The organism is Pseudomonas sp. TE3899 (assembly GCF_056279105.1).
Genome location: NZ_JBWBQR010000001.1, coordinates 625687 through 739294, shown reverse-complemented (window position 1 = coordinate 739294; position 113608 = coordinate 625687). Strand labels below are relative to the sequence as shown.

The following is a 113608-nucleotide window of genomic DNA, read 5'->3' as shown; positions in this document are numbered from 1 at the left end:
GCGCGTAAACGCTTAAAAAGGCGAAGGGTCCGTGCCCTTCGCCTTCTCGTTCGATGACGCCTTTATGGGCTGTTTCGATTCGGACGAATAACAAGATTCCATTAGCCACGCCCGCTGACACCGGGCCAACGAAGAACTTTGAACCATGGCCACTATCCACGTAGACGGCAAAGAGCTCGAAGTCGATGGGGCAGACAACCTGTTACAGGCATGTCTGTCGCTAGGCCTCGATATCCCTTATTTCTGCTGGCACCCCGCCCTTGGCAGCGTTGGCGCTTGCCGCCAGTGCGCGGTCAAGCAGTACACCGACGCCAACGACACCCGTGGTCGGATCGTCATGTCCTGCATGACCCCCGCCACCGACGGCAGCTGGATCTCCATCGAAGACGAAGAGGCGAAAGTATTCCGCGCCAGCGTCGTCGAATGGCTGATGACCAACCACCCCCACGACTGCCCGGTCTGTGAGGAAGGCGGTCACTGCCACCTGCAAGACATGACGGTAATGACCGGCCACAACGAGCGCCGTTACCGCTTCACCAAGCGTACCCACCAGAACCAGGATCTCGGCCCGTTCATCGGTCACGAGATGAACCGCTGCATCGCTTGCTACCGCTGCGTGCGCTTCTATAAGGACTACGCCGGCGGCACCGACCTCGGTGTGTTCGGCGCCCACGACAACGTGTACTTCGGTCGCGTTGAAGACGGCACCCTGGAAAGCGAGTTCTCCGGCAACCTCACCGAGGTCTGCCCGACCGGTGTGTTCACCGACAAGACTCACTCCGAGCGCTACAACCGCAAGTGGGACATGCAGTTCTCGCCGAGCATCTGCCATGGCTGCTCCAGCGGTTGCAACATCTCCCCGGGCGAACGCTACGGTGAACTGCGTCGGATCGAAAATCGTTTCAACGGTTCGGTCAACCAGTACTTCCTGTGCGACCGTGGCCGTTTCGGCTATGGCTATGTCAACCGCGAAGACCGCCCGCGTCAGCCATTGCTGGCCAACGGCGCCAAGCTGAGCCTCGACGAAGCGCTGGATAAAGCCGCCGACCTGCTGCGCGGTCGCAACATCGTCGGTATCGGTTCGCCCCGCGCCAGCCTCGAAAGCAACTTTGCGTTGCGCGAACTGGTCGGCGCCGAGCACTTCTACTCCGGTATCGAAGCCGCCGAGCTGGATCGCATCCGCCTGGTCATGCAAGTTCTGAAAGACAGCCCGCTGCCGATCCCGAACATGCGCGACATCGAAGACCACGACGCGATCTTCGTCCTCGGTGAAGACCTGACCCAGACCGCTGCGCGCATGGCCCTGTCCCTGCGTCAATCGGTTAAAGGCAAAGCGGAAGACATGGCCGATGCCATGCGCGTTCAGCCGTGGCTCGACGCTGCGGTGAAGAACATCGGCCAGCACGAGCTGAACCCGCTGTTCATCGCCAGCCTGGCTGAAACCAAGCTCGACGACATCGCTGAAGAATGCGTGCACGCCGCGCCAGACGACCTGGCTCGCATCGGTTTCGCCGTGGCTCACGCCCTCGACGCCAGCGCACCAGCGGTTGAAGGCCTCGATACTGAAGCCCTCGACCTGGCCAAGCGCATTGCCGACGCCCTGCTCGCTGCCAAGCGTCCGCTGATCATCGCCGGTACTTCGTTGGGTTCCAAAGCGCTGATCGAAGCGGCGGCGAACATCGCCAAGGCCCTGAAGCTGCGCGAGAAGAACGGTTCCATCAGCCTGATCGTGCCAGAGGCCAACAGCCTCGGCCTGGCCATGCTCGGTGGCAACTCGGTCGACGACGCGCTGCAAGCGGTGATCGATGGCAAGGCCGACGCCATCGTCGTGCTGGAAAACGATCTGTACACCCGTACCGACAAAGCCAAGGTTGACGCTGCCCTGAACGCCGCGAAAGTGGTGATCGTGGCGGACCATCAGAAAACCGCCACCAGCGATCGCGCGCACCTGGTTCTGCCAGCCGCCAGCTTCGCTGAAGGCGACGGTACCTTGGTCAGCCAGGAAGGCCGCGCCCAGCGCTTCTTCCAGGTCTTCGACCCGAAATACATGGACGCGAGCATCCTGGTTCACGAAGGCTGGCGCTGGCTGCACGCCCTGCGCGCAACCCTGTTGAACCAGCCGATCGACTGGACCCAACTGGACCACGTCACCGCTGCCGTCGCTTCGAGCACGCCGCAACTGGCGCGTATCGTTGATGCCGCACCGTCCGCCGCGTTCCGCATCAAGGGCATGAAGCTGGCCCGCGAACCGCTGCGTTACTCCGGTCGTACCGCCATGCGCGCTGACATCAGCGTGCACGAACCGCGTACCCCGCAAGACAACGACACCGCGTTCAACTTCTCGATGGAAGGTTACTCGGGCTCGGTCGAACCGCGTCAGCAAGTGCCATTCGCCTGGTCTCCGGGCTGGAACTCGCCGCAGGCCTGGAACAAGTTCCAGGACGAAGTCGGTGGTCACATCCGCGCTGGCGACCCGGGCACCCGCCTGATCGAAAGCACCGGTGACTCGCTGAACTGGTTCGCCAGTGTTCCACGTGCGTTCAACCCGGCGCCGGGCACCTGGCAAGTCGTGCCGTTCTTCCACCTGCTCGGCAGCGAAGAGAACTCTTCCAAAGCCGCACCGGTTCAGGAGCGCATCCCGGCCGCCTACGTCGCCCTGGCCAAATCCGAAGCCGATCGCCTGGGTGTCAATGACGGTGCCATGCTCAGCGTGAACGTGGATGGCCAGACCTTGCGTCTGCCGCTGCGTATCAACGAAGAGTTGGGCGCTGGCCTGGTGGCGTTGCCTGCGGGTATCGCCGGCATTCCAGCGGCGATCTTTGGCAAAACCGTTGACGGTCTGCAGGAGGCAGCTCAATGACCTGGTTCACGCCTGAAGTGATTGACGTGATCATCGCGGTCCTCAAGGCCATCGTGATTCTGCTCGCCGTGGTGGTGTGCGGCGCGCTGCTGAGCTGGGTCGAGCGTCGTTTGCTCGCCCTCTGGCAGGACCGTTACGGTCCGAACCGCGTCGGCCCGTTCGGCGCGTTCCAGATTGCGGCCGACATGATCAAGATGTTCTTCAAGGAAGACTGGACGCCGCCGTTCGCCGACAAGATGATCTTCACCCTGGCACCGGTAGTCGCTATGAGCGCCCTGCTGATTGCCTTCGCGATCATCCCGATCACCCCGACCTGGGGCGTGGCGGACATCAACATCGGCATCCTGTTCTTCTTCGCCATGGCCGGTCTGTCGGTCTACGCGGTGTTGTTCGCCGGCTGGTCGAGTAACAACAAGTTCGCCCTGCTGGGCAGCTTGCGGGCCTCGGCACAAACCGTGTCGTACGAAGTGTTCATGGGCCTGTCGCTGATGGGCATCGTGATCCAGGTCGGCTCGTTCAACATGCGCGACATCGTTGAATATCAAGCGCAGAACCTGTGGTTCATCATCCCGCAGATCTTCGGTTTCCTGACCTTCTTCATCGCTGGCGTCGCCGTGACTCACCGTCACCCGTTCGACCAGCCGGAAGCGGAACAGGAACTGGCCGACGGTTACCACATTGAATACGCCGGCATGAAATGGGGCATGTTCTTCGTGGGTGAGTACATCGGCATCGTGTTGATTTCGGCGCTGCTGGTGACCCTGTTCTTCGGTGGCTGGCACGGTCCGTTCGGCATTCTGCCGCAGATCCCGTTCATCTGGTTCGCGCTCAAAACCGCGTTCTTCATCATGATCTTCATCCTGCTGCGCGCCTCGATCCCGCGCCCACGGTATGACCAAGTGATGGATTTCAGCTGGAAGTTCTGCCTGCCGCTGACCCTCGTCAACATGCTGGTGACCGCTGCGATCGTGTTGCTCAACACGCCCGCCGTCGCGGCTCAGTGAGGATAGAGAATCATGAAGTACATATTTGACATCGTGCATGGCTTCTTCACCCAGCTTCGCAGCCTGGTGATGATCTTCGGCCACGCCTTCCGCAAGCGCGACACGCTGCAGTACCCGGAAGAAGCCGTGTACCTGCCGCCGCGCTACCGTGGCCGTATCGTCCTGACCCGCGACCCTGATGGCGAAGAGCGTTGTGTTGCCTGCAACCTGTGCGCCGTGGCGTGCCCGGTCGGTTGCATCTCGCTGCAGAAAGCCGAAACCGAAGACGGTCGCTGGTACCCGGACTTCTTCCGCATCAACTTCTCGCGCTGCATCTTTTGCGGCCTCTGCGAGGAAGCCTGCCCGACCACCGCGATCCAGCTGACACCGGATTTCGAGATGGCCGAGTTCAAACGTCAGGACCTGGTTTACGAGAAAGAAGATCTGCTGATCTCCGGCCCCGGCAAAAACCCTGATTACAACTTCTATCGTGTTGCAGGTATGGCGATTGCCGGGAAGCCGAAAGGCTCCGCGCAGAACGAAGCCCAGCCGATCAACGTGAAGAGCTTGCTGCCTTAAGGAAGAAAGATGGAATTCGCTTTCTATTTCGCATCGGGTATCGCGGTTGTGGCCACGCTTCGCGTGATCACCAACACCAACCCTGTGCACGCCCTGCTCTACCTGATCATTTCGCTGATTGCCGTGGCGATGACCTTTTTCGCCCTCGGCGCGCCGTTTGCCGGTGTGCTGGAAGTGATCGCCTACGCTGGCGCCATCATGGTGCTGTTCGTGTTCGTGGTAATGATGCTCAACCTTGGCCCGGCCTCGGTTCAGCAAGAGCGCGTCTGGCTCAAGCCCGGCATCTGGCTCGGTCCGGTGATTCTCGGCGCCCTGCTGCTGGCTGAACTGCTGTACGTACTGTTCAGCCACTCCAGCGGTCAGGCCGTCGGCCACACCACCGTAGACGCGAAGGCCGTGGGCATCAGCCTGTTCGGTCCGTACCTGCTGGTGGTCGAACTCGCCTCGATGTTGCTGCTCGCCGCAGCCGTCACGGCGTTCCACTTGGGCCGCAACGAAGCCAAGGAGCAATGACGATGCCTGCTATCCCTATGGAGCATGGTCTGGCGGTCGCCGGCATCCTGTTCTGCCTCGGTCTGGTCGGCCTGATGGTCCGGCGCAACATTCTCTTCGTGCTGATGAGCCTGGAGGTCATGATGAATGCCTCCGCGTTGGCGTTCATCGTCGCCGGTAGCCGCTGGGGCCAGCCGGATGGACAGATCATGTTCATCCTGGTGATCAGCCTGGCAGCCGCCGAGGCCAGTATTGGCCTGGCGATTCTGTTGCAGCTGTATCGCCGCTTCCACACTCTCGATATCGACGCTGCCAGCGAGATGCGCGGATGAATCTTCTCTATCTGACTTTCGTATTCCCTCTCATAGGTTTCCTGCTGCTGTCGTTCTCACGCGGCCGCTTCTCGGAAAACCTGTCGGCGCTGATTGGCGTCGGCTCCATCGGTCTGTCGGCGATTGTCGCCGCTTACGTGATCTGGCAATTCAACGTCGCCCCGCCGGAAGGCGGCCACTACACGCAAGTGTTGTGGCAGTGGATGGCGGTTGAAGGCTTTACGCCGAACTTCGCCCTGTACCTGGATGGCCTGTCGGTCACCATGCTCGGTGTGGTGGTCGGCGTCGGCTTCCTGATCCACCTGTTCGCGTCCTGGTACATGCGCGGTGAAGACGGTTACTCGCGCTTCTTCGCCTACACCAACCTGTTTATCGCCAGCATGCTGTTCCTGATCCTGGGCGATAACCTGTTGTTCCTGTACTTCGGCTGGGAAGGCGTGGGCCTGTGCTCGTACCTGTTGATCGGTTTCTACTACAGCAACCGCAACAACGGTAACGCGGCACTCAAAGCCTTTATCGTGACCCGGATCGGCGACGTGTTCATGGCCATCGGCGCTGTTCATCCTGTTCCAACAGTTGGGCACGCTGAACGTCCAGGAACTGCTGGTGCTGGCACCGCAGAAGTTCCAGGTCGGCGACTTCTGGATCGTCCTGGCGACCCTGATGCTGCTGGGCGGCGCTGTGGGTAAATCCGCGCAACTGCCGCTGCAAACCTGGCTGGCGGATGCGATGGCCGGTCCTACCCCGGTTTCGGCCCTGATCCACGCCGCAACCATGGTGACCGCAGGCGTCTACCTGATCGCTCGTACCCACGGCTTGTTCGCCCTGGCGCCGGATATCCTGCACCTGGTCGGCGTTGTCGGTGGCGTGACCCTGGTTCTCGCCGGTTTTGCCGCGCTGGTCCAGACCGACATCAAACGTATCCTCGCCTACTCGACCATGAGCCAGATCGGCTACATGTTCCTGGCACTGGGCGTTGGCGCATGGGATGGCGCGATTTTCCACCTGATGACCCACGCCTTCTTCAAGGCGCTGCTGTTCCTGGCCTCCGGTGCGGTGATCGTTGCCTGCCACCACGAGCAGAACATCTTCAAGATGGGCGGCCTGTGGAAGAAACTGCCGCTGGCCTACACCAGCTTCATCGTCGGCGGCGCGGCCCTGTCGGCCCTGCCACTGGTGACCGCAGGCTTCTACTCCAAGGACGAAATCCTCTGGGAAGCGTTCGCCAGCGGCAACCACGGTCTGCTCTACGCAGGTCTGGTCGGCGCGTTCATGACTTCGCTGTACACCTTCCGCCTGATCTTCATCGCGTTCCACGGTGAAGCGAAGACCGAAGCCCACGCCGGTCACGGCATCGCTCACTGGCTGCCACTGTCGGTGCTGATCGTGTTGTCGACCTTCGTCGGCGCGATGATCGTGCCACCGCTGCACGGCGTGTTGCCAGAGAGCGTCGGCCATGCCGGCGGCGAAGCCAAGCACAGTCTGGAAATCGCCTCGGGCGCCATCGCCCTGGCCGGGATCCTGCTGGCCGCGCTGCTGTTCCTCGGCAAGCGTCGTTTCGTCACTGCAATCGCCAACAGCGGCATCGGCCGCTTCCTTTCGGCCTGGTGGTTCGCTGCCTGGGGCTTCGACTGGATCTACGACAAACTGTTCGTCAAGCCATACCTTGCGATCAGCCACGCACTGCGCAAAGACCCGCTCGATCAGACCATCGGTTTGATCCCGCGTATGGCCAAGGGCGGCCACACCGCCCTGAGCCGTACCGAAACCGGTCAACTGCGTTGGTACGCGGCCTCGATGGCAGCCGGCTCCGTGCTGGTCATCGGCGCCATCGTGCTGGTAGCGGTCTGAATATGAACCTTGCGAACTTGCGAAAGGAATTGAGCCCGTCATGATTCTGCCTTGGCTAATCCTGATCCCCTTCATCGGCGGCCTGCTGTGCTGGATGGGTGAGCGCTTCGGCGCCACCCTCCCCCGCTGGATTGCGCTGTTGACCATGACCCTGGAACTCGCACTCGGCCTCTGGCTGTGGGCCCACGGTAACTATTCATTTGCTCCGGCGCCTGGCGCCGATCCGGTCTGGGCGCTTGAGTTCAAGCACATCTGGATCCAGCGCTTCGGCATCAGCGTGCACCTGGCCCTCGATGGCCTGTCGCTGCTGATGATCCTGCTGACCGGTTTGCTGGGTATCCTCTCGGTACTCTGCTCGTGGAAAGAGATCCAGCGTCACGTCGGCTTCTTCCACTTGAACCTGATGTGGATCCTGGGCGGTGTGGTCGGCGTGTTCCTCGCCCTCGACCTGTTCATGTTCTTCTTCTTCTGGGAAATGATGCTGGTGCCGATGTACTTCCTCATCGCGCTCTGGGGTCACAGTTCTTCGGACGGCAAGAAAACCCGGATCTACGCGGCGACCAAGTTCTTCATCTTCACCCAGGCTTCCGGCCTGATCATGTTGGTGGCGATCCTGGGTCTGGTGCTGGTCAACTTCAACAGCACCGGCGTGATCACGTTCAACTACGCCGACCTGCTGAAAACCAAGATGTCGCTCACTACCGAGTACATCCTGATGCTCGGCTTCTTCATCGCCTTCGCGGTGAAGCTGCCGGTCGTACCGTTCCACTCCTGGTTGCCTGATGCTCACGCCCAGGCGCCAACGGCGGGTTCGGTCGACCTGGCCGGTATCCTGTTGAAGACGGCGGCTTACGGTCTGCTGCGTTTCGCCCTGCCGCTGTTCCCGAATGCCTCGGCCGAGTTCGCGCCGATCGCCATGACCCTCGGTCTGGTCGGGATCTTCTACGGTGCGTTCCTGGCCTTCGCCCAAACCGACATCAAGCGTCTGATCGCCTATTCCTCCGTTTCCCACATGGGCTTCGTGTTGATTGGCATCTACTCCGGCAGCCAACTGGCGCTGCAGGGCGCGGTCATGCAGATGCTGGCGCACGGTGTTTCGGCGGCAGCACTCTTTATCCTCAGTGGTCAGTTGTACGAACGCACCCACACCCGCGACATGCGTGAGATGGGTGGCCTGTGGTCGAAGATCGCTTACCTGCCGGCTATCAGCCTGTTCTTCGCGGCCGCGTCCCTGGGCTTGCCGGGTACCGGTAACTTCGTCGGTGAGTTCCTGATCCTGATCGGCACCTTTGCCGCTGCGCCGTGGATCACCGCGATCGCGACGTCGGGCCTGGTGTTCGGTTCGGTCTACTCGCTGATCATGATCCACCGTGCCTACTTCGGCCCGTCCAAGTCGGACGCGGTGTTGCACGGCATGGATGGTCGCGAACTGATCATGGTGGTCGGCCTGGCGGTACTGCTGATTTACATCGGCGTGTACCCGCAGCCGTTCCTCGACACTTCTGCCGCGACGATGCATGGCGTGCAGCAGTGGCTCGGTACCGCCTTCACTCAACTCGCTTCGGCCCGGTAAGAGCGCTATGGAATTCACGACTCAACACTTTATCGCGCTCGCGCCGTTGTTGATCACCACCGCCACGATCATCGTGGTGATGCTGGCCATCGCCTGGCGCCGCAACCACTCGCAGACCTTCCTGATTTCCGTGGCGGGTTTGAACCTGGCGTTGCTGTCGATCCTGCCAGCCTTGAAGGTCGCGCCCCTGGCCGTGACCCCGCTGCTGCAGATCGATAACTTCGCTTGCTTGTATATGGCGCTGATCCTGGTCGCCACCCTCGCTTGTGTGACCCTCGCCCACGCCTACCTCGGCGATGGCGGCACGGGTTACCCGGGCAACCGCGAAGAACTGTACCTGCTGATCCTGATGGCCGCCGCCGGTGGCCTGGTTCTGGTCAGCGCGCAACACCTGGCCGGGTTGTTCATCGGTCTGGAACTGTTGTCGGTGCCGGTCTACGGTCTGGTGGCGTATGCCTTCTTCAACAAGCGTTCGCTGGAAGCCGGTATCAAGTACATGGTGCTGTCGGCCGCCGGCTCTGCGTTCCTGTTGTTCGGTATGGCCCTGCTCTACGCCGACTCCGGCAGCCTGAGCTTCGTCGGTATCGGTCAAGCGCTGGCGGCCACTGGCCTGCCAAGCTCCCTGGCGCAAATGGGCCTGGGCATGATGTTGATCGGCCTGGCGTTCAAACTGTCGCTGGTACCGTTCCACCTCTGGACCCCGGACGTTTACGAAGGGGCTCCGGCACCGGTTGCAGCGTTCCTCGCGACCGCTTCGAAAGTCGCCGTGTTTGCCGTGATGGTGCGTCTGTTCCAGATCTCCCCTGCCGCAAGCAGCGGTGTCCTGAGCGACGTGCTGACCATCATCGCCATTGCGTCGATCCTGTTCGGCAACCTGCTGGCACTGACCCAGAGCAACCTCAAGCGTCTGCTGGGTTACTCGTCCATCGCCCACTTCGGTTACCTGCTGATCGCCCTCGTGGCGAGCAAGGGTCTGGCCGTGGAAGCCATCGGCGTGTACCTGGTCACCTACGTGATCACCAGCCTTGGCGCGTTCGGTGTAATCACCCTGATGTCCTCGCCGTACAAAGGCCGTGACGCTGACGCCCTGTACGAATACCGCGGCCTGTTCTGGCGTCGTCCGTACCTGACCGCCGTGCTGACCGTGATGATGCTGTCCCTGGCCGGCATCCCGCTGACCGCGGGCTTCATCGGCAAGTTCTACATCATCGCCACCGGCGTCGAGTCGCACCAATGGTGGCTGGTGGGTTCCCTGGTACTGGGCAGCGCCATCGGCGTCTTCTACTACCTGCGCGTGATGGTCACCCTGTACCTGATCGAGCCGAACCTGCGTCGCCACGATGCGCAACTGCACTGGGAACAAAAGGCAGGCGGCGTGATGCTGCTGGCCATCGCCGCCCTGGCGTTCTTCCTGGGGCTGTATCCGCAGCCGTTGCTGGTGTTGGTACAGCAAGCAGGTCTGGCGGGTTGATCGTTTAGCGATACTCGGTAGAAAACAGAAACGGCACCTTCGGGTGCCGTTTTTGCGTTTGGGGGATCGTGATTTTCAAACATCGATTTATGTACCACTTCCCCAGCCAGTCCCACAGCCAAGTATCCCGTCTCTTTTATCGAATGCTCTCACCGCACTGGTCGACTCTTCCTACAGGTGTTTTTACAACTGGGGTCTACCGTTGAAATCGGGAACGAAAAGGATGGCTTCGATGCCTTGACCGATTCGATTATTGAGACAAAACTATACGTAGGTAGCGTACAGAACATGGATGCTCTATTGGTCGAGTTACGTATGTTTCAGAAACATCAAGACGATTACCTGGATGACGATCTGTTTCGCAGCTTTCAATTGGAGTTGCTGAAGAACCCTGAAGCGGGCGACCTGATTGAGGGCACCGGGGGGCTGCGCAAAATTCGCTTCTGCGACCAACGACGAGGCAAAGGCAAGCGCAGCGGATTACGGGTGATTTATTACTTGTGGTCAGGCTTCGATCAATTCTGGCTGTTCACCGTGTATGGCAAAGACGAGCAAGACGACCTGTCGCCCATTCAGAAAAAGCTTTTCAGACAAACGCTGGATAGAGAAATCAAAACGAGATCCCACTATGAAACGTGACATTTTTGCTGAACTGATGGATGGCCTCGAAGCCTTGGCCGATGAGCGCCAAGGCAAGATCACGCTGCGAACCCATAAGGTTCAGTTGCCAGAACTGATGCCCATCACTGCCAAGGAAGTGGTCGCTATCCGCCAACAGCTCAACCTCTCCCGGTCAGTGTTCGCGGCCTATCTGCGCACCAATACCCGAACCCTGGAAAACTGGGAACAGGGACGGGCAACACCCAACGCCCAGGCTACGACCCTTATCCGCCTGGTCGAACGCTTTCCGCAGACGATCGAACATCTCGCCGCCCTGACCTAAAGCCAGAGGGCTTATATCCGATGATTTTCAAGGCAGCCTAATGTGAGGCCTCTGATTTTCAACCTTACGCACCACGAATTTCAGCGTTGCTGTCAGATGTTAGTTCTGTTGATAAGACTGGGTGAGTCAGACGGCCTCTTCGCGAGCAAGCCCGCTCCCACAGTGGTTCGGGGTTGCTCATAAATAATGTGTTTGCCACGGCCCCCTGTGGGAGCGGGCTTGCTCGCGAACGCGGTCCATCAACCACAAATAAAAACGGCACCTTCCGGTGCCGTTCGCCTTTCTCAGTACAGAAGCTTACTTACGCGCATCCGCCCACGATTTCAGCAGTTCGTTGTAGCTGACCGTCTCACCTTTAGGCTTCTCATTCGCCAACTTAGGCTTCGGCGCCCCCGGTTGGTCAAACCAGTATTGCGCATCCCGTTCCGGGTTCATTTTCGGGCCGCACACCGGTTGCACCTTGGAGCGTTCAAGCCGCGTCATGATGGCGTCCTGGTCCTTGGCCAGACCATCGAGTGCCTGTTGCGGGGTTTTCTCGCCGCTGGCGGCTTCGGCGATGTGGCTCCACCACAGTTGTGCCAGGCGTGGATAGTCCGGCACGTTGGTCCCGGTCGGGGTCCATTGCACACGGGCCGGGCTGCGGTAGAACTCGACCAGACCACCGAGTTTCGGCGCCAGATCGGTCATGGCTTGCGAGTTGATGTCCGACTCGCGAATCGGCGTCAGGCCGACGATGGTTTTCTTCAGGGATACGGTTTTCGAGGTCACAAACTGCGCGTAGAGCCAGGCTGCGAGTTTCTGTTTCTCAGGCGTGGACTTCATGAACGTCCAGGAACCCACGTCCTGATAGCCCAGCTTCATGCCCTCCTCCCAATACGGCCCGCGCGGGGACGGCGCCATGCGCCATTTCGGCGAGCCATCGGCGTTGACTACGGGCAGACCCGGCTTGGTCATGTCGGCGGTAAACGCGGTGTACCAGAAGATTTGCTGGGCGATGTTGCCCTGGGACGGCACCGGCCCGGACTCGGAGAAGGTCATGCCCGCCGCTTCCGGTGGCGCGTAGGCCTTGAGCCAGTCGACGTATTTCTGCGTCGCGTAGACCGCCGCCGGGCCGTTGGTGTCGCCGCCACGGGTGATGCTGGAACCCACCGGGTGGCAGTCCTCGACGCGAATCCCCCACTCGTCCACCGGCAAGCCGTTCGGGATGCCTTTGTCGCCGGCACCGGCCATGGAGAACCAGGCATCGGTGAAACGCCAGCCCAGGGACGGGTCTTTCTTGCCGTAATCCATGTGTCCGTAGATGCGTTTGCCGTCGATTTCCTTGACGTCTTCGCTGAAGAACTTGGCGATGTCTTCATAGGCCGACCAGTTCACCGGCACGCCCAATTCGTAACCGTACTTTTCCTTGAACTTGGCTTTCAGCTCCGGCCGCTCGAACCAGTCGGCGCGGAACCAGTAAAGGTTGGCGAATTGCTGGTCGGGCAGCTGATAGATCTTGCCGTCCGGCGCGGTGGTGAAGGAAATGCCGATGAAGTCCTTGATGTCCAGGGTCGGCGAGGTGAAGTCCTTGCCTTCGTTGGCCATCAGGTCGGTGATCGCTTCGGTCTTGCCGTAGCGAAAGTGCGTACCGATCAGGTCCGAGTCGTTGACCCAGCCGTCATAGATGCTCTTGTCCGACTGCATCACGGTTTGCAGCTTCTCCACCACGTCGCCTTCTTGCAGCAAATCGTGGGTGACCTTGATCCCGGTGATCTCGGTAAAGGCCTTGGCCAGGACCTTGGACTCATATTCGTGAGTGGTCAGGGTTTCCGAGACGACCTTGATGTTCATCCCGCGAAACGGCTGGGCAGCCTTGATGAACCACTTCAATTCCTCGAGCTGCTGATCGGCCGTCAGGGTGGACGGTTTGAATTCGCTGCCGATCCATTTTTTTGCCGCGTCTTCGTAGGCATCGGCCCAGGCCGTCGCGCTCAAACCGCTGAGTGCCAGCAGGGCTGCCAATGAAATGCTATGTCGCAGCTTATTGTTTTTGTCGAACATAGAGACCTCCTGTTTAAGTTTCGGAGCAACTTTGCCGAGCGATTCGACTAGCCCCAACGCATCACAGCCAACAGCCACACCAGGGACAACGCGGACGCCACCCAGATGCTCCAGTCGGTGACGCCGATTACCAGCAGATGCAGGTAGGCGCTGCCGAGAAGACCGATAAACAAGCGATCGCCACGGGTGGTGGCAATCGGCAACAAACCTCGCCGAAGGATGCTCGGCGAGCGCAACTCCCAGGTCGTCATGCCCACCAGAATCAGGCCAATGACGATGAAAAACACCGCTGTCGGGGCGGTCCAGCTCATCCATTCCATCATCAGTTCCTCAGACCCGGCCCAGGGCAAAGCCCTTGGCCACGTGGTTGCGAACAAACCAGATCACCAGCATGCCCGGCAGGATGGTCAACACCCCTGCCGCCGCCAGTACGCCCCAATCGATGCCGGACGCCGAGACCGTGCGCGTCATCACCGCCGCGATGGGTTTGGCGTTGACCGACGTCAGGGTCCGCGCCAGCAGCAACTCGACCCAGGAGAACATGAAGCAGAAAAACGCCGTGACACCGATCCCGGAACCGATCAGCGGGATGAAAATCTTCACGAAGAACTTCGGAAAACTGTAGCCATCGATGTAGGCCGTTTCGTCGATTTCCTTGGGCACCCCGGACATGAAGCCTTCGAGGATCCACACCGCCAACGGCACGTTGAACAAGCAGTGCGCCAGGGCCACGGCGATGTGGGTATCGAACAACCCGATGGACGAATACAGCTGGAAGAACGGCAGCAAAAACACCGCCGGTGGGGCCATGCGGTTGGTCAGCAGCCAGAAAAACAGGTGTTTGTCGCCGAGGAAGCGATAGCGCGAGAACGCATAAGCCGCCGGCAGCGCCACGCTCAGGGAAATCACCGTGTTCAGGCTCACGTAGTACAGCGAGTTCAGGTAACCGGTGTACCAACTCGGGTCGGTGAAGATCACCTTGTAGTTGGCCAAGGTGAAATCCTGGGGAAACAGCGTCAAACCGCCGAGGATTTCGGTGTTGCTCTTGAAGGACATGTTCAGCAGCCAGTAGATCGGCACCAGCAGGAACAGGATGTAGATCAGCAATGGAATGAGCTTTCTTTTACTCATGGCAGACCTCAGCGGTTGGCGTCAGAGTGAGTCATGGCCGTGTAGAACAGCCAGGACACCAACAGGATGATCAGGAAATACACCAGCGAGAAAGCCGCCGCCGGGCCGAGGTCGAATTGTCCTACGGCCATTTGGGTCAAGGTCTGACTCAAGAAGGTCGTGGCATTCCCCGGACCGCCGCCGGTCAGCACGAACGGCTCGGTGTAGATCATGAAACTGTCCATGAAGCGCAACATCACCGCGATCAGCAGCACGCTCTTGAGCTTGGGCAACTGGATATGCCGGAACACCGCCCAGGACGACGCGCGGTCAATCCGCGCGGCCTGGTAGTACACGTCGGGAATGGCCCGCAACCCGGAGAAACACAACAGCGCCACCAGCGAGGTCCAGTGCCAGACGTCCATCACCAGCACCGTGACCCAGGCGTCCATGGTGTTCGACGCGTAGTTGTAGTTAATGCCCATGGCATTCAGGCTGGAACCGAGCAAACCAATATCGGCGCGGCCGAAGATCTGCCAGATGGTGCCGACCACGTTCCACGGGATCAGCAGCGGAATCGCCAGGATGATCAGCACCAGCGACGACCAGCGGCCCTTGGTGGGCATGGTCAGGGCGATGGCGATGCCCAGGGGGATTTCGATCAGCAGCACGCACCCGGAATAGATGAACTGGCGCAGCAATGAGTCGTGCAACCGAGGATCGAGCAGCACCTGCTTGTACCAGTCGGCACCGACGAAGTAGCGGCTGGACTGGTCGAAGATGTCCTGTACCGAGTAGTTGACCACGGTCATCATCGGGATCACCGCACTGAATGCCACCAGCAGGAACACCGGCAGGACCAACCACCAGGCCTTGTTGTTTTGCACCTTGTTCATGGCTGCACCTCCAGTAGGTAATCGTCGGCATAGACCATCAACCACTGCGCCGGAAAACTGATGTACGCCGTGCCTTCGGGCACCGGTTTGTCTTCGGCCAGGCGCACTTTCAGCGGTGCGCCGTCGAGGTTCAGGGTCATGATCTTGTAGGTGCCGAGGTCTTCGATGTGTACGACTTGTGCCTGCATCGCGTCATCAAACGGCTCGTCCCACACATGCACGAACTCCGGGCGGATGCCGACCTTCAGGGTTTTCCACGGCTTGTCGGCGATTTGTTGCTGCATCGCGTCAGACAAAGGCAAGTGCGTCGAGGCGAAACCGACCCCACCGGGTTGCGGCTTCACGTCGATCAGGTTCATCCCCGGGCTGCCGATGAAATAGCCGACAAAGGTGTGGCTCGGCCGTTCGAACAATTCCCGTGGCGTGCCGAACTGCACGATCTGCCCGCCGTACATCACCGCGATCTTGTCGGCGAAGGTCGAGGCTTCGAGCTGGTCGTGGGTGACGTAGACCATGGTGATGTTGAATTGCTCGTGGATCTGCTTGAGCTTGCGCCGCAGTTTCCACTTCAGGTGCGGGTCGATCACGGTCAGCGGTTCGTCAAACAGGATCGCCGACACGTCATCGCGCACCAGCCCACGACCCATGGAGACTTTCTGTTTTTCGTCGGCGGTGAGGTTGCGCGCCTTTTTGCTGAGCAGGGCCTGGAGGTCAAGCACCTCGGCAATTTCCTGCACCTTGCTGTGAATTTTCGCCTCGTTCATGCCCTGGTTTCGCAGGGGGAAGGCCAGGTTGTCGAACACCGTCATGGTGTCGTAGACCACCGGAAACTGGAAAACCTGGGCGATGTTGCGCTTTTCCGGAGTCAGGTCGTTGACCACTTTGCTGTCGAACAGCACCTGGCCCTGGGACGGGCTGAGCAGCCCGGAAATGATGTTGAGCAAGGTCGACTTGCCGCAGCCCGACGGACCCAGCAAGGCGTAGGCGCCACCCTGCTCCCAGATGTGGTCCATCTCGCGAATCGCGTAATCCTCAGGACCTGTCGGCGTGCGGGTGTAGCTGTGGGCGAGGTTCTGCAAACGGATTTCGGCCATCAGGCAACCCTCGCGATACGGCGACCGGGCGCCTGGACCAGCCGCCCCTGCGTATCGAACACAAACAGTTTATGGGTCGGGATATAGATGCGAATCGGCGCATCGACGTCGTATTCGTGGACGCCCGGCAAGTGCAGCACCAGCAGGAAATGCTCGTTGCGTACGTGCAGGAAGGTTTCCGAACCACTGATCTCGGCCACCTCGACCGTCACGGCGAGTTCCAGGTCGTCGTCGTTGCTCGGCACCAGCGAGATATGGCTGGGGCGCACACCGAAGCGGAACTCGCCCTCGCCCACCGGGCGCAGATCGACGTTCAGCGGGAAGTGCACGAAGTTGGCGAAACTGACTTCGTTGCCGGCAATCCGCCCCGGCATCAGGTTGATCGGCGGTTCGGAGAACAACTCCGCCGCCAGCACCGTTTGTGGTTGGTGATAGACCTCGGAGGACTTGCCGCTCTGGATCACCCGGCCTTCGTGAAGAATGGTGGTGGTGCCGCCCAGGGCCAGAGCTTCGTTGGGCTCGGTGGTGGCGTAGATGGCGATGGTGTGCCGCGCCTTGAACAGCTCGCGCATTTCCTGGCGCAGTTCTTCGCGCAATTTGTAGTCGAGGTTGACCAGCGGTTCGTCGAACAGGATCAGCTCCGCATCCTTGACCAGCGCCCGGGCCATGGCCGTGCGTTGCTGCTGGCCGCCGGACAGTTCCAGCGGATGGCGCTGGAGGAATTTTTCGATGCGCAGCATCTTCGCGGTTTCCAGCACTTTGCTCTGGATCACTTCGTTGGAGACACCGCCCTGGCGCAACGGCGAGGCGATGTTCTCGAACACCGTCATGGTCGGGTAGTTGATGAACTGCTGGTAGACCATCGACACGTTGCGCAGGCGCACCGGGCGTTGGGTGACGTCGACGCCGTTCATCAGGATGCGCCCGCTGTCGGGCTTGTCCAGACCGGCCATCAGGCGCATGAGGCTGGTTTTGCCGGACAGCGTGCGGCCGAGCAAAACGTTGAAGGATCCGGGTTCGAAAACAAGGCACGCATCGTCGATCCAGGTCTGGCCCTCGACGGTACGGCTGACGTGCTCCAGGGTGAGTGACATGGCTCGGCCTTTTTTATTATTTGGAGTCAAGCGACCGTAGCGATAGAGCGACATTCGTGCCAGAAATCACAAGTGATTGATCTGGTTTGAAAATCCGTGGAAACGGGAGAAAACCGCGTTCGTTGCTGAACAGAAATGAACAATCCGGACTGAACAATTGAACAGTTCGACGGTTGACAATGAACAATAGTGAACAACACTCTATTAGCACTTTTGTGCCATCTGTTGCCCTTGTAGGAGCCAGGCTTGCCGGCGAAGGCGATCTCCCTGACGCCTTCGCGGGCAAGCCTCGCTCCTACAGGGTGATGTGGCGCATCAAGTGCTTTGTAACACCCATAAAAACAATAAAAGCTTTGCTCAGAGATCGACTGCCATGGCCGTACCTGCCTCGCCGCTCTCCCACGACGCCATCATCCAGGACTCCTGGTCCCGTTGCCGCGCGTTCGGGCTTGATCACCACAGCGTGCCCACCTTCGATCAACTGCCCGCCGACGGCATCGCGCAGTTGCTGGAGAGCCAGCACTCGCTGGTGCAGACCACCCATCAGGAAGTCCTGCCGTATTACGAGAATATCCTGAGCAACTCCAATTGCCTGATCATGCTCGCCGACAACCAGGGCCAGGTGCTGACGTCCTGGGGCACCCAGCGTTTTATCGAGCCGAGCCTGACCCGAGGTTTCAGCGCCGGGGCCAGTTGGATGGAGCGTTGCAGCGGCACCAATGCCATCGGCACCGCCCTGGCCTGCGAGCAAGCGGTGCACATTGAGCACGATGAACATTTCCTCAAGGCCAACCGTTTCATGACCGGTTCTGCCGCGCCGATTTTCGATGCCGAGCGCAAGGTGATCGCGGTGCTGGATGTGTCCAGCGACAGCTACCTGCCGCCGTCCCACACCCTGGGCATGGTCAAGATGATGAGCCAGACCGTGGAAAACCGGCTGATCCTCAACCTGTTCCATGGCCAGCATTTTCAACTGACGTTCAATACCGGGTTGAACAACCTCGACAGCCAGTGGGCCGGGCTACTGATTTTCGATGAGACCGGGCAAGTGCTGTCGGCCAATCGCCGGGCTGACAATCTGCTGGGGATCAGCCTGTCGCGGGTCAGTGTCGAAAGCTTGTTTAAAGTCTCGCTGCTTGAGTTGTTGAACCAGCCCGACGGCCTGCCGTTTGCCTTGCAAGCCTCAGGGCGCAACCGCTTCCAGTGTTTGCTGAAGCGGCCGAAACAGGCGCCGATTCAGCCGCGAGTGTTTGCAGAACCAAGCGTTGCAACGCCAACCGCGATCAACCTGAACACCCTGCACTTCGGCGACAGTCGCGTGGAAAAAGCCGTGCGTCAGGCAGAACGTTTATTGGAGAAAGACATTCCGCTGCTGATCCACGGCGAAACCGGGGTCGGTAAGGAAGTCTTCGTCAAAGCCCTGCACCAGGCCAGTTCCCGCAGTAAACAACCGTTCATCGCCGTCAACTGTGCGGCGATCCCCGCCGAACTGGTCGAGTCCGAGCTGTTTGGCTATGAGAAAGGCGCGTTCACCGGCGCCAACCAGAAAGGCAGCATCGGTCTGATCCGCAAGGCTGACAAAGGCACCCTCTTCCTCGATGAAATCGGTGATATGCCGCTGCCGACTCAGGCTCGGCTACTCAGGGTTTTGCAGGAACGCTGCGTGCAACCGGTGGGCAGCAGCGAGTTGTTCCCGGTGGATATCCGGATTATTTCCGCAACCAACCGTTCGTTGCGCGAACAGGTCCAGCTCGGGCGCTTCAGGGAAGATCTCTACTACCGGATCGGCGGTTTAACTCTGGAACTGCCGCCATTACGGGAACGCAGCGACAAACAGGCACTGTTCAAGCGCTTGTGGGAGCAGCACCGGGAGCCGTCGCAATGGGCCGGATTAAGCCGTGAAGTCATGGAATTGTTCAGCCGCCATCCATGGCCGGGGAATTTGCGCCAAGTCAGCAGCGTGATGCAGGTGGCGCTGGCCATGGCCGAGGAGCAACCGGTGCGGCCCGAGCATTTGCCGGATGATTTTTTTGTCGATCTGGAGATGGAACCGGTGGAGACGCCGGAGCCGTTAGCGGCGGATTTGAATGATGCCGAGGATTTGAATCGGTTGTTGCAGGCGGCCGGGGGGAATATTTCGCATTTGGCTCGCAGGTTAGGCGTTAGCCGAAACACTTTGTACAAGCGTCTGCGGCAGTGATCGTTCCCACGCGCGCGTGGGAACGATCAACGACACAATTGTAGGAGCGAGGCTTGCCCGCGAAGGCGTCAGCCCTGCCACCACCGCACTTGGAACCTGCACATAAACAAAAACCCGCACAAGGCAGGTTTTGTTCGTAACGAATTTGATCGTTCCCGCGCTCTGCGTGGGAATGCAGCCCAGGACGCTCCGCGTCCCTTCCAAAGCCGAACGCAGAGCGTCCGTTGAGGCATTCCCACGCAGAGCGTGGGAACGATCATCAGTCGGCCAACCGCCAGGTCGTGCCGCCCTTGCCGTCTTCCAGCACCACGCCCATGGCGGTGAGCTGGTCGCGGATGCGGTCGGATTCGGCCCAGTCTTTACCGGCACGCGCCGCCAGACGCGCGGCAATCAGTGCATCAACCTCAGCCGCATCCACCCGGCCTTCAGCGCCGGCCTGCAAGAAGTCATCGGCTTCAAGCTGCAACACGCCCAGCACACTGGCCAGTTCTTTCAAACGCGCCGCCAGACCGGCCGCTGCATTGAGATCGCTCTCACGCAAACGGTTGATCTCGCGCACCATCTCGAACAGCACCGCGCAGGCTTCCGGCGTGCCGAAGTCGTCGTTCATCACCTGGGTGAAGCGCTCGACAAAGGCTTCGCCGCCGGCCGGCGCCACGCTCGGCAGGCCTTTCAACGCGTGGTAGAAACGCTCGAGTGCGCCCTTGGCGTCCTTGAGGTTGTCTTCCGAGTAGTTGATCGCGCTGCGGTAGTGGCTCGACACCAGCAGGTAACGCACGACTTCCGGGTGGTACTTTTCCAGCACGTCGCGAATGGTGAAGAAGTTGTTCAAGGACTTGGACATCTTCTCGCCATTGATGCGAATCATGCCGCAATGCATCCACGCGTTGGCGTAGGTCTTGCCGGTGGCCGCTTCGCTCTGGGCGATTTCGTTTTCATGGTGCGGAAACTCCAGGTCACTGCCGCCACCATGAATGTCGAAGGTCTCGCCCAGGCAGCAGGTCGACATCACCGAGCACTCGATGTGCCAGCCCGGCCGACCGTCGCCCCACGGCGAAGGCCAGCTCGGCTCGCCCGGCTTGGCGCCTTTCCACAGCACGAAGTCCAGCGGGTCCTGCTTGGACTCGTCGACTTCGATCCGCGCACCGATACGCAGGTCTTCAATTTTCTTGCGCGACAGCTTGCCGTAGCCCATGAACTTGGCGACGCGGTAGTACACGTCGCCATTGCCCGGGGCGTAGGCGTAACCCTTGTCGATCAGGGTCTGGATCATGGTCTGCATGCCAGCGATGTGATCGGTGGCCCGCGGCTCCATGTCCGGCTTGAGGATGTTGAGGCGCGCCTCGTCCTCGTGCATCGCGGTGATCATGCGTTCGGTCAGCACGTCGAACGGCTCGCCGTTCTCCTTGGCCCGATTGATGATCTTGTCTTCAATATCGGTGATGTTGCGCACATACGTCAGGTTATAACCGCTAAAACGCAACCAGCGGGTCACCAGGTCAAACGCGACCATGCTGCGGCCGTGGCCAATGTGGCAGTAGTCGTACACGGTCATCCCGCAGACATACATGCGCACATTGTTGCCATCCAGCGGCTTGAACACTTCTTTGCTCTTGGTGAGCGTGTTGTAGATCGTTAGCACTTTATTTGTTTCCTTGAATCACTGGCCCCACGAATCACGCAAGGTCACGGTACGGTTGAAAACCGGAGCGCCCGGTTTCGAGTCCTTGATATCCGCGCAGAAGTAACCTTCGCGCTCGAACTGGAAACGGTCTTCCGGCTGTGCATTGCCCAGCGAGGGTTCAGCACGACAACCGGTGAGAACTTGCAGCGAGTCAGGGTTGATGTTGTCCAGGAAACTGGCGCTGTCTTCCGCCTTTTCAGGGTTCGGCGAACGGAACAGACGATCGTACAGGCGCACTTCGCACTCGATGCTGGCCGCTGCCGGCACCCAGTGCACCACGCCTTTGACCTTGCGGCCTTCAGGGTTCTTGCCCAGTGTTTCCGGATCGTAGGAGCAACGCAGTTCGACGATGTTGCCATCGGCGTCCTTGATCGCTTCATCGGCACGGATCACGTAGCTGCCGCGCAGACGCACTTCGCCGTTCGGCTCCAGGCGCTTGTAGCCTTTTGGCGGCTCTTCCATGAAGTCATCGTGGTCGATGTAGATTTCACGGGCAAACGGCAACTGGCGCACGCCCAGTTCTTCTTTCTGCGGATGACGCGGCAGTTCGAGGTTCTCGACCTGGTCTTCCGGATAATTGGTAATCACCACTTTCAACGGACGCAGCACGCACATGGCGCGCGGAGCGTTCTGGTCCAGATCCTGACGGATGCTGAACTCGAGCATGCCGAAATCGACGACGCCGTCAGAACGGTTGGTGCCGACCATGTCGCAGAAATTGCGGATCGACGCCGGCGTGTAGCCACGGCGGCGGAAGCCCGACAGCGTGGACATGCGCGGATCGTCCCAGCCGAACACGTGCTTTTCATCGACCAGTTGCTTGAGCTTGCGCTTGCTGGTGATGGTGTAGTTCAGGTTCAAACGGCTGAATTCGTACTGGCGCGGGTGCGCCGGCACTGGCAGCGCGTCGAGGAACCAGTCGTACAGCGGACGGTGGCTTTCGAACTCCAGGGTGCAGATCGAGTGGGTGATGCCTTCGATGGCGTCCGACTGACCGTGGGTGAAGTCGTAGTTGGGGTAGATGCACCACTTGTCGCCGGTCTGGTGGTGATGGGCGTGGCGGATGCGGTACATGATCGGGTCGCGCAGGTTCATGTTCGGCGAGGCCATGTCGATCTTGGCCCGCAGCACGCGTGCGCCGTCCTGGAATTCGCCGGCCTTCATGCGGGCGAACCAATCCAGGTTTTCTTCCACGGAACGGTCACGGAACGGGCTGTTCTTGCCCGGCTCGGTCAGGGAGCCGCGGTATTCCTTGGCTTGCTCCGGGCTCAGGTCATCGACGTAGGCCTTGCCGGCCTTGATCAGCTCGACGGCCCAGTCGTGCAACTGGTCGAAATACTGCGAGGCGTAGCGCACTTCACCGGACCATTCGAAGCCCAGCCATTTGATGTCGCTTTCGATCGCGTCGATGTATTCCTGGTCTTCCTTGGCCGGGTTGGTGTCGTCGAAACGCAGGTGTGTGACGCCGCCAAATTCCTGGGCCAGGCCGAAGTTCACGCAAATCGACTTGGCGTGACCGATGTGCAGGTAGCCGTTGGGCTCAGGCGGGAAACGGGTGACGATCTGCGTGTGCTTACCCGAGTCCAGGTCCGCCTGGATGATCGGGCGCAGGAAATTGACCGGCACGGCAGGGCCAGTCTTGGAATTCGAGGTAGGGTCGACAGTGGGCTTGCTCATAGGATCCTTGAACGTACGAGTGCGCGGCCGGAACTAAAGGCCTGACAAAACAAAGCCGCTATCATAGCCGATGCTGTCAAGCCGCTGACAGAGCAGGCCCTAAATCAGGTGCGTTTAATCCACCTGTTTTGAAAAACTGCCTCGAAATTAACGCCTGTCGCGCTAAACTGCGCACCTTGGTTGATACCGACCAGACCGGTTGCGGGCTCAAATGCCCCGAAACCCACGAATTTCTTGAAAGAGTGCCGATCATGACCCAAGTCAAACTGACCACCAACCACGGCGACATCGTCCTGGAACTGAACGCTGAAAAAGCACCGGTTACCGTTGCCAACTTCATCGAATACGTCAAAGCCGGCCACTACGAAAACACCGTTTTCCACCGTGTAATCGGCAACTTCATGATCCAGGGCGGCGGTTTCGAGCCAGGCATGAAAGAAAAGAAAGACAAGCGCCCAAGCATCCAGAACGAAGCCGACAACGGTCTGCCGAACGAGAAGTACAGCGTGGCCATGGCTCGCACCATGGAGCCGCATTCGGCGTCCGCCCAGTTCTTCATCAACGTGGCTGACAACAGCTTCCTGAACCACAGCGCCAAGACCACCCAGGGCTGGGGCTACGCGGTCTTCGCCAAAGTGGTTGCCGGCACTGACGTCGTGGACAAGATCAAAGGTGTTTCCACCACCATGAAATCCGGTCACCAAGACGTACCAGCAGACGACGTGATCATCGAGAAAGCCGAGATCATCGAAGCGTGATATTGCTGATTTCAGACTTGCATCTGGAAGAGGAGCGCCCGGACATTACCCGGGCGTTTCTGGATTTGCTCGCCGGACGCGCCCGCTCGGCGAGTGCGTTGTACATCTTGGGTGACTTTTTCGAGGCGTGGATTGGCGACGATGCCATGACGCCCTTTCAGCGTTCCATCTGCCAGGCCCTGCGCGATCTCAGCGACAGCGGCACGGCCATTTTTCTGATGCACGGCAATCGCGACTTCATGCTCGGCAAGGCCTTTTGCAAACAGGCCGGCTGCACGCTGTTGAAGGACCCGAGTGTCGTGCCGTTTTACGGCGAGCCGGTGCTGTTAATGCACGGCGACAGCCTCTGCACCCGCGACGTCGGCTATATGAAGCTGCGTCGCTATCTGCGTAACCCCGTCACCCTCTTCATCCTCCGCCACCTGCCCCTGAGCACCCGCCATAAACTGGCGCGCAAACTGCGTAGCGAAAGCCGGGCGCAGACGCGGATGAAGGCCAATGACATTGTCGATGTCACGCCCGAGGAAGTGCCGCGGGTCATGCAGGCGTTCGGCGTGAAAACCCTGATTCACGGGCATACCCACCGTCCCGCGATTCACAAGCTGCAGATTGGCGAACAAGCGGCCAAGCGCATTGTGCTGGGGGATTGGGATCGTCAGGGGTGGGCGTTGCAGGTGGATGAGCAAGGGTTTGCACTGGCGCCCTTCGACTTCGCCCCGCCACCGCAATTGGCAGCCCCTTCTGCCTGATCGTTCCCACGCGCAGCAAAGGAATGCAGCCCGGGACGCTCCGCGTCCCTTTCAAAACCGAACGCGGAGCGTCCGTTGAGGCATTCCCACGCAGAGCGTGGGAACGATCATCCGCGGCGTGCTTAGTGACCGCTGGCCGCAGGCCCGGCTTTCGCCGCAAACGGTGGCTTGGCCAGCCACACAATCAGCATCAACCCCATGAAACCCCACCCAAGCAACGTGAAGTAATCCACGGTGGAGAGCATGTACGCCTGGCTGGTCAGCACGTGATCGAGCTGCGCATACGCCGGGGTACTCGCCCCGCCCAGGGTGTTCAAGGCATCCCGGGTCGGTTGGTCGTAGGTAGTGATGCTTTCGCTCAAGTAAGCGTGGTGTTGATCCGCCCGACGAATCCAGATCCAGGTGGTCAACGACGCCGCAAAACTACCGCCCAAGGTCCGCAGGAAGGTCGCCAGGCCCGCGCCGTCGGCGATCTGGCTCGGCGGCAGGTCCGACATCAAAATGCTCAAGGTCGGCATAAAGAACAGCGCCACGCCAATCCCCATGAACAGTTGCACCAGGGCGATGTGCTGGAAGTCCACTTCGTTGGTGAAGCCGGCGCGCATGAAGCAACTCAGGCCAATCGCCAGGAACGCCAGCCCGGCCAGCAGGCGCAGGTCGAATTTGTGCGCGTACTTGCCGACAAACGGCGACATCAGCACCGGCAGAATCCCGATCGGCGCTACTGCCAGGCCCGCCCAGGTAGCGGTGTAGCCCATCTGGGTTTGCAGCCATTGCGGCAGGATCAGGTTGATGCCAAAGAACCCTGCGTAGCCCAGCACCAACACGATGGTGCCGATGCGGAAGTTGCGATAAGCGAACAACCGCAGGTTCACCACCGGGTGCTTGTCGGTCATTTCCCAGATGATGAACACCGCCAGGGCAATCACCGAAATCGCCGCACCAATGATGATGAAGTTCGATTCGAACCAGTCCAGGTCGTTGCCTTTATCGAGGATCACCTGCAACGCGCCGACGCCAATGATCAGCGTGATCAACCCCACGTAATCCATCGGCTGGCGACTGGTTTCCACCGGACGCGCCTTGAGCTGGGACCGCACCACCATCACCGCGAAAATCCCGATCGGCACGTTGATAAAGAAGATCCACGGCCAGCTGTAACTGTCGGTAATCCAGCCACCCAGGATCGGGCCGGCAATCGGCGCCACCACCGTGACCATCGCCAGCAACGCCAGGGCCATACCGCGCCTGGCCGGGGGGTACACCGCGATCAGCAGCGTCTGGGTCATCGGGTACAACGGGCCGGCCACCAGGCCTTGCAGCACACGGAAACCGATCAGTTCCGGCATCGAAGTCGAGATACCGCAGAGAAACGAGGCCAGCACAAACAGAATCGTCGCCCAGAGAAACAGTTTCACTTCACCGAAACGCCGACTGAGCCACCCGGTCAGCGGCAGCGCAATCGCGTTGCTCACGGCAAACGAAGTGATCACCCAGGTGCCCTGCTCCGAACTCACGCCCAGGTTGCCGGAAATCGTCGGCAAGGCCACGTTGGCGATGGTGGTGTCGAGCACTTGCATGAAAGTCGCCAGCGACAAGCCAATGGTGCTGAGCAGCAGGCTGGGCGGCGTGAAAGACGCGTTATTGCTCATCGCTAATCCTTTGAAACTTGACGTGCGCGGCGCCGTTCAACCGGCGCCGCTGAGGGATTGGCGAATCAGCGTTGCGCGGTCTTGCTGACCGCTGCGCTGTTGTCGTGGATCAACTGCGTGATCATCGCGTCGGCCTCAGCCAACTGACGGTCATAGACGTTGGTGCTGAACGACGCCTTTTGTGGTGGCTGTTGCGCCAGCACCGGGCCGCTCTGGTCGTGCAGGTTCACATCCACCTGAGTCGACAGGCCAACCCGCAATGGATGCTTGGCCAGTTCTTCGGCGTTGATATGAATCCGCACCGGCACACGCTGCACGATCTTGATCCAGTTACCGGTGGCGTTCTGCGCGGGCAGCAAGGCAAACGCACTGCCGGTGCCGGCACCGAGGCTGTCGATGGTGCCGCTGAACTTCACGTCGCTGCCGTACAGGTCGGCTTCGATGTCCACCGGTTGCCCGATGCGCATGTCACGCAGTTGGGTTTCCTTGAAGTTGGCGTCGATCCACAGTTGATCCAGCGGGATCACCGCCATCAGCGCGGTACCTGGTTGAACTCGCTGACCCAGTTGCACCGAGCGCTTGGCCACGTAACCGGTGACTGGCGCAATCAAGGTGCTGCGGGAGTTGTTCAAGTAGGCCTGACGCAATTGCGCGGCGGCGGACATCACGTCCGGGTGCGAGGAAACCACCGTGTCATCCACCAACGCGCTGGTGGTCTTGAGCTGTTGCTGAGCATTGGCCAGGGCGTTTTGCGCCGAGGTCAGGTCGTCGCGGGCGTGGGACAGTTCTTCCTGGGAAATCGCGCCGCCGGCGGCGAGGTTTTTCCGGCGGTTGAAGTTGTCCTGGGCTTTTTGCACGTTGGCCTGCTGGGCATTGACCTGGGCGCGCATGCCGTCGACGTTGCTGTACAAACCACGGACTTGGCGCACGGTGCGGGCCAGGTTGGCCTGGGCACTTTGCAAACCGACTTCGGCGTCGTTCGGGTCGAAGTTGACCAGCACCTGGCCTTCGTGGACCAGATCGCCATCATCGGCGCCGATGCTGACCACGGTGCCGGTGACCAGCGGCGTGATTTCCACCACGTTACCGTTCACATAGGCGTCGTCGGTGCTCTCGTTCCAGCGCCCGTAGAGTTCGTGATAAGCCCAGACGCCGAGGCCGGCGAGGATCACCAGGATCGCCAGCACGGTCAGCATGACTTTGCGTTTGCGTGGGTTGCTCGTGTCTTGAGCGTTTTCAGGAGCATTTGTAGTTTCGGCAGTGGCCATGACAAGTACCTTGAATTAGTTGTTCAGCTTGGCTGAAGCTGGATTGGCCGAGGCGAGGGTTTCAGCCTGGAAGCCGCCACCGAGCGCCTGCATCAGTTGGATCGACAGGTCGATCTGCTCGGCATTCAGGTTCGCCAGTTGGCGCTGGGCCTGGAGCAATTGCTGTTCGATGCTGAGCACGTCCAGGTAATTGCCGATGCCGGAACCGTAGCGCTGGACCACGGTGTTGTAAGAGTCCTGGGCAATCTCGGTGGCGTGCTGCTGGGCACCGATCTGCCGGCCGATATCGCGCAACTGGTTGATGGTGTCGCTGACATCCCCCAGCGCCTTGACCAGGCTCTTGTTGTACTGCGCCACCGCCAGGTCGTAATCGGCGTCGCGGGCATCGAGGTTGGCGCGCAGGCGGCCGCCGTCGAAGATCGGCACCGAAATGGTCGGGGCAATGTTGAAGAAGCGACTGGCCGAACCGAACATCGCGTCACCCAATAAGGATTCGGCACCGGCGGCCGCCGTCAGGTTCAAGTTGGGATAGAACTGGGTCTTGCTCGCGGCGATGTCCTTGCTCGCGGCTTCGACCCGCCAGCGTGCGGCGACCAAGTCCGGGCGACGACCGAGCAATTCCGCCGGCAGCACCGACGGCAACGCCACGGCGCTGGCCTGAAGGATTTTCGGCCGGGCGATTTCATTGCCGCGATCCGGGCCTTTACCGAGCAGCACGGCCAAGGCGATTTTCGCGCTGTTCAGGCGTTTTTCCGCATCGATCAGGCTGGCTTCGGAGCTGGCTTCCAGGCTTTCGGTTTGCTGGAACTGGTACTGGCTGTCGATCCCGGAACTCAGGCGCCGCTGGCTCAGGTCGAGCATTTGTTTGGTGCGCTTGAGGTCTTCGCTGGCCAGGTCATACACGATGTGCGCCTGGCCCAGATCGCTGTAGGCGCGGGCGACGTCGGCGGACAAGGTCAGTTGCGCGGCCTGCTGGTCGACTTCGGCAGCGCGGGCCTGGCCCAACGCGGCTTCCCAGGCGTCACGCTGACCGCCCCAGAGGTCGAAGTTGTAATTGAAACTGGCGCTGATGTTACGCACGGTGGCGTAGGCATCGCCCTGCCCGCGCGGGTCTTGATCCTTGGCCAGACGCGAGCGGCTGACACCGGCGCTGGCATCGAGGGTCGGCATGCGCGCAGCATCGGCAGCATAGGCAGCGGCGCTGGCCTGGTGCGCGCGGGCTTCGGCGATTTGCATGTCCGGGCTGTCGTGCAGGGCTTCGCGGATCAGGCCGTCGAGCTGTGGGTCGCCGAGGCTTTTCCACCAGTCGCTTTTCGGCCAGGCTGCCGGGGACAGGGTCACGCCGCTCAGGGATTGCCCGGCCTTGAGGGTTTTCGCATCGACACTTTTGCCTTCGGTGTTCAGGCCGCTGTAGCTGGCGCAACCGGCCAGGATCATCGAGACCAGCACCAGGCTCAGGCCTGTACGCAAGGTTTTACTGCTCATTTGTCACCTACCCGCAGCAAAGTGATCGAGTCACCGGCTGCCACCAAGATTTTCTTCAGGATCCGTTCCAGGGTTTGCAACTCGTCCGGGGTGATGGCGCCGGCCAGTTCGTTCATGGCATCGGCGCCGATGTCCGGCAGGCGGTCAGTCAACTGTTGGCCTTGTTCGGTCAGCACCAGTTGCACCTGTCGGCGGTCGGCTTCGGAGCGTTGGCGGGCGAGGAAACCTTTCTGTTCCAGGCGATCAAGCATGCGCGTCATCGAACCGCTGTCCAGGGACAGGTGCCGGCAGAGTTCGGCCGGGGTATCGACGCCGAACTGGGCCATGATGATCAGCACTTTGAACTGCGCGGCGGTGATGCCGTGGGGTTCCATGTGCGTGTCGATGATCCGGTCCTTGAGCAACGCGGCGCGCCCGAGCAGGAGGCCGAGATGGCAATGCTTGAATTGTTCAGGGGTGAAATGCTTCATCTGACCACCAATTAGCTGCCTAGGCAGAGAATGTATGTCGAGATGTTACTGCCTAGGCAGCGAATGTCAACGTAATAGTTAGGATGCTTTGTATTTAGCTGATAAATGGCAGACGTGCAGACGCCGCAAACACCCGTGGCGAGGGGGCTCGCCCCCGTTCGGCTGCGCAGCAGTCGTCGCTTTGATCGTTCCCACGCTCTGCGTGGGAATGCAGCCTGTGACGCTCTGCGTCACGATTCAAGAACGGAACGCGGAGCGTCCCGGGAGGCATTCCCACGCAGAGCGTGGGAACGATCAGGTGTGAGGGGTTTAGAAATCCCGTTTGTAGAAGATGTCCAGCGAACTCGCCACGCCACCGGCGGCTTCGAGATACACCTTCTTGCTCAGCTTGTAACGCAGGGCAATGGTGTTGGCCGGCTCAAACACGCCAACGCCATAGCGCAAGCTGAGCTTCTCGGAGATGTTGCCGCTGGCCACCACGCTGGTGGTGTTGCCGCTGCCCTGGGTGTCGAGCTGGAAGTCCTGAATGCCCAGGTCCTTGGCCAAACCGCTGGTCACCCCCGAACTGCCCATCAACCCTAAGCCGAGGGCGGCCTGGGCGAGCATGTTGTTGTCTTCGCCGGTGGTGCTCAACGGACGCCCGAGCACCAGATAGGACAACGCTTGCTCCTGGCTCATGGCCGGTTCGGAGAAGATCTGGGTGGTCGGCTGCTCGGCGCTGCCGCTCAGGCGAATACCGGCGATCACATCATCCGTCTGGCGAATTGCTTCGATGTCCAGGTACGGTTGATCCAGCGGCCCGGCAAACAGCAGTCGCGCACGTCGCACCGTCAGGCGCTGGCCATACGCGCGATACCGACCATCGTTGAGCCAGAGTTCGCCGCGAGTGTCCATGTTGTCGCCGATGTGCACGTGCCCTTGCAGGTTCGCGGTCAGGCCAAACCCGGCAAAGCTGAGTTTGTCCTCGCCAACCACCACATCGATGTCCATTTTCATGGCGACGGGCGGTTTGCCTGCTTCGGTCTGCGCACCGACGATGATCGTGTCGTCGGAGATTTTGACCGTCGATGGCGGCAACTCGCGCACGGTGATTTCGCCCTTGGGCACCAGCACTTTGCCGGCGATGGACAGTTCGTCGCCTTTCATCGAAATCTTCAAATCCGGTGCCACTTCGAGCTTGGCGTAAGGCTCGACGATGACCGGCAATTGCGTGCCTTTGAGCGCCAGATCCACCACCAGCGCCTGACCCCAGGCGATGTTGCCATTCAAGCTGCCCTGCCCGCTCTTGCCGCTTTTCCAGCCGCCATTCAATTGCACGGTTTCGCCGGCGATCACCGCTTTCACCTGCAAGTCTTGCAGCTCCATCGGCAATTCAGCCCCGGATACTTCGCCATCACTGAGCAGCAGATTGCCGTTGACCAGCGGCGCCAGCAGCCCGCCGGACAAGGTGCCGCTGCCATTCAAACGCCCGGTGAGCTTCTCGACCATCGGCACAAACGGCCGCGCCACCGAGAGGTCCAGACCGTTGAGGCGGAACGAGCCGGTCAGCGGTTTGTTCTTCGCCAGCGGGTTGATCTGCGCCTGCACCATCAACTCGCCGAGCTTGCCGCCAACGAAGTTGAGGTCGGTGTCGATGCGTTTTGGCGTGAGTTTGCTGGTGAGTTTCAGGGTCTGGTACGGGAAGTCCAGCCACTGATCCTTCTCTTTCATGCGCAAGGTACCGCCGCTGGCATCGATGCTGATTTGGCCGTTGGGCCCGCTGGCCGGCAGGTCCAGTTGCAGGTCGGCGTTGAGTTTGCCCTTCCAGGCAAAGTCCTTGGGCAACCACTGGGCGAGGCTGTCGATCGGGAATTGCTTGAGGTGATAACGCAGCTTCGGTTCCGGCATCAGCCGTTGGTCTTCACCGCAAAAGCTGGCCGGACCGGACATCCAGCAATGGGCGCCGAAGTTGATTTTGCCGTCGGCCAATCGCTCAAGCTTGGCCGGGCCTTGCAGCTTCCAGTCCTGGCCGCCGGCCTGGATATCGCCGCTGGCCAGGCGTCCGCGCCAGTTACCCTTGTCCAGCGCGCCGTCGAGGCCGAGGGCCAGTTTCAACTGGGGGCCTTGCAGGTCGAGGCTGAGTTTCTGGTTCTTGATATCGCCTTGGCCGCTGGCGGTCAGCGTCCCGAGCGAAGTTTCACCCGCCTGAATGCCGCTGCCCTTGAGGTCGATCTTCGCCCGTTGGGCACTGTCGAGGGTGGCGTCGAGGTTCAGGCTTTGCAGGCGATTGTCTTCGAAGGCCAGTTGCGAACCTTGCAGGCCGAGCTTGCCTTGAGGTGCCTTGAGTGTGCCGGCGACATCGACCCGGCCGTTGAGCTGACCGCGCAATTGCGGCCAGAGCTGAGCCAGGCGCGGCAGCTTGATATCGATCTGCCCGGCGAGTTTCTGTTGCAGGCTGCCATTGCCGTTGATGCTGTTGTCACCGAGGCGAATCTGCAGTGCATTGAGGTTCCACTGCTCGCCGGCGCCATCGGCCTTGGCCTGGATCACCGCCGGTTGGCCGCGCAGTTTGCCTTTCAAATCGAGGTCAGCGCTCAGGCTGAGTTGTTCATTCTTCATCTCGCCTTTGCTGCGCAACGGCCCGGCCAACGTGCCCGGCAATTCCGCCATCCAGTACGCCGGGTTGATCGCCGACAGGTCCAGCGCCGTGTCCCAGGCAATGCCATCGGCAAATTGCAGGTTCAGGTGCCCTTCGGCCCTGCCCTGCCCGGCTTCGAGCTGGAACTGTTGCAGGTAGATTTTCGTCAGGTCGCCGGCAAACGGGCTGCTCATCGTAAACGCCCCGGCCGGGCCATCCAGTGCGGCGTTGAAGTTGCCCAGGTATTGGCCGTCGGTGTAGGAGACTTCGCCGTTGAAGCTGCGCAACGCGACTTGCGGCTCGTCGATCAGCGGATAGAGGCGATGCCACGGGAAGTCCAGCCAGTCGATTTTCGCTTGCGCGGTAAGCCCTTTGCTCCAGTCGAGGTTGCCCGTGAGCTTGAGACTTTGCTTGTCGTTGGCGGTCAGGTCGAGCCCGGCAATCTGCGCGCCCTTGGCGTCGACCTTGCCTTGCAGCATCAGCGCGACCGGGCCTTGTTCGGCGGGCAGCGTGGCTTTGCCGAGCAGTTGATAACCGTTTTTCAGGTCACCGACCCCGGTGAGTTCCAGTTGATTGAGTTGCAAGGTGTCCGGCAGATCGGCGGCGGGTTTGAAGCCGTCGGCGGTGATTCGCACCTTGGCTGGCAGGTTTTCCACCAGTGGTTGCAGTTCGCCGGTCAATTGCCCGTCCAGATAACCGCTGCTGTCAGCTTTCAGGTTCAGGGTTTTCAGCAGGTCGCCGTCGACTTTAAGCGCCAGGGTCCAGGGCGCGGGGGTGGCCAGGGTCAGTTTGCCTTCAGCGCTCAACGGCCAGTTACCGCCGGGTTGCAGCGAACCGGAGAGGTTCAGGCTCAGGTCGTCGCGCTGCAATTGCACCGAGTCGATCTGCATGCCCTTTTCGGTCCAGTGCGCCGCCAGTTGCAAGCCCCGCAGTTCTTCGCTGCCGTTGAACAGCAGGCTGCCAACCTTGACGTCGCCCAGTTCAATCGCCAGCGGCAGTTTCAAATCCGGAAGCGTGATCGGGCCGCTGCTTTCTTCCTCGGCGCCCGGCGGGAATTGCAGGCTGACCTGATCGGCCTGCAATTGCTCGATGCACAAGGTCATGCGCGTCAGGCACAGCGGCGACCAGGCGAAAATCACCTGCTTCAGCTCAACCCGGCTGCTGTCCTGCTGCCACAGCAGATGATCGGCGCTCCACTGCCCGCCCAAGCGGCCCTGGAAATTCTCCACGGTCAAACCCGGCACAAAACCCAGTGCCCAGCGACTGCCGGTCGCCGTGCCGAGCACCGTGGCGATGGCCAACACGATCAGCATCAGCAGCGCCAGGAGCGCGGCCAACGATATTTTCAAACCACGCTTCACAACTCAGGCCCCATGGAAAAGTGCAGTCGAATGCCGCCGTCGTCGTCCATCGCGTGGGCCAGGTCGAGGCGGATCGGCCCCACCGGCGAGACCCAGCGCACGCCGATACCGACACCGGTCTTGAGGTTCGGCAATTCGAGTGTGTTGAAGGAGTTGCCCTGGTCGATGAACGTCGCGACCCGCCATTTTTCGGCGATGGAATATTGATACTCGACGCTGCCGGCAATCATGTAACGACCACCAATGCGGTCGCCCTCGGAGTTTTCCGGGGACAGGCTTTGATAGTCGTAGCCGCGCACGCTCTGGTCGCCACCGGCGAAAAAGCGCAACGACGGCGGCACCGATTTGTAGCCGTTGGTGGCGCTGCCGCCGACCTGAACTCGCCCGAGGAATCGGTGTTTGTCGAACACCGTGGTCAAGCCTTTGACCAGCGCGGTGCCGTACAGCAGGTTGGTGTCCGAGCCCAGCCCTTCCTTGGCGACTTTGGTTTCGAAAGTCAGGCGATAGCCGTTGTGCGGGTCGATGCGGTTGTCGCTTTTCAGATAGGAATAGCTGACGCCCGGCATCAGCAAGGTGCTCAGGCCCGAGTCATCGCCGAGGGTGTATTCCTCGCGCTGCCATTTGAGCGACACCACCCGTTGCCAGCCGCTGGGCAACTTGCTGTGCCACTCGGGGCCGAGGGTCAGCAGCTTGCTCAGGCTGTCGGTGTCGGCGATTTCTTCATATTGATAACCGGCGGCCCAGCGCAGTTTGTCGGTGAGCGGTGGGTCCAGGGGAATGTCGTAGAACACCCCGACGTTCTGCCGTGGCGCCGACAGTTCGGCTTCCCAGCCATAGCTGTCGCCCTGGGGGTTGACCCAGTGCCGGGTCCAGTTGGCCTTGATGCGTGGGCCGACGTCGGTGGAGTAACCCAGACCGAGGCCCATGGTGCGCGGCTTGCGGGTGTCGAGTTTGACCGCCACCGGGATCACATCGTCCTTGGACGCCGTCGGTGCTGCGTCCACCCGCACGCCTTCGAAATAGCCGCTCGATTGCAGGGCCTGGTTGAGTTCGGCGATCAGTTCGGAGTCATAGGGCGCGCCAGCCTTGAATGGGACCATGCGTTGCAGCAGGTCTTCGTCGAACGGCGTGTCGCCTTCGAACGTGACTTTGCCCAGGGCGTAGCGCGGGCCGCTGTCGTAGATCAGCTCGACGTCGGCCACACCGGCACGCGGGTCCACCAATAGTTTCTGGCTGGTGAAGCGGCCGCTGAAAAAGCCGAAGCGCGAGGCCTGGTTCTGGATCAGGCGCTTGGCGTCTTCGTAGTGGCCATGGTTGAGCACCGCGCCCGGCTTGAGCAGCTCCGGGGGTGGTGCACGAAAGGATTTGAGCGAGGCGGCCGGCCCGTCGATGCGCACGGTAACGTTGCGCAAATGGATCGGTTCGCCGGGATCGATGTTCAGGGTCAGGCGCGGCTTCTCGCCGCCCTTCACTTCGCTGTCGATCTGCGGCTGGTAATAGCCCAAGGCCTGGGCGGCCTTGCGCGCCTGTTCCTCGGCGCCGCGACTGAAGCGCAGCAAAGCTTCTTCGTCACGATCGCCGAGGCTGCCGATATAGCCCTCTATATTGGCTTTCAGTTCATCGTTGGACGGTTTGATCCGCACCGCCAATTCACTTTGCGCCAGCGCCGTGCAGCTGGATAACAGCATGAGCACGCCACTGGTAAATCTTCCTGGAAACTTCATAGGCGCGGATGCTATCACGAGCTTGGGAGCGTGATAGAGCCTGGGGTACCGGGAAAGTTCTACCGTTAAGCCGTTGCTGTTTGTAACACCTGGGGATTGGCGTGAAAAAACACGTGCTCGCGGATCGGTCCTACCGCTACTTCGCCGATTTCCTCATAGCCCTGACGCTTATAGAACTCCAGATAGCGAGGATTCCCAGTGTCGAGGATCACACCTTGAGAGTTTTCATCCACGGCGCACCAGTTGTGGACGGCTTGCAGCAGTTGTTCGCCGAAGTGTTTGCCCTGGAATTGCGGGTGAATCCCCAGCAATGGCAGCATGTGCACCGCATCGGATGGCGCGCAGGCGCTGACGGCTTCGTGGTATTCGAGGTAGCGTCGGGTGCAGCGAAAACCGGTGCTGAGCACCATGCGCAGGCGCCAGGCCCAGCTTTCGGTGATGCCCAGGCGACGTTGCGGCGGCGCGATCAGGGCGATGCCGATCAAGCGGTCATTGACCAGCAGGCCGATGGCGGGCAGATCCTGGAGGAAATGCTGTTTGACCAGTTCGCGCACGGTGGCACGTACGCGCTGTTCGTAGCCGGGGCGCTCGGCTTCGAACAGGTAGCCGAAGGTCGGCTCATGCCGGTAAGCCTGGTACAGCAAGGAGCGCGCTTCGCGGGAGTAGCCGCTGTCGAGCATGTGGATATCGGCAATGGCGGTCGAGGTTTCAGGCATATCGGTAAATCTCCCCGGGGCACCGTTCAAATGACGGCACTCTTCTGGTTACGAGCCTATAGCGCTGCCACAGTTCCTTGCTGATCCGAATCAGTGTTGCGGCGTGGAGCCGGCCCGCTCCCACACAGGTATAGACCATAACCTGCCGCCAAACACGAATCCCCTTACCCCAACACTGGCCCCAGTCCTACATGTCAGCTAGCATCGCCCTTTTGCCAGGACTGCCGACCATGAAGATCGTCTCCTTCAACATCAACGGGCTGCGCGCTCGCCCGCATCAGCTGGCGGCGCTGATTGAAAAGCATCAACCGGACGTCATCGGCCTGCAGGAAACCAAGGTCCACGACGACCAATTCCCGCTGGCCGAGGTTCAGGCCTTGGGCTACCACGTGTATTTCCACGGGCAAAAGGGCCATTACGGCGTCGCCCTGCTCTCGCGCCAGGAACCGATTGCCCTGCATAAAGGTTTCGCCACCGATGAAGAAGACGCGCAGCGGCGCTTCATCTGGGGCACGTTCGCCGACGCCAATGGCGTGCCGGTGACGATCATGAACGGCTATTTCCCCCAGGGCGAAAGCCGCGACCACCCGACCAAGTTCCCGGCCAAGCAACGTTTCTACAACGATTTGCAGCACCTGCTGGAAAGCCAGTTCACGAATGAACAGCCGCTGGTGGTGATGGGCGACGTGAACATTTCCCCGGAAGACTGCGACATTGGCATCGGCCCGGACAACATGAAACGCTGGCTGAAAACCGGCAAGTGCAGCTTCCTGCCGGAAGAACGCGAGTGGATGGCGCGCCTGAAGAATTGGGGCCTGGTGGACAGCTTCCGCCACCTGAACCCGGACGTGTCCGACCGTTTCAGTTGGTTCGACTACCGCAGCCGCGGGTTTGAAGACGAGCCAAAACGCGGGTTGCGGATCGACGTGATCATGGCGTCCCACGGGTTGATGCCGCGGGTGAAGGATGCGGGGGTGGATTACGATCTGCGGGCGATGGAAAAACCTTCGGATCATGCGCCGATCTGGCTTGAATTGAGCTGATCCGGTTCGACTGATCGCTCACACGCTCTGCGTCACATTCAACAGCGGAACGCGGAGCGTCCCCGGATGCATTCCCACGCAGAGCGTGGGAACGATCAGTGTCATCTTTCGGAAACCTTACTGACTTATTCTCCCGGCACTTCCTTTGGCTTATTAAGGTGCCGGCATGACGCTGCGCGTAATGTTCCTGTTAATGGTGTGTCTCAGCGTGCCGTTAACGGCCACCGCCAGTGAGTTGCCGACGCCCGACCACGGCCCGGTGCTACGCATCCAGGGCTCCAACACCATTGGCGCAGACCTGGGCCCGGCGCTGGTCGAAGGGCTGATGCAGGAACAAGGCCTGCTCAAGGTGCACAGCGAAACCCCGGACAAGGCCAACGAACAAAGGATCGTCGGGCAAACGGCCCAGGGTCGCCGGGTGGTGATCGAAGTCGCGGCCCACGGTTCCAGCACCGGTTTTACCGCCCTGAAAAACGCTTCCGCCGACCTGGCCGCCTCGTCCCGGCCGATCAAAGACAGCGAACTGGCAGACCTCAAATCCCTGGGCGACCTGAAAAGCCCCAGCGCCGAGCAAGTCATCGCCATCGATGGCCTGGCAATCATCCTGCACCCGCAAAACCCGCTGAATCAGCTCAACACCGAACAACTGGCGCGCATCTTCAGTGGCGAGGCCAGCACGTGGGAAGAACTCGGCGGTATCGGTGGGACGATTCATCTGTATGCGCGGGATGATCAGTCGGGCACCTACGACACGTTCAAGGAACTGGTCCTCAGCCGGCGTGGGAAAAGTCTGAGCAGCGCGGCGAAACGTTTCGAGTCCAGCGAGCAACTGTCCGATGCGGTCAGCCTCGATCCGCAAGGTATCGGTTTTATCGGCCTGCCCTACGTGCGCCAGGCCAAAGCCGTGGCCATCGTCGATGGGCAATCCCAGGCGATGTTGCCACTCAACAGTTTGATTGCCACCGAGGACTATCCGCTGTCCCGGCGACTGTTCTTTTACCTGCCACCGAACGGGAAAAATCCCTGGGCCGAGGCGCTGGTGGCGTTCGCGCAAAGCAGCAAGGGCCAGGCGATTGTCGCGGCCAACGGGTTTATCGCCCAGACCGTGCAAGCCATGGCGGTCACGCCCAATGCTCTGATGCCCGAGGGTTATCAGGCTATTAGCCGGCATGCCCAGCGTTTGACGGTGAATTTTCGCTTCGAAGAAGGCAGCGCGAGCCTGGATAACAAGGCTCGGCAGGATCTGTCGCGGGTGCTCGACTATATAAAGCAGCACGACAAGAGCAACCGCGAGGTAACGCTGGTGGGGTTTGGCGATGCCAAGAGCGACTCGGCGCGGGCCGACCTGCTGTCGAAACTGCGGGCCATGGCTGTGCGGCGGGAACTGGTGAAAAGCGGCGTGGTGTTTCGCGAGATTCGCGGCTTTGGCGCCGAGATGCCGGTGGCGGCCAATAGCGCGGATGAGGGGCGAATCAAGAATCGGCGGGTTGAGGTTTGGGTGTATTGAAGCAGCGTGCGAACAAATGTGGCGAGGGGGCTTGCCCCCGTTCGGCTGCGCAGCAGTCGTAAACCAAACACCACGTTCATTCAGCAAAAACGCGGTAACCGGTTTTAGGACCGCTTCGCGGTCCAACGGGGGCAAGCCCCCTCGCCACAGTCAGTGGTCATCACAGACTCTGCAGAGTTAATGCCCGCTACGCATCATCTCCTTCGGCACATATTTACCAATCTCGAACTTGCCAATCGCCGCACGGTGCACTTCGTCCGGGCCGTCGGCCAGGCGCAGGGTGCGTTGCATGGCGTACATGTAGGCCAGCGGGAAGTCGTTGGACACCCCGGCCCCGCCATGGATCTGGATCGCCCGGTCGATCACTCGCAGAGCGACGTTCGGTGCGACAACCTTGATCTGGGCAATTTCGCTCTTGGCGATTTTGTTGCCCACGGTGTCCATCATGTACGCCGCTTTCAACGTCAGCAGCCGCGCCATGTCGATTTCCATCCGCGAGTCGGCAATCTTATCGATGTTGCCGCCCAGTCGTGCCAGCGGTTTGCCGAATGCGGTACGGCTGACCGCACGCTTGCACATCAACTCCAATGCGCGCTCGGCCATGCCGATGGAACGCATGCAGTGGTGAATCCGGCCAGGGCCAAGGCGACCCTGGGCGATTTCGAAGCCACGTCCTTCGCCCAGCAGGACGTTTTCGTACGGCACCCGTACATTTTCAAACAGCACTTCGGCGTGACCGTGGGGTGCGTCGTCGTAGCCGAACACCGGCAGCGGTCGCACGATCTTCACGCCCGGTGTGTCCACCGGCACCAGAATCATTGAGTGCTGGGCGTGGCGCGGCGCATCGGGGTCGCTCAGGCCCATGAAGATCAGGATCTTGCAGCGTGGATCGCAGGCGCCCGAGGTCCACCATTTCTTGCCGTTGATCACCCATTCGTCGCCATCACGCACGGCGCGGGCGGCCATGTTGGTGGCGTCGGACGAGGCCACGTCCGGCTCGGTCATGGCGAACGCCGAGCGGATTTCGCCCCGCAGCAGCGGTTCGAGGTAACGCTGCTTCTGTTCTTCGTTGGCGTAACGCACCAGCACTTCCATGTTGCCGGTGTCCGGCGCCGAGCAGTTGAACGGCTCGGGACCGAGCAGCGAGCGGCCCATGATTTCGGCCAATGGTGCGTATTCGAGGTTGGTCAGGCCGGCGCCGAGTTCGGATTCCGGCAGAAACAGGTTCCACAAGCCTTCGGCCTTGGCCTTGAGTTTGAGCTCTTCCATGATCGCCGTCGGCTGCCAGCGATCGCCTTCGGCGACCTGACGCTCGAACACGGCTTCAGCGGGATAAACGTAGGTGTCCATGAACGCGGTCACGCGCTCACGCAGTTCTTGCACCTTGGGCGAATAAGCGAAATCCATGGGCAGCTACCTTCTTTTGGGAGGTTGTTCAGGGCATGCAATCGATGCTAGAACAGCGTTGATAATTTACCTAGCCTATTCTCGGCGTGTATTAACATTCATCACCGATATATGATCGGGTGATTGAGAACCAACAAGAAGAGTGCAGCGCAATGAATCTGAGCAAGGTCGACCTCAACCTTTTCATCGTCTTCGACGCGATCTACACCGAAGCCAACCTGACCCGCGCCGGGCAGATTGTCGGCATTACCCAGCCTGCGGTTTCCAACGCCCTGGCCCGCCTGCGCGAGACCTTTAACGACCCGTTGTTCGTGCGCACCGCCCAGGGCATGGTGCCCACGCCCATGGCGCAGAACATCATCGGCCCGGTACGCAATGCGCTCTCATTGCTGCGGGTGTCGGTACAGGAAAGCCGCATTTTCAACCCGCTGCAAGCGGTCAAGACCTACCGCATCAGCATGACCGACCTCACCGAAGCGGTGATCCTGCCGCCGCTGTTCCAGCGCCTGCGGCGCCTGGCGCCGGCGGTGATCATCGAGAGCTTCCTGTCCAAGCGCCGCGAGACCACCAAGGAACTGGCGGCCGGTCGCCTGGATTTCGCGGTGGATGCGCCGCTCAACACCGACCCGCAAGTGCGCCACGTCAAGTTGATGGAAGACCGTTACGTGTGCGCCATGCGCAAGGGCCATCCACTGGCGGGCAAAGAGAAATTCAGCCTCGATGATTACCTGTCCCTGACCCACATCCACATTTCCAGCCGTCGCAGTGGCTTGGGGCATGTCGACCTGGCGCTGGGGAAGATGGGGATTCAGCGCAAGATCGCCCTGCGTTCCCAGCATTATTTGATGGCGTCCCAGGTGTTGCAGCAGACCGACATGGTCATGACCGTGCCGGAACGTTTTGCCCGTCGGCATGACCTGCACGCGTTCAACCTGCCGGTCAATGATGTGCCGCCAGTGGAAACGCACTTGTATTGGCACGAAAGCACTGACCAGGACCCGGCCAACCGCTGGATGCGCGAGCAGATGATCGAGTTGTGCCAGCAGGTGACGGCGCATGAGAAGAAGCTCGATAAAGCGTAGGACGTTGGACCGCGTTATCGTTCTTCGCGGGCAAGCCTTGCTCCTACAGGATTTGAGTTGTACCCAAATGTCGTGAACGACATCAAACCTGTAGGAGCGAGGCTTGCCCGCGAAGAGGCCCGCAAGAACACTGAAAACCCCTGCCCCTTGACGTAAACGTCAACCTGACATTAGCTTAGCGCCATGACCTTTTTCGAGCGCGCCCATGAGCAGCCAGACCTACAGCATTTCCGACCTCGCCCGCGAGCTCGACATCACCACCCGGGCCATCCGCTTTTATGAAGAGCAAGGCCTGCTCAGCCCCGAGCGCCGTGGCCAGGAACGCATCTACTCGCCCCGGGACAAGGTCAGCCTCAAGCTCATCCTGCGGGGCAAACGCATCGGCTTTTCCCTGGCCGAATGCCGCGAACTGATCGAACTCTACGACCCCACCGGCGGCAACCAGAAACAACTGCAAACCATGCTGACCAAGATCGCCGAACGCCGTGACCAACTGGAGCAGCAGATGCTCGACATCGAGCAGATGAAGCTGGAACTGGACACCGCGCAAGAGCGCTGCACCCAGGCGCTGGAACAGACGATCAAAAGCCAGCAACCGGTTCAATAAACACTGACGCGTTGATCGCTCCCACGCTCCGCGTGTGATGCAGCCCGGGACGCTCCGCGTTCCTACCGAAGCGGACGCAGAGCGTCCATTGAGGCATTCCTACGCAGAGCGTGGGAACGATCTCTAACAGACAGGTGAATTGTTATGCCCCTCCCCACCCACGTACGCTTGATCGAAGTCGGCCCCCGCGACGGTCTGCAAAACGAAGCCCAGCCCATCAGCGTTGCGGACAAGGTGCGGCTGGTCGACGCCTTGAGCGCCGCCGGCCTGGGCTATATCGAAGTCGGCAGTTTCGTCTCGCCCAAGTGGGTGCCGCAAATGGCCGGCTCCGCCGAGGTCTTCGCACAGATCCAGCGCAAGCCCGGCGTGACCTACGGTGCATTGGCGCCAAATCTGCGCGGGTTTGAAGACGCCCTCGCCGCCGGGGTCAAGGAAGTCGCGGTGTTTGCCGCCGCCTCCGAGGCGTTTTCCCAGCGCAACATCAACTGCTCGATCAGCGAAAGCCTGGCGCGTTTCCTGCCGATCATGGACGCGGCCAAGCAACACGGCGTGAGCGTGCGTGGTTACGTGTCCTGTGTGCTGGGTTGTCCTTATGAAGGTCACGTTGCGCCGGAGCAAGTCGCCCTGGTTGCCCGCGAGTTGTATGCCATGGGCTGCTACGAGGTGTCCCTGGGCGACACCATCGGCACCGGCACCGCTGGCGCGACCCGGACAATGTTCGAAGTGGTGTCGAAAGAGGTGCCGCGAGACAAACTGGCCGGGCATTTCCACGACACCTATGGCCAGGCCATGGCCAATATCTACGCCAGCCTGTTGGAAGGCATCGCGGTGTTCGACAGCTCTATCGCCGGCCTCGGCGGCTGCCCGTACGCCAAGGGCGCCAGCGGTAACGTCGCCACCGAAGACGTGGTGTACCTGCTCAATGGCCTGGGGATTCAGACCGGTATCGACCTGGACGCCTTGATTCTGGCGGGCCAACAGATTTGCACTGTGCTGGGGCGAGCCACCGGTTCCCGCGTGGCCAAGGCGCGCAGTGCCCAGTAACGGCGTGGATGTGTCCGGGTGTTACCGCACTGTCTGAAGTGCGGGCACAAAACGAGTAACACGGAAACAAATTGTCGAATCTGAGCCGAGCGAAAAATCCTACTAAATCTCAACTCGTTGATTTTAAAGGACTTTACAAAGTTGGCACGGCTCCTGCTATCTCTATGGCATAACAAGAATAAAAAGCAGCAAACCAATAAAAATAAGACGTAACGACTCTGACATAACAAGAACAACACGGCAGAGACGCAGCTAACAGATTTTTTTGGAGAAGGTGTGCTTTTCAGGGTGCTTTTCGGAGTAACCCGCAACCGGGCAGAGAACAATAAAACTACCTTCAGGTAGCTCCCGAACTGGTTGGATCGCTTGGCGAAAAAGTAGATCAGCGCTCAAAAAAATACGTTTGCTCTTGACCCCGGATGGGGGTCGACTAAAACAGCGGTAAAGGGCCACGGTTGCCAAAAACAACAACAGACCGCCCCTCAATAATAAAAAAAGAGCACGCGCAACGAAAAATTAAAGGGGAGCTTCGGCTCCCCTTTGTGCTTTCTGGCGTTTACCCCCCGCCTACATTCCTGCTGCCCCCGGTTTGCCGTTATTCTCTGGTCTTTTTCCGGGAAGACCGACGCTTATGGACATGTTCCAGGCCATGCAGATCTACACCCAGGTAGTCGACACCGGCAGTTTCAAGAATGCCGCCGACGCCTTGCAACTGCATCGCCCAGCCATTACCAAAGCCATCCAGCATCTGGAAAAGACCCTCGAAGTGCGCCTGCTTAACCGCACCACGCGCAAAATCAGCATGACCGCCGAAGGCGAACGCTTCTATGAACAGTGTTCGAAAATCCTCGGCGACGTCGCCTCGACCCTGGCCACGTTTTCCCACGACGCCGAGAGCCCGAAAGGCAAACTGCGCCTGGACCTGCCGGTAACACTGGCCAAGGAAGTGATCATCCCCGCCCTGCCGGCCTTTCGCGCGCGTTACCCGGATATAGAGCTGGTGGTGGGCTGCGGGGATCAGGCGGTGGACATGATCAATGAAGGCATCGACTGCGTGGTGCGCCTGGGCGAGCTGTCGGATTCGAGCAGCATTGCCTGGCGTATCGGTGCCGTGCCGATGTTGACCTGCGCGTCCCCGGCCTACCTGGCCCGGGAAGGCATGCCCACCCAGCTGTCGGACCTGAACCGGCATCTAGCGGTGAATTACTTTTCCGGGCCCACGCGAAAGATCATGGACTGGCAATTTTGCATTGATGGCGAAACGGTGCTTATCCGTTTGAAAAGCGGGATTCAGGTCAATGATTCCGAGGCTTTTCTCGCCTGCGGCCTGGCGGGATTGGGCTTGGTGCACGGCTCTGATATTCCTTGTAGGAGCGAAGCTTGCCCGCGAAGGCGTCATGTCAGCCAACATCAATGTTGAATGGCACGACGCCTTCGCGGGCAAGCCTTGCTCCTACAGGGTTGGTGTTTAGCCGTTGGTTTCGCGTAGCTCTTCGATACTGATCTCGCGCATCCGAAACTTCTGGATCTTGCCCGTCACCGTCATCGGAAACTCTTCCACAAACTTGAAATACCGCGGCGTCTTGAAGTGCGCAATGCGCGACTTGCACCAGGTTTTCAGCTCGTCTTCGGTGGCGCTGTGGCCCGGATGAAACTTGATCCAGGCCACGATTTCTTCGCCGTAACGCGAGCAGGGAATGCCGATCACTTGCACATCCGCCACCGCCGGGTGGGTAAAGAAGAACTCTTCCAGCTCTCGCGGGTAAACGTTTTCGCCGCCACGGATGATCATGTCCTTGTTGCGCCCGGCGATGCACACGTAGCCTTCGTCATTCATGCTCGCCAGGTCGCCAGTGTGCATCCAGCCGGCCTGATCGATGGCTTCTGCTGTGCCCTGCGGGTTGTTCCAGTAACCGAGCATCACGCTGTAGCCCCGGGTGCACAGCTCGCCAATCGTGCCGCGCGGCACCAGGTTGCCGGCCTCGTCGATGATTTTGCTTTCCAGTTGCGGCTGGGTGCGGCCGACGGTGGTGACGCGCAGTTCCAGTTCGTCTGACGGACCGGTCTGCAAAGACACGGGGCTGGTTTCCGTCATGCCGTAGGCGATTTGCACTTCGCTCATGTGCATTTCATTGATGACCCGGCGCATCACTTCGATCGGGCACGTCGCCCCGGCCATGATCCCGGTGCGCAAGGTCGACAGATCGAATTGCGCGCGTTGCGGATGATCGAGCATGGCGATGAACATGGTCGGCACACCGTAAAGCGCGGTGGCCTTCTCTTCGGCGACGGTGGTCAGGGTCAGCAATGGATCGAAGGCGTCGTTGGGGTAAATCATCGTGCTGCCGTGGGTGATGCAGCCGAGGTTGCCCATGACCATGCCGAAGCAGTGATACAGCGGCACCGGGATCACCAGCCGATCATCGGCGCTCAGACCCAGGCTTTCGCCGACCATGTAACCGTTGTTGAGAATGTTGTAGTGGCTGAGGGTCGCGCCTTTGGGGAAACCGGTGGTGCCGGAGGTGTACTGGATGTTCACCGGTTGGTCGAAATGCAGGCTGCGTTGGCGTTCGTGCAGCTGCTCGACCGAGACGCTGGCCGCCAGATCGGCGAGTTGCGACCACGGCAGGAAACCCGAAGGTGGCTGGGCGTCCAGGCTGATGACGCCGCGCAGGTCCGGCAATCGTTCACTTTGAAGTTGACCGATGGATTGCTCTGCCAGCTCTGGCGCAAGGCCTTGCAGCATCCCGTGATAGTCGGAGGTCTTGAAGGCCCCGGCGCAGACCAGCCATTGGCAGCCGGACTGCTTCAGTACGTATTCGAGTTCGGAACTGCGATAGGCCGGGTTGATGTTGACCAGGATCACACCGATTTTCGCGCTGGCGAACTGGCTGATGCACCACTGCGCACAATTCGGCGCCCAAATGCCGAGGCGGTCGCCGGTCTGCAAACCCAGCGCCAGCAGTGCCCGGGCGTGCAGGTCCACGGTTTCGGCCAGTTGCTGCCAGGTGTAGCGCAGCTGTTGATGACGCACGACCAGCGCCTCCCCGTCCGGGTATTGCGCGACCGTGTGATCGAACTTTTCACCGATGGTCATCGCCAGCAAGGCTTTGTCCTGGGAACCACGGGTGTAGCTGCGCTGCGGGTTTGCACTGGGTTGATCCATGACGACCCCTATTGTCTTTATTGTAGGAGCATGGCTTGCCTGCGATAGGAGCACTGCGGAGTCACTGTAGGACCGCGTTATCGTTCTTCGCGAGCAAGCTTTGCGCCTACAGAGTCGCTCAAGTTGACGTTAACGTAAAGGGTGATTGACAGCCATTCGTCACAGGCTTACGTTAACGTAAAGGTGAGAGCTGAATCACTGCCCTCCCCACCCTACAAAAAAGCCAAAAGGTGACCCATGAGCTACCCATCCCTGAACTTTGCCCTCGGTGAAACCATCGACATGCTGCGCGATCAGGTTCAGTCCTTCGTCGCCAAGGAGATCGCCCCGCGCGCGGCCCAGATCGACATCGACAACCTGTTCCCTGCGGACCTGTGGCGCAAATTCGGTGACATGGGCCTGCTCGGCGTCACCGTGCCGGAAGAGTACGGCGGCGCTGGCCTGGGTTACCTGGCCCACGTAGTGATCATGGAAGAAATCAGCCGTGGCTCGGCGTCGGTGGCGTTGTCCTACGGCGCCCATTCCAACCTCTGTGTGAACCAGATCAACCGCAACGGCAACCACGAACAGAAAACCAAATACCTGCCCAAACTGATCAGCGGCGAGCACATCGGCGCCCTGGCCATGAGCGAACCGAATGCCGGTTCCGACGTGGTTTCGATGAAACTGCGCGCCGACAAACGCGGCGACAAGTACGTGCTCAACGGCAGCAAAACCTGGATCACCAACGGCCCCGACGCCAACACCTACGTGATCTACGCCAAGACCGACCTGGAAAAAGGCCCCCACGGCATCACCGCTTTCATCGTTGAACGTGATTCAAAAGGCTTCAGCCGCAGCAACAAGTTCGACAAGCTCGGCATGCGCGGCTCCAACACTTGCGAGCTGTTCTTCGACGACGTCGAAGTGCCGGAAGAAAACATCCTCGGCGTGCTCAACGGCGGCGTGAAAGTGTTGATGAGCGGCCTCGACTACGAGCGTGTCGTGCTCTCCGGCGGCCCGACCGGGATCATGCAGTCGTGCATGGACCTGATCGTGCCGTACATCCACGACCGCAAGCAGTTTGGCCAAAGCATCGGCGAGTTCCAGCTGATCCAGGGCAAAGTCGCCGACATGTACACCCAACTCAACGCCAGCCGCGCTTACCTCTACGCGGTGGCCCAGGCCTGCGAGCGCGGCGAAACCACGCGCAAGGACGCCGCGGGCGTGATCCTCTACAGCGCCGAACGCGCCACGCAAATGGCCCTCGACGCGATCCAGATTCTCGGCGGCAACGGCTACATCAATGAATTCCCGGCGGGTCGTCTGCTGCGTGACGCCAAGCTGTACGAAATCGGCGCCGGCACCAGTGAGATCCGTCGCATGCTGATCGGTCGCGAACTGTTCAACGAAACGAAATAAATTTCGTTAGCGGCAAGCGGCAAGTTTCAAGCTGCAAGAGAACCGCACTCTTGCTTCAACTTGTAGCTTGTAGCTTGCAACTCGAAGCTGCTACGGAGTAGCCCCATGATCCTGCATACCCAGCTCAACCCCCGTTCGGCGGAGTTCGCCGCCAACAGCGCGGCGATGCTCACTCAAGTCGACGCCCTGCACACCCTGCTCGCCCAAGTGCAGCAAGGTGGCGGCCCGAAGGCGCAAGAACGCCACACCTCGCGAGGCAAATTGCTGCCCCGTGAGCGGATCAACCGCCTGCTCGATCCGGGCTCGCCGTTCCTGGAAATCAGCCAACTCGCGGCCTACGGCGTGTACGGCGAAGACGTGCCGGCGGCGGGCGTGATTGCCGGGATCGGCCGGGTCGAAGGCGTCGAATGCATGATCGTTGCCAACGACGCCACGGTGAAAGGCGGCTCGTATTACCCGCTGACCGTGAAAAAACACCTGCGCGCCCAGACCATCGCCCAGCAAAACCGCTTGCCGTGCATCTATCTGGTGGACTCCGGCGGCGCCAACCTGCCGCGTCAGGATGAAGTGTTCCCGGACCGCGAGCACTTCGGGCGGATCTTCTTCAACCAGGCGAACATGAGCGCGATGGGTATTCCGCAGATTGCCGTGGTCATGGGTTCATGCACCGCTGGCGGCGCGTATGTGCCGGCGATGGCTGACGAAGCGATCATGGTGCGCAACCAGGCGACGATTTTCCTCGCCGGCCCGCCGCTGGTGAAAGCCGCGACCGGCGAAGTGGTCAGCGCCGAAGACCTGGGGGGGGCCGATGTGCACTGCAAGGTGTCCGGGGTGGCCGACCATTACGCCGAGAGCGATGAACACGCCTTGGCCATTGCCCGACGCAGCATCGCCAACCTCAACTGGCGCAAGCTCGGCGAGTTGCAACAACGTGCGCCGATCGCGCCGCTGTACGGCAGCGATGAGTTGTATGGCGTGGTCTCGGCGGACGCCAAGCAGCCGTTCGACGTGCGCGAAGTGATTGCGCGATTGGTCGACGGTTCGGTGTTCGATGAATTCAAAGCATTGTTCGGGACCACATTGGTCTGCGGCTTTGCTCACCTGCACGGCTACCCGATCGCGATCCTCGCCAACAACGGCATCCTGTTCGCCGAAGCCGCGCAGAAAGGCGCGCACTTTATCGAACTGGCCTGCCAGCGCGGCATTCCATTGCTGTTCCTGCAGAACATCACAGGGTTCATGGTCGGCCAGAAATACGAGGCCGGCGGCATCGCCAAGCACGGCGCGAAACTGGTGACCGCCGTGGCGTGCGCCAAGGTGCCGAAATTCACCGTGATCATCGGCGGCAGCTTCGGCGCCGGTAACTACGGCATGTGCGGGCGGGCCTACGATCCGCGCTTCCTGTGGATGTGGCCGAATGCGCGGATCGGCGTGATGGGCGCCGAACAGGCGGCTGGCGTGCTGGTGCAGGTCAAGCGCGAGCAGGCTGAGCGCAGTGGCCAGGCTTTCAGCGCCGAGCAGGAAGCCGAGATCAAGCAACCGATCCTCGACCAATACGAAGAGCAGGGTCACCCCTACTACTCCAGCGCACGGCTGTGGGACGACGGCGTCATCGACCCGGCACAGACCCGAGATGTACTGGCGCTGGCCTTGTCCGCGTCGCTGAACGCGCCAATCGAACCGAGCCGCTTCGGCGTGTTCCGGATGTGATCGGGAGAACATCATGACCGACTTCAACACCCTCGAACTGCTGACCGACCCACGGGGTTTCGCGACCCTGTGGCTCAGCCGTGAAGCCAAGAACAACGCGTTCAACGCCCAAATGATCCGCGAATTGATCCTCGCCCTGGACAAAGTCGCGGGCGATGCCAGCCTGCGATTCCTGCTGGTGCGTGGCCGCGGCAATCATTTCAGCGCTGGCGCCGACCTGGCCTGGATGCAGCAATCGGCCGAACTCGATTACCACACCAACCTCGACGACGCCCGGGAACTGGCGGAGTTGATGTACAACCTGGCCAAGCTGAAAATCCCGACCCTGGCCGTGGTGCAAGGCGCGGCCTATGGCGGCGCACTGGGCCTGATCAGTTGCTGCGACATGGCCATCGGTGCCGATGACGCGCAATTCTGCCTGTCGGAAGTGCGCATCGGCCTGGCGCCCGCGGTGATCAGTCCGTTCGTGGTGCAAGCCATCGGCGAACGCGCGGCGCGGCGTTATGCCCTGACCGCTGAGCGATTCGGCGGGCAACGGGCGCGGGAAATCGGCTTGTTGTCGGAGAGTTATCCGGTGGCCGAGCTGGAGCAGAAGGTCGAACAATGGATCGACAACCTGCTGCTCAACAGCCCGGCGGCGATGCGTGTCAGCAAGGACTTGCTGCGCGAAGTCGGCCACGGCGCGCTGACCCCGGCGCTGCGCCGCTACACCGAAAACGCCATCGCGCGGATTCGGGTCAGCCCTGAAGGCCAGGAAGGCCTGCGCGCCTTTCTGCAAAAACGTCCGCCGAACTGGCAAGCCGAAACCACCAAGGAGCCCCGTTGATGAGCGCACCTGTCCTCACCACCCTGCTGGTGGCCAACCGCGGCGAGATTGCCTGCCGCGTGATGCGCACCGCCAAGGCCCTGGGCCTGACCACCGTCGCCGTGCACAGCGCCACCGACCGTGACGCCCGCCACAGCCGCGAAGCGGATATACGCGTGGATTTGGGCGGCAGCAAAGCCGCCGATAGCTACCTGAAAATCGACAAAATCATCGCCGCCGCCCAGGCCAGTGGCGCCCAGGCGATCCATCCGGGCTACGGTTTCCTCTCGGAAAACGCCGGGTTCGCCCGCGCCATCGAAGCCGCCGGCCTGATCTTTCTGGGCCCGCCCGCCTCGGCCATCGACGCCATGGGCAGCAAATCCGCAGCCAAAGCCTTGATGGAAACCGCCGGCGTGCCGCTGGTGCCGGGTTATCACGGCGAAGCCCAGGACCTCGACACTTTCCGCGATGCCTGCGAACGCATCGGTTATCCGGTGTTGCTCAAAGCCACGGCCGGTGGCGGCGGTAAAGGCATGAAAGTGGTCGAGGACGTCAGCCAACTGGCCGAAGCCCTGGCCTCGGCCCAGCGTGAAGCGCAGTCGTCGTTCGGCGATTCGCGGATGCTGGTGGAAAAGTACCTGCTCAAGCCGCGCCACGTGGAAATCCAGGTGTTTGCCGATCAGCACGGCAACTGCCTGTATTTGAATGAACGGGATTGCTCAATCCAGCGCCGGCACCAGAAAGTCGTCGAAGAAGCGCCGGCCCCAGGCCTGAGCGCGGAACTGCGGCGCGCCATGGGCGAAGCGGCGGTGCGTTCGGCCCAGGCGATTGGCTATGTCGGTGCCGGTACCGTGGAGTTTCTGCTGGATTCGCGCGGCGAGTTCTTCTTTATGGAGATGAACACGCGCCTGCAAGTTGAGCACCCGGTCACCGAAGCCATCACTGGCCTGGACCTGGTGGCCTGGCAGATTCGTGTGGCGCGCGGTGAAGCGTTGCCGATGACCCAGGATCAGGTGCCGCTGATCGGCCATGCGATTGAAGTGCGGCTGTATGCCGAAGACCCCGGCAATGATTTTCTGCCGGCGACCGGGCGGCTGGATTTGTATCGCGAATCGGCCGAAGGGCCGGGGCGTCGGGTGGACAGCGGTGTCGAGGAAGGTGATGAGATCTCGCCGTTCTATGACCCGATGCTCGGCAAGCTGATTGCCTGGGGCGAGGACCGTGAACAGGCACGTTTGCGGTTGTTGAGCATGCTCGATGAGTTCGCCATCGGCGGGCTCAAGACCAACATCAACTTTCTGCGGCGTATCGTCGGCCATCCGGCGTTTGCGGCGGCGGAGCTGGATACCGGGTTCATTCCCCGTTATCAGGAGCAACTGCTGCCAGCGCCTGCCGACCTCAGTGATGAGTTCTGGCAAGCGGCGGCCCAAGCGTTTGCGCAGGGCCAACCGTCGGTGTTGCGGGCCGATGACCCGAGTTCGCCGTGGGCGATCAACAGTGGCTTGCGTGCCGGGCTGCCGAAAGAAATCACCCTGCATTTGAGTTGCGAAGGCCAGGATCGCGCCTTGACCTTGGGCGATGTGAGCACCGCGCAACTCAAAGGTGAACACCTGCTGACCGAGCACAACGGCGTGCGCCGCCAGCATCGGGCGATCCGCCGTGGCGACGTTTTGTATCTGCAGTGGGAAGGAGAATTGCGCCGGGTCGAGACTTACGACCCGATTGCTGCTGTCGAATCCAGTCACAGCCACCAGGGCGGCCTGACTGCGCCCATGAATGGCAGCATCGTGCGCGTATTGGTGGAGGCCGGGCAGACGGTCGAAGCCGGGGCGCAACTGGTGGTGCTGGAAGCGATGAAGATGGAACACAGCATTCGTGCACCCCATGCCGGGGTGATCAAGGCACTGTATTGCCAGGAAGGCGAGATGGTCAGCGAAGGCAGTGCGTTGGTGGAGTTAGAAGAAGCGTGAAATGACGATCGGTCCTACGCGTTGCGAGGACCGATCTGATTAGAATTTGGCGGATGCCTGAACCACTACGCCGATAATTCGGCACTCGTCGGTGAACAGGGCCTTCGGATAGGTCGGATTGAGCGGGACCAGGTAACGCTGCCCACCCTCTTCGATCAGCTTGCGAAAGGTCGCCTCGGCGCTGTCCGGCCACTGGGCGATCACCAGTTTTCCGGGTTCCGGCACGATGGCCGGGTCCACGAGGATCATCATGCCCTCGGCAATGCTGATGCCGGTGGGGGCGGTCATCGCGTCGCCCACCACGCTCAGCCAGAAGGCCGGGCCTTGGGCGTGATAGTCGGTCAGCTCGTAGCGTTCGTCCTTGCGATACACCGTCACCTCACCGTCGCGCAGCTGCGCCGGTTCCTTCCAGTCACTGACCGGGTAGCGGAAGTAGGGGTTGTACTTGAGCGCAAGCGGCATCTCCTCCTCTTCCAGAATGAGCCGTTCGCGGATCACCAGCGCCACTTCGAGAAAGTCCATGCCCAGCGCCTTCAACACGCGGTTCATGTTGACGATGCCAGGATCGCGGCGTTTGTTCAGCCAGTGGCCGACGCCGCCCTGGGACATCCCGAGGCGATCTGCGAGTTCGTCTTGAGTGACGCTGAGTTCACTCATTTTGGCCTTGACCAATTCAATCCATTTATCCATGTGCGGCACGATACGTGGACGCCTCCGGCCATCAAAACACAAATTGTAGTATTTAAATTCTGGTCACAAATACAGTTAGTACTAGGATGTGTTCACGGATCTGAATCACTCACACGGAGTTCACCCAGTACCATGACCAACCCCAGCCACGACGTGCCAGACATGCAGTTCGACACCACCTTCACCTCGCCAAAAGGCTGTGCCGCCGCGCAGCGGGCGCTGGACTATTACTTGAAACCAACTGTTTCAGAAGTGGAAATCCCGGCGCGCTTTTTCGACGTCAACCGCAACATCAGCAGTGAAGAAGCGTTGGTTCATGCCTCCGACCTGCTGCGCTGTGCCGCCGCTACCGCCCAGGAAGCCGCCGACAACCAGCAAGGCGCAAAACGGGCGCTGGCGTTTTCGGTGGTGCACATGATTGATATGGCGCAGGCGATGGTCGATCGATCCCTGGATGGCGATCAGAACGAATGAAACGAACGTGTTTTCGAGGAGGACAGGAAAGAATTTTCCTATCGCGCAAATAAAATCATTTGACTTGCAAACGAGAATGATTATTATTGCACGCAGCTGGTCGCGAGATCAGTCGATGGACCAGAGGACCTTAGGTCGGTCTCCTGGACTATCTCCTCATCAGGCTAATCACGGTTTTTGACCCGGCTTTTTGCCGGGTCTTTTTTTTGCCAGTTATTCTGGCTTTGGCTTCAGGCTAATGAAGACTGTAGGTGCTGCTAATTCGATGGGCGGCATGATATCAAAAGAATATCTGCTGGCAAGAGAAGCCCGGCTACATTGGGCCAAACTAATCCAAATTAGCACTTGAGAATCAATCACACAGTCTCTAAGCTGCTTCCGCGTCAAGGAGGACGCCCCCCGCTTCACCCCGTAATTTCCCCCGATTCATCCCCGCCTTGCGTGTAAAGTAGCAGCCATAAAATCATAATCAGGAACCGACTATGACCGTGGCTAAATCCTCTTTCGACATCAGTGCCAATTTCGACAGCGGCAACATTGAAGTGCTGGACATCAGCAATCCGTTGCAAGCCTTGCTGGCGATCAAACCAGACACCCGCAGCCAGCATTTCCAGTGGTTCCACTTCAAGGCCAGCGGTCTGCATGTCGGTCAAGAGCATTGGTTTCGCCTGAACAACGCCAGCAAATCCTCGTACCACAAAGCCTGGGACGGTTATCAAGCCGTGGCGTCCTACGACCACGTCAACTGGTTCCGGGTGCCGACCATTTTCGAAGGCGACTGCCTGCGCTTCAGCCTCGAAGCCACCGCCACCCACGCCTGGTTTGCCTACTTCGAACCTTATAGCCGCGGTCGCCATGACTGGCTGATCGAGCAGGCGCTGACCAAGGCCGGCACAGAGTTGCTGGCCGCCGGTAAAAGCGCCGAGGGTCGCGACATTCAACTGCTGCGCAAAGGCACCGGGGCCGAAGGTCAGCGCAAAGTCTGGATCATCGCGCAACAGCATCCGGGCGAGCACATGGCCGAGTGGTTCATGGAAGGCGTGATCGAACGCCTGGAAAAACACGACGACCCTGTACTGAATAAACTCCTGGCCAGCGCCGACCTGTACCTGGTGCCGAACATGAACCCGGACGGCGCCTTCCACGGTCACTTGCGCACCAACGCCATGGGCCAAGACCTCAATCGTGCCTGGCAGAGCGCCAGCCCGGAAATCAGCCCGGAAGTCTTTTTCGTACAGCAGCAGATGGAAAAGTACGGCGTCGATTTGTTCCTCGACATTCACGGCGACGAAGAAATCCCCTACGTGTTCACCGCCGGTTGCGAAGGCAACCCAGGCTATACGCCGCGACTCGAGAAGCTCGAAACCGACTTCCGCGATCACTTGAAACACCTGACCAAAGACTTCCAGACCAAGCATGGCTACACCCGCGACTTGCCGGGCAAAGCCAACATGACGTTGGCCTGCAACAGCGTTGGCCAGAAGTTTGACTGCCTGGCGCTGACCCTGGAAATGCCGTTCAAGGACAACAACGACGCGCCGAATGCGCTGACGGGTTGGTCAGGCAAGCGCTCCAAGCAGTTGGGTAAAGACGTTTTGACGACCATTGCGGAGATGGTTGATACCCTGCGCTAAGACCAAAAGATCGCAGCCTTCGGCAGCTCCTGCGAAGGCGCGATCTTTATTCGGCCGCCACCCGCACACAATCCTCCGGCCCGAGCAATCGCCCGTCCTCGGCGCGCAATTCCAATGGCCGCACCGGCCGCCCCTGTTCACGATCCACCACCCGTGAATGCGCCTCCCCCGCCTCAAAGAAAAACGCCTCGCCCCATTGCCGCAAACCGATGATCAACGGAAACAGGCCTTTGCCCTTCTGCGTCAGCACGTATTCCTGATACGCGCTGCCATCCGACGCCGGCACCAAATCAAAAATCCCGTGGGCCACCAACGTGCGCAGGCGCGCCGAGAGGATGTTCTTGGCCATGCCCAGATTGCGCTGGAACTCGCCAAACCGGCGAATACCGTCAAACGCATCGCGCACGATCAGCAACGACCACCAATCGCCGATGGCATCCAGTGAGCGGGCGACCGGACATTCGGCGCCTTCCATGCTTGTACGTTTGACCATGATTGCGCTCGCTGCCAACAAATGTGGTTGCAATATAAAACCAGCCTCTCTACCGTACAAGTGGTTTTATTTTGAAACCACATAAGGAGTCTGGCATGAAGCCTAACCAACCCTTGAACAGCGGCGTGGTGCTGCTGTTCGCTGTCGCTTGCGGCCTGGCCGTCGGCAACGTGTATTACGCCCAACCGCTGCTCGATGCCATGGCCGAGGCTTTCTCCATGAACCCGGCAACCGTCGGCATCGTCGTCACCCTGACTCAAGTCGGTTACGGCGTGGGCCTGTTGCTGCTGGTACCGCTGGGGGATCTGCTCAATCGGCGGCGTCTGATCGTCATGCAAACACTGTTGTCGGCGCTGGCGTTGCTGATGATCGCGCTGGCGCAGAACAGCGTTTGGCTGCTGATCGGCATGGCGTTGACCGGTTTGCTCGCGGTAGTGACGCAGGTGTTGGTGGCGTACGCAGCAACCCTGGCGATTCCCGCCCAGCGCGGACGCGTGGTGGGCGTGGTCACTAGCGGCATCGTTGTCGGCATTTTGCTCGCGCGCACCGTGGCGGGCGGCATGGCCGATCTGGCCGGCTGGCGCTCGATTTATCTGCTGTCGGCGGGGTTGACCTTATTGATGGCGCTGCTGTTGTTTCGCGTCCTGCCCAAACAGGAAAACGCACAAACCAGCCAGTCTTACAGCGCGCTGATCGGCTCGGTCTTCACTTTGTTCAAGGAAGAACCGGTGCTGCGTCAACGGGCGATCCTCGCCCTGCTGACCTTCGCCAGCGCCATGGTGTTGTGGACGCCGATGGTGTTGCCGCTCAGCGCCCCGCCGTTGTCGTTGTCCCACACACAAATCGGATTATTCGGACTGGCCGGCGCGGCGGGTGCACTCGCGGCGGCTCGCGCGGGTCATCTGGCTGATCGTGGCTTGGGGCAATGGACCAGCGGCCTTTCGCTGTTGCTGATGCTCGCGTCGTGGCTGCCGATCGCCTTCACCCAATCCTCATTGTGGGCGCTCCTACTTGGTGTGATTACTCTGGATCTGGGCTTGCAAGCGGTGCACGTCACCAGCCAGAGCATGATCTACAGCGTGCGCCCCGAAGCGCAAAGTCGACTGACGGCCGGGTACATGCTGTTTTATTCGATCGGCAGCGCGTTGGGCTCGATTGGCTCGACGGCGATGTATGCGTGGGGCGGATGGATGGGTGTGTGCTGTTTGGGTGCCGGAATCAATGCCGTGGCGCTGATCTATTGGTGGCGAACGCTGCCCGCCAAGACACCTCAATCCTGTGGCGAGGGAGCTTGCTCCCGCTCGACTGCGCAGCAGTCGTAACCCCATGCAACGCGGTGTTTCAGATACACCGCGCTGTCTGGTTTTGGGGCCGCTTCGCAGCCCAGCGGGAGCAAGCTCCCTCGCCACAATGGTTCAGCAAGAGGCCTTTCAGCTGCGATCCTTACCCCGCAACATGCTGTCCAACACATCATCGCGGCGCACCCAACCATGAAACAACGCCGCCGCCAGATGCAGCAGTACCGTCAAAAACAGCAGATATGCCAGATACCCATGGGCCTTGCGCAGCACCGCAAACACCTGAGCATTCGCCGGCACAATCGACGGCAATTGCAGTGAAGTGCTGAGCATCACCGGGTCCCCCGCCGCCGAAATCATCGCCCAGCCCAGCAGCGGCAAAATCAGCATCAAGGCGTACAGCAAGACATGGGACGCCTTGGCCGCCAGCACCTGCCAACCCGGCAGGTCCGCCGGCAGCGGTGGCTGTTGGGTAGAAAAGCGCACGGCCAGGCGCACGATCACCAGCAGCAGAATCGCAATGCCCAAGGGTTTGTGCAGGTGGATCAGCCATTCATGACGCTCGGACACCGAGGCCACCATGCCCGCGCCGATAAACAGCATCGCGATGACCATCAATGCCATCAGCCAGTGCAGCAGGCGCGCCAGCGGGACGAAATGCTTGGGTTGGGCGCTCATTGTTGAGCCTCCTGTTTGGCGGCGGGCAACTGATTCACTTCGCTGGTGCGACGCAGGTAGGAACTGGCGTATCCGGCGGAGCGCGCGGCGAGCAACGGGTCGTCGGAACCTTCGATCCCGGCCGGCAACACCAGCGGGTCGTAGTTGATGTCGCGGCACTCGCCGTTGAGTTGCGGCTGGGTTGCGTCGAGCACCAGGGTCCCGGCGTTGATCACTTTGCGGCCCTCGGGCCAGGTCTTGCTGGCGTCATTCACCGGATCACCAGGGTTGGCCAGGGTGATGTTCAACTTGAAGCGCAGCGGTCCTGCGGCAATTTTCTGCACCAGGTCTTTCTCCAGGAAATCGGCACCTTCAGGTGCCGTGGCACCCGCCGCGTCCTGGGCCACCGGGACCATGCTCCAGCGCACTGCCTGCTTCTGCCCGGACGCATTCACCAGGTAAAACGCGTTGATGCTGTTGTAGGTTTCCGTCACGTAACTGGCCGAAGGCTTGGCGGTCTTGATCCAGGCCAGGAACGGCCCGGCTTCCGGGTGCGAACCGAAGAACGCCGGCACCGCCGCAGGATTGGGCTTGCCCGTGGCCGGTTCCGGCGATTGCGCCTGCTGCAACTGATAGAACGCCTCGGGCGTGCCCACCGGGAACACCGGCATGCTGTTCATCCCGGTGCGCCACTGTTGGCCGTTGGCCTGGGTGAAACGCAGCGCCAGGCTGCGGATCGGCACGGCGGAGTCCGGCGCATAAGGATTACCGGCCGGCAGGGCGAAACGTCCGACCACCGGGGTCCGCGCGTCATTGAACACCTGGGCAGTGGAATAGCTGCGGGCCTCGCCGCTGCTCTCGAAGTGGCCGATCACGCACACGCCTTTGGAGTGATTACGCCGGAACCCCGGGTGCACGCCGTTGTTGGTTTCCAGCACGTTGATCAGTTTTTTCGGCGTCAGGCGTTGTGGGTCGAAGGTGCCGTTGACGTAGGCAAAAGCCCCGGCCACGGCCGCAACGATGACGGCGATACCGGCCAGGCGCGCGGTCAGGCTGGCGGTACTCAGCGGCGGCCGGTTGGGCGGTGTTGAGCGATCTACCATGAAAGACTCCAGGGCCATCGGCCACAAGTGAGAAGAACCAAGCAGACGCACCCCGCGCAGGTTTATTCCATCGGCCGGTATTTATTTTTTCGGGCGTGGAATAACCTCAGGTGCCGGGCGTCTTCCCGGAGTCAGGTCTCGCAAATACGTTCCTTTTGGCGAGTGGCTGTTGTTGCCAGACAAGGCGCCGCGACGAGTCATAGCCCGCTATGGCGAGGAGCGGCAACGCAGTATGGCGACAACAGACGCCGCCAAAAAGGAACGTATTTGTGAGACCTGACTCCCCCTAGCGTAGTGACTAGTCAGAAACTCATGAACGATATCGACGAACAGCTCAGAGAAATCATTCCCAGATTGCGCCGGTTTGCCGTGTCGTTGACGCGCAACCCCAGCAGCGCCGACGATCTGGTCCAGGCCAGCCTCGAGCGGGCGCTGTCGAGTTGGAGCGACAAACGCCCCGACGGCGATCTGCGGGCCTGGCTGTTTTCGATCCTCTATCGGCAGTTTCTCGACGCGCACCGGCGCTCCCGGCGTTATGCGCGGATGCTCGAATTCTTTACCGGACGTGACGATGCCCAGCCCTCGGCCGAGCGCACCGTGATTGCCCAAACCACCCTGCAAGCCTTCGACCAGCTCAACACTGAACAGCGCGCCCTGCTGCTGTGGGTGTCGGTGGAAGGCCTGACGTATAAAGAGGTCGCCGAGATTCTCGGCGTCCCGACTGGCACCGTGATGTCCCGCCTGTCCCGCGCCCGCCAGGCCTTGCGCGAACTCAGCGATGGCGAAATCAGCCGCCCTTCCCTGCGGAGACTCAAATGATCAGCATGCCCCCAAGCGAGCGTGACCTGCACGCCTACGTCGATCACCAACTCAACGAGGCCGACCGACGTCTGATGGAGACTTTTCTGGCCAGCAATGCAGAAGTTTCCGAACAGGTGCGGGCCTGGCAGCAAGACGCTCAACAACTGCGCGCGGCGTTAAGCGGCGCGTTGCAGCAACCGGCCAATCCGGACCTCGATCCCGTGGTGATTCGCCAGGGCCTCAAACGCCAATCCCGGCGCCATCTGGCCAGCGCTGCCGTATTGTTGATCGCGGTCAGCGTCGGCGGCATCAGTGGCTGGCAGGCGCGGGAAATGACCCTGCTCAGCACCCAGGCGCCGATGGCCGATGCGATGCAGGCCTACCGCTTGTTTGCCCAGCAAGGCATGTTGCCGGCGGACTACAAGGTCAGTGATGACGGCGACATGCAGCGCTGGCTCGACCGTTACTTCACCCAGGCTAACCGCTTGCCGGACCTGGCGGGGGCTGGTTTCAAACCGGTCAGCGGACGCTTGCTCAGCACCGAGCAAGGGCCGGCGGCGATGGTGGTTTATGAGGATGCGGTCGGGCACAAGATCAGCTTCTACGTCCGTCCGCCAGGCCCGAAAAACTACCTGCTGCCGCGAGGCAGTCGCAGCGATGGCGAGTTGCAGGCCGAGTACTGGTCGGGGGCCGGGTACAACTACGCAATGGTCAGCCCGAGCGACACGGCGGCGGCGCGGATGCTCAAGCAAACCGTGAACTTCTGACCCCGATCGTTCCCACGCTCCGCGTGGGAATGCAGCCCGGGACGCTCCGCGTCCCTTCCCGGCGCTGGAACGCGGAGCGTCCCTTGAGGCATTCCCACGCGGAGCGTGGGAACGATCAACAATACTGGTCAGGGGCCGGGTACAACTACGCAATGGTCAGCCCGAGCGACACAGCGGCGGCGCGGATGCTCAAGCAAACCGTGAACTTCTGACCCTGATCGTTCCCACGCTCCGCGTGGGAATGCAGCCCGGGACGCTCCGCGTCCCTTCCCGAAGCTGGAACGCGGAGCGTCCCTTGAGGCATTCCCACGCTCCGCGTGGGAACGATCATCAGGCCTGCCCAAACACTTGCGAGGGCCTGCGCAACAGTGGATCAAACGGATTAATCCTTGGCCCGATCAGCGCCGCCTCACGCTTCAACATCTCCACCACCGTCGGCAACCGATCCGGCCCCAACCGATCACTAACCGTCGCCACACTCAACGCCGCCACCGCCCGCCCGTCACGATCCAGAATCGGCACCGCCACCCCGGCCATGCCCTGCAACACCCCCGTGTTACGCCCGGCATACCCCAGCGCCCGCACGTTCTCGACCTCCGAGCGCAGGAACACTTCGTCATACAAATGGAAGTCCTTTAGCCGCGGCAGGTTGTAGTGAATCACCGTGTCCCGCTCTTCTTCCGGCAGAAACGCCAGGATCGCCAAACTCCCCTGCCCCACACCCAACGCCACCCGCCCGCCGATGTCGCCGGTAAAGGTACGAATCGGAAACGGCCCCTCACTGCGGTCCAGGCAGATCGCGTCAAAACCACTGCGCGCCAGCAGAAACAACGAATCCCCCAACGACGCCGACAGCCGCAGCAACGCCGGGCGCGCCAGTTCCCGCAGGTTGCCGGTGTTGCCGGCACGGGCCGCCAGGGCAAAGAAATCCAGGCTCAGGCGATAGCGTTTAGTGCGCGCATCCTGCTCGACCATGCCCTCGTCCATCAGGCTTCGCAGCAAACGATGCGTCGTCGGTTGCGACAAACCGATGCGCTGGGCCAGTTGCGTCACGCGCTCACCGCCCTCCACCGTATCGCCGAGGCTGCGCAGCACCGCAAACAGGCGTGAGACTGCACCGACACCGACTTCATTTTTTGTTTCATTCCGCTCAGTGGAATCAGGCATGAATTTTCTCGACAATAAATTTACTCACCGAATGAAACTGAAAATAGTCATCGCTTCAGTGAAATAGGCCATTGAGCGCATCCTATTCTTCGTCCTACTCTGCGTCCATACAGGGGCGATTCGAACAACAGCGGCAGCCGACCCAAGTCGAGCGCCAACGCACCCCGCATCATCCTTTCGTATCTGCCCATACAAAAAAGCGCGACCCCAAGGCCGCGCATAACAATCTCAGGTGGAGCGCAGCTATGGCCTTCGTGCAACTTGAAAACCTCGGTAAACGCTACGGCGAAATCGATGCCGTCGTCGCCACCAACCTCTCGGTGGAAAAAGGCGAGTTCGTGTCCCTGCTCGGCCCTTCCGGCTGCGGCAAAACCACCACCCTGCAAATGATCGCCGGCTTCGTCGACGTCAGCAGCGGACGCATCGTGCTCGACGGTCGCGACATCACCCACGCCAAACCCGCCAGCCGTGGTCTGGGCGTGGTGTTCCAGAGTTACGCTTTGTTTCCGCACATGAGCGTGCAGGACAACGTCGCCTTTGGCCTGCGGATGCGCAAAGTGCCGAACGCCGAGTTGCAGCAACGGGTGGCTCGGGTGTTGAAACTGGTGCGCCTCGACCAACACGCCGAACGTTATCCACGGGAACTGTCCGGCGGTCAGCGTCAGCGTGTCGCGTTGGCCCGGGCGTTGGTGATTGAACCGCCGGTTTTGCTGCTCGACGAACCACTGTCCAACCTCGACGCCAACCTGCGCGAAGAGATGCAATTCGAGATCCGCCGCATCCAGCGCGAAGTCGGCATTACCACGCTGATGGTCACCCACGACCAGTCCGAAGCGCTGTCCATCAGCGACCGCGTGGTGGTGATGCAGGCCGGGCGTATCACCCAGATCGACGCGCCGTACACCCTTTATGAACATCCGCGCACCGAGTTTATTTCCGGGTTTGTCGGCAAGGCCAATCTACTGCCCGGCGAGCGTGATGGCGCCGGCATTGTTCAAGTGCGCAGCGGCGGTGATCTGATCCTGAGCCTGCGCCCGGAAAAAATCGATCTGCGGGATAAAGATCACGGCCGTTTGCAAGGTCAGATCGTCAGCCGCTTCTTCCTCGGCAGCCAATGGCTGTACGGCGTCTCCACGCCCCTGGGCGAACTCAGCGTAGTGCGTCGCAACGACGGCTCGGCACCGTTGGCCGAAGGCACGGCGGTGGGCCTGGACTGGGACGCGGCGCTGTTGCGGGTGTTGAGTGTCGACGAGGTGCCGGCATGAGTCTGCTCGCCGCCGCCCGCCAGGGACGCCAAGGCTATCTATTGTCGGCACCGGCCCTGGCCTTGTACGTGTGCCTGCTGGTCATTCCGTTGCTGCTGACATTGGTGTTGTCGTTCAACGTCTTCGACTACAACTCCGGCATCAACGGCAACGCCTACACCCTCGACCACTACAGCAGCCTGCTGGGGGATCCGTACTTCTACGAGATCTTCCTGCGCACCTTCTGGATCAGCGGCCTGACCACGCTGCTCTGTGTGCTAATCGGCGTGCCAGAGGCGTACATCCTCAGCCGCATGGGCGCGCCGTGGCGTTCGATTTTCCTGATTCTGATCCTCACACCGCTGCTGATTTCGGTGGTGGTGCGCGCCTTTGGCTGGAGCCTGTTGCTCGGTGCCGACGGCCTGGTCAATCAGACCTTGCAAGCCTTCGGCGGCTCGCCGATGAAGCTGCTGTACACGCCGTTTGCGGTGGTGATTGCGCTGGTCCACGTGATGCTGCCGTTCATGATCATTCCGGTCTGGACCTCGCTGCAGAAACTCGACCCGGCCGCCGAGCAAGCCGCGCTGTCCCTCGGTGCCAGCCACCTCACCGTCATGCGCAAAGTGGTGCTGCCGCAAATCATGCCCGGCGTATTGTCCGGCACCTTGATTGTGTTCGGCCTCGCCGCCAGCTCCTTCGCCATTCCCGGTTTGCTCGGCGGCCGACGCTTGAAAATGGTCGCCACGCTGATCTACGACCAGTACCTGTCGGAGCTGAACTGGCCGATGGGCGCGGCGATTGCCGTGGCCCTGTTGCTGCTCAACCTGCTGATCATGCTGTCGTGGAACCGGATGATCGAAGGCCGCTACAAGAAGTCATTGGGATAACTCGACATGTCCAAAAACGGTCCTTTCGCCCTGCTGTTTCATGCCCTGGTGGTGCTGTTCATGCTCGCGCCGCTGGTGGTGGTGTGCCTGGTGGCGTTCACCCCGGAAAACACCCTGAGCCTGCCCACTACAAACTTCTCGTTGCGCTGGTTTCGCGCCGTATTCGAGCGCGCCGATTTCGTCGATGCGTTCTACAACAGCCTGATCCTGGCGTTCTGCGCCGCGACGCTGGCGACGTTGATTGCGGTGCCGGCGGCGTTGGCCATCACTCGCTATGAGTTTCCTGGGCGGGGCTTTTTCAACGGTTTGTTCCTGTCGCCGATCATCATTCCGCACTTGGTTCTGGGCGTCGCACTGCTGCGCCTGTTTGCGCTGATGGGCGTGAATGGAAGCTTCGGCTGGCTGATCTTTGCCCATGTGCTGGTGATCACGCCGTATGTGCTGCGGCTGGTGCTGGCGTCGGCGATTGGCCTGGACCGCAGCGCCGAACACGCCGCGCAATCCTTGGGCGCCGGGCGGTTCACGCTGTTCAGGCAAATCACGTTGCCAATGATTCTGCCCGGTGTGGCCGGGGGTTGGTTGCTGGCGTTTATCAACAGTTTCGATGAGGTGACGTTGTCGATTTTTGTCACCTCGCCGGCCACGCAAACGTTGCCGGTGCGCATGTATGTGTACGCCACCGAGTCCATCGATCCAATGATGGCGGCGGTGTCGGCACTGGTGATTGGTTTGACGGCGTTGACGATGATTCTGCTCGACCGGGTCTATGGCCTGGATCGGGTCCTGGTGGGCAAACAATGAGGGCGCCATGGCTCTGCTGAAACGACTGGCCGAAGGCGACCGCCCGGCCCTGGACTTCGTCCTCGACGGCCAACCGTCCACCGCCCTGCTCGGCGACACCGTGCTGACCGCCGTGCTGACCTGCAGCGACCACCTGCGCGGCAGCGACTTCAGCGCCGAGCCCCGCGCCGGGTTCTGCCTGATGGGCGCGTGTCAGGATTGCTGGGTGCGCCTGGGCGATGGCCGCCGGGTGCGGGCCTGCTCGACGCTGCTCGAAGCCGGGCAACAGATCAACCGTGAGCCGGGGCGTTTGGTATGAATCCCGTGATCATCGTCGGCGCCGGTCCCGCGGGTATCCGTGCCGCACAAACCCTGGTCGCCCATGGCGTGCGTCCGATCCTGCTGGACGAAGCCGCGCGCGGCGGCGGGCAGATTTATCGGCGGCAACCGGCAAACTTCACGCGCTCGGCAGCCAAGCTCTACGGCTTCGAAGCGCACAAAGCCAAGGCGATCCATCAAACCCTCGACGTCCTGCGCGAGCAACTCGACTACCGCCCGGAAACCCTGGTGTGGAACGCCGAGGCCGGTGCGCTCGACACGTTGCAGGATGGCCGCGCCACACGCCTGGCGTTCTCCCGGGTGATCGTCGCCACCGGCGCCACCGACCGGATTCTGCCGGTGCCGGGCTGGACCTTGCCGGGGGTTTATAGCCTCGGCGCGGCGCAGATTGCGCTGAAGTTTCAGGGCTGCGCCATCGGTGAGCGAGTGGTGTTCGCTGGCAGCGGACCGTTGCTGTACCTCGTCGCCTACCAGTACGCCAAGGCCGGCGCGAAAGTGCTGGCGGTGCTCGACAGTTCACCCTTCGGCGCCCAGGTCCGCGCCCTGCCCGGCCTGCTGACACAACCGGCGACCCTGGCCAAAGGCATCTATTACCGCAGCTGGCTGACCGCCCACGGCATCCCGGTGCATCAAGGCGCCAGCCTGGTTCAGGTCAACGGCGAACAACGGGTGCAGTCGCTGAATTGGCGCAATCAAAAAGGCTCACAGCAAATCGACTGCGACGCTGTCGCCTTCGCCCATGGCCTGCGCAGCGAAACCCAACTCGCCGACCTGCTCGGCTGCGAATTTGCCTGGAACCCCCTCAACCGCGCCTGGCTGCCCCGACGGGACAGCGCCGGTCGCAGCAGTGTCGCCGAGGTGTACCTGGCCGGTGACGGCGCCGGGATCATGGGCGCCGATGCGGCGGAAATGGCCGGTGAACGCGCCGCGTTGGCCCTGCTTGCAGACAGCGGTTTCCTGATCCCGACCGAGCGCCCCGCGGCCCTTGAACAATCACTGCAAACGATCGGAACGTTCCGCAAAGGACTGGAGCAAGCCTTCGCCTTCCCCGAAGACTGGGCCGCCAACACCGCCGACCACCTGATCGTCTGCCGCTGCGAAGAAGTCCGCGCCGGCGATATCCGCCAGGTTGTGCGCGAAGGCCACTGGGAGATCAACCGGGTCAAGGCCCATTGCCGGGTCGGCATGGGGCGTTGCCAGGGCCGGATGTGCGGGGCCGCAGCGGCGGAAATCATTGCCTGCGAAAGCCAACGCCCGGTGTCGGAGATTGGCCGGTTGCGCGCGCAGTCCCCGATCAAACCGCTGCCGTTTGGCCTGGAGGTCGAGCCATGATCGAAGTCGACGCCATCATCATCGGCGGCGGGATTGTCGGCGCCTCGGCCGCGCTGTTTCTGAGCAAGGCCGGGCGCCGCGTGGCGCTGCTGGAGCGGGACTTTTGCGGCTCCCACTCCAGCGGTGTGAACTACGGTGGCGTACGGCGTCAGGGTCGCCCGTTGTCGCAACTGCCGCTGTCGCAACAGGCTCACGAACTCTGGGCACACCTGCCGCAGTTGATCGGCATCGATGGTGAGTACCAGCGCAGCGGCCATCTGAAACTGGCCCGCAGCCTCAACGATCTGCGCGCCTTGCAGGACTACGCCGCCAGCAGCCAGGGGTTCGGTCTCGACTTGCAGATCCTCGAACGCGATGAGCTGCGCGCACGGTTTCCGTGGGTCGGCGACGTGGCAGCCGGTGCGTCCTTCTGTCCCGATGACGGCCACGCCAACCCACGACTGGTGTCCCCGGCGTTTGCCCAAACGGCGCGGCGCCATGGTGCGCAGATTCATGAGCAATGCGCCGTCACCCGGGTTGAACACGACGGCCAGCGTTTTCACGTCGACACCGCGAGCGGCCTCGAATTCCGCGCACCGTGGCTGCTGAATTGCGCCGGAGCCTGGGCCGGCAAACTCGCCGAACAGTTTGGCGAAGCCGTGCCGATGCACGCCGGCCACCCGGCGATGCTGGTCACCGAACCGCTGCCGCTGGTGATGAACGCCAGCACCGGGGTCGAGGGTGGCGGCATTTACGCCCGCCAGGTCTCACGCGGCAACTGTGTGTTGGGCGGCGGCCAGGGCTTTGCCCTCGACGACGCCCGCGCCCGGCCGGGTCAGATCGCCGTGCTTGAGATCCTGCGGCAAGCGGTCGAACTCTACCCGTTCCTTGAAGGCGCCCAGGCGATTCGTACCTGGAGCGGCACCGAAGGTTATCTGCCTGATCGCCAACCGGTGATCGGGCACAGCGGCACCCAGCCCGGTCTGTTGCACGGGTTTGGCTTTGCCGGCGCCGGTTTCCAGATCGGCCCGGCGGTGGGCCAGGCGCTCACCGAGATCATCTGCAGCGGCGCGTCAAAAACGTCGCTGGATGCGTTTTCCATCACCCGGTTTCACTCCATCCCAGTTGCTTGATAGAGGAAGGTCGCGCCAATGAATAACGTCAAACGCACTGCACTGCTCGGGTTGTCCTGCATGGGCGCCCTGCTCACGGTCGCCCAGGCCCACGCCGAACCGACGCTTTACCTGGGCATGAACGGCGGGACCATGGAGCGGCTCTACGCCGACAAGGTGCTGCCGGTGTTCGAGAAAGCCAACAACGTCAAAGTGGTGATCGTGCCGGGGACATCCGCCGACATCCTGGCCAAGGTCCAAGCCAGCAAGGGCAACCCGCAGCTGCACGTGATGTTCCTCGACGACGGCATCATGTACCGCGCGATCTCCATGGGCCTGTGCGACAAACTCCAGGACAGCCCGACCCTGGCGCAGATTCCGGCCAAGGGCCGGATCAAGGATCAAGCCGTGGCGGTCAGCCTCGGCGTCACCGGGCTGGCCTACAACACCCGGCTGTTCAAGGAAAAAGGCTGGGCCGCGCCGACCTCGTGGATGGACCTGGCCGACCCGCGTTTCAAGGATAAAGTGGTGTTCCAGTCCATGGACTCCTCGACCTTCGGCCTGCATGGCTTCCTGATGTTCAACCGGATTCAGGGCGGCAGCGAAACCGACGTCGAACCGGGCTTCAAGGCCTGGCCGAACACCGTGGGGCGCAACGTGCTGGAATACATCCCAAGCTCGGCGAAGATCTCGGAAATGCTGCAAACCGACGAAGCCGCGCTGTTCCCGCTGACGCCAACCCAGGTCACCGCGCTGAAACTCAAGGGCATGCCGGTGGAATATGCGCAGCCCAAAGAAGGCGCCGTGGTGCTGAACGTCGCCGAATGTGCGATCGCCAACAACACCCAACCGGAACTGGCGCAAAAACTCGCGGCGTTCCTGCTGACACCGGACGCACAAGCCGCTGCGCTGGAAGATGGCGACCAGATCCCGTCCAACCCCAACACCCCGACTACCGACAAGACCCGGGGGCAGGTCGAGGCGATGCAGCAGTATTTGCAGACAGCGATTGCGGTGGATTGGGACCAGGTGAACGAACAGCGCCCGGCGTGGAATGCGCGGTGGAATCGGAGTATTGAGCGCTAGTAAACCCATGGCTTCGCACGCCCCTGGAGCTGCCGATGGCTGCGATCTTTTGATCTTGATCTTCAAACATGCCAACCGCACACGCGGGTGGCAGGTCGTTTAACCCTTTGGTTAAACTACGCCGCCGCTCGATGAGCCGGCCTGAAGAACCCGGGAGTGACATGATCGTGGCCATTCGACCGCCCACCCGTTCGCGACTCACATCACGCTGGCCCGCGTTGCGCCGCTTGTTCGGCAAGGTCGCCGCGCTGCCGGCCAGCCACCGGGTCATCCATGATTACTTCCAGCACAAGGCGCTCGCCCAGGGTTACACCCTCAGCCACAGCCAGCAGCGAGTGATCGACTGCATGGCCCAGCACGCGACGACGCTGCTCGGTACGTCGGCGAAAACCCTGCCCGGTCTGTACCTGCACGGCGCGGTCGGGCGCGGCAAAAGCTGGCTGCTGGACGGTTTTTTCCAGGCCATCCCCCTCGCGCAAAAACAGCGCCTGCACTTTCATGAGTTTTTCGCGCGACTGCATCAGGGTATGTTCAGCCATCGCGAACAACCCGATGCCCTGGCGACCACCCTCGATGAGCTGTTGCAGGATTGTCGGGTGTTGTGTTTCGACGAGTTCCACGTCCACGACATCGGCGATGCGATGCTCATCGCCCGGCTGTTCAAGGCGCTGTTCCGCCGGGGCATTTTGCTGTTGATTACCTCCAATTACCCACCGGAAGGCTTGCTGCCCAACCCGCTCTACCACGCGCGTTTCAAACCGGTGATCGACCTGATCAACACACGCATGCAGGTCATGGAGGTCGGCGGCCCGCATGACTACAGAAGCCAGGCGCGAACCCACGCCCAGCAGGTGTTTACCCACGGCCGGTACGTCTGGCCGGGGACGCCGCTCCAGCGCCAGGCGTTGAAGCTGCCAGAACGCGTCGCCCCCGTGGCGTTGCCCGTCGGCACCCGCCATCTGCCCGCGCGGTACTGCGAAGGGCGAACCGTCGAATTTACTTTCAGCGATCTGTGCGACCACCCGACGGCGGTAATGGACTATCTGGAACTGTGTCGGCGTTTCGATCACTGGATCATTGATGAACTGCCGACCCTGGGCGATTGTTCGATGGCGGCGCAGCAGCGGTTTATCAACCTGATCGACGTTTTGTACGATCAGGACAAGCACCTGGTGTTGCTGGGACGGCTATCGTTGCGCGAGAGTCTGCGCGGCGATGCGATTGACCTGGCGCGTACGCGAAGTCGGTTGGGGCAGTTGGTTGAAGTCCGGGAGTCATAGGCCGAGATCTTTTCAGGGCCGACACAGCTTCATATCGTTATCATGTCGCCCGCGTTCTTCTTCACCCTTCAATAGCGAATCCGTTCATGAATACCCTCGCACAACTGCGGGCCGGCGAGCTGGCCGGCATCTCTCGTCTGGATCTGTCCTGCGGCCTCACCGAGTTTCCCCGGGAAATCTTCGACCTGGCGGACTCGCTGGAAGTGCTCAACCTCAGCGGCAATGCCTTGAGCAGCCTGCCGGACGACCTGCATCGCCTGACCCGTCTGCGGATTGTGTTCTGCTCCGATAACCAGTTCACCGAACTGCCGGCGTGCCTGGGCCAATGTGCCGCGCTGAGCATGATCGGCTTTCGCGCCAACCGCATTGAACATGTGCCAGGCGCCGCCCTGCCGCCGCTGCTGCGCTGGCTGATCCTGACCGACAACTGCATCAGCGAACTGCCGACTGAATTGGGTGAACGTCCGCTGCTGCAAAAACTGATGCTGTCCGGCAACCAGTTGCAGCAACTGCCCGAGAGCCTGGTGCAGTGCCATCGCCTGGAACTGCTGCGTATTTCGGCCAACCGTTTCACCGAACTGCCCGAATGGCTGCTGACCTTGCCAGCCCTGACCTGGCTGGCCTATGCCGGCAACCCGCTGGAAACCGAAGCCGACGCCACCGCCCTCGACGCCACACCGAGCATCCCTTGGTCAGCGCTGCACCTTGAGCAAAAACTCGGTGAAGGCGCTTCCGGCGTGATCCATCGCGCCTCTTGGGAACGTGCACAGCAGCCGACCACCCAGGTTGCGGTAAAACTCTATAAAGGCGAAATGACCAGCGATGGCTCGCCGCTGCACGAAATGAACGCCTGCATTACCGCCGGCCTGCACCCCAACCTGATCCGTGTCGAGGGGCGTATCGTCGAGCACCCGCAAGACCAGGCCGGGCTGGTGATGCAACTGATCGACCCGAGCTATCGCAACCTGGCCGGGTTGCCGAGCCTGGCGTCCTGCAGCCGCGACGTCTACACCGACGACACCCGCTTTACAGGTGCTGTGGCCTTGCGCATCGCCCGTGGCATCGCGTCGGCGGCTGAACATTTGCACCAACAAGGCATCACCCACGGCGACCTCTACGCCCACAACATTTTGTGGAATGAACACGGTGATTGCCTGCTGGGCGACTTCGGTGGTGCGTCGTTTCACGCGACCACGGACAACCTGGAAACCCGCGCGCTGCAACGGATCGAGGTGCGGGCGTTCGGGGTGTTGCTGGAGGAATTGCTGGCGCGGATCGATTCAGGTCTGAGCGATGCCGATCGGCTGGCGCTGGAAGCGTTGCAGCGGCGATGCTGCCAGGCGGATGTGCTGGCGCGACCGGGGTTTGGCGAGGTTGTCCTGGAATTGGCTGCCATGCATTTCCGATAGCCCTACCAAAAAACCTGTGGCGAGGGAGCTTGCTCCCGCTGGAGTGCGCAGCGCTCCCAAGCTTTTGGGGCCGCTTCGCAGCCCAACGGGAGCAAGCTCCCTCGCCACAAAGTCAGATCACAAATCAGCGTTGCGGCTTAACCCGCCAACCCGACAAACATGTCCTGCACGTCATCGTGGTTGTCGAGGCCTTCGAGGAAGGCTTCGACTTCAGCCATTTGCTCGTCGCTCAACCCGCTGACCGGGTTCTTCGGCTGGTAGCCCAGCTTGGCGGATAACACGGTAAAACCCTGCCCAGGCAAGGCTTTCTGTACAGCGTCGAGGTCCGCGGGCTCGGTCAGGAACAGGGTCGTGCCCTCTTCGTCACCCGGCTCGAAATCCTGGGCGCCCGCTTCGATGGCGGCCATTTCCGGGTCGGCGTCGGGGCTGTCCGGGGACGCCTCGATCATGCCGACGTGGTTGAAGTCCCAGCTGACCGAACCGGAAGCACCCAGTTGGCCCTTGCGGAACGCCACGCGGATTTCAGCCACGGTACGGTTGATGTTGTCGGTCACGCATTCAACGATCAGCGGCACCTGATGCGGGGCAAAGCCTTCGTAGGTCACGCGATGGTATTGCACGGTCTCGCCCAACAGGCCCGCGCCTTTCTTGATCGCGCGATCCAGGGTTTCCTTGGGCATCGAGGCTTTCTTGGCCTGCTCGACCACCAGACGCAAATGTGCGTTGGTGGCAGTATCGGCGCCGTTACGTGCAGCAATGGTGATTTCTTTCACCAGTTTGCCGAAGATCTTGCCCTTGGCGTTGGATGCCGCTTCTTTGTGTTTAACCTTCCACTGTGCGCCCATTACTCACTCTCTTGATCTGTGGCGCCGAGACATCTATTGGCCGACGCAGGGTGCGAAGTTTATACGGCCTAAAGTTGGCAATCGACCAAAAATTCCATCCTGTTTACCGGCAGCACGCATCGGCATCTTCAGCAGTGCGTGTAGGGCAATTCTGAAAAGTCGCTTTGCGATGACTATTCAGGCCTGTGGTTTCGTACCCTCTGCGCCCACGTATTTCATGGCAGAAGCGCACTCGATGCACAACGACAAGGAAAGTCCTTTCACCCTGACCCTCGTCGAGGCTGATTTGAGTTTGCAGGTATTGCAGTTCAACGGCCGCGAAGGCCTTAACCAGCCCTTTCGGTTCGACATCGAAGTGATCGGCCTGGCGCCGGCGATGAACCTCGAGCGCCTGCTGCAACAACCGGCCTTCCTGAGCCTGGGTGACGAACAGGGCTTTCACGGTGTGCTGTGCAGCGCCAGTCGTGAGCATCGTGGCGCGCACCGGATCGGTTATCGACTGACGCTGGTGCCGCATCTGCAAACTCTCGAACAACAGCGCAACCGTCGCGTGTTTCATCACCTCAGCGTGCCCGCCATCCTGCGCCAATTATTGGAGGAGCATGCCCTGCCCACACTCAGCTATCGCTTTGAACTGAGCACCGGGCAGTATCCGGTCCGGCCCTTTTGCATTCAGTACGAGGAAACGGATCTGGGCTTGCTGCATCGACTTTGCGAAGAGGAAGGCATCCACTATCACTTCGAACACCGGCGCGAGGGGCACGTGCTGGTGCTGGCCGATGACAGTTTGAGTTTCCCCCAGGAACCGGTGCTGACGCCCTTCCATGACCAGCCATTCGACGAGCCTGAATCTGCCGCGATCCGCGAACTGTTCCAGCGTCATGACTCACCGCTGACGCTTGCCCCCACCCAGGCCCGGGACCGCAGCACGGGGGCCGACGGCTTTGGCGCGGCCAATCATCCGCTGACCGGCAAACCGGCGATGAACCGTGATCAACGCAGTCGTCGAACCTTGGAGCGGTTGCGTTGCCAGCAACGGCAAGTCCACGGCCAGAGCGATCAGACCGCGTTGCTCAGCGGACGGATCGTGCAGGTGGAGCAACACCCGATCACGAGTTTCAACGACCAATGGTTGCTCACCGACATTCGCCACCAGGGGCAACAATCGTCGATCCTCGCCGAGGCGCCGTTTGAAACGCCGGGCTACTGCAATCGGTTCCGCGCGATCCCCTGGTCAACGGAGTTTCGCCCGGCGCTTAAACAACCCCGGCCGAACATCCCCGGCTATCAACCGGCCCGCGTCCTGGGCGAGCCAGGGCGACCGGCGACGCTGGATGAACAGGGGCGGATTGAGGTCAGCCTGTGGCCGGGACCCAATACGCGCGAGCCCATGGGTTTGTGGCTACCGGTGGCCGTGGGCGCATCCGGGCTGCCCTTGGCCGGCAGTGACGTGTTCATCAGTTTTCTGGACAGCGACCCGGATCGGCCGGTCATTTGCGCCGCTTCAAACATCCAGCATCCACAACCGCCACAGCCCCCACCACCGCGCGGCGATACGCGGTTGTTGCTCGATTGGCTGGTCAATCGCCCGGACATGCCCTGACCCGGTTTAGCAAACAACACTCCACTGTGGCTAGGTGCTTGGGTGAGGGGAAATTGTCTGTGGCGAGGGGGCTTGCCCCCGTTCGGCTGCGAAGCAGTCGTAAAACCAGTCGATGCGGTGTGCCTGACAGAATGCCGGGGGCCGCTTCGCGACCCAAAGGGGGCAAGCCCCCTCGCCACAGGTTTGTTGTCACCCTTTAACTGAGAGGCGCGCTCAACCCTTGTCGGCTTTGCCCGCCGCCGCCGCGAATTTCGCCAGCCGCACATCCAGATGCCGCGGCCGGCGGCCATGATCCTCGGCGCGTTCCTTGCGGCGGATCGCATTGCGCACCATCAATGAGCCCAGGTAACGAATCGGCTCCGGCGGGAAGTACCCCAACGGTCCGTTGACCAGCGGCGAGCGGGTCCAGGGGTTGTCCAGGCCTTGCACCATCGAGGCCAGAATCTGCCCGCCCATATGACACGGGCCGACGCCACTGCCGGAGTAACCGAAACCGTAGAACACATTGCCGCTGGTGCTCATCTGGCCGAAGAACGGCAACCCGGTGACCGAGCGATCCGAAGGGCCGTTCCAGGTTGCCTCGACCTTGACCTCGGCAAACGCCGGGAAGAAGTCCGCCAGGCTGCTGCGCAACAGCCCGGCATAAGGCGATGGCTGGTCGAACACCGGCAGCATCCGCCCACCGTAGGCGAAGGTATTGCCGCCCTTGCCGAGCATGATCCGGCCGTCCGGGGTGTTGTGGTAGTAGTGCACGAAAATCCGCGAATCGAGCACGGTGACGCCGCTGGTCAAGCCGATTTCATTGAGTAAGTCCGGGCGCGGTTCGGTGATCAGCATGTCGCTGGAGACAATCGCCACGCTGCGTTCGAACTGCGGGAAGGCCCGGGCCATCCACGCGTTCATCGCCAGCACCACCCGGTCCGCGCGGACTGTGCCGTTCGGCGTTTGAATCCCCGCCGGTTTGCCCTCCTCCAGTCCGGTCATCGCGGTGTTTTCATGAATCCGCACGCCCAGTTGCAAGGCGACCCGACGCAAACCGCGCACCAGTTTGCCCGGTTGCACACTCGCCGCCGCCGGGGAAAACCAGCCTTCCAGGTGCTTGCTGGAACCGGCCATGCGCTGCACATCCGCCACCGGCCGCTGGGTAAACGAGTTGATGCCGTTGCGCTCCAGCGCCGCGATCACCGCGTCGGTCGAACCGCATTGCGCGCGGTTGGTCGCGGTGTAGAGCGTGCCGTCGAGGCGGTAATCGGCGTCGACCCCGTACTGCTCGCAGAACGTACCGATCGCGTAGATGCTGCGCTCCGATTCCTTGACCAGTCGCACCGCTTCTTCAACCCCGAACAAGCGTTCCAGGGTGAAATACTTGGCCGACCACGACAGTGCGCAACCACCGTTGCGGCCACTGGCACCGGCGCCGCAGATGTCGGCCTCGATCAGCAACACGTCGAGCTCGGGGTTTTGCTCCTTGAGCATGATCGCGGTCCACAACCCGGTGTAGCCACCGCCGACGATGCACACGTCGGCCCGGGTGTCGCCCGCCAGTGGCTCGCACGGCGCGCAGGGCTGCGCCGCCAGCGCTTGGTCCAGCCAGAAAGGTCTCATGGGGGTTTCCTCAGGTACGCAGGGGTTTGATGGTCATGGGTTGGTTGGGCACGGAGGCGCAATCGAGGCTCAGGCCTGCCGGGCGGCTGTTCCAGTGCGGGATCAGGACGAAGGCCGAGAACATGGCGCAACCGGCGAAGATGATGAACACCGTGACCGAGTCGAAATACCCCGGCAGCAAGCCGCCGAGAATCGCCCCGACTGAGCCGCAGCCATTCACAAAACCCGCCGCCGTGGCGCCGGCCTTGGCAGTACCAAAATCAATCGCCGCCGCGCCGCTGATCATCGAATCCGGCCCGTAAAGCGTCAGGCCCATGACGAACAACAGCGCCACCACCAGCATCACGCTGCCGGTGTGCAAGGCGCCCATGAACAGCGCCAGGGAAACCGTCAGCGCCAACAGACTGATCACACACGCCGGCATACGACGGGCGCCGAACAGTTTGTCCGAGGCCAGCCCGAGCAGGATCGGCCCGAGCAGCCCGGCCAGTTCGAACGAAGTCGGAATGATCGCCGCACCGACCTTGCCCACCGAGGGCATTTGTTCGAAGACGATCACCGGACCCCACAACAGAATCGCGTAGCGCGCCGGTTTCAACAGGAAGTACGAGAGCCCGAGCACCAGCACCGTGCGGTTGCGCAGGATTTCCTTCAGGGGTTCCAGAACGCTGATTTTGCTTTGTGCGTAAGCCTCTTCGGCACTCAGCTCGGGTTCCGGCTCGACGGCAGGCAAGCCCACGTCTTCAGGTTTGTTACGTTGAAAAATAAAAAACAGCACGGCGACCAGCCCAACCACCGCCGCACTGGAAATAAACGCCGCGTGCCAACTGCCCACCAGCGTGTAAGCCCACCAACCGGCGAACGGTGACGCCACCAGTCCGCCGAAGGCATAACAGGAACTCCACAACCCCAGCACCCGCCCACGCTGCTGGGCGGGAAAGAAACTGCCGATGTTCTTGCACAGTCCCGACCAGCCGGTGGACTGCGCCAGGCCTTGAATCAACATGCAGGTGGCGAAGATCGGCAACGTGGCGAAATTGCCCATCACCAGTGCTGCCGCCGCGGAAATCAGCAAGCCGCCGAGCACGACTACTCGCGGGCCAAAGCGGTCGGCGAGGATGCCCCAAGTGAATTGGCCGACGGCGTAGGCCGCCAGGTAGATCGCGTCGAGGTTGGCCATGGCCATTTTGTCGAGCATGAAGGTGGGGTCTTCGGCGATCCCCAGTTTGGCCACCGAAAAGGCTTTGCGGGTGAAATAGAAAGCGGCGTAAGCGAGCCAGGTGATAGCGAAGATCTGCACGCGCCAACGCTTGATGGTGCCGATATGCTTGTTCATGGTGGTTCTGACCTCAGGGTGTGAGTGTGCCGGCAGAAATTGAGAAATAACGCCTGTTTTTTTATTGTTGAGCACTTCGGTATCGCGGCTTCCCTGAAGCGATACCGGTCAGATGAGTCCTGCTGTTGCACGCACAGGCTCATGGCACCCGACGCTGTTCGACTGACCAGTCACCGGGGCTGAGGCGGATAAAAACAATTACTGATTAATAAGTGAAATCGATTTATCGTATTTCCAATATAAGCTCAGCTTGTTACTGGAGGTTTCGATGTCGGTTTCCCACGCCCAACTCAAAGCCTTCCACGCCGTGGCCGTTCACGGAAGCTTTACCAAGGCCGCCGAGCGGCTATTCCTCACGCAACCGGCGATTTCCGACCAAGTGCGCAAACTCGAAGAGCGCTTCGGTGTTTTGCTGTTCCATCGCAACAAACGCTCGGTGCGCCTGACGGATCTGGGCGAGCGCTTGCTGAGCATCACCCAGCGCCTGTTCGTCATCGAGGCCGAAGCCCAGGAGTTGTTGCAGGATTCCCGGGCGCTGCAAACCGGCAGCCTGATCCTCGCGGTGGATGCGCCCATCCACGTGTTGCCGCAGATCGCCCGGTTCTGCGAGCGCTACCCCGGCATCAGCGTCAAGATCGAAACCGGCAACACCGATGAGTCGTTGTTCCGGTTGTTCAACTATCAGGCGGATCTGGCGTTACTGGGGCGCGATGTCAGTGATGAACGATTGATCTCGTTGCCGCTGCGCAATGACCCGATGGTGGCGTTCGTCTCGCGCAATCATCCGTGGGCCGATCGCGAGTCGATCTGCCTGGCGGACCTGGATGACACGCCGTTAGTGCTGCGGGAGATTGGCTCGGTGACGCGCCAGACTCTGGAGGAGGAAATGGCCGGGGCCGGGTTGCGGATTCGGCCGGCGATTCAGGTCGAAGGCCGGGAAGCGGCGCGGGAGGCGGTGGTGGTCGGGATTGGGGTTGGCGTGGTGTCGGCAGCCGAGTTTGGTGCTGACTCCAGGGTTTGCGCGTTGCCGATTATCGACTGCAAGCGGCGGCTGACGGAGACGCTGGTGTGTTTGCGCGAGCAGAGTTCACGGCGGGTGGTGGCGACGTTTCTGGAGATGGTGCGTGAGAGTCTGCCCAAATGATCGTCCTCACGTAGATCGTTCCCACGATCCGCGTGGGAATGCAGCCCGGGACGCTCCGCGTCCCAAAGCGGACGCGGAGCGTCCATTGAGGCATTCCCACGCGGAGCGTGGGAACGATCAGGTCAGGTCAGGTAGAAGGCGCTAAATCGAAAAACGCCTGAATCAAGCGCAAATCCCGCCGACGTTCCATGCAGCCGATCATGTGCCGATTGATCAGCCCCTCGCCAATAATCGGCACCGCCACCACCCGCGGGTCATGGCTGACTTCCACTGACGACACCACGCCAACCCCCAACTCCGCGGCAACGGCCTCGGTCACCGCCTCGCGACTGTCCAGCTCCAGCAACACCCGGGGATTGACCTTGGCCTGCGTGCACGCCTCATCAAACGTACGCCGGGTGATCGAGCTCGGCTCGCGCAGCACCATGATCACCTGATCCAGTTCCTTGAGCTGCACATCCTTGGAACGCTGCGCCCACGGATGCCCGGCCGGCACCAGTGCGCAGATCCGTGACTCGCTCAACGCTTGCAGATGCAAACCCTTGCGCGGTTCGACTTCGGTCAGCACCGCCACATCGGCATGCTCGGACAACAACGCCGCCAGGGTTTCCTGGGCATTGCCCAAACGCAGGTTCACCGTGATCCCCGGATAGCGCGCCCGCAGGCTGGCAAGCATCGGCATGACCATGTGCGGTCCGTCCGCCGCCACTTCCAGGCGCCCGGTCAGCAACTGGCGGTTGGCCTCCAGCATCACTTGCGCTTCTTCCGCCAGGCCGAACATCGCCCGGGTGATCGCCGCCAGTTTGGTGCCCTCCTCCGTCAGCTCCACTCGTCGGGCGGTACGGCGCAGCAGGGTGATTTGGTAGTGCTCCTCCAGCGCCTTGATGTGCCCGGTGACCGCCGGCTGGCTGATGAACAGCCGCGCGGCGGCCCGGGTAAAGCTGCCTTCCCGGGCCACGGCATCGAATGCGCGGAGCTGGAACAGATTCATGAATAACCCTCACTGATGGCTGGCATAACAACAAACAATTTGATTGATAGCTCGGCAAATTGCAATTTAAGCCCCGTAGCGTCATCCCATCGATTACGAGGACATGAGAATGAGTACTGCCGAACCCATCCTGCTCACCCCCGGCCCGTTGACCACATCGGCCCGCACCCGTCAGGCGATGATGGTCGACTGGGGTTCATGGGATGACCGCTTCAACCAACTGACCGCCAGCCTGTGCGAACAACTGCTGGCGATCATCAACGGTGCCGACACCCACCACTGCGTGCCATTGCAAGGCAGCGGCACTTTCGCCGTCGAAGCCGCGATCGGCACATTGGTCCCGCGTGACGGCAAAGTGCTGGTGCTGATCAACGGCGCCTACGGCAAACGCCTGGCGAAGATCTGCGAAGTGCTCGGTCGTTCGTTCAGCACCTTCGAAACCGCCGAAGACGAACCGACCACCGCCGCCGATGTGGATCGCCTGCTGCAGGCTGACCCGAGCATCACTCACATTGCGCTGATTCACTGCGAAACCAGTACCGGCATCCTTAACCCGCTGTCGGAAATCGCCCAGGTCATCGCGCAACACGGCAAACGCCTGATCATCGACGCCATGAGCTCCTTCGGCGCTTTGCCGGTGGATGCGCAACAGGTGCCGTTCGATGCACTGATCGCCGCTTCGGGCAAGTGCCTGGAAGGTGTGCCGGGGATGGGCTTCGTCTTCGCTCGCAAGGAGTCGCTGGCGAATGCCGGCGGCAACTCGCACTCACTGGCGATGGATTTGTTCGACCAGCACACCTACATGGCCAAGACCGGCCAATGGCGCTTCACCCCGCCGACCCACGTGGTCGCGGCGCTGCACGAAGCGCTGCTGCAATACAACGAAGAAGGTGGTTTGCCGGCGCGGCATCAGCGCTACGCCGACAACTGCCGGGTGCTGCTCGATGACATGGCCCAACTCGGTTTGCGCAGCTTCCTGCCCGCCGCAATCCAGGCGCCGATCATCGTCACCTTTCACGCCCCGAAAGACCCGCGTTACCAGTTCAAGGAATTCTACGAACGGGTCAAGGCCAAGGGTTTCATCCTTTACCCCGGCAAATTGACCCAGGTCGACACCTTCCGCGTCGGCTGCATCGGCCACGTCAATCCGCCCGAGATGCACGCGGCGGTGGCAGCGATTGCCGAGGTGTTGCAGGAAATGGAAGTACTCGACATCTGAATCAGCAGACACCGCCGAACCTGTAGGAGCGAGGCTTGCCCGCGAACACAGGCGACGCGGTCCCCCAGGCACACCGAGTTATCGTTCTTCGCGGGCAAGTCGGTACGCCGCATCGCTCGCTCCTACAAAGGAATCTGAGACATGAACTACAACAACCCTACCAAGCTCCAAGCCGCCATCCTCGACTGGGCCGGCACCGTGGTCGATTTCGGCTCATTCGCACCCACCCAGATTTTTGTCGAAGCCTTCGCCGAGTTCGACGTCCAGGTGTCCATCGAAGAAGCCCGCGGGCCGATGGGCATGGGCAAGTGGGACCACATCCGTACCCTGTGTGATCAGCCGCAAGTCGCCGAGCGTTATCGCAAGGCGTTCGGCCGCACCCCGACTGACGATGACGTCACCGCCATCTACAAACGCTTCATGCCGCTGCAAATCGAAAAAATCGCCGAACACTCGGCGCTGATCCCCGGTGCCCTGGACACCATCGCTAACTTGCGCCAGCAAGGGATCAAGATCGGCTCCTGCTCCGGCTACCCGAAACAGGTCATGGACAAAGTCGTGGAACTGGCCGCCACCAACGGTTACATCGCGGACCACGTGGTCGCCACTGACGAAGTGCCCAACGGCCGTCCATGGCCGGCCCAGGCCCTGGCCAACGTCATCGCGCTGGGCATCGACGATGTCGCGGCGTGCGTGAAGATCGACGACACGGTGCCGGGCATTCTGGAAGGTCGTCGTGCCGGCATGTGGACCGTGGCGCTGATCTGCTCCGGTAACGCGCTGGGTCTGGACTACGCGGGTTATCAGGCCCTCGGCAGCGAGGAGTTGGCCAGCGAGCGCAAGCGTATTCACGGGATGTTCGAAGGCTCGCGGCCGCACTACATGATCGACACCATCACCGATCTGCCCCAGGTGATTGCCGATATCAATAAGCGACTGGCCAACGGTGAGATGCCGCAAAGCAGCTAACCCACCGCCCACCTTGTAGGAGCATGGCTTGCCCGCGATGACAGTCTCAAGGACGCCATCGCGGGCAAGCCATGCTCCTATAGGGTTTTTTATTGTCAATTAGCTGAACCAGAGCATTGAACGGGCAAATCGTCTCAGGCAAATACGGCAAAACAGGATTACAGTTAAAGCACAGTGCCGCACAAGAACGGCGCTTTGAGCATTGACCTGTGGAGAGCCCCGTATGCCCTGGAAGAACTCCGACTCACGTTACAGCACGGTGTCGATCACGTTGCACTGGCTGATGCTGGTCTTGCTGATCCTGGTTTACGCCTGCATCGAATTTCGCGGGATTTTCCCCAAAGGCAGCGGTGGCCGCACGCTGATCACCGAATCGCACTTCATGTTGGGCCTGACGGTGTTTGTGCTGGTGTGGCTGCGCCTGTTTGCCCGCAGCCTGGGCCCGGCGCCGCAGATCTTCCCGGCGTCGCCGCATTGGCAGACTACCCTGGCCAAATTGATGCACTGGGCCTTGTACTTGTTCATGATCGCCATGCCGATCCTCGGCTGGCTGGTCACCAGCGCCAAGGGGCATCAGGTAATGTTCTACGGCTTTGACCTGCCGTTGCTAGTCCCGGAGGACAAGGTGCTGGCCAAGCGGATTCAGGGCTGGCATGAACTCGGCGGCACCATCGGCTACTGGCTGATCGGCCTGCACGCCGTGGCGGGGCTGTATCACCACTATGTGGTGGGGGATAACACCTTGTTGCGGATGATGCCGAAGCGGGTTTGAGCCGTTGCCTCAATTTTTGGCCAAATGCTGACCTGTGGCGAGGGCGCCTGCCCCCGCTCGGCTGCGCAGCAGACGCAAAACAGTGGGCGCACTGAAGATTTTCGGGGCCGCTTCGCAGCCCAGCGGGGGCAAGCGCCCTCGCCACAATTGTTCAGTGTTTTGAGCTAAATCCCCGTCGACCTTGCAAACCACCGGTATGGATGAAGATCAACCGCGTGCCTTGAGGGAATCTTCTCGCTTCGATCTGCTGCTTGAGCGCCAGCAACGCCTTGCCGGTGTACAGCGGCTCCAAGGGAATGCCGCTGGCCTGCTCGGTCTCCTCGATGAATTCAAGCAACAGCGAATCAACCTTGGCAAACCCGCCGCGACAGGCGTGGAACAGCTCATAAGCTGGCTCCCCCCCTCCCACAATCGCTTCAATCTGATGCGCCACGCCGTGATCGCCCGGCACCGCCAACGCGCCATAGACCGGATGCTCGCCCGCCTCGGCCAGCACCAGCCCAGCCAGCGTGGTGCCCGTTCCGCAAGCCAGCCACCAGCCGTCGTAGTCGCTCCAGCCCAATCCGGCCAATCGCTCACGCACCTGATCCCTGAGCTGCATACAGCCCCGCGCCCCACGCAAACCACCTCCCCCTTCCGGCACCGGGTGCAAGGTCGGGTATTGCGCCTGCCACGGCTGCCAGAAACCCGGTTCATGGCGCGCGCGATAACCGCCGTAACCCAGCCAGTGCAGGTGCATGCCGAAGTCTTGTAGATCCTTTACGGTCGGCGTGTCTTGCGGATGACCGCGCAGCAATCCCACGGTGTTGAAGCCGAAGCGTTTGCCCGCAGCGGCCAACGCGTGCAGATGATTGGAGTGAGCGCCACCAAGGCTAATGATGCCGTCGGCACCGGCCTGGTCGGCAGCGTGAAGGTGTTCGATGAGTTTGAACCACTTGTTGCCGCTGATCAGCGGGTCGATTTGGTCCAGCCGCAAGATGGCGACTTCGATGCCGGCTGCGGTGAGCCAGTCGAGGTGCAGGGGTTCTAGAGGAGCTTGGGGTAGCCAGTCGTTGAGAGGGAGGAGCATGAGGCCGGCTCTGGGAAAGAGCCGACATCTTAGCAGCACCTTTGTGGCGAGGGGGCTTGCCCCCGTTGGGCTGCGCAGCAGCCCCAAAAACCATGTAGCGCGGATTATCAGAATGACCGCGTTGGATGGGTTTACGACTGCTGCGCAGCCCAACGGGGCCAAGCCCCATCGCCACAAGGGGTGTTTTTTTACAACTCGGCGGCCAGACGCGACCCTTGGTTGATCGCCCGCTTCGCATCCAGCTCCGCCGCCACGTCCGCGCCGCCAATCAAATGCACATTCTGTCCCGCCGCCACCAGACCATCCTGCAACTCACGCAGCGGATCCTGACCGGCGCAGATCACAATGTTGTCCACCGCCAGCACTTGCGGCTCGCCGGTTTCGCCGATGCGGATGTGAAGGCCGTCGTCGTCGATTTTCAGGTACTCGACGCTGTTGAGCATCTGCACCTGCTTGTTCTTCAACCCGGTGCGGTGAATCCAGCCGGTGGTCTTGCCCAGACCGTCGCCGACCTTGGTTTTCTTGCGTTGCAGCAGGAACACCTCACGGGCCGGAGCATGGGGCTGAGCGTTGATCCCGGCCACGCCGCCGCGCGCCTCAAGCTTGGTGTCGATGCCCCACTCTTTCCAGAACGCGGCACGGTCGAGGCTGGTGGCCACGCCTTCGTGAACCAAAAACTCCGAGACGTCGAAACCGATACCGCCGGCGCCAATCACCGCCACGCGCTTGCCCACCGGTTTGCGCTCGAGGATCACGTCCAGGTAGCTCAACACCTTGGCGTTCTCGACACCCGGGATGGCCGGGGTACGCGGTGCGATACCGGTGGCGAGGATAATTTCGTCGTAACCGCCGGCCACCAGTTGCGCCACGTCGACGCGGGTGTTCAAACACACCTCGACATTAGTGGTCTGCAATTTGCGGTTGAAGTAGCGCAGGGTTTCGAAAAACTCTTCCTTGCCCGGCACGCGTTTGGCGATGTTGAACTGACCACCGATTTCGCTGGCCGAATCAAACAAGGTCACCTGATGCCCACGCTCGGCGGCCACGGTGGCAGCAGACAGGCCCGCAGGACCGGCACCGACCACGGCGATCTTCTTGATCTGCTGCACCGGCAAATAATTGAGTTCGGTTTCATGGCAGGCACGCGGGTTGACCAGGCAACTGGTCAATTTGCCGCCGAAGGTGTGGTCCAGGCACGCCTGGTTGCAGCCGATGCAGGTGTTGATTTCATCGGCGCGACCCGCGGCAGCCTTGTTGACGAAATCGGCGTCAGCGAGGAATGGCCGGGCCATGGACACCATGTCCGCATCGCCTTCCGCCAGGATCTGCTCGGCGATTTCCGGGGTGTTGATGCGGTTGGTGGTGATCAGCGGAATGCTCACCGAACCGCGCAGCTTGGCCGTGACCTTGCTGAACGCGCCGCGCGGCACTTTGGTGGCGATGGTCGGGATCCGCGCTTCGTGCCAGCCGATGCCGGTGTTGATGATGGTCGCGCCGGCCTGCTCGATAGCTTTGGCCAGGGTGACGATTTCTTCCCAACTGCTACCGCCTTCCACCAGGTCGAGCATCGACAGGCGGAAGATGATGATGAAATTCGGACCGACCGCTTCGCGCACCCGGCGCACGATTTCCACCGGCAGGCGCATGCGGTTTTCGTAGCTGCCGCCCCAACGATCGGTGCGGTGGTTGGTGTGGGCCGCGAGGAACTGGTTAATGAAATAACCTTCGGAACCCATGATTTCGACGCCGTCGTACTCGGCGACTTGCGCCAGTTTCGAACAGGTGACGAAATCGCTGATCTGCTTCTCGATGCCTTCCTCGTCCAGCTCTTTAGGCTTGAACGGGTTGATCGGCGCCTGGATCGCGCTCGGCGCCACTTGCTTCGGGCTGTAGGCATAACGCCCGGCGTGCAGGATCTGCATGCAAATCTTGCCGCCCGCCTCGTGCACCGCGCGGGTGACGATCTGGTGCTTGAGCGCTTCTTCCTCGGTGGTCAGCTTGGCCGCACCGGAGTAAACGCCGCCCTCATCGTTCGGGCCGATACCGCCGGTGACCATCAGGCCTACGCCGCCCAGGGCACGTTCGGCAAAATACGCCGCCATGCGCTCGAAACCGCCGGGCTTTTCCTCAAGACCGGTGTGCATCGAGCCCATCAGGGTGCGGTTGCGCAGCGTGGTAAAACCCAGGTCCAGCGGGGCCAACAGGTGCGGGTAGTGAGCAGCGGCCATCGGAAACTCCACATCGAGCGATCACGGGAAAAATGCAGGAGCTCTTCGGCCCCCGTCGGTCATGTGCCACAGACTAAGAGTCGCACCGCTGTCACTCAATGACCCAAACTGACAACTTATTGATCCAAATGTGCAGCGCCCCTTGGCAAGCGCCGACCGGGGCCCTACCCTAGTCGACGAATCCTGCACACGGCTGTCGACTGCTTTCCCATGCGCAAACTTCTGTACCTGACCTTTTCCATGGCGTTGATCGCCGCCCTCACGACCTACGCCATGTGGGCCGCGGACCGTCCGGTGGGTCATTACCTGTCGGACCTGCGGATCAATCTGGCGGTCGATCAAGGCACCCCGGCCGATCGCGGCAACCTGCTGGGCATCCAGCCTGAGCTGTTCCCCACCGACTATCAAAGCCCGGAGCGTTTGCACCGTAAGCTCTCCGCGTATCTGCAAAAGGCTCAGGATCAGGGCCTGCTGAACGAAAAGACCATCGTGGTGCTGCCGGAACATGTCGGCACCTGGCTGATGGTCAGCGGCGAGAAGGATGAGCTGTACCAGGCCAGCACCCTCAAGGAAGCCATGAACTGGCTGGCGGCGAGCAATCCGCTGCAGTTCGTCCGCGCGCTGATCAGCGCCAAAGGCGCCAGTCGCCTCGACGACGCTCATTTGCGCATGAAGGCCAAGAGCATGGCCAAGGACTACCAGGCGCTGTTCGGTGGCCTGGCGAAAGAATTCCACGTGACCCTGGTGGCCGGCTCCATCGTGCTCCCGGAGCCAAGCGTCAACGACGGCACCTTGAAAATCGGTCACGGCGCGCTGTTCAACAGCACCGTGGTGTTCGGTCGCGACGGTTTGCCTATCGGCCAGCCGCAACGGCAGATGCACCCGATCTTCGCGGAACAGGACACCCTCGCCGCCAACACCGATCACACGGTCAATGTGATCGATACGCCGGCCGGACGTTTGGGCATTCTGATCGGCAGCGACAGTTGGTACCCGGACAACTACCGCAAACTCGACGAACAGGGTGCGCAACTGGTGGCGGTCCCGGCGTTCGTCGTCGGACGCGGGACCTGGGACAAACCATGGCGCGGTTACAAAGGCCTGTCGACGCCCGGCTCCGTCAGTCTCAAGGCCGGTGAACTCAGTGAAGGCCAGGCCTGGCACCGCTTGACCCTGATCGGCCAGCCACCGAGCAGCCAGGCCATTGCCGGCATGAGCGTATTCCTGCGCGGACAGTTCTGGGACAAAGGTAGCGCCGGCCAGAGCTTTCTCAGCAGCAATGGCCAGCATTCCGCTGACGGTGATATCCGTGGCGCGCGCATGCTGAATCTCTGGTTATAAACCATGAAACCACTGCCGATGCGCCTCGGGGATCTGTCGGTGGGCTTTGTTCATAGCCTGGCCGATGCCGTGCGCAGCCACGGCGTTGACCCGCAGCCATTGCTCGATCAGTACGGTCTCGACGCGGCGCGCCTGGGTGAGGCTGGCGCCCGGCTGTCGATTCCGCGCTACATGCGCCTGGGCCACGGCGCGATTCAATTGACCGCCGACCCGGCGCTGGGGTTGCGCATGGGGCAGCTCAGTCGTCTGAGTCAGGCAGGCCTGGCCGGCGTCACCGCCGCCCAGGCGCCGACGGTGCGAGAAGCGGCCCGCTGTCTGATTCGCTTTGAAGCCTTGTACGGCTCCAACTATCGAGGCCAGTCGAGCTTTCACGAAGACGTTCGGGGCGCGTGGCTGCGTTTTTACTCCATCAGCCCCTACAACGCCTACAACCGCTTTGTGGTGGACTCGATCATCGCCGGCTGGTTGCAGCAATTGTCCAGCGTGAGCCCTGCCCCGCTGCGGGCCGAACGCATCGAAATCGAATTCGAAGAACCGCTGTATCGAGACGCCTACAGCGTGTTTGATTGCCCGATCCAGTTCGGCGCCGAACACAATCAACTGCGCCTGAGCCTGGACGCCCTCGCCCAGCGCAACCCGCAGCACTGTCCAAGCACCTGGCGGCACTTGCTGCAACTGTGTGAACGGGAACTGGAGCAACTGACACGCACCCGCAGCCTGCGTGAACGCATCACTCAGTTGCTGGGGCCATTGCTCAATGGAGGTCGGGAACCTGACCTGGAAGAAGTGGCGGCACGCCTGAAGCTGCCCACCTGGACCTTGCGTCGCAAACTCGCCGAGGAAGGCACGCAATTTCGCGCGATTCTCAACGACACCCGCCGCGACCTGGCCATGACCTACATCCGCGATACCGAGCTGGCGTTCGGAGAAATCGCCTATCTGCTTGGCTTTGCTTCAGCCGAAGCCTTTCAACGGGCCTTCAAACGCTGGAACGGCCAGACACCCGGCGAGTTTCGCCGCAGTCATCGCCAATCCGCGTAACGCCCTACAGTTCGGTGGCGTCTTCCGCTGGTTCCAGCGGATCCAGTTCAAACGCCGAATACTCAAGCAACTCTTCTTGATACTCGTCCATTGTGGTGTCCCCCATCGCTCATTAAAAATGGCCTGATCAACTGACCCGTGCCTTGAGCATAAAGTGCCCGCGTGAAAGAAAAATGACGTTCACACGACACTCGCCCGCTACTGAATAAAACGTAGCAGGTGGTCAGGAATTTATCACAGGATTTTTTCGATAGAGGCCGTAGGACAACGGCCTGGTTTGACGTGGGTCAAGCTTGATGCCCCGTTACGGGAGTCGTGCCGTCTGACACGCTCCCGCAAGGCCTGGACCGCTTACTGGGCCGGGATGGGTTCGCTTGGGGGTGGCATGTTGTCCGGATGCGTCGGTGGCGTGATCGTCTCGGCGGCTGGAGCCGGTTCGGACGATTGAGCCGGAGCAATCGGTGCAGCTTCCGCAGGCGGTGCAACAGGCTCCGAAGCAGCAGGCTCGGCGGCCGGAGCCGCTACAGGCTCTGCGGCGGGAGCCGGCGTTGGCGCCAATGCGGCCGGGGCAGCCTGGGCTTCAGGCACGCCCAGGTCGGTTTTCGGCTTCTCGACGATGTGCGCCGCTTTCTTCGCTTCCGGCGGCAGGAACAGCTCTACCAGAGTGAAGAACCGCTCATAAAACTTGGCCGAGGACACGGTCTCGCTGGCGACCTTGACCATCGAATCATCGGACGAACCGATCGGCATCGACACCGAGCCCAACACACCGACGCCGAGGCTGGCGGAGTTGTTGGTCTTCTTCAGCGCGTAGCGATCCTGCAAGGCGTTGGCGAACATGGTCGCGTGGTGGCCTTCTGAGCCATCATCGGCACAAACCACACTGAAGCTGATCTCCATGTGGGTCTCGCCGGTCTGCTGGAAGCTCTTGTGGCCGCTGACCAGTTTCGGATCGCTGCTGGTGATGATGTAGCCCTGGCTGAGCAAGGCGCGACGGGCGGCTTCGCAGGTCTGGGCGTCGGTTACCGGGTAGTTGCGGGAGAACGTTCCGGAGTCGTCGAAGTTCTCATGCTCGTAGATGGCGGCTTTTTTCGACGAACAACCGGCAGCAACAGCCAGCACCAAGGCTAGCCCGACAATACGCATGGGAATTGATCTAAACATTGAACATCCTGAGAGAAAACGGTCCGGGGCGTATTGTGCAACAGATCGATGCTTAGGTGCGCATCGATTAGTGTCTTAAAACGGTTACAGGGGTGTTGACCGTTATATGCGGGAAAAGTCGCATAGATTGATGAATAACCGATGGGCAGGGCAACATTTTTGATCGCCCACAAAAAACCCCGGTCTTTCGACCGGGGTTCTTGTGAAACGCAAAACTCAATCAGCCATTAGTAGCGCTTGATCTCGGCTTCGCTTTCCAACTGCTTGCGGTAAGCCGCAAAGTCTTGCTGGCCAATGCGCGAGGCGAGGAAGCGACGGTACTGAGCCTTCTCTTCATCGGTCGGCGCTGCGGCTTCGTTCACGCCGTTCAAGCGCACGATCACCAGGCTACCATCGGCCAGGGTCACGCTGCTGAAGGTCGGCTTGTCCTTGGCGGCAGGTTTTGGCATGCGGAACAGCGCTTGCAGCACGGTAGGGTCAACCCCTTCCTGTGCGCGAGTGGCGGCCGCAGTGACCTTCCAGTTCTGGCCGTCGATAGCCTTGTCCAGCGGTGTCTTGCCGTCACGCAGGCTGGCGATCAACTGATCAGCCTTGGTCTTGGCGGCAGCACTGGCGTGCTCCTTGGCCAATTGCGTGCGGATGCTGGCGGCAACGCTTTCCAGCGGCAGCTGCGAAGGCTTCAAGTGCTCCTTGGCGCGCAACACGATCACGGTTTCCGGATCGAGCTCGATGGCGGTGCTGTTAGCACCTTCATCCAGCACTTCAGGGCTGAACGCTGCGGTGACCACGGCACGGTTGGCCGCGACACCTTCGCCACCTTCACGGCCGAACGGCGCGGAGGTATGGACGGTCAGTTTCAGGTCCTGCGCTGGCTGGGCCAGGTCAGACGCTTCGAACGAGGAATCTTCCAGTTGCTTGGTCGCCTCGACGAAACGCTGCTCGACCTGCTGGGTTTTCAGCTCGCGGGTCAGCTTGTCCTTGAGACTGGCAAACGTCGGCACTTCCGGCGCTTCAACGCCCAACAGCTTGATCAGGTGGAAACCGAAGCCAGTACGGATTGGCTCCGAAACCTGGTCCTTGTTCAACGAGTACAGGGCTTTTTCGAACACTGGATCGTAAACGCCAGGACCGGCGTAACCGAGGTCACCACCGTTGTTGGCCGAACCTGGGTCCTGGGAGAATTCCTTGGCCAACGCCTCGAATTTCTCACCTTTGGCCAGACGCGCCTGAACTTCTTCGATCTTGGCCTTGGCTTGCGCCTCGGTCACCTTGTCGTTCACTTCGATCAGAATGTGCGCAGCCCGGCGTTGTTCGGCCAGGTTGGCGATTTCTTTCTGATACGCCGCTTGCAGGTCTTCGTCCTTGACGCTGACCTCATTAAAGAAGGAAGCCTTCTTCAACTCCAGGTAATCGATAACCACCTGGTCCGGCGTCATGAACTCCTTGGCGTGTTCGTCGTAGTAAGCCTTGACCTCGTCGTCGGTCAGTTTCACCGCCGTCGGGTCAACCTTGATGTTCAGGGAAGCGAAGTCGCGGGTCTGTTTTTCCAGACGGGCGAAGGCCAACACCTGTGCATCGGTGACGAAGCCGCTACCCGCCAGGCCAGCGCGCAGCTGACCGATCAGCATTTCCTGAGCCAGCATCTGGCGGAACTGCATACGGCTGTAGCCCAGTTGACGGATCACCTGGTCGAAACGCTCAGGGCTGAACTTGCCGTCAACCTGGAATTCAGGCGTCAGCAGGATCACCTGGTCCAAAGCGCCTTCGGAGAAAGCGAATTTCGATTTTTCTGCGCCTTGCAGCAGCAGCTTGCGATCGATCAGGCCTTTGAGGGCCGATTCGCGCAGCATTTTTTCATCGAGTAACGAAGCGTCGAAATCCTTGCCCAGCTGTTGCATCAGCTGACGGCGTTGCATGTCGACGGCCTGGCTCAGCTCGTTCTGGCTGATTTCTTCGCCGTTGACCTTGGCCGCATCATTGCTGTGCGTCGTGGCCTTGAAAATGGCGTCGAAACCGGTCAAAGCCATCAGTGCAACGATGACTCCGATGATGGTCTTGGCAATCCAGCCTTGTGAATTGTCCCTGATATTCTGCAGCATGCGTCCCCCAGAAACGGTTGAACTTCAAAATTAGGCAACCGTGGAGCGTGGGTAGAATCCGGATAGAAGAAAGGCGCATCCGGGGATGCGCCTTCTCGTAACTGGCGGAACGGACCGAGGGTTCGAACTTGCGACCCTCGGTGTCTCAGATCAACGATTTGTTGGCTGGACTACCGCTCCGCTGCCAGGTCAGGCATGACCCCGACCCGGATAGGCAAAAACCTGAATCGAACTTAGTTGACAGCTTCTTTCAGTGCTTTACCAGCTTTGAAACCTGGTTTTTTGGCTGCAGCGATTTCCAGCGTCTTACCGGTCTGTGGGTTACGACCGATGCGAGCAGGACGATCGGTCACGGAGAACGTACCGAAACCCACCAGAACTACGGAGTCGCCAGCCTTGAGAGCGCCAGTGACGGATTCGATTACAGCGTCCAGCGCACGGCCAGCAGCAGCTTTCGGGATATCAGCGGATGCAGCGATAGCATCAATCAGTTCCGACTTGTTCACTCTAAGTCCCCTTATATCTATTTGAGTATGATTCTAAGTTTTTTGGTGAAAGCAAAAACGAGTGCTGAATGGCCTACAGACACTTAAGAGCCGCTTTATAACAAGGGCTCTAAAAAGCTGTCAAGGAAGCCCCCCAGGCAAATGCGTACTAATGCGTGCTAATTCTTTCCTTAGAGTCAGACTCGCGTTTTTCATCCTTTGCAACTATCTCCGGAGCCACATCCGGCAAGGGCTCCGGCGCGTATTGCAGCGCAATTTGCAGGACCTCGTCAATCCATTTAACTGGTTTAATCTGCAGATCTTGCTTGATATTGTCAGGAATTTCCTTCAGATCGCGTACGTTCTCTTCAGGAATGATCACGGTCTTGATCCCGCCACGGTGAGCCGCGAGCAGTTTTTCCTTCAAACCGCCGATCGCCAGCACTTGGCCACGCAGGGTAATTTCGCCAGTCATGGCGACGTCCGCGCGTACAGGAATGCCAGTCAATGCCGACACCAGGGCCGTGCACATGCCTACACCAGCGCTAGGGCCGTCCTTCGGGGTCGCCCCTTCCGGCATGTGGATGTGCGTGTCGCGCTTCTCGTGGAAGTCCAGGGGGATCCCCAGGCTCTTGGCACGGCTGCGGACCACGGTCAGGGCGGCAGTGATCGATTCGACCATCACATCACCCAGGGAACCGGTCTTGATCAACTGGCCTTTACCCGGAACGACAGCGGCTTCGATGGTCAGCAGTTCCCCACCCACCTGAGTCCACGCCAGGCCGGTCACTTGACCGATCTGATCCTGGGATTCAGCCAGGCCGTAGCGGAATTTGCGCACACCCAGGAAGTGTTCCAGCATCTCGGCAGTCACCTTCACCGAGAAGCGTTTTTCCAGTGCGTGCTCTTTGACCGTCTTGCGGCAAACCTTGGCAATCTGGCGCTCAAGCCCCCGCACACCGGCTTCGCGGGTGTAATAGCGGATGATGTCGCGGATCGCTTCGGCGTCGAATTCCAGCTCACCTTTCTTCAGGCCGTTGGCAGCAATCTGCTTCGGCGACAGGTACTTGACGGCGATGTTGATCTTCTCGTCTTCCGTGTAGCCAGGCAGACGAATCACTTCCATCCGGTCCAGCAGCGCCGGCGGAATGTTCATGGAGTTGGAGGTGCAAAGGAACATCACATCGGACAGGTCGTAATCGACTTCCAGATAGTGATCGTTGAAGTTGTGGTTCTGCTCCGGATCGAGCACTTCCAGCAACGCAGACGCTGGATCACCGCGCATATCGCTGCCCATTTTGTCGATTTCATCGAGCAGGAACAGCGGGTTGCGAACCCCGACCTTTGTCATCTTTTGAATCAATCTTCCTGGCATCGAACCGATATAAGTACGGCGATGACCACGAATTTCCGCTTCATCGCGCACGCCACCGAGGGCCATACGGACGAATTTACGGTTGGTGGCGTGCGCAATCGACTCCGCCAGAGAGGTTTTACCCACCCCCGGAGGACCGACCAGGCACAACACCGGACCACGAATTTTCTTCACGCGCTTTTGCACGGCGAGGTATTCGAGGATGCGTTCCTTCACTTCGTCCAGACCATAGTGGTCGGCGTCGAGAATGTCTTCGGCACGGGCCAGGTCCAGACGCACTTTGCTCTGAGCCTTCCACGGCACCTGAACCAACCAGTCGATATACGAACGCACCACGGTCGCTTCCGCAGACATTGGTGACATTTGTTTCAGCTTGTTCAGTTCGCCCTGCGCTTTGGCCAAGGCGTCTTTCGGCAGGCCGGCAGCATCGATGCGCTTTTTCAGCTCTTCGATTTCGTTGTGGCCTTCCTCGCTGTCGCCGAGCTCCTTCTGAATGGCCTTCATCTGCTCATTCAGGTAGTACTCGCGCTGACTGCGCTCCATTTGTTTTTTGACGCGACCGCGAATGCGTTTTTCGACTTGCAGCAGGTCGATCTCGGCATCCAGCAACGCCAGGACGTGCTCGACCCGGGCCGACAAATCGATGATTTCGAGGATTTCCTGCTTCTGCTCGATCTTCAGGGCCATGTGCGCGGCCATGGTGTCGACCAGGCGCCCTGGTTCGTCGATGCTGTTGAGCGACGACAGGACTTCAGCCGGGACTTTCTTGCCCAACTGCACATATTGTTCGAACTGAGCCAGCAGGCTACGGACAAACACTTCCGACTCGCGCTCAGGCGCGTCGACTTCGTCGATCAGCGAGACTTCGGCACGGCAATGGCCGTCCACTTCGCTGAAGCGCTCCACGGCGCCCCGCTGCTCGCCTTCGACCAGAACCTTGACGGTGCCGTCAGGCAGCTTGAGCAGTTGCAGAACAGTGGCGATGGTACCTACGCGATAAAGTGCTTCTTCACCGGGATCGTCGTCAGCAGGGTTCCGCTGAGCCAGCAGAAGGATCTGCTTGTCGCCCGTCATCGCAGCCTCGAGGGCTTCGATGGATTTCTCGCGCCCCACGAACAGCGGGATAACCATGTGCGGATAAACCACGACATCACGCAATGGCAAGAGAGGCAATTCGATGGTTGTCTTCATGATTTCGCCTCTACGGCGGCCATAAGGCCGTAAACAGATGGAAGTAAGCTTGAAACCAAGATGGGGGCTGCTTTCAAAAAAAACAAGCGCAAAGAGGGTGTTAAAACGGTTTAAAAGAAAAGGGGCCCGAAGGCCCCTTCTTTATTCCAGCTGCGTGACGCTTAAGCGTCTGGCGCGGCCTTGGCTGTCGGCTCACTGTTTTCGTAGATATACAGTGGCTTGGACTTGCCTTCGATAACGCTTTCATCGATCACTACTTTGCTCACCTCGGACTGCGAGGGGATTTCATACATAGTGTCGAGCAATACGCCTTCGAGAATCGAGCGCAGTCCACGGGCACCGGTCTTGCGTTCCAGGGCACGTTTGGCGACCGATTTCAGTGCGTCGGCCCGGAATTCCAGGTCCACGCCTTCCATCTCGAACAGCTTGGCATACTGCTTGGTCAGAGCATTTTTCGGCTCGGTCAGGATCTGCATCAACGCAGCCTCATCAAGCTCGTCCAGCGTGGCGAGGACCGGCAGACGACCGACGAATTCCGGGATCAGACCGAACTTGACCAGATCGTCAGGCTCGACTTCACGCAGGGATTCACCGACTTTCTTACCTTCTTCCTTGCTGCGTACCTCGGCGTTGAAGCCGATGCCGCCACGGGTGGAGCGCTGTTGAATAACCTTCTCCAGACCGGAGAACGCACCACCGCAAATGAACAGGATGTTACGGGTGTCGACCTGAAGGAATTCCTGCTGCGGATGCTTGCGGCCACCTTGCGGCGGAACGGAAGCGACCGTGCCTTCGATCAACTTGAGCAAGGCCTGCTGCACGCCTTCACCGGAAACGTCCCGGGTGATCGACGGGTTGTCAGACTTGCGCGAAATCTTGTCGATTTCATCGATGTAGACAATGCCCATCTGGGCCTTTTCCACATCGTAATCGCACTTCTGCAGCAGCTTCTGAATGATGTTCTCGACATCTTCCCCTACGTAACCCGCCTCGGTGAGGGTGGTTGCGTCGGCGATGGTGAACGGAACGTTCAACAAGCGGGCCAGTGTTTCGGCAAGCAGGGTTTTACCCGAGCCTGTCGGGCCGATCAGCAAGATGTTGCTTTTGCCGAGTTCGACGTCGTCATTCTTTTTGTCACGCTGGTTCAGGCGTTTGTAGTGGTTATACACCGCTACGGCCAGAACCTTTTTCGCACGCTCTTGACCAATCACATACTGATCAAGGATGCCGCTGATTTCTTTAGGCGAAGGCAATTTATGCGCGCTGCTCTCGGCCTGGGCTTCCTGCACCTCCTCTCGGATGATGTCATTGCACAGGTCGACGCACTCGTCGCAGATAAAGACCGAGGGGCCGGCAATCAATTTGCGCACTTCATGCTGGCTTTTGCCACAGAAGGAGCAATAGAGCAGCTTGCCGTTGTCCTCGCCGTTGCGGGTGTCAGTCATTCGTTCGATCCAAATCCGATAGGCTTGCAACACAAGATGAAGGCTATTGCGGGCTTTTTCAAGCCCGCTAGTGATCGGAGCGGCCGACCAAGCCTATTTTGAGCTGCTTATTTAAGCGGGCCGCTGGCTGATCACTTCATCGATCAACCCGTACTCACGCGCGGCTTCTGCGCTCATGAAGTTGTCGCGGTTGGTGTCGCGTTCGATTTCTTCCAGTGTGTGCCCGCTGTGCTTGGCCATCAGCGTGTTGAGACGCTCACGAATGAAGAGGATTTCCTTGGCATGGATTTCGATATCCGATGCCTGACCCTGGAAACCGCCCAATGGCTGGTGAATCATCACACGCGAGTTCGGCAGGCAGAAACGCTTGCCAGCGGCACCGGCCGTCAGCAGGAACGCACCCATGCTGCACGCCTGGCCGATACAAGTAGTCGAAACGTTGGGTTTGATGAACTGCATGGTGTCGTAGATCGACATGCCTGCTGTCACCGAACCGCCCGGGGAGTTGATATAGAGATGGATGTCCTTGTCCGGGTTTTCCGCTTCAAGGAACAGCAGTTGCGCACAGATCAGGTTGGCCATGTAGTCCTCTACCGGACCAACCAGAAAGATCACTCGCTCCTTGAGGAGACGCGAGTAAATGTCGTAAGCGCGCTCGCCACGAGCAGACTGCTCGACAACCATCGGGACCAGGCCGCCTGCGGCCTGGATATCAGAGTTCTGCTGAATATACGAATTACGGAACATGCTCTGCAGTCACTCCCAAATAGTTATGTCTTGAATACGCATAAGCCAGCGCGAAGGCTGGCTTATGGTGATTACTTCTTAGCGCAGAAACGATCAGTCGGCTTGTGGAGCTTCTACCGGCTTGACTGCTTCTTCGTAAGAGACCGATTTGTCGGTCACGTTTGCCTTCTGCAGAACAGTATCCACAACTTGTTCTTCCAGCACAACCGAACGGACTTCGTTCAGTTGCTGGTCGTTCTTGTAGTACCAGGACACAACCTGCTCAGGCTCTTGGTAGGCCGAAGCCATTTCCTGAATCATTTCGCGAACGCGGGCTTCGTCAGGCTTGAGGTCGAACTGCTTGACCACTTCAGCCACGATCAGACCCAGCACAACGCGGCGCTTGGCTTGTTCTTCGAACAGCTCGGCCGGCAGTTGGTCGGGCTTGATGTTGCCGCCGAATTGCTGAACAGCCTGCACGCGCAGACGATCAACTTCGTTGGACAACAGAGCCTTTGGCACTTCGATCGGGTTGGTGGTCAGCAGACCGTCCATTACCTGATTCTTGACCTTGGATTTGATCGCCTGACGCAGCTCGCGCTCCATGTTCTTGCGAACTTCGGTGCGGAAGCCTTCCAGACCGGTTTCCTTGATGCCGAATTGAGCGAAGAATTCTTCGGTCAGCTCAGGCAGTTTTGGCTCGGAAACAGTGTTCACGGTCACGGTGAACTCAGCAGTCTTACCTGCCAGGTCGAGGTTCTGGTAGTCCTCTGGGAAGGTCAGGTTCAGAACGCGTTCTTCGCCGGCTTTAGCGCCAACCAGACCGTCTTCGAAACCAGGGATCATGCGGCCGGAACCCAGAACCAGCTGAGTACCTTTGGCGGAACCGCCAGCGAACACTTCACCGTCAACCTTGCCAACGAAATCGATGTTCAGTTGGTCTTCGTTCTGGGCAGCACGATCGGCTACTTCGAAACGGGTGTTTTGCTTACGCAGGATGTCGAGCATCTTGTCCAGGTCAGCGTCAGCCACGTCAGCGCTCAGGCGCTCGACAGTGATGCCTTCGAAACCGGCTACAGTGAACTCAGGGAACACTTCAAAAATCGCGACGTATTCCAGATCCTTGCCAGCTTCGATCGATTTAGGCTCGATCGAAGGAGCGCCAGCCGGGTTCAGCTTCTGCTCAACGACAGCTTCGTAGAAGGAGGACTGGATCACGTCGCCTACAGCTTCCTGGCGTGCATCAGCACCGAAACGGCGCTTGATTTCACTCATTGGCACTTTGCCTGGACGGAAGCCAGCAATCTTGGCCTTTTGGGCGGTCTGCTGCAGACGCTTGTTGACCTGAGTCTCGATGCGCTCAGCCGGCACGGTGATGCTCATGCGGCGCTCAAGAGCAGAAGTATTTTCAACAGAAACTTGCATGGATATTCCTCGTTGCACAGACGTTAGCCGGCCGTTTCCGACCCCAGAATCAAGGGCATGCATTCTAGTGGGTCAAACTCAAGAAGTCACCCTACTGAAAACGGGTAAAAAAACAGCAGGCAATTTATAGGCGAGGGACAAACGGTTGTGCCTCGCCCTGTTAGCAAATACAGCCAGTCAAGCCAGGGCTCTGCACCACCTCTTCTATATATAGAAGAAGTAGCAGGCATCTCCCTGACAGCCGACCTTGCGAGCAAGGCCGGCGGGCGGCGCGGCATCATCGAGAAACATAAATACGACGAAACACCCCACCCCGGCGACCCAGAACCTGCAGCCGCTGAACACTCGAACCGCTAAAACAAAAAAGGCGCCAGACTATTAAATCTGGCGCCTTTCGAAATATGGGGTGGACGAAGGGGATCGAACCCTCGACAACGGGAGTCACAATCCCGTGCTCTACCAACTGAGCTACGCCCACCATATTGCCTCACAAGAAAGTCAAACAACTTCCTTGCTGCGCCCCCACCGGATCAACGACCCGGGTGAAGCTTTATTTGGTGCGGATGAAGAGACTCGAACTCTTACGCCTCGCGGCGCTGGAACCTAAATCCAGTGTGTCTACCAATTCCACCACATCCGCGGCTTGAAGCTGTTAAAGCAAAGGCGCCAGACTGTTAATCTGGCGCCTTTCGAAATATGGGGTGGACGAAGGGGATCGAACCCTCGACAACGGGAGTCACAATCCCGTGCTCTACCAACTGAGCTACGCCCACCATACTGCGCTACTTGTGCCAAAGCTGCCTAATGGCGCACCCGGCAGGACTCGAACCTGCGACCATCCGCTTAGAAGGCGGATGCTCTATCCAGCTGAGCTACGGGCGCCTTATTAATCTGTACTCTTGGAGGACTACAAACTAAGTGCTTCCAGCCTCACGGAACCGTAATCCCGCTTGACCTTCTCATCCAGTGCTAGGCTGTGCCCGACAAGTGCGACGAATAGTATAGAGCGCCCCAAAGCCCGTCAAATCCTTTTTAAAAAAAATTCATTTAATTAAAGGGCTTAGAGGAATTTGCAGACCAAGCGCCTTTGCCCTCGCCGCCTGACATGCGAGAATGCGCCCTCTTTTTTCCCCCTCTCGATGGTTAATCACGCGCAATGACTGCACAACTTATCGACGGCAAGTCAATCGCCGCCAGCCTGCGCCAGCAGATCGCCAAACGAGTCGCCGAACGTCGCCAGCAAGGCCTGCGCACGCCCGGTCTCGCGGTGATCCTGGTCGGCAGCGATCCTGCCTCTCAGGTTTATGTCTCGCACAAGCGTAAAGACTGTGAAGAGGTCGGCTTCCTGTCCCAGGCCTACGACCTGCCTTCTGAAACCACTCAGCAAGCGCTGACCGAGCTGATTGATCGCCTGAACGACGACCCGGCAATCGACGGCGTTCTGCTTCAGCTTCCTTTACCTGCCCACCTGGACGCCTCCAAATTGCTGGAGCGCATTCGTCCGGATAAAGATGTCGACGGTTTCCACCCGTATAACGTCGGTCGCCTGGCCCAACGCATTCCACTGCTGCGCCCCTGCACACCCAAAGGCATCATGACCCTGCTGGAAAGCACCGGAGCGGATCTTTACGGGATGGACGCGGTGATTGTCGGCGCTTCCAACATTGTTGGCCGTCCGATGGCGATGGAATTGCTGCTGGCCGGCTGCACCGTGACGGTCACTCACCGCTTCACCAAGGATCTGGCCGGCCACGTTGGCCGTGCCGATCTGGTCGTGGTTGCCGCCGGCAAGCCGGGCCTGGTCAAGGGTGAGTGGATCAAGGAAGGCGCGATCGTGATCGACGTCGGCATCAACCGCCAGGAAGACGGCAAGCTGGTGGGTGACGTGATCTACGAAACCGCCCTGCCCCGCGCCGGCTGGATTACTCCAGTGCCTGGCGGTGTAGGTCCGATGACGCGTGCCTGCCTGCTGGAAAATACGTTGTACGCAGCGGAGACGCTGCACGACTGAGTTCCCAGGCGTGCCGCATACAAGAGCCCCGCTAATTGCGGGGCTTTTTGTTTTTTGGGCACTGGACAAACAACCCGCGAGTTTCAGAATAAAGAGACAGGCCATCGGGCAAACGACCTACAGACCTCAGCGGGACAAACGGATACAAATGGCACTCGCCAGGAGCCGTTCATGAAGCCGAGCAACCCCACTCAACAGCGCACGCTTGCTTTCGCAGGCAAACTGGCGGGCCTGCTTTATAGCCTCTGTTGTTATGTGTTATATCCTGCTCACTGCGCTGTACATGATTGGCTTTCTCTCCGGCATTGGTGTGCCCAAGGACATTAATACCGGGCCCGGCCTCAACTGGCCCCTGGCGGTTATCGTCGACACCTTGCTGATTACGCTTTTTGCGGTCCAGCACAGCGGCATGGCGCGAATGCGCTTCAAACGCTGGTGGATCGGATTCATCCCGGCGCCTATCGAACGCGCGACCTACGTCCTGTCTTCCTGCCTGGTGCTCGTGCTGCTTTTCTGGTTGTGGCAACCCATCGAAGTATCGATCTGGAGCGTCACGTCCGCCTGGGGCCATGGATTGCTGATGGCGCTGTTCTGGCTGGGTTGGGGCGTGGTGGTGCTCGCGACTTTTCTGATCAGTCATTTCGAATTGCTGGGCATAAAGCAGGCCCTCAACGCCTTTTATCCTGACCGGCGTCAGAGCCCAACCTTCAAAACCCCGTTGCTCTACAAAGCGGTTCGTCACCCCTTGTACCTCGGGTTTCTGATCGTATTCTGGGCGACACCCGAGATGACCGCCGGACATCTTCTGTTCGCGCTACTGAACACGCTCTACATTCTGATCGGCGTTCATTTTGAAGAGAAAGATCTGCTGGAAATGTTTGGCGAACACTATCGACGCTATCAACATAATGTCGCGGCGCTTGTGCCCTTGATCAAACGCAAACCCACCAAAAAACATTAAATTTTCTTCATATAAAGCGCTCGTCATACGGGCGCCTAGCGCTTTCGTGGCTCATACTCCTAGAATGCGTCGTTTTTAAGAAACAGCCCGTAACAAAACGGCATATCCACCCTTATGAGTTCGCCCGCGTGAAAATCCGTCTTTCCATCCTGAGCCTATTTTTTGCGTTGACAGGGACTGTTATCACGCCAATCACCCACGCTGCGGAAACCACCGCAGCACCACGCGACGCCTCGCAACTCAAGATTGCTTCTGGCAGCGCTCTGCTTATGGATTTGCAGACCAACAAAGTCATTTACGCCAACAACCCTGACGTGGTGGTGCCGATCGCCTCGGTCAGCAAACTGATGACGGGACTGGTAGTGGTTGAAGCCCGCCAGAACATGGATGAGTACATCAACGTCGACATCAGTCACACGCCGGAAATGAAAGGCGTGTTTTCGCGGGTCAAGCTCAATAGCGAGCTGCCGCGCAAGAAGATGCTGCTGATTGCGCTGATGTCCTCGGAAAACCGCGCAGCCGCCACCCTCGCCCACCATTACCCGGGCGGCTACGTCGCATTCATTGCAGCCATGAACGCCAAGGCCAAGGCGCTGGGCATGTCCAGCACCCACTTCGTCGAACCCACCGGGCTTTCTCCGCGCAACGTCTCGACGGCGCGTGACTTGAGCAAATTGCTGATCGCAGCGCACAAATACCCGCTGCTGACTGAGCTGACCACCACCAAGGAAACCACCGTAGCGTTCCGCAAACCCAACTACACCCTGGGCTTTCACAACACCGACCATTTGGTGAACAAGCCCAATTGGGACATCAAAATCACCAAGACCGGCTTTACCAACGAGGCCGGGCACTGTCTGGTGCTGGTGACTAGCATGGGCAATCGCCCGGTGGCGCTGGTGATTCTCGACGCATTCGGCAAGTACACGCACTTTGCCGACGCCAGTCGGATCCGCAGCTGGGTTGAAACGGGCCGCAGCACCGAAGCCCCCTCCGTTGCCTTGCAGTACAAAGCGGCGAAGAATCTGAAGCACCGTCAGAGCGGTGTGGTTGAAGCCTCGAAATAAACCGGCGACAGCAACAACAAAGCCCCGATTTGTCGGGGCTTTTTTTATCGCGAATCCGCGGGCTAATCGTTGGGTAACGGCATCTGGTCGTCATCGGGAATGCCATCTCCGGCACTCGGGTCTTTGTGGCCTTGCGGATGCTCCGTCGGCACCACCATGGGACGCGCCAACGGATCCCTCATCGGACCGTCCGGATCCAGCACAGGGTCGATGTCATCTTCGGGGGTCGTTGGGACGCTGTCCGGACCTTTGTCATCAAAACTCGAATCGGTAGACATAAACACCTCACTGCAGGTCAGGGTTTGAGATCAGCCAACGGGTCGTAGGGCTTGGCCGGTTTCTTGTCATCCTCGCCCGGCTTGATATCCCGGGGCGCCTTGGCGGGGCCGACGGGATCGACCTGAGGGTCAGCGAGGTCCGGCGAGTCAGGATCGAAATCCAGCTCATGACCGGACGAATGCTCGGAAGAATGCGGACCGTCTGGGGTAGTGGAATGTGCCATGGACGCCTCCTTGGGTCTGGCCCGGAGAAATCCGGGCCCTACCCATAAGAGGCCAAGGGCACGCGACGGTGCCCTGGAGATGACGAACGGAGCTACTATTGAGCCTGCAACGCCTTGGTCGCCCGTGCGGCGGCCTGTTCCTGCCCCGCCTGTCCCAATTCGCTCGCGGCCTTGAGCCAGCGTTGTTCATCGACCCTGGCCGGAATCTGGTTCGGCTTCTGGATCAGCACGGCCCAGCCGCCCGCATCCTTGAAGGATGACTCAAACGAATTGAAACCCATCAACAAGCGACGGTTCATCCCGGAGCGCAACAACACCGTCTGCTTCTGCCGGTTGTAGCCGGCGAGGATGGCGTAGCGCGGTTTGGCCCAGAACGCCGAGCCTTCGGTGAAACGCACCATCACCGGATAACCGGCGGCGACCTGGGTCAACAACGCCGGCAGATGACTGTCGAGGGGATACACCACCATGCCGTACTCGCGGGCCAGGTTCTGCATGTTCTGCTGCAACTGCGCTTCGGCACCCGGCAAATGCAGCGGCTTTTCCAGCAGCCCTGGCGTGATCACCACGCCTTGTTGGGACAACATGCTGGCAAGGACTTGTGGCCCACTTTGATTGGCCTCGCCGCGGTAGAACGTACCGCTGAGTTCAACACGTTCCGGCAGTCGCTTGACCTCCGGCGCCACACTGCCGGCGCAACCCGCCAACACGCCGACGCAGCCCATCACCAGCACCACAGAACGAATTCGAGAAAATACCCGCACCATCATCACTCTCTTGTTCAGACGCCGGCAATCGCGCTCCCGGCTTGGCCACTGATCATAGGACGCCACGGGACAGCGGTATAGCCTTAACCGGCAGTTGTTTGCGTTCGATAGAGCGAAGTGGTTGGTGACAGGCGACCTTTGGTCAATAGCCTGAAACACAGCAGCGACTAGACTGTCACTTGCATAGCGTGTGTGCCCGCAGCAGGGCAAAGAGGAGGCACCGATGAGCCTGGCAATGACAATCGTAATGCTGATTTCCGGCTGGCTGGCCGTGGCCGCCGCCATGTTGTGGGGAGTCCTGCGCATCACCCGGCGGCACCATCATCATCCGGTGCACTCGGCCCCCGCCAAACCTGATCAACCGGCGGCACGCCCCGCCACTGCGCACTGACCGGCATTTTTTCCAACCACCAAAAACAAAAACGGCCGCCTGGACTCTTTCGAGTGCAGGCGGCCGTTCTGTTTAGCGCCGGTTAAGCTTCAGCAGCAAGTCGCTTCTGCTTGGCCCGCCGGGACATCATGTTCAAGCCCTCGATCGTGGCCGAGAAGGCCATGGCCGCGTAGACGTAGCCATTCGGTACGTGGGCGCCGAAGCCTTCGGCGATCAGCGTCATGCCGATCATGATCAGGAAGCCCAGGGCCAGCATCACCACGGTCGGGTTGTCGTAGATGAACTTGGCCAGCGGATCAGCCGCCAACAACATCACCAGTACCGACACCACCACCGCAATGATCATGATCGGCAAATGCTCGGTCATGCCGACGGCGGTAATGATGCTGTCGATGGAGAACACCATGTCCAGCATCAGGATCTGCCCGATCGCCGCAGCAAAGCCCAGGCTGACGCCGGAGGTGGCCGACTTCGGATCATCCGGCGCCGGGTCCATGCTGTGATGGATCTCGGTGGTGGCTTTCCACAACAGGAACAGGCCACCGGCGATCAGGATCATGTCCTTCCAGGAGAACGTCTGGCCGAGGATATCGATCACCGGCTCGGTCAACTGGACGATGAAGGCAATGGTGCTCAACAGTGCCAGACGCAGGATCAACGCCATGCCGATACCGATGCGGCGCGCTTTCTGCCGATGCTGCTCCGGCAGTTTATTGGTCAGGATCGAGATGAAGATCAGGTTATCGATGCCGAGCACGATTTCCATGACGATCAACGTGGCCAGGGCGACCCACGCGGTGGGGCTGGCGGCTAGTTCTACAAGGTATTCCATGGGTCAGTCCTGACTCGCTTAAGACGATTTAGATTTCCTGGGACGAAGATTCGGTGTTCCCTTTCTCTTCGGCCGGTTGTTCTTTCTTGCTGATCAGGCCGCCGGTGGCATCACTGAGCGCCTGTTCCGCGGCTTTATGGGTGTCGTCGATGGCCTGTTTGGCACTCTCGGTGGCCTTGCCCATCAACTGCTGGGCGCTCTTTTCGGCCTGGTCACAACCGGCCAATACCAGTAAAGACGTGATCAACAGCGCCGTAGCGGTAAGTTTCATAGGGCTTTCCTCGTTAGAACGGACAGCGCGAAAAGCCGCCCCGTCGATAGCGAGGCATTCTAGGGAGGCAAACACTTCAGTAAAATTCGTATTTTTAACGGTTATACTTCGGTTTTAACGAAGTGTAGGTCGCCATGCTGAATTATCGACAGCTGCATTACTTCTGGGTGGTGGCCAAGACCGGCAGCATCGTGCGCGCCTGCGAGCAGTTGAACCTGACGCCGCAAACCATCAGCGGGCAGATTTCCCTGTTCGAACAAACCTACGGCATCGAGTTGTTTCGCCGGGTCGGCCGCAACCTGGAACTCACCGAAGCCGGGCGCCAGACCCTGCCCTACGCCGAGCAGATGTTCCAGCTCGGCGGCGAACTGGAGCTGATGCTCCGCGCCCAACCCAATGAGCAGCAGATTCTGTTCCGGGTCGGCGTGGCGGATGTGGTGCCCAAATCCATCGTCTATCGCCTGATCGCGCCGACCATGGAATTGAGCGAGCCGCTGCGCATCACCTGTCGCGAGGACAAGCTGGAACGCTTGCTCGCCGACCTGGCGATCCAGCGCCTGGACCTGGTGATTTCCGACAGCCCGATGCCGTCGCACCTGGACATCAAGGGCTACAGCCAGAAACTCGGGGAATGCGGGATCAGTTTTTTTGCGACGAAAGAACTGACGGCGCAGTACGGCCAGGATTTCCCGCGCAGCCTGCACGGCGCACCGCTGCTGATTCCCGGGCCGGAAACCGTGGTGCGCAGTCGTTTGCAACGCTGGTTCGCCGAGCAGCAGATTCAGCCGCGCATTGTCGGTGAGTTCGACGACAGCGCGTTGATGCAGGCGTTCGGCCAATCCGGCAGCGGGATTTTCATCGGCCCGAGCGTGATTGCCGACGAGGTGAAACGCCAATACGGCGTGGAGTTGATCGGCCAGACCGACGCGGTGACCGAGTCGTTCTACGCCATTTCAGTGGAACGCAAGGTCAAGCACCCCGGCATCGTTGCGATTACCGAAGGTGCCCGACGCGAGCTGTTTACTGAACTGTGAGGATCTCACGCGGCTTCATGGTCATCAGCGCCATGGCCAGCAGGATCGAAGCCAGGATGAAAGCGGCCGCCGCGAAACCCAGGCCACTGAGGCCGACAGCGTTGATCACCCGACCGCCCACCATCGCGCCCAGGCCAATCCCGAGGTTGGCCCCGGCGATGTTCAGCGATGCGGCAAAGGCCGGCGCCTCGGGAGCGGCTTTCATCAACCGCACATGGCTGACCAAAAACAGGGCCGCCTGAGTGATCCCCCAAATGCCCATTGCCGCCGCCAGCCCCAGCGGCGAATGAATATTCGGCACCAACGCGATCATGCCGGCAATCAAGAATGCGCAGAACATCATCGACGCGATCAACGGGTGCCGATCCACCGCACGACCGCCCCACCAGTTGCCGATCAGCCCCACCGCACCGAAGCCCATCAGGCACCAGCCGACCAGCGTGCCGTTGAAACCGGCCAGGCGTTCAAGAATGTCCGCCAGGTAGGTATAAGCGGTGAACATGCCGGTAAACACCAGGATCGACAGCAGCACATGCCCGATCATCAACGGGCTGCGCAGGATTTTGAACTGCGAACGAAAGCTCACCTGATTCTGATGCAGGAGCGTGCCCGGCAAATAGATGAACAGCAGCAAGGCCTTGGCAAACGCGATCACTGCCAGGATGCCAAAGGCGCTGCGCCAGCCGAAGGCATCGGAAATCAGCGTGCCAACCGGAATCCCAAACACCATGGCGCAGACGATGCCAAACCCGATCTTGGAAATGGCGCGCCCCGCGTGATCCGGACCGACGATGTCCACCGCCGTCTCGCTGGCCAGGGCCCAGAACACCGGCAAGCCCAGCGCGGGAATCAACCGGGCGAAGGCCATCACCCAGATATTCGGCGCCAACGCCGCGACCGTGTTGGCCACGCCAAACATGATCAGCACCGAGATAAACAGTTTACGGCGCTCGAAGCGTGCGAAGTACGCGGTCAGGAACGGACCAAACGCAGCCACGGTAAAGGCGAACAACGTCACCAGCAGACCGGCCTGGGGAATGCTGACCTCCAGGTCTCGGGCAATCGCCGGCAACAGGCCGACGATGATGAACTCCGTGGTCAGCACCGTGAAACCGGCGGCCGACAACAGAAGAATGGGCAGCAACATGCGGAACTCCAGAAAACGACGACAGCAGCGATAGCCCGGAAGGCCCGCTGGCAGAACTTGAAAATGAGGAGGGCGAATCTTAACAGAGTGTTTCCCGAGCGGGTTGCACGAACCTGCCGATTACGTTGAAACCCGGGTGGCAGATCGTCACAGGTCTGAAGGATGGGGACGACCCTGTGATAAAGTCCGCGCCCTGCGATTCGTACACCCTGTTCATCGGCCAGTTGCTGGCCTTGATGGCGCGATATCCCTCGGTTCCTCCATGTGGCCTGCCCCGCTTATTGCTGCGTGACCTGCGGAACCCTGTACCCAAAAAAAATCAGAGATACCGTTATGAGCGCTTCATCCCCTTCCCTATTGCACCGTTTGAAACGCACCAGCCTGGTCACGCAAATCATCATCGGCCTGATCGCCGGGATTGCCCTGGCCCTGTTCGCGCCGGACGTGGCGAAGTCCACTGCGTTCATCGGCAAAGTGTTTGTCGCCGCGCTGAAAGCCGTCGCGCCGATTTTGGTGTTCGTGCTGGTCATGGCCTCGATCGCCAACCATAAACACGGTCAGGAAACCCACATCCGGCCGATTCTGTTTCTTTATTTGCTGGGCACGTTTGCCGCCGCCGTGGTCGCGGTGGTGGCCAGCACGCTGTTCCCGTCGAGCCTGGTGTTGGCGACACATGATGTCGCGGTGACGGCGCCGGGCGGTATCGGTGAAGTGCTGCAAAGCCTGCTGCTGAGTGTGGTCGACAACCCGGTCAACGCGCTGATGAACGCCAATTTCATCGGCATTCTGGCGTGGGCAATCGGCATGGGCATTGCCATCCGGCATGCCAGCGATACCACCCGCGAGGTGCTCGGTGACTTGTCCAACGGCGTGACCTTGATCGTGCGCCTGGTGATTCGCTTCGCACCGCTGGGGATTTTCGGGCTGGTGGCTTCGACCCTGGCCACCTCGGGCTTCGGTGCGTTGATCGGTTACATGCACCTGCTGGCCGTATTGCTCGGCTGCATGCTGTTCGTGGCGCTGGTGATGAACCCGGCCATCGTGTTCTGGAAACTGCGCCGCAACCCGTATCCGCTGGTGCTGATGTGTTTGCGGGAAAGCGGGATCACCGCGTTCTTCACCCGCAGTTCGGCGGCGAACATTCCGGTTAACCTGGAATTGAGCAGGCGCCTGGGTTTGCATGAAGACACCTACTCGGTGTCGATCCCGCTCGGTGCGACCATCAACATGGCCGGTGCGGCGATCACGATTACCGTGCTGACCCTGGCGGCCGTGCATACGTTGGGGATTGCCGTGGACATTCCGACGGCCATTTTGCTCAGCGTCGTCGCGGCGATTTGTGCGTGTGGTGCTTCGGGTGTGGCGGGTGGTTCGCTGTTGCTGATCCCGTTGGCGTGCAGCCTGTTCGGCATTCCGAGCGAAATCGCGATGCAGGTGGTGGCGGTGGGTTTCATTATTGGTGTATTGCAGGATTCGGCGGAAACGGCGTTGAATTCGTCTACCGATGTGTTGTTCACAGCCGCAGCGTGTTTGGGTGAAGACGAAAAAGCCCAACGTCTGGCGTAACACCGGACCCTGTAGGAGCCAGGCTTGCCGGCGAAGGCGATCTTGAGTACGCCTTCGCCGGCAAGCCTGGCTCCTACAAAGGCAAAGGCAAACGAAAAGCCCGCCAAGGCGCAAACCTTGGCGGGCTTTTTTGTAGCCGGGAGGTTTAGAACGCGCCCATGTAATCGCGCTTGCCCACTTCCACACCGTTGTGACGCAGCAACGCGTAGGCGGTGGTGACGTGGAAGAAGAACTGCGGCAAGCCGTAGCTCAGCAGGTAAGCCTGGCCGCTGAAGCGCTTCTCTTTCGGCGTGCCTGGACGGGTGATGATCTCGATGCCTTCCTTGCCATCGATCTGCTCCGGCTTGATCTCGCCGATGTAGCCCAGCACCTTGGTGATCAACGCTTGCAGCTCGGCGAAGGTGGTTTCGGTGTCTTCGTACTTCGGCACTTCGACTTCGGCCAGACGCGAAGAAACGCCTTTGGCGAAATCAACGGCGATCTGCACCTGACGCACCAGCGGGAACATGTCCGGGTACAGGCGGGCTTGCAGGAACGCGTTCGGGTCAATGTTTTTAGCAGTGGCGTGGGCTTCAGCCTTGTTCAGAACATCGCTCAGGGCGGTGAGCATTTGTTTGAAAACCGGGACGGAAGCGGCGTACAGGGAAATGGTCATGGCAGTCTCGTGTTGTGGCGGGTGTGAAAACGTGGAGCGATTATAGCCATGCTTGATGACCGGGCGGCTTGCCTTTTGTTTCGCAAGGATTAGGCTAGGCGGCTTCGACTGCATGCTTCGACAGCAAAGGGAAAAGCGCGAATGAGTACTGAGCAAGAGACCACGTTCGACGAGCCGCGCCTCAACAGCACGGAAATCCGCATTTTGGGCGCCTTGATCGAGAAGCAGGCCACCAGCCCGGAAACCTATCCGCTGACCCTCAATGCGCTGGTGATCGCCTGCAACCAGAAAACCAGCCGCGAACCGGTGATGAACCTGACCCAGGGCCAGGTCGGCCAGAGCCTGCGCGCCCTCGAAGGTCGCGGGTTCACCCGGCTGGTGATGGGCAGCCGCGCCGACCGCTGGGAACACAAGGTGGACAAGGCGCTGGAGCTGGTGCCGGCCCAGGTGATCCTGACCGGGTTGTTGTTTCTGCGCGGCCCGCAAACCGTCAATGAACTGCTGACCCGCAGCGGCCGCATGCATGAGTTCGAAGATGCCGAGCAAGTGGTGCATCAGCTGGAGCGTTTGATCGCTCGCGGCCTGGCACTGTTGATTCCGCGCCAGGCCGGGCAGCGTGAAGACCGTTACATGCATGCACTGGGTGATCCGGCGGATATCGAAGTGATTCTGGCGGCACGGCAGAACCCGACGGAACGTGGCGCTGGTGGCGGCGTGTCGGTGGAGCGAATTGAAGAGCTGGAGGCGCGGATTGCCGCGCTGGAAGAGCGCCTGGCACGCCTCGAATAACCCTGACACCCACCTTGTGGCGAGGCGGTCCGACAAGCCCCCTTGCCAGGCTCACTCGACGCCGACTATTCGCCGTCCCAATAATCTATGCCGTCGGCCTGCCTGGCCACGGCGACGAAACCTGACGTGTTGCCTTCAGCATCAACCTTGAAATCATCCATCACCACGTACTTGCCGGAATCCGGGTACTCACAAATCTCCGGCGATTGCTGGGTACTGACCGCCAGATAACGCAACTCGGCGTTGCTGCTATTGATGATCTGATGCGCCGCTTCGGGACCACCCGGCGGGCAGGCGATGACATCGCCGGCGCGGATCGGGAAACGCTCGGCGCCGAGGCGCACCTCGCCTTCCCCGGCCACGACGTAAAACATCTCCTCGTTGACCCGATGGCTATGGAACGGACTGCCACGCATGCCCGGCTCCAGCGCGTACAAGCGATAACCGAGCTTCTGCGCGCCCAGTTGCTGGCCGATGCGGGCCATGCGTTGTTGATAACGGTCGGCGGTGTCGCCCACCGGGGCCACCGCTTCAGGCAGCGGCAACAGCTCGGCCTGATCCAGATTGAGAATGGCGGGATGCATGGAGACCTCGATCACGGTTTTTTAGTGTTGGAGGCAAGTCTTGGCTTGCTGGCGAGCAGTATAGGCTGGGGTGTGGGTTTGTCTGCGGGACCGCGGCGCGGCCGTTCGCGGGCAAGCCTCGCTCCTACAGGATTGGGGTGTGCCATGGTTTGGGCTACAACGCATAACCTGTAGGAGCGAGGCTGCCCGCGAAGAGGGCCGGTACAGCCGCCAAAAATCCTGAGCGATCAGCTCCGGGCAAACGTCACTGCCGCCTGGAACTGCTCATCCGTCGGCCGCACACCGGTATAAAGCACAAACTGCTCCAACGCCTGGATCGCAATCACTTCCAACCCGGTGATCACCCGCTTGCCTTCGGCGCGACCGCGCACGATCAGCGGTGTTTCCGAGGGAATCGCCACCACATCGAACACAGTCTCTGCAGACTTGATCACCTCGGCCTCGAATGCGAGTTGATCGGCCTCCGGTCCGCCGGTCATGCCGATGGGTGTGACGTTGATCAGCATCTGCGGGCGGCGGGCGCCCAGCTCTGCTTGCCACTCATAACCCAGGCCGTCGGCCAGGGCACGGCCGGCGCGCTCGTTTCGGGCCACTATCAGGCCGTTGGCGTAACCGCCATCGCGCAAGGCACTGGCCACTGCTTTCGCCATGCCACCGCTGCCGCGCAGGGCAAAGGTCGAGTCCTTGGGCACCTGGTGGGTTTCCAGCAATTGGGCGATGGCGATGTAATCAGTGTTGTAGGCCTTGAGATGACCGTCGGTGTTCACGATGGTGTTGATCGACTGAATGGCGGCCGCAGAGGCGTCCAGTTCATCGACCAGCGCGATACAGGCTTCCTTGAACGGCATCGATACGCCGCAACCGCGAATGCCCAAGGCGCGAATGCCACCGACCGCGCCGTTCAGGTCCTTGCTGCTGAAGGCCTTGTAGTAAAAATTCAATTCCAACTGTTCGTACAGATGATTGTGAAATCGCAGGCCAAAGTTCCCGGGGCGCCCTGAGAGCGACATACACAGCTGGGTATCTTTGTTGGGGTTCATCTGCATGAAACTTCTCCTTCCAATGCACTTTCAGATAGACGGGATTAGCCATTCCATCCTGTTCTGTTCGATCATAAGGCCTGTCTGCACGGGGCTTTGCAGGACCGTAAGGAAGCCGGTACAGACCTTACACAAAATTTACCTAACGGCTGTGCAGTTTTTCAAAAAAGCGCTGTCTTAGAAGTATCCCCGCGACAATCCTTGGGTCTATTGCAGATTCAAGCGCCGGGTCGAAGAACCGAGGAATTATCATGATCCGTAAAATCCCCACAGTAGCCTTGTTGATCGGTGTACTGGCTGTCGCAGGGCAGGCAGAAGCCCATGGCGGTGGCGGTTGGCAAGGTCCAGCGGTGTTTGGTGCGATCGTTGGCTCGGCCATCGTCGGCTCGGCCCTCATCAACGCCAATCGGCCGGTCTATGTAGAGCAGGCGCCGGTTTACGTTCAGCCTCAACCGGTTTACGTACAACAACCGCCACCACCGGTTTACTACCAGCCGGCCCCGGTGTACGTGCAGCAACCGGTCTACTACCGCCCGGCGCCGGTTTATTACGGCCCACCACGCGGCTATTACGGCCGGCCCCATGGTTACTATGGGGGCCCACGCTACTAACTGATTGATCAGGCCCCGCCTTAACAGCGGGGCCTTTTTTATGCCCGCCAGTCGGACGAAGTCTGGATAAATCGCGTCAAGGTCGCTGTCGGGACAGTGTTGGCGGGTAAAACAGGCAAGATTGACTGGACCGCCTTCCCTTGCTCTGGGAAAAACGGTCATATTTATGTCATGACAGGTCCGCACAGTTGGAGCTGTCCGTAAACAACAGGTTGATAAAAACAAGGACGACCTCATGCCCACGCAAAACCCGCACCGCAATGTCGGCTTGTGCACTTCCAGCAAGGTGTACAACGCTTTGACCGAACTCAAGCACCTGGAAGGCCATCGCAGCGCCAAATTTCTTTCGCTGCTGGCCGAAAACCTGGTGCGCAAGGGCCTGCTCAACGAGCAGGAAGTCGTGCATATGCTCGACCTGGTCGTGGATTGACCGCCACACTCGCTGTCATCAATGACCACTATCGAGAACGTTGATTGTCCGTCGAACCGCGCGATCCGTAAGGTAGCCCCCATAGATTGATGGAGGTACTTACGATGTCCCAGGTTCAGATCATGTCAGTAATCGGTAGCGCCGTTCCCGCACCGCTTAGAGAGCTAGGACTGCTCGCCTGTTGGTATGTGGTGCGCGACGGCGAACCGATCAGCGGTCCGCTCACCTCGCTGCCCGCCGCCCAGGCCCTGTCGCAACGCATCGGCACTATCCGACTCACGGCCTAAGGCAATTGCACCCGCGGCTTGGTTTCGATGAAGATCGCCCAGCTCGACATAAAGAGCGCGGCGATCAGCGGCCCGATGACAAATCCGTTCAGCCCGAACACGGCCATGCCGCCCAGAGTCGAGATCAGGATCATGTAATCCGGCATCTTGGTGTCCTTGCCCACCAGGAGCGGCCGTAGCACGTTGTCCACCAGGCCAATCACGAAGACCCCGAACAGCCCCAGCACCACGCCCTGCCAGATCGCCCCGCTGAGCAGGAAGTACAACGCCACCGGCGCCCAGACAATCCCCGCCCCCACCGCCGGCAACAGCGACAGAAACGCCATCAATACCGCCCAGAGCAACGCACTGGGAATGTCCAGGAACCAGAAAATCAAACCACCCAACGCGCCCTGTGTGATCGCCACCAGCAGGTTACCTTTGACGGTGGCCCGTACCACGCGATTGAACTTGAGCTGCAAGCGGCGTTTCTGCTGTTCCTGCAACGGCACGGCGGTGCGGACTTTACGCGCCAGTTCAGCGCCGTCCCGCAGAAAGAAGAACAACAGGTACAACATGATGAAAAAGCTGACGATGAACTCGAACGTGCCCTGGCCAAACGTGACCACCTGCGCGGCCACGAACTGACTGCCCTGCATCGCGCCCTTGACGACTTTGTCCTGCAAGCCCTTCAACTCGCCGACACCGAACCGGTCTAGCAAATGCTGGAAGTAAGGCGGCAAGCCGTGCTTGAACTGCGACACATAGCTGGCGATGTCCAACTCGCCGCTTTCGATGCGGCTATATAGTGACGCGCCTTCCTGCACCAGCAATAGGCTGATGATGATCACCGGCAGAATCGCGATCACCAGGCAGATGCTCAGCGTGCACAGCGACGTCAGGTTGCGCTGCCAGCCGAACTTCATTTGCAGGCGTCGTTGCAAAGGCGCGAACACGATGCCGAGGATGACAGCCCAGAACACCGCGCCGTAAAACGGCAGCAGGATCCCGATAAACGCCAGGGTGACCACCAGCAGCAAGACGAGCAGCGATCTGTTTTGTAGCGTGGTTTCTTTCATGTCCGATCCATGTCAGTGCAAAGGACGCAGGTGCGCGTCTGATGCTTAGTCCGCCACGGTTCGCGCGAGTGCCATCCGTTTGTTCAACAAGCATAGATCCAGATCAATAAATCCTTGGGGCAGGCAACTACTCAGTCTCAACGCCTTCGATAGCCCCCCCCGAAACAGGCGAGCGCCAGAGTTAAACGTTAGCGCGTCGATTTCGGTACCACTTGATTGAGTACAAAGCAACGGCCACTACCAGGACGATCAGGGCTGTAACAGGCAAGGCGTTTACCCAAAGGCCCACAAACAGCCCGATATCCCCCGCCCAATTTGCCAGGCTGAAGCGGGGGATCGCGCCATACGCTGAAAACGCTGCCAGCACGGCGATGATCGTCGTTAACTTCTTAGCGATGCGGCTCACTTCCTGTTTCATTGTTGCTCCACATGATTAAGGTATTTATGCCGAGTAGCCTTCGACGTTTCTGCCGAAGGCTACAGGCTCAAGCGTTATCGCTGGCTCAACTGTTCCCACAAGAAGCTATAAGTCAGCGCGTCCATGTGCGCCGACTGCGCATTGCTGGCAGCACCGCCGTGGCCGCCTTCGATGTTCTCGTAGTACGTCACGTTCTTGCCGGCCTCGATCATTTTCGCGGCCATCTTGCGTGCATGGCCCGGATGCACACGGTCATCGCGGGTCGAGGTCAGGAACATCACTGGCGGATAAGTCTTGGCCGCATCGAACAGGTGGTACGGCGAGAAAGTCTGGATGTAGGCCCACTCTTGCGGCACATTCGGATTGCCGTACTCAGCCATCCACGAAGCCCCCGCCAACAGTTGGTTGAAACGCTGCATATCGAGCAGCGGCACCTGCACCACGACCGCCCCGAACAGTTCCGGGTACTGCGTCAGCATATTGCCCGTCAGCAGGCCGCCGTTACTCCCGCCCTGCACGCCCAGGTGTTGCGGCGAGGTGATTTTGCGATGGATCAGGTCCTGCGCCACAGCCGAGAAGTCCTCATAGGCGCGCGGGCGATTTTCCCTTAGTGCCGCCTGATGCCAGCGCGGACCATACTCGCCACCACCGCGGATGTTGGCGACCACATAGACGCCGCCCTTCGACAGCCAGGCGCGGCCCAGGCCTGCGGAATAATCAGGCGTCAACGAGACCTCAAAACCGCCGTAGCCATACAAGAGCGTCGGCGCGGTGCCGTCCAGTTTCAGGTCTTTCGGGCGCACCAGGAAGTACGGCACGCGAGTGCCATCCCTGGAGACGGCGAAGTGCTGTTCGACGACCTGATGGCTGGAATCAAAAAACGTCGGCATGGTCTTCAGCGCTTCCGGCGCCTGGCCGATCTCGGCCAGGAACAAAGTGGTCGGCGTCAGGTAGTCGGCCGAGGTCAGCCAAACCGCGTCGCTGTCGTCGCTGTCCACGGCGTGGGCATCCACGGTGCCGAAACCCGGCGCTCCCGTGAACTCTCTGCGCTGCCACCCGTTATTGCCGGGCGTCAGCACACTCAGGCGATTCTTGACGTCATTGAGTTCATTCAGGACCAGGTGATTTCGGGTGCAGATGACCCCGGCCAGAGAACAGGAA

Annotated in this window: 101 protein-coding genes, 4 tRNA genes and 2 pseudogenes (2 of these 107 running past the window's edge); 56 read left to right on the top strand and 51 right to left on the bottom strand. The window is 60.4% G+C overall.

The features are described from left to right. The 11 genes and pseudogenes from nuoF to ACZ89E_RS03220 all read left to right on the top strand — a co-directional run. Nucleotides 1–8, top strand: the 3' end of a protein-coding gene (nuoF, locus tag ACZ89E_RS03270; protein ID WP_123403075.1) for an NADH-quinone oxidoreductase subunit NuoF. 1348 nt of this gene lie to the left of the window's left edge; 8 of the gene's 1356 nt are visible here — the last part of the coding sequence; its start codon lies off the left edge, out of view; its stop codon occupies nt 6–8. 137 nt (nt 9–145) lie between these two features. After that, complete coding sequence (gene nuoG, locus ACZ89E_RS03265) at nt 146–2860, top strand: NADH-quinone oxidoreductase subunit NuoG (RefSeq protein WP_476254820.1); 2715 nt, start codon at nt 146–148, stop codon at nt 2858–2860. Continuing rightward, a complete protein-coding gene (gene nuoH, locus ACZ89E_RS03260) occupies nt 2857–3864 on the top strand; it encodes an NADH-quinone oxidoreductase subunit NuoH (RefSeq protein WP_028623953.1) in 1008 nt (335 codons plus the stop codon). The genes nuoG and nuoH overlap by 4 nt, the downstream gene beginning before the upstream one ends. A 12-nt stretch (nt 3865–3876) precedes the next feature. Beyond that, complete coding sequence (gene nuoI, locus ACZ89E_RS03255) at nt 3877–4422, top strand: NADH-quinone oxidoreductase subunit NuoI (RefSeq protein WP_007946418.1); 546 nt, start codon at nt 3877–3879, stop codon at nt 4420–4422. Between the two features lie 9 nt (nt 4423–4431). After that, nucleotides 4432–4935, top strand: coding sequence for an NADH-quinone oxidoreductase subunit J (gene nuoJ, locus ACZ89E_RS03250; RefSeq protein ID WP_149659922.1), 504 nt, complete (start codon nt 4432–4434; stop codon nt 4933–4935). A 2-nt stretch (nt 4936–4937) separates the two neighbouring features. Beyond that, the gene (gene nuoK, locus ACZ89E_RS03245) at nt 4938–5246 is read left to right on the top strand and encodes an NADH-quinone oxidoreductase subunit NuoK (protein WP_133838688.1); all 309 of its coding nucleotides are present in this window, start codon (nt 4938–4940) and stop codon (nt 5244–5246) included. After that, nucleotides 5243–7097 (top strand): annotated as a pseudogene (nuoL, locus tag ACZ89E_RS03240) (NADH-quinone oxidoreductase subunit L). Before nuoK ends, nuoL begins: the two are co-directional and overlap by 4 nt. Before the next feature lie 40 nt (nt 7098–7137). Then, a complete protein-coding gene (nuoM, locus tag ACZ89E_RS03235) occupies nt 7138–8670 on the top strand; it encodes an NADH-quinone oxidoreductase subunit M (RefSeq protein ID WP_123403083.1) in 1533 nt (510 codons plus the stop codon). A 7-nt stretch (nt 8671–8677) separates the two neighbouring features. Beyond that, the gene (gene nuoN, locus ACZ89E_RS03230) at nt 8678–10141 is read left to right on the top strand and encodes an NADH-quinone oxidoreductase subunit NuoN (protein ID WP_123403085.1); all 1464 of its coding nucleotides are present in this window, start codon (nt 8678–8680) and stop codon (nt 10139–10141) included. A 288-nt stretch (nt 10142–10429) separates the two neighbouring features. Then, the gene (locus ACZ89E_RS03225; protein WP_476257012.1) at nt 10430–10780 is read left to right on the top strand and encodes a toxin; all 351 of its coding nucleotides are present in this window, start codon (nt 10430–10432) and stop codon (nt 10778–10780) included. Continuing rightward, complete coding sequence (locus tag ACZ89E_RS03220) at nt 10770–11084, top strand: helix-turn-helix domain-containing protein (RefSeq protein WP_149659925.1); 315 nt, start codon at nt 10770–10772, stop codon at nt 11082–11084. Before ACZ89E_RS03225 ends, ACZ89E_RS03220 begins: the two co-directional genes overlap by 11 nt. A gap of 297 nt (nt 11085–11381) precedes the next feature. Here the strand turns inward: ACZ89E_RS03220 and ACZ89E_RS03215 are convergent, their stop codons facing one another. Genes ACZ89E_RS03215 through ACZ89E_RS03190 form a run of 6 tightly spaced genes read right to left on the bottom strand, consistent with a single transcriptional unit; the run spans nt 11382 to nt 17318 of the window. Beyond that, the gene (locus tag ACZ89E_RS03215; protein WP_149659926.1) at nt 11382–13124 is read right to left on the bottom strand and encodes an ABC transporter substrate-binding protein; all 1743 of its coding nucleotides are present in this window, start codon (nt 13122–13124) and stop codon (nt 11382–11384) included. 47 nt (nt 13125–13171) lie between these two features. After that, complete coding sequence (locus ACZ89E_RS03210) at nt 13172–13444, bottom strand: DUF2160 domain-containing protein (protein WP_149659927.1); 273 nt, start codon at nt 13442–13444, stop codon at nt 13172–13174. Between the two features lie 10 nt (nt 13445–13454). Beyond that, nucleotides 13455–14255 carry a carbohydrate ABC transporter permease gene (locus ACZ89E_RS03205; protein WP_003232361.1) on the bottom strand — a complete coding sequence of 267 codons (801 nt, stop codon included), beginning with the start codon at nt 14253–14255 and terminating at the stop codon, nt 13455–13457. Nucleotides 14256–14263: 8 nt separating this feature from the next. Beyond that, nucleotides 14264–15130 carry a carbohydrate ABC transporter permease gene (locus ACZ89E_RS03200; protein WP_123403091.1) on the bottom strand — a complete coding sequence of 289 codons (867 nt, stop codon included), beginning with the start codon at nt 15128–15130 and terminating at the stop codon, nt 14264–14266. Beyond that, nucleotides 15127–16224 (bottom strand): ABC transporter ATP-binding protein, encoded by a 1098-nt coding sequence (locus ACZ89E_RS03195; RefSeq protein ID WP_149659928.1) that lies wholly within the window; start codon nt 16222–16224, stop codon nt 15127–15129. Before ACZ89E_RS03195 ends, ACZ89E_RS03200 begins: the two co-directional genes overlap by 4 nt. Beyond that, the gene (locus tag ACZ89E_RS03190; RefSeq protein WP_123403095.1) at nt 16224–17318 is read right to left on the bottom strand and encodes an ABC transporter ATP-binding protein; all 1095 of its coding nucleotides are present in this window, start codon (nt 17316–17318) and stop codon (nt 16224–16226) included. Before ACZ89E_RS03190 ends, ACZ89E_RS03195 begins: the two co-directional genes overlap by 1 nt. 373 nt (nt 17319–17691) lie before the next feature. Here ACZ89E_RS03190 and ACZ89E_RS03185 point away from each other — a divergent pair, with 373 nt between their 5' ends. Continuing rightward, nucleotides 17692–19518: a sigma-54-dependent Fis family transcriptional regulator gene (locus ACZ89E_RS03185; RefSeq protein WP_476254819.1), complete on the top strand. Its 1827-nt coding sequence runs from the start codon at nt 17692–17694 to the stop codon at nt 19516–19518. Nucleotides 19519–19777: 259 nt separating this feature from the next. Here the strand turns inward: ACZ89E_RS03185 and cysS are convergent, their stop codons facing one another. Both cysS and ACZ89E_RS03175 read right to left on the bottom strand, forming a co-directional pair. Then, entirely contained in the window at nt 19778–21160 is a 1383-nt protein-coding gene (cysS, locus tag ACZ89E_RS03180; RefSeq protein WP_008146072.1) for a cysteine--tRNA ligase, read from the bottom strand. Nucleotides 21161–21178: 18 nt separating this feature from the next. Then, nucleotides 21179–22879, bottom strand: a complete 1701-nt coding sequence (locus tag ACZ89E_RS03175; RefSeq protein WP_476254818.1) for a glutamine--tRNA ligase/YqeY domain fusion protein — start codon at nt 22877–22879, stop codon at nt 21179–21181. 251 nt (nt 22880–23130) lie between these two features. Between ACZ89E_RS03175 and ACZ89E_RS03170 the strand changes: the two genes are divergently transcribed. After that, on the top strand, nt 23131–23637 hold the full coding sequence (locus tag ACZ89E_RS03170; protein WP_476254817.1) for a peptidylprolyl isomerase: 507 nt from the start codon (nt 23131–23133) through the stop codon (nt 23635–23637). Beyond that, nucleotides 23634–24386, top strand: coding sequence for a UDP-2,3-diacylglucosamine diphosphatase (lpxH, locus tag ACZ89E_RS03165; protein ID WP_149659934.1), 753 nt, complete (start codon nt 23634–23636; stop codon nt 24384–24386). The genes ACZ89E_RS03170 and lpxH overlap by 4 nt, the downstream gene beginning before the upstream one ends. Nucleotides 24387–24508: 122 nt before the next feature. Here the strand turns inward: lpxH and ACZ89E_RS03160 are convergent, their stop codons facing one another. From ACZ89E_RS03160 to ACZ89E_RS03130, 7 genes are all read right to left on the bottom strand, one after another. Beyond that, nucleotides 24509–26038, bottom strand: a complete 1530-nt coding sequence (locus ACZ89E_RS03160; RefSeq protein WP_149659935.1) for a DHA2 family efflux MFS transporter permease subunit — start codon at nt 26036–26038, stop codon at nt 24509–24511. Between the two features lie 65 nt (nt 26039–26103). Next, nucleotides 26104–27306, bottom strand: coding sequence for an HlyD/EmrA/EmrK family protein (locus ACZ89E_RS03155; RefSeq protein WP_149659936.1), 1203 nt, complete (start codon nt 27304–27306; stop codon nt 26104–26106). 15 nt (nt 27307–27321) lie between these two features. Beyond that, nucleotides 27322–28791 carry an efflux transporter outer membrane subunit gene (locus tag ACZ89E_RS03150; RefSeq protein ID WP_149659937.1) on the bottom strand — a complete coding sequence of 490 codons (1470 nt, stop codon included), beginning with the start codon at nt 28789–28791 and terminating at the stop codon, nt 27322–27324. Further along, on the bottom strand, nt 28788–29261 hold the full coding sequence (locus ACZ89E_RS03145) for a MarR family winged helix-turn-helix transcriptional regulator (RefSeq protein ID WP_123410053.1): 474 nt from the start codon (nt 29259–29261) through the stop codon (nt 28788–28790). Before ACZ89E_RS03145 ends, ACZ89E_RS03150 begins: the two co-directional genes overlap by 4 nt. Nucleotides 29262–29570: 309 nt before the next feature. Beyond that, nucleotides 29571–33239, bottom strand: coding sequence for a translocation/assembly module TamB domain-containing protein (locus ACZ89E_RS03140; RefSeq protein WP_476254816.1), 3669 nt, complete (start codon nt 33237–33239; stop codon nt 29571–29573). Beyond that, nucleotides 33236–34963 carry an autotransporter assembly complex protein TamA gene (locus tag ACZ89E_RS03135; RefSeq protein ID WP_463257909.1) on the bottom strand — a complete coding sequence of 576 codons (1728 nt, stop codon included), beginning with the start codon at nt 34961–34963 and terminating at the stop codon, nt 33236–33238. The genes ACZ89E_RS03140 and ACZ89E_RS03135 overlap by 4 nt, the downstream gene beginning before the upstream one ends. 65 nt (nt 34964–35028) lie before the next feature. Continuing rightward, nucleotides 35029–35679 carry a GNAT family N-acetyltransferase gene (locus tag ACZ89E_RS03130; protein ID WP_149659940.1) on the bottom strand — a complete coding sequence of 217 codons (651 nt, stop codon included), beginning with the start codon at nt 35677–35679 and terminating at the stop codon, nt 35029–35031. Nucleotides 35680–35909: 230 nt separating this feature from the next. On the opposite strand from ACZ89E_RS03130, the gene xthA reads away from it, so the two are divergent. Continuing rightward, a complete protein-coding gene (xthA, locus tag ACZ89E_RS03125; protein ID WP_476254815.1) occupies nt 35910–36722 on the top strand; it encodes an exodeoxyribonuclease III in 813 nt (270 codons plus the stop codon). 166 nt (nt 36723–36888) lie between these two features. After that, nucleotides 36889–38229 carry a substrate-binding domain-containing protein gene (locus ACZ89E_RS03120; protein ID WP_476254814.1) on the top strand — a complete coding sequence of 447 codons (1341 nt, stop codon included), beginning with the start codon at nt 36889–36891 and terminating at the stop codon, nt 38227–38229. Nucleotides 38230–38406: 177 nt separating this feature from the next. Here the strand turns inward: ACZ89E_RS03120 and ACZ89E_RS03115 are convergent, their stop codons facing one another. Continuing rightward, the gene (locus ACZ89E_RS03115; RefSeq protein ID WP_149659943.1) at nt 38407–39636 is read right to left on the bottom strand and encodes an acyl-CoA dehydrogenase; all 1230 of its coding nucleotides are present in this window, start codon (nt 39634–39636) and stop codon (nt 38407–38409) included. A gap of 152 nt (nt 39637–39788) precedes the next feature. On the opposite strand from ACZ89E_RS03115, the gene ACZ89E_RS03110 reads away from it, so the two are divergent. The 4 genes from ACZ89E_RS03110 to ACZ89E_RS03095 all read left to right on the top strand — a co-directional run bounded on the left by ACZ89E_RS03110 (nt 39789) and on the right by ACZ89E_RS03095 (nt 43789). Beyond that, nucleotides 39789–40718, top strand: coding sequence for a LysR family transcriptional regulator (locus ACZ89E_RS03110; protein ID WP_133838709.1), 930 nt, complete (start codon nt 39789–39791; stop codon nt 40716–40718). A gap of 205 nt (nt 40719–40923) precedes the next feature. Continuing rightward, nucleotides 40924–41325, top strand: a complete 402-nt coding sequence (locus ACZ89E_RS03105; RefSeq protein WP_133838710.1) for a MerR family transcriptional regulator — start codon at nt 40924–40926, stop codon at nt 41323–41325. Between the two features lie 144 nt (nt 41326–41469). Next, complete coding sequence (locus ACZ89E_RS03100) at nt 41470–42369, top strand: hydroxymethylglutaryl-CoA lyase (protein ID WP_149659944.1); 900 nt, start codon at nt 41470–41472, stop codon at nt 42367–42369. Between the two features lie 631 nt (nt 42370–43000). Then, entirely contained in the window at nt 43001–43789 is a 789-nt protein-coding gene (locus ACZ89E_RS03095; RefSeq protein WP_476254813.1) for a LysR substrate-binding domain-containing protein, read from the top strand. Nucleotides 43790–43837: 48 nt separating this feature from the next. On the opposite strand, the gene ACZ89E_RS03090 is transcribed toward ACZ89E_RS03095, so the two are convergent. Next, on the bottom strand, nt 43838–45535 hold the full coding sequence (locus tag ACZ89E_RS03090; RefSeq protein WP_476254812.1) for an AMP-binding protein: 1698 nt from the start codon (nt 45533–45535) through the stop codon (nt 43838–43840). A gap of 237 nt (nt 45536–45772) precedes the next feature. Here ACZ89E_RS03090 and ACZ89E_RS03085 point away from each other — a divergent pair, with 237 nt between their 5' ends. The 4 genes from ACZ89E_RS03085 to ACZ89E_RS03070 all read left to right on the top strand — a co-directional run bounded on the left by ACZ89E_RS03085 (nt 45773) and on the right by ACZ89E_RS03070 (nt 51421). After that, nucleotides 45773–46936 (top strand): isovaleryl-CoA dehydrogenase, encoded by a 1164-nt coding sequence (locus ACZ89E_RS03085; RefSeq protein WP_123508887.1) that lies wholly within the window; start codon nt 45773–45775, stop codon nt 46934–46936. A gap of 105 nt (nt 46937–47041) precedes the next feature. Further along, nucleotides 47042–48646, top strand: coding sequence for a carboxyl transferase domain-containing protein (locus tag ACZ89E_RS03080; RefSeq protein WP_149661940.1), 1605 nt, complete (start codon nt 47042–47044; stop codon nt 48644–48646). A 13-nt stretch (nt 48647–48659) separates the two neighbouring features. After that, a complete protein-coding gene (locus tag ACZ89E_RS03075) occupies nt 48660–49472 on the top strand; it encodes a gamma-carboxygeranoyl-CoA hydratase (protein ID WP_476254811.1) in 813 nt (270 codons plus the stop codon). Then, nucleotides 49472–51421: an acetyl/propionyl/methylcrotonyl-CoA carboxylase subunit alpha gene (locus tag ACZ89E_RS03070; RefSeq protein ID WP_476254810.1), complete on the top strand. Its 1950-nt coding sequence runs from the start codon at nt 49472–49474 to the stop codon at nt 51419–51421. Before ACZ89E_RS03075 ends, ACZ89E_RS03070 begins: the two co-directional genes overlap by 1 nt. 39 nt (nt 51422–51460) lie before the next feature. Here the strand turns inward: ACZ89E_RS03070 and ACZ89E_RS03065 are convergent, their stop codons facing one another. Continuing rightward, entirely contained in the window at nt 51461–52111 is a 651-nt protein-coding gene (locus ACZ89E_RS03065; protein ID WP_476254809.1) for a LexA family protein, read from the bottom strand. A 132-nt stretch (nt 52112–52243) separates the two neighbouring features. On the opposite strand from ACZ89E_RS03065, the gene ACZ89E_RS03060 reads away from it, so the two are divergent. Beyond that, nucleotides 52244–52585, top strand: coding sequence for a DUF6124 family protein (locus ACZ89E_RS03060; RefSeq protein WP_149661944.1), 342 nt, complete (start codon nt 52244–52246; stop codon nt 52583–52585). A 482-nt stretch (nt 52586–53067) separates the two neighbouring features. Continuing rightward, nucleotides 53068–54219, top strand: a complete 1152-nt coding sequence (locus ACZ89E_RS03055) for a M14 family metallopeptidase (RefSeq protein ID WP_476254808.1) — start codon at nt 53068–53070, stop codon at nt 54217–54219. Between the two features lie 46 nt (nt 54220–54265). On the opposite strand, the gene ACZ89E_RS03050 is transcribed toward ACZ89E_RS03055, so the two are convergent. After that, nucleotides 54266–54712 carry a winged helix-turn-helix transcriptional regulator gene (locus ACZ89E_RS03050; RefSeq protein WP_149661946.1) on the bottom strand — a complete coding sequence of 149 codons (447 nt, stop codon included), beginning with the start codon at nt 54710–54712 and terminating at the stop codon, nt 54266–54268. A gap of 95 nt (nt 54713–54807) precedes the next feature. On the opposite strand from ACZ89E_RS03050, the gene ACZ89E_RS03045 reads away from it, so the two are divergent. Next, nucleotides 54808–56034 (top strand): MFS transporter, encoded by a 1227-nt coding sequence (locus ACZ89E_RS03045; protein WP_463257920.1) that lies wholly within the window; start codon nt 54808–54810, stop codon nt 56032–56034. Nucleotides 56035–56142: 108 nt separating this feature from the next. Here ACZ89E_RS03045 and ACZ89E_RS03040 read toward each other — a convergent pair whose 3' ends face one another. Beyond that, entirely contained in the window at nt 56143–56688 is a 546-nt protein-coding gene (locus ACZ89E_RS03040; protein WP_463257921.1) for a cytochrome b, read from the bottom strand. Then, on the bottom strand, nt 56685–57770 hold the full coding sequence (locus ACZ89E_RS03035; RefSeq protein ID WP_476254807.1) for a catalase family peroxidase: 1086 nt from the start codon (nt 57768–57770) through the stop codon (nt 56685–56687). Before ACZ89E_RS03035 ends, ACZ89E_RS03040 begins: the two co-directional genes overlap by 4 nt. Nucleotides 57771–58082: 312 nt before the next feature. On the opposite strand from ACZ89E_RS03035, the gene ACZ89E_RS03030 reads away from it, so the two are divergent. The 3 genes and pseudogenes from ACZ89E_RS03030 to ACZ89E_RS03020 form a co-directional block, all read left to right on the top strand. After that, nucleotides 58083–58589, top strand: a complete 507-nt coding sequence (locus ACZ89E_RS03030; RefSeq protein WP_123410032.1) for a sigma-70 family RNA polymerase sigma factor — start codon at nt 58083–58085, stop codon at nt 58587–58589. Beyond that, the gene (locus ACZ89E_RS03025; RefSeq protein WP_476254806.1) at nt 58586–59338 is read left to right on the top strand and encodes an anti-sigma factor family protein; all 753 of its coding nucleotides are present in this window, start codon (nt 58586–58588) and stop codon (nt 59336–59338) included. The genes ACZ89E_RS03030 and ACZ89E_RS03025 overlap by 4 nt, the downstream gene beginning before the upstream one ends. A 119-nt stretch (nt 59339–59457) precedes the next feature. Next, nucleotides 59458–59550: pseudogene (locus tag ACZ89E_RS03020) on the top strand (anti-sigma factor); the annotation flags it as partial. A 118-nt stretch (nt 59551–59668) separates the two neighbouring features. Here the strand turns inward: ACZ89E_RS03020 and ACZ89E_RS03015 are convergent. Further along, on the bottom strand, nt 59669–60505 hold the full coding sequence (locus tag ACZ89E_RS03015) for an IclR family transcriptional regulator (RefSeq protein ID WP_149661952.1): 837 nt from the start codon (nt 60503–60505) through the stop codon (nt 59669–59671). A gap of 245 nt (nt 60506–60750) precedes the next feature. On the opposite strand from ACZ89E_RS03015, the gene ACZ89E_RS03010 reads away from it, so the two are divergent. The 9 genes from ACZ89E_RS03010 to ACZ89E_RS02970 all read left to right on the top strand — a co-directional run bounded on the left by ACZ89E_RS03010 (nt 60751) and on the right by ACZ89E_RS02970 (nt 69953). After that, nucleotides 60751–61770, top strand: coding sequence for an ABC transporter ATP-binding protein (locus tag ACZ89E_RS03010; RefSeq protein WP_476254805.1), 1020 nt, complete (start codon nt 60751–60753; stop codon nt 61768–61770). Continuing rightward, on the top strand, nt 61767–62636 hold the full coding sequence (locus ACZ89E_RS03005) for an ABC transporter permease (RefSeq protein WP_149661954.1): 870 nt from the start codon (nt 61767–61769) through the stop codon (nt 62634–62636). The genes ACZ89E_RS03010 and ACZ89E_RS03005 overlap by 4 nt, the downstream gene beginning before the upstream one ends. A 6-nt stretch (nt 62637–62642) precedes the next feature. Continuing rightward, complete coding sequence (locus ACZ89E_RS03000; RefSeq protein ID WP_133838737.1) at nt 62643–63437, top strand: ABC transporter permease; 795 nt, start codon at nt 62643–62645, stop codon at nt 63435–63437. Nucleotides 63438–63444: 7 nt separating this feature from the next. Continuing rightward, the gene (locus ACZ89E_RS02995) at nt 63445–63735 is read left to right on the top strand and encodes a (2Fe-2S)-binding protein (RefSeq protein ID WP_149661955.1); all 291 of its coding nucleotides are present in this window, start codon (nt 63445–63447) and stop codon (nt 63733–63735) included. After that, nucleotides 63732–65087 (top strand): FAD/NAD(P)-dependent oxidoreductase, encoded by a 1356-nt coding sequence (locus tag ACZ89E_RS02990; RefSeq protein WP_476254804.1) that lies wholly within the window; start codon nt 63732–63734, stop codon nt 65085–65087. Before ACZ89E_RS02995 ends, ACZ89E_RS02990 begins: the two co-directional genes overlap by 4 nt. Next, nucleotides 65084–66199, top strand: a complete 1116-nt coding sequence (locus ACZ89E_RS02985) for an NAD(P)/FAD-dependent oxidoreductase (protein ID WP_476254803.1) — start codon at nt 65084–65086, stop codon at nt 66197–66199. Before ACZ89E_RS02990 ends, ACZ89E_RS02985 begins: the two co-directional genes overlap by 4 nt. An 18-nt stretch (nt 66200–66217) precedes the next feature. Next, nucleotides 66218–67264 carry an ABC transporter substrate-binding protein gene (locus ACZ89E_RS02980; RefSeq protein WP_476254802.1) on the top strand — a complete coding sequence of 349 codons (1047 nt, stop codon included), beginning with the start codon at nt 66218–66220 and terminating at the stop codon, nt 67262–67264. 167 nt (nt 67265–67431) lie between these two features. Then, complete coding sequence (zapE, locus tag ACZ89E_RS02975; RefSeq protein WP_149661987.1) at nt 67432–68544, top strand: cell division protein ZapE; 1113 nt, start codon at nt 67432–67434, stop codon at nt 68542–68544. An 86-nt stretch (nt 68545–68630) separates the two neighbouring features. Then, on the top strand, nt 68631–69953 hold the full coding sequence (locus tag ACZ89E_RS02970) for a leucine-rich repeat-containing protein kinase family protein (protein WP_149661959.1): 1323 nt from the start codon (nt 68631–68633) through the stop codon (nt 69951–69953). Nucleotides 69954–70090: 137 nt separating this feature from the next. Here ACZ89E_RS02970 and ACZ89E_RS02965 read toward each other — a convergent pair whose 3' ends face one another. Beyond that, complete coding sequence (locus ACZ89E_RS02965; protein ID WP_133838743.1) at nt 70091–70798, bottom strand: YebC/PmpR family DNA-binding transcriptional regulator; 708 nt, start codon at nt 70796–70798, stop codon at nt 70091–70093. A 235-nt stretch (nt 70799–71033) separates the two neighbouring features. Here ACZ89E_RS02965 and ACZ89E_RS02960 point away from each other — a divergent pair, with 235 nt between their 5' ends. Beyond that, the gene (locus ACZ89E_RS02960; protein WP_463257931.1) at nt 71034–72401 is read left to right on the top strand and encodes a type VI secretion system Vgr family protein; all 1368 of its coding nucleotides are present in this window, start codon (nt 71034–71036) and stop codon (nt 72399–72401) included. Nucleotides 72402–72614: 213 nt separating this feature from the next. On the opposite strand, the gene ACZ89E_RS02955 is transcribed toward ACZ89E_RS02960, so the two are convergent. Together ACZ89E_RS02955 and ACZ89E_RS02950 are read right to left on the bottom strand one after the other, a co-directional pair. Then, nucleotides 72615–74006 carry an FAD-dependent oxidoreductase gene (locus ACZ89E_RS02955; protein ID WP_149661961.1) on the bottom strand — a complete coding sequence of 464 codons (1392 nt, stop codon included), beginning with the start codon at nt 74004–74006 and terminating at the stop codon, nt 72615–72617. Nucleotides 74007–74016: 10 nt separating this feature from the next. Continuing rightward, nucleotides 74017–75342, bottom strand: a complete 1326-nt coding sequence (locus ACZ89E_RS02950; RefSeq protein ID WP_149661962.1) for an MFS transporter — start codon at nt 75340–75342, stop codon at nt 74017–74019. 268 nt (nt 75343–75610) lie between these two features. Between ACZ89E_RS02950 and ACZ89E_RS02945 the strand changes: the two genes are divergently transcribed. After that, entirely contained in the window at nt 75611–76486 is an 876-nt protein-coding gene (locus ACZ89E_RS02945) for a LysR family transcriptional regulator (protein ID WP_149661963.1), read from the top strand. 127 nt (nt 76487–76613) lie between these two features. Here the strand turns inward: ACZ89E_RS02945 and ACZ89E_RS02940 are convergent, their stop codons facing one another. After that, a complete protein-coding gene (locus ACZ89E_RS02940; protein ID WP_476254801.1) occupies nt 76614–77477 on the bottom strand; it encodes a LysR substrate-binding domain-containing protein in 864 nt (287 codons plus the stop codon). Between the two features lie 109 nt (nt 77478–77586). Here ACZ89E_RS02940 and ACZ89E_RS02935 point away from each other — a divergent pair, with 109 nt between their 5' ends. The 3 genes from ACZ89E_RS02935 (at nt 77587) to ACZ89E_RS02925 (ending at nt 80437) form a co-directional block, all read left to right on the top strand. Further along, nucleotides 77587–78696, top strand: coding sequence for a 2-aminoethylphosphonate--pyruvate transaminase (locus ACZ89E_RS02935; protein WP_476254800.1), 1110 nt, complete (start codon nt 77587–77589; stop codon nt 78694–78696). A 141-nt stretch (nt 78697–78837) separates the two neighbouring features. Next, the gene (phnX, locus tag ACZ89E_RS02930; protein ID WP_149661966.1) at nt 78838–79665 is read left to right on the top strand and encodes a phosphonoacetaldehyde hydrolase; all 828 of its coding nucleotides are present in this window, start codon (nt 78838–78840) and stop codon (nt 79663–79665) included. 223 nt (nt 79666–79888) lie between these two features. Beyond that, nucleotides 79889–80437, top strand: a complete 549-nt coding sequence (locus tag ACZ89E_RS02925) for a cytochrome b (protein ID WP_149661967.1) — start codon at nt 79889–79891, stop codon at nt 80435–80437. A gap of 151 nt (nt 80438–80588) precedes the next feature. Here ACZ89E_RS02925 and ACZ89E_RS02920 read toward each other — a convergent pair whose 3' ends face one another. Together ACZ89E_RS02920 and ACZ89E_RS02915 are read right to left on the bottom strand one after the other, a co-directional pair. Further along, on the bottom strand, nt 80589–81506 hold the full coding sequence (locus ACZ89E_RS02920) for a 1-aminocyclopropane-1-carboxylate deaminase/D-cysteine desulfhydrase (RefSeq protein WP_476254799.1): 918 nt from the start codon (nt 81504–81506) through the stop codon (nt 80589–80591). A 188-nt stretch (nt 81507–81694) separates the two neighbouring features. Next, the gene (locus ACZ89E_RS02915) at nt 81695–83734 is read right to left on the bottom strand and encodes an oxidoreductase (RefSeq protein ID WP_476254798.1); all 2040 of its coding nucleotides are present in this window, start codon (nt 83732–83734) and stop codon (nt 81695–81697) included. Nucleotides 83735–83944: 210 nt separating this feature from the next. Here ACZ89E_RS02915 and ACZ89E_RS02910 point away from each other — a divergent pair, with 210 nt between their 5' ends. Both ACZ89E_RS02910 and ACZ89E_RS02905 read left to right on the top strand, forming a co-directional pair. Continuing rightward, entirely contained in the window at nt 83945–85075 is a 1131-nt protein-coding gene (locus ACZ89E_RS02910) for a carbon-nitrogen hydrolase family protein (RefSeq protein ID WP_476254797.1), read from the top strand. 3 nt (nt 85076–85078) lie between these two features. Further along, on the top strand, nt 85079–86116 hold the full coding sequence (locus ACZ89E_RS02905; protein WP_149661971.1) for an AraC family transcriptional regulator: 1038 nt from the start codon (nt 85079–85081) through the stop codon (nt 86114–86116). Between the two features lie 351 nt (nt 86117–86467). On the opposite strand, the gene ACZ89E_RS02900 is transcribed toward ACZ89E_RS02905, so the two are convergent. The 11 genes from ACZ89E_RS02900 to ACZ89E_RS02850 form a co-directional block, all read right to left on the bottom strand. Next, nucleotides 86468–87280 (bottom strand): DUF2242 domain-containing protein, encoded by an 813-nt coding sequence (locus ACZ89E_RS02900; RefSeq protein ID WP_149661972.1) that lies wholly within the window; start codon nt 87278–87280, stop codon nt 86468–86470. Between the two features lie 227 nt (nt 87281–87507). Then, on the bottom strand, nt 87508–89379 hold the full coding sequence (locus ACZ89E_RS02895; RefSeq protein ID WP_463257937.1) for a SurA N-terminal domain-containing protein: 1872 nt from the start codon (nt 89377–89379) through the stop codon (nt 87508–87510). 233 nt (nt 89380–89612) lie between these two features. After that, complete coding sequence (locus ACZ89E_RS02890) at nt 89613–89885, bottom strand: HU family DNA-binding protein (RefSeq protein ID WP_002552737.1); 273 nt, start codon at nt 89883–89885, stop codon at nt 89613–89615. 148 nt (nt 89886–90033) lie between these two features. After that, nucleotides 90034–92430, bottom strand: coding sequence for an endopeptidase La (gene lon, locus ACZ89E_RS02885; protein ID WP_133838757.1), 2397 nt, complete (start codon nt 92428–92430; stop codon nt 90034–90036). Between the two features lie 161 nt (nt 92431–92591). After that, nucleotides 92592–93875: an ATP-dependent Clp protease ATP-binding subunit ClpX gene (gene clpX / locus ACZ89E_RS02880; protein WP_133838758.1), complete on the bottom strand. Its 1284-nt coding sequence runs from the start codon at nt 93873–93875 to the stop codon at nt 92592–92594. A gap of 111 nt (nt 93876–93986) precedes the next feature. Continuing rightward, complete coding sequence (gene clpP, locus ACZ89E_RS02875; RefSeq protein WP_008148423.1) at nt 93987–94622, bottom strand: ATP-dependent Clp endopeptidase proteolytic subunit ClpP; 636 nt, start codon at nt 94620–94622, stop codon at nt 93987–93989. 93 nt (nt 94623–94715) lie between these two features. Next, on the bottom strand, nt 94716–96026 hold the full coding sequence (gene tig / locus ACZ89E_RS02870; protein ID WP_476254796.1) for a trigger factor: 1311 nt from the start codon (nt 96024–96026) through the stop codon (nt 94716–94718). Between the two features lie 402 nt (nt 96027–96428). Next, nucleotides 96429–96504, bottom strand: a tRNA-His gene (locus ACZ89E_RS02865). A 77-nt stretch (nt 96505–96581) separates the two neighbouring features. After that, nucleotides 96582–96666: transfer RNA gene (locus ACZ89E_RS02860), tRNA-Leu, on the bottom strand. A gap of 57 nt (nt 96667–96723) precedes the next feature. Further along, nucleotides 96724–96799: transfer RNA gene (locus ACZ89E_RS02855), tRNA-His, on the bottom strand. Nucleotides 96800–96831: 32 nt separating this feature from the next. Further along, a tRNA-Arg gene (locus tag ACZ89E_RS02850) sits at nt 96832–96908 on the bottom strand. Nucleotides 96909–97182: 274 nt separating this feature from the next. Here ACZ89E_RS02850 and folD point away from each other — a divergent pair. The 3 genes from folD (at nt 97183) to pbpG (ending at nt 100065) form a co-directional block, all read left to right on the top strand. Next, nucleotides 97183–98037 carry a bifunctional methylenetetrahydrofolate dehydrogenase/methenyltetrahydrofolate cyclohydrolase FolD gene (gene folD / locus ACZ89E_RS02845; protein ID WP_463257938.1) on the top strand — a complete coding sequence of 285 codons (855 nt, stop codon included), beginning with the start codon at nt 97183–97185 and terminating at the stop codon, nt 98035–98037. Nucleotides 98038–98320: 283 nt separating this feature from the next. Beyond that, nucleotides 98321–98998: a methanethiol S-methyltransferase gene (gene mddA, locus ACZ89E_RS02840; protein WP_476254795.1), complete on the top strand. Its 678-nt coding sequence runs from the start codon at nt 98321–98323 to the stop codon at nt 98996–98998. A 128-nt stretch (nt 98999–99126) separates the two neighbouring features. After that, nucleotides 99127–100065, top strand: a complete 939-nt coding sequence (pbpG, locus tag ACZ89E_RS02835) for a D-alanyl-D-alanine endopeptidase (RefSeq protein WP_149661977.1) — start codon at nt 99127–99129, stop codon at nt 100063–100065. Between the two features lie 62 nt (nt 100066–100127). On the opposite strand, the gene ACZ89E_RS02830 is transcribed toward pbpG, so the two are convergent. From ACZ89E_RS02830 to ACZ89E_RS02820, 3 genes are all read right to left on the bottom strand, one after another. After that, nucleotides 100128–100343: a hypothetical protein gene (locus tag ACZ89E_RS02830; protein WP_476254794.1), complete on the bottom strand. Its 216-nt coding sequence runs from the start codon at nt 100341–100343 to the stop codon at nt 100128–100130. A 17-nt stretch (nt 100344–100360) separates the two neighbouring features. Further along, a complete protein-coding gene (locus ACZ89E_RS02825; RefSeq protein WP_133838817.1) occupies nt 100361–100567 on the bottom strand; it encodes a DUF6021 family protein in 207 nt (68 codons plus the stop codon). Nucleotides 100568–100662: 95 nt separating this feature from the next. After that, the gene (locus ACZ89E_RS02820; RefSeq protein ID WP_476254793.1) at nt 100663–101334 is read right to left on the bottom strand and encodes a peptidase C39 family protein; all 672 of its coding nucleotides are present in this window, start codon (nt 101332–101334) and stop codon (nt 100663–100665) included. 235 nt (nt 101335–101569) lie between these two features. On the opposite strand from ACZ89E_RS02820, the gene ACZ89E_RS02815 reads away from it, so the two are divergent. Then, on the top strand, nt 101570–101725 hold the full coding sequence (locus tag ACZ89E_RS02815) for a hypothetical protein (protein WP_178129300.1): 156 nt from the start codon (nt 101570–101572) through the stop codon (nt 101723–101725). A gap of 82 nt (nt 101726–101807) precedes the next feature. Here the strand turns inward: ACZ89E_RS02815 and ACZ89E_RS02810 are convergent, their stop codons facing one another. Both ACZ89E_RS02810 and ACZ89E_RS02805 read right to left on the bottom strand, forming a co-directional pair. Then, nucleotides 101808–102557, bottom strand: coding sequence for a TerC family protein (locus ACZ89E_RS02810; RefSeq protein WP_476254792.1), 750 nt, complete (start codon nt 102555–102557; stop codon nt 101808–101810). 28 nt (nt 102558–102585) lie between these two features. Continuing rightward, nucleotides 102586–102828: a hypothetical protein gene (locus ACZ89E_RS02805; RefSeq protein WP_149661982.1), complete on the bottom strand. Its 243-nt coding sequence runs from the start codon at nt 102826–102828 to the stop codon at nt 102586–102588. Nucleotides 102829–102962: 134 nt separating this feature from the next. Between ACZ89E_RS02805 and nhaR the strand changes: the two genes are divergently transcribed. Further along, complete coding sequence (gene nhaR, locus ACZ89E_RS02800) at nt 102963–103862, top strand: transcriptional activator NhaR (protein ID WP_149661983.1); 900 nt, start codon at nt 102963–102965, stop codon at nt 103860–103862. Here nhaR and ACZ89E_RS02795 read toward each other — a convergent pair. Further along, nucleotides 103849–105009, bottom strand: coding sequence for an MFS transporter (locus tag ACZ89E_RS02795; protein WP_149661984.1), 1161 nt, complete (start codon nt 105007–105009; stop codon nt 103849–103851). The genes nhaR and ACZ89E_RS02795 overlap by 14 nt on opposite strands. Before the next feature lie 333 nt (nt 105010–105342). Here ACZ89E_RS02795 and sstT point away from each other — a divergent pair, with 333 nt between their 5' ends. Beyond that, the gene (gene sstT / locus ACZ89E_RS02790; protein WP_476254791.1) at nt 105343–106575 is read left to right on the top strand and encodes a serine/threonine transporter SstT; all 1233 of its coding nucleotides are present in this window, start codon (nt 105343–105345) and stop codon (nt 106573–106575) included. 145 nt (nt 106576–106720) lie between these two features. Here the strand turns inward: sstT and ACZ89E_RS02785 are convergent, their stop codons facing one another. Further along, nucleotides 106721–107230, bottom strand: coding sequence for a DUF1993 domain-containing protein (locus ACZ89E_RS02785; RefSeq protein WP_149662258.1), 510 nt, complete (start codon nt 107228–107230; stop codon nt 106721–106723). Nucleotides 107231–107371: 141 nt separating this feature from the next. On the opposite strand from ACZ89E_RS02785, the gene ACZ89E_RS02780 reads away from it, so the two are divergent. Next, on the top strand, nt 107372–108019 hold the full coding sequence (locus ACZ89E_RS02780; protein ID WP_133838825.1) for a YceH family protein: 648 nt from the start codon (nt 107372–107374) through the stop codon (nt 108017–108019). 65 nt (nt 108020–108084) lie between these two features. Here ACZ89E_RS02780 and ACZ89E_RS02775 read toward each other — a convergent pair whose 3' ends face one another. Both ACZ89E_RS02775 and ACZ89E_RS02770 read right to left on the bottom strand, forming a co-directional pair. Then, nucleotides 108085–108603 (bottom strand): cupin domain-containing protein, encoded by a 519-nt coding sequence (locus ACZ89E_RS02775; RefSeq protein WP_476254790.1) that lies wholly within the window; start codon nt 108601–108603, stop codon nt 108085–108087. Nucleotides 108604–108830: 227 nt separating this feature from the next. Next, on the bottom strand, nt 108831–109649 hold the full coding sequence (locus ACZ89E_RS02770) for a shikimate 5-dehydrogenase (protein ID WP_476254789.1): 819 nt from the start codon (nt 109647–109649) through the stop codon (nt 108831–108833). A 245-nt stretch (nt 109650–109894) separates the two neighbouring features. On the opposite strand from ACZ89E_RS02770, the gene ACZ89E_RS02765 reads away from it, so the two are divergent. The 3 genes from ACZ89E_RS02765 (at nt 109895) to ACZ89E_RS02755 (ending at nt 110971) form a co-directional block, all read left to right on the top strand. Next, complete coding sequence (locus ACZ89E_RS02765) at nt 109895–110254, top strand: hypothetical protein (protein WP_149662255.1); 360 nt, start codon at nt 109895–109897, stop codon at nt 110252–110254. Between the two features lie 235 nt (nt 110255–110489). Continuing rightward, nucleotides 110490–110684, top strand: coding sequence for a hypothetical protein (locus tag ACZ89E_RS02760; RefSeq protein WP_123409983.1), 195 nt, complete (start codon nt 110490–110492; stop codon nt 110682–110684). Between the two features lie 104 nt (nt 110685–110788). Further along, nucleotides 110789–110971: a hypothetical protein gene (locus tag ACZ89E_RS02755; RefSeq protein ID WP_149662254.1), complete on the top strand. Its 183-nt coding sequence runs from the start codon at nt 110789–110791 to the stop codon at nt 110969–110971. Here the strand turns inward: ACZ89E_RS02755 and ACZ89E_RS02750 are convergent. The 3 genes from ACZ89E_RS02750 to ACZ89E_RS02740 form a co-directional block, all read right to left on the bottom strand. Continuing rightward, nucleotides 110968–112029 (bottom strand): AI-2E family transporter, encoded by a 1062-nt coding sequence (locus ACZ89E_RS02750; RefSeq protein WP_476254788.1) that lies wholly within the window; start codon nt 112027–112029, stop codon nt 110968–110970. The two genes, ACZ89E_RS02755 and ACZ89E_RS02750, sit on opposite strands and share 4 nt — an antisense overlap. Nucleotides 112030–112210: 181 nt before the next feature. Further along, nucleotides 112211–112447, bottom strand: a complete 237-nt coding sequence (locus ACZ89E_RS02745; RefSeq protein WP_476254787.1) for a hypothetical protein — start codon at nt 112445–112447, stop codon at nt 112211–112213. A 74-nt stretch (nt 112448–112521) separates the two neighbouring features. Continuing rightward, nucleotides 112522–113608: the 3' portion of a prolyl oligopeptidase family serine peptidase gene (locus tag ACZ89E_RS02740; RefSeq protein WP_476254786.1), read on the bottom strand. It continues 998 nt past the right edge of the window; only the last 1087 of its 2085 coding nucleotides appear in the window; its start codon lies beyond the right edge, outside the window; its stop codon occupies nt 112522–112524.

Coding starts and splice junctions, on each gene's coding strand:
- ACZ89E_RS03085 (WP_123508887.1), top strand. CDS start 45,773: ATGAGCTACCCATCCCTGAACTTTGCCCTCGGTGAAACCATCGACATG.
- ACZ89E_RS02915 (WP_476254798.1), bottom strand. CDS start 83,734: ATGGCCGCTGCTCACTACCCGCACCTGTTGGCCCCGCTGGACCTGGGT.
- ACZ89E_RS03205 (WP_003232361.1), bottom strand. CDS start 14,255: ATGAGTAAAAGAAAGCTCATTCCATTGCTGATCTACATCCTGTTCCTG.
- ACZ89E_RS02815 (WP_178129300.1), top strand. CDS start 101,570: ATGACAATCGTAATGCTGATTTCCGGCTGGCTGGCCGTGGCCGCCGCC.
- ACZ89E_RS03030 (WP_123410032.1), top strand. CDS start 58,083: ATGAACGATATCGACGAACAGCTCAGAGAAATCATTCCCAGATTGCGC.
- ACZ89E_RS03040 (WP_463257921.1), bottom strand. CDS start 56,688: ATGAGCGCCCAACCCAAGCATTTCGTCCCGCTGGCGCGCCTGCTGCAC.
- lon (WP_133838757.1), bottom strand. CDS start 92,430: ATGAAGACAACCATCGAATTGCCTCTCTTGCCATTGCGTGATGTCGTG.
- ACZ89E_RS02895 (WP_463257937.1), bottom strand. CDS start 89,379: ATGCTGCAGAATATCAGGGACAATTCACAAGGCTGGATTGCCAAGACC.
- nuoG (WP_476254820.1), top strand. CDS start 146: ATGGCCACTATCCACGTAGACGGCAAAGAGCTCGAAGTCGATGGGGCA.
- ACZ89E_RS03095 (WP_476254813.1), top strand. CDS start 43,001: ATGGACATGTTCCAGGCCATGCAGATCTACACCCAGGTAGTCGACACC.
- clpX (WP_133838758.1), bottom strand. CDS start 93,875: ATGACTGACACCCGCAACGGCGAGGACAACGGCAAGCTGCTCTATTGC.
- sstT (WP_476254791.1), top strand. CDS start 105,343: ATGAGCGCTTCATCCCCTTCCCTATTGCACCGTTTGAAACGCACCAGC.
- ACZ89E_RS03190 (WP_123403095.1), bottom strand. CDS start 17,318: ATGTCACTCACCCTGGAGCACGTCAGCCGTACCGTCGAGGGCCAGACC.
- ACZ89E_RS03010 (WP_476254805.1), top strand. CDS start 60,751: ATGGCCTTCGTGCAACTTGAAAACCTCGGTAAACGCTACGGCGAAATC.
- ACZ89E_RS03105 (WP_133838710.1), top strand. CDS start 40,924: ATGAGCAGCCAGACCTACAGCATTTCCGACCTCGCCCGCGAGCTCGAC.
- ACZ89E_RS03100 (WP_149659944.1), top strand. CDS start 41,470: ATGCCCCTCCCCACCCACGTACGCTTGATCGAAGTCGGCCCCCGCGAC.
- ACZ89E_RS03015 (WP_149661952.1), bottom strand. CDS start 60,505: ATGCCTGATTCCACTGAGCGGAATGAAACAAAAAATGAAGTCGGTGTC.
- ACZ89E_RS03225 (WP_476257012.1), top strand. CDS start 10,430: ATGGATGCTCTATTGGTCGAGTTACGTATGTTTCAGAAACATCAAGAC.
- ACZ89E_RS02900 (WP_149661972.1), bottom strand. CDS start 87,280: ATGTTTAGATCAATTCCCATGCGTATTGTCGGGCTAGCCTTGGTGCTG.
- nuoK (WP_133838688.1), top strand. CDS start 4,938: ATGCCTGCTATCCCTATGGAGCATGGTCTGGCGGTCGCCGGCATCCTG.
- ACZ89E_RS03145 (WP_123410053.1), bottom strand. CDS start 29,261: ATGAAGCATTTCACCCCTGAACAATTCAAGCATTGCCATCTCGGCCTC.
- ACZ89E_RS03115 (WP_149659943.1), bottom strand. CDS start 39,636: ATGGATTTCGCTTATTCGCCCAAGGTGCAAGAACTGCGTGAGCGCGTG.
- ACZ89E_RS03130 (WP_149659940.1), bottom strand. CDS start 35,679: ATGCCTGAAACCTCGACCGCCATTGCCGATATCCACATGCTCGACAGC.
- ACZ89E_RS03120 (WP_476254814.1), top strand. CDS start 36,889: ATGACGCTGCGCGTAATGTTCCTGTTAATGGTGTGTCTCAGCGTGCCG.
- ACZ89E_RS03195 (WP_149659928.1), bottom strand. CDS start 16,224: ATGGCCGAAATCCGTTTGCAGAACCTCGCCCACAGCTACACCCGCACG.
- ACZ89E_RS03035 (WP_476254807.1), bottom strand. CDS start 57,770: ATGGTAGATCGCTCAACACCGCCCAACCGGCCGCCGCTGAGTACCGCC.
- ACZ89E_RS02950 (WP_149661962.1), bottom strand. CDS start 75,342: ATGAACAAGCATATCGGCACCATCAAGCGTTGGCGCGTGCAGATCTTC.
- clpP (WP_008148423.1), bottom strand. CDS start 94,622: ATGTTCCGTAATTCGTATATTCAGCAGAACTCTGATATCCAGGCCGCA.
- ACZ89E_RS02825 (WP_133838817.1), bottom strand. CDS start 100,567: ATGGCACATTCCACTACCCCAGACGGTCCGCATTCTTCCGAGCATTCG.
- ACZ89E_RS03215 (WP_149659926.1), bottom strand. CDS start 13,124: ATGTTCGACAAAAACAATAAGCTGCGACATAGCATTTCATTGGCAGCC.
- ACZ89E_RS02910 (WP_476254797.1), top strand. CDS start 83,945: ATGCGCAAACTTCTGTACCTGACCTTTTCCATGGCGTTGATCGCCGCC.
- ACZ89E_RS02905 (WP_149661971.1), top strand. CDS start 85,079: ATGAAACCACTGCCGATGCGCCTCGGGGATCTGTCGGTGGGCTTTGTT.
- ACZ89E_RS02970 (WP_149661959.1), top strand. CDS start 68,631: ATGAATACCCTCGCACAACTGCGGGCCGGCGAGCTGGCCGGCATCTCT.
- ACZ89E_RS02770 (WP_476254789.1), bottom strand. CDS start 109,649: ATGCAGATGAACCCCAACAAAGATACCCAGCTGTGTATGTCGCTCTCA.
- folD (WP_463257938.1), top strand. CDS start 97,183: ATGACTGCACAACTTATCGACGGCAAGTCAATCGCCGCCAGCCTGCGC.
- ACZ89E_RS02780 (WP_133838825.1), top strand. CDS start 107,372: ATGAGTACTGAGCAAGAGACCACGTTCGACGAGCCGCGCCTCAACAGC.
- ACZ89E_RS02765 (WP_149662255.1), top strand. CDS start 109,895: ATGATCCGTAAAATCCCCACAGTAGCCTTGTTGATCGGTGTACTGGCT.
- ACZ89E_RS02820 (WP_476254793.1), bottom strand. CDS start 101,334: ATGGTGCGGGTATTTTCTCGAATTCGTTCTGTGGTGCTGGTGATGGGC.
- ACZ89E_RS03090 (WP_476254812.1), bottom strand. CDS start 45,535: ATGGATCAACCCAGTGCAAACCCGCAGCGCAGCTACACCCGTGGTTCC.
- ACZ89E_RS02805 (WP_149661982.1), bottom strand. CDS start 102,828: ATGAAACTTACCGCTACGGCGCTGTTGATCACGTCTTTACTGGTATTG.
- ACZ89E_RS02745 (WP_476254787.1), bottom strand. CDS start 112,447: ATGAAACAGGAAGTGAGCCGCATCGCTAAGAAGTTAACGACGATCATC.
- ACZ89E_RS02945 (WP_149661963.1), top strand. CDS start 75,611: ATGTCGGTTTCCCACGCCCAACTCAAAGCCTTCCACGCCGTGGCCGTT.
- ACZ89E_RS02965 (WP_133838743.1), bottom strand. CDS start 70,798: ATGGGCGCACAGTGGAAGGTTAAACACAAAGAAGCGGCATCCAACGCC.
- ACZ89E_RS03025 (WP_476254806.1), top strand. CDS start 58,586: ATGATCAGCATGCCCCCAAGCGAGCGTGACCTGCACGCCTACGTCGAT.
- ACZ89E_RS03150 (WP_149659937.1), bottom strand. CDS start 28,791: ATGAGCAGTAAAACCTTGCGTACAGGCCTGAGCCTGGTGCTGGTCTCG.
- ACZ89E_RS02760 (WP_123409983.1), top strand. CDS start 110,490: ATGCCCACGCAAAACCCGCACCGCAATGTCGGCTTGTGCACTTCCAGC.
- ACZ89E_RS02755 (WP_149662254.1), top strand. CDS start 110,789: ATGTCCCAGGTTCAGATCATGTCAGTAATCGGTAGCGCCGTTCCCGCA.
- ACZ89E_RS03210 (WP_149659927.1), bottom strand. CDS start 13,444: ATGGAATGGATGAGCTGGACCGCCCCGACAGCGGTGTTTTTCATCGTC.
- ACZ89E_RS02990 (WP_476254804.1), top strand. CDS start 63,732: ATGAATCCCGTGATCATCGTCGGCGCCGGTCCCGCGGGTATCCGTGCC.
- mddA (WP_476254795.1), top strand. CDS start 98,321: ATGATTGGCTTTCTCTCCGGCATTGGTGTGCCCAAGGACATTAATACC.
- ACZ89E_RS02785 (WP_149662258.1), bottom strand. CDS start 107,230: ATGACCATTTCCCTGTACGCCGCTTCCGTCCCGGTTTTCAAACAAATG.
- tig (WP_476254796.1), bottom strand. CDS start 96,026: ATGCAAGTTTCTGTTGAAAATACTTCTGCTCTTGAGCGCCGCATGAGC.
- ACZ89E_RS02955 (WP_149661961.1), bottom strand. CDS start 74,006: ATGAGACCTTTCTGGCTGGACCAAGCGCTGGCGGCGCAGCCCTGCGCG.
- ACZ89E_RS03005 (WP_149661954.1), top strand. CDS start 61,767: ATGAGTCTGCTCGCCGCCGCCCGCCAGGGACGCCAAGGCTATCTATTG.
- ACZ89E_RS02995 (WP_149661955.1), top strand. CDS start 63,445: ATGGCTCTGCTGAAACGACTGGCCGAAGGCGACCGCCCGGCCCTGGAC.
- nuoN (WP_123403085.1), top strand. CDS start 8,678: ATGGAATTCACGACTCAACACTTTATCGCGCTCGCGCCGTTGTTGATC.
- ACZ89E_RS02980 (WP_476254802.1), top strand. CDS start 66,218: ATGAATAACGTCAAACGCACTGCACTGCTCGGGTTGTCCTGCATGGGC.
- ACZ89E_RS03135 (WP_463257909.1), bottom strand. CDS start 34,963: ATGAAGTTTCCAGGAAGATTTACCAGTGGCGTGCTCATGCTGTTATCC.
- ACZ89E_RS03000 (WP_133838737.1), top strand. CDS start 62,643: ATGTCCAAAAACGGTCCTTTCGCCCTGCTGTTTCATGCCCTGGTGGTG.
- ACZ89E_RS03175 (WP_476254818.1), bottom strand. CDS start 22,879: ATGAGCAAGCCCACTGTCGACCCTACCTCGAATTCCAAGACTGGCCCT.
- ACZ89E_RS03060 (WP_149661944.1), top strand. CDS start 52,244: ATGACCAACCCCAGCCACGACGTGCCAGACATGCAGTTCGACACCACC.
- ACZ89E_RS02775 (WP_476254790.1), bottom strand. CDS start 108,603: ATGCATCCCGCCATTCTCAATCTGGATCAGGCCGAGCTGTTGCCGCTG.
- ACZ89E_RS03070 (WP_476254810.1), top strand. CDS start 49,472: ATGAGCGCACCTGTCCTCACCACCCTGCTGGTGGCCAACCGCGGCGAG.
- ACZ89E_RS02940 (WP_476254801.1), bottom strand. CDS start 77,477: ATGAATCTGTTCCAGCTCCGCGCATTCGATGCCGTGGCCCGGGAAGGC.
- ACZ89E_RS03050 (WP_149661946.1), bottom strand. CDS start 54,712: ATGGTCAAACGTACAAGCATGGAAGGCGCCGAATGTCCGGTCGCCCGC.
- nuoI (WP_007946418.1), top strand. CDS start 3,877: ATGAAGTACATATTTGACATCGTGCATGGCTTCTTCACCCAGCTTCGC.
- ACZ89E_RS03200 (WP_123403091.1), bottom strand. CDS start 15,130: ATGAACAAGGTGCAAAACAACAAGGCCTGGTGGTTGGTCCTGCCGGTG.
- ACZ89E_RS03110 (WP_133838709.1), top strand. CDS start 39,789: ATGAATCTGAGCAAGGTCGACCTCAACCTTTTCATCGTCTTCGACGCG.
- ACZ89E_RS03185 (WP_476254819.1), top strand. CDS start 17,692: ATGGCCGTACCTGCCTCGCCGCTCTCCCACGACGCCATCATCCAGGAC.
- ACZ89E_RS02920 (WP_476254799.1), bottom strand. CDS start 81,506: ATGCTCCTCCCTCTCAACGACTGGCTACCCCAAGCTCCTCTAGAACCC.
- nuoH (WP_028623953.1), top strand. CDS start 2,857: ATGACCTGGTTCACGCCTGAAGTGATTGACGTGATCATCGCGGTCCTC.
- ACZ89E_RS02925 (WP_149661967.1), top strand. CDS start 79,889: ATGCCCTGGAAGAACTCCGACTCACGTTACAGCACGGTGTCGATCACG.
- ACZ89E_RS03055 (WP_476254808.1), top strand. CDS start 53,068: ATGACCGTGGCTAAATCCTCTTTCGACATCAGTGCCAATTTCGACAGC.
- ACZ89E_RS03080 (WP_149661940.1), top strand. CDS start 47,042: ATGATCCTGCATACCCAGCTCAACCCCCGTTCGGCGGAGTTCGCCGCC.
- ACZ89E_RS02830 (WP_476254794.1), bottom strand. CDS start 100,343: ATGTCTACCGATTCGAGTTTTGATGACAAAGGTCCGGACAGCGTCCCA.
- ACZ89E_RS03045 (WP_463257920.1), top strand. CDS start 54,808: ATGAAGCCTAACCAACCCTTGAACAGCGGCGTGGTGCTGCTGTTCGCT.
- phnX (WP_149661966.1), top strand. CDS start 78,838: ATGAACTACAACAACCCTACCAAGCTCCAAGCCGCCATCCTCGACTGG.
- nuoJ (WP_149659922.1), top strand. CDS start 4,432: ATGGAATTCGCTTTCTATTTCGCATCGGGTATCGCGGTTGTGGCCACG.
- ACZ89E_RS02960 (WP_463257931.1), top strand. CDS start 71,034: ATGCACAACGACAAGGAAAGTCCTTTCACCCTGACCCTCGTCGAGGCT.
- ACZ89E_RS02985 (WP_476254803.1), top strand. CDS start 65,084: ATGATCGAAGTCGACGCCATCATCATCGGCGGCGGGATTGTCGGCGCC.
- xthA (WP_476254815.1), top strand. CDS start 35,910: ATGAAGATCGTCTCCTTCAACATCAACGGGCTGCGCGCTCGCCCGCAT.
- ACZ89E_RS02935 (WP_476254800.1), top strand. CDS start 77,587: ATGAGTACTGCCGAACCCATCCTGCTCACCCCCGGCCCGTTGACCACA.
- ACZ89E_RS03065 (WP_476254809.1), bottom strand. CDS start 52,111: ATGGATAAATGGATTGAATTGGTCAAGGCCAAAATGAGTGAACTCAGC.
- ACZ89E_RS02810 (WP_476254792.1), bottom strand. CDS start 102,557: ATGGAATACCTTGTAGAACTAGCCGCCAGCCCCACCGCGTGGGTCGCC.
- nhaR (WP_149661983.1), top strand. CDS start 102,963: ATGCTGAATTATCGACAGCTGCATTACTTCTGGGTGGTGGCCAAGACC.
- ACZ89E_RS02750 (WP_476254788.1), bottom strand. CDS start 112,029: ATGAAAGAAACCACGCTACAAAACAGATCGCTGCTCGTCTTGCTGCTG.
- ACZ89E_RS03075 (WP_476254811.1), top strand. CDS start 48,660: ATGACCGACTTCAACACCCTCGAACTGCTGACCGACCCACGGGGTTTC.
- ACZ89E_RS03155 (WP_149659936.1), bottom strand. CDS start 27,306: ATGGCCACTGCCGAAACTACAAATGCTCCTGAAAACGCTCAAGACACG.
- nuoM (WP_123403083.1), top strand. CDS start 7,138: ATGATTCTGCCTTGGCTAATCCTGATCCCCTTCATCGGCGGCCTGCTG.
- ACZ89E_RS03160 (WP_149659935.1), bottom strand. CDS start 26,038: ATGAGCAATAACGCGTCTTTCACGCCGCCCAGCCTGCTGCTCAGCACC.
- ACZ89E_RS02795 (WP_149661984.1), bottom strand. CDS start 105,009: ATGTTGCTGCCCATTCTTCTGTTGTCGGCCGCCGGTTTCACGGTGCTG.
- ACZ89E_RS03220 (WP_149659925.1), top strand. CDS start 10,770: ATGAAACGTGACATTTTTGCTGAACTGATGGATGGCCTCGAAGCCTTG.
- ACZ89E_RS03170 (WP_476254817.1), top strand. CDS start 23,131: ATGACCCAAGTCAAACTGACCACCAACCACGGCGACATCGTCCTGGAA.